Origin of the sequence: Endozoicomonas arenosclerae (assembly GCF_001562015.1) — a bacterium.
Classification (GTDB): Bacteria; Pseudomonadota; Gammaproteobacteria; order Pseudomonadales; family Endozoicomonadaceae; genus Endozoicomonas_A; species Endozoicomonas_A arenosclerae.
In genome coordinates, this window is sequence record NZ_LASA01000059.1 from 57,672 (window position 1) to 173,014 (window position 115,343).

General features: G+C 48.2%; 96 protein-coding genes, 3 tRNA genes and 4 rRNA genes (2 of these 103 cut by a window edge). 64 read left to right on the top strand and 39 right to left on the bottom strand.

Annotation, left to right across the window (positions count from 1 at the left end):
• A protein-coding gene (locus tag WG89_RS06935; RefSeq protein ID WP_062263317.1) for a GNAT family N-acetyltransferase crosses the window boundary here: on the bottom strand, positions 1 to 18 show its 5' portion. The gene continues 426 nt to the left of window position 1, outside the view; 18 of the gene's 444 nt are visible here — the first part of the coding sequence; the start codon lies at positions 16 to 18; its stop codon lies beyond the left edge, outside the window.
• A gap of 191 nt (positions 19 to 209) precedes the next feature.
• Between WG89_RS06935 and WG89_RS06940 the strand changes: the two genes are divergently transcribed.
• Positions 210 to 1,562, top strand: a complete 1,353-nt coding sequence (locus tag WG89_RS06940; RefSeq protein ID WP_062263320.1) for a DEAD/DEAH box helicase — start codon at positions 210 to 212, stop codon at positions 1,560 to 1,562.
• A 41-nt stretch (positions 1,563 to 1,603) separates the two neighbouring features.
• Here the strand turns inward: WG89_RS06940 and WG89_RS06945 are convergent, their stop codons facing one another.
• Complete coding sequence (locus tag WG89_RS06945) at positions 1,604 to 1,990, bottom strand: nuclear transport factor 2 family protein (RefSeq protein ID WP_062263323.1); 387 nt, start codon at positions 1,988 to 1,990, stop codon at positions 1,604 to 1,606.
• Between the two features lie 432 nt (positions 1,991 to 2,422).
• Between WG89_RS06945 and WG89_RS06950 the strand changes: the two genes are divergently transcribed.
• Positions 2,423 to 3,502: a YdcF family protein gene (locus tag WG89_RS06950; protein WP_062263326.1), complete on the top strand. Its 1,080-nt coding sequence runs from the start codon at positions 2,423 to 2,425 to the stop codon at positions 3,500 to 3,502.
• Here WG89_RS06950 and queG read toward each other — a convergent pair.
• On the bottom strand, positions 3,499 to 4,638 hold the full coding sequence (gene queG / locus WG89_RS06955) for a tRNA epoxyqueuosine(34) reductase QueG (protein ID WP_079253703.1): 1,140 nt from the start codon (positions 4,636 to 4,638) through the stop codon (positions 3,499 to 3,501). The genes WG89_RS06950 and queG overlap by 4 nt on opposite strands.
• A gap of 334 nt (positions 4,639 to 4,972) precedes the next feature.
• On the opposite strand from queG, the gene WG89_RS06960 reads away from it, so the two are divergent.
• Both WG89_RS06960 and WG89_RS06965 read left to right on the top strand, forming a co-directional pair.
• Entirely contained in the window at positions 4,973 to 5,629 is a 657-nt protein-coding gene (locus tag WG89_RS06960) for a hypothetical protein (RefSeq protein ID WP_062263328.1), read from the top strand.
• Positions 5,630 to 5,836: 207 nt separating this feature from the next.
• The gene (locus tag WG89_RS06965; RefSeq protein WP_062263332.1) at positions 5,837 to 6,409 is read left to right on the top strand and encodes a hypothetical protein; all 573 of its coding nucleotides are present in this window, start codon (positions 5,837 to 5,839) and stop codon (positions 6,407 to 6,409) included.
• Between the two features lie 45 nt (positions 6,410 to 6,454).
• On the opposite strand, the gene nhaC is transcribed toward WG89_RS06965, so the two are convergent.
• Positions 6,455 to 7,876, bottom strand: coding sequence for a Na+/H+ antiporter NhaC (gene nhaC / locus WG89_RS06970; protein WP_062263737.1), 1,422 nt, complete (start codon positions 7,874 to 7,876; stop codon positions 6,455 to 6,457).
• A gap of 138 nt (positions 7,877 to 8,014) precedes the next feature.
• On the opposite strand from nhaC, the gene WG89_RS06975 reads away from it, so the two are divergent.
• The 5 genes from WG89_RS06975 (at position 8,015) to mutL (ending at position 14,761) form a co-directional block, all read left to right on the top strand.
• Complete coding sequence (locus WG89_RS06975) at positions 8,015 to 9,544, top strand: bifunctional ADP-dependent NAD(P)H-hydrate dehydratase/NAD(P)H-hydrate epimerase (protein WP_062263336.1); 1,530 nt, start codon at positions 8,015 to 8,017, stop codon at positions 9,542 to 9,544.
• 64 nt (positions 9,545 to 9,608) lie between these two features.
• A complete protein-coding gene (tsaE, locus tag WG89_RS06980) occupies positions 9,609 to 10,100 on the top strand; it encodes a tRNA (adenosine(37)-N6)-threonylcarbamoyltransferase complex ATPase subunit type 1 TsaE (protein WP_062263339.1) in 492 nt (163 codons plus the stop codon).
• 77 nt (positions 10,101 to 10,177) lie between these two features.
• Positions 10,178 to 11,491 (top strand): N-acetylmuramoyl-L-alanine amidase family protein, encoded by a 1,314-nt coding sequence (locus WG89_RS06985; RefSeq protein ID WP_245662883.1) that lies wholly within the window; start codon positions 10,178 to 10,180, stop codon positions 11,489 to 11,491.
• A 109-nt stretch (positions 11,492 to 11,600) separates the two neighbouring features.
• On the top strand, positions 11,601 to 12,740 hold the full coding sequence (locus tag WG89_RS06990; RefSeq protein WP_062263343.1) for a hypothetical protein: 1,140 nt from the start codon (positions 11,601 to 11,603) through the stop codon (positions 12,738 to 12,740).
• Positions 12,741 to 12,823: 83 nt separating this feature from the next.
• A complete protein-coding gene (gene mutL / locus WG89_RS06995) occupies positions 12,824 to 14,761 on the top strand; it encodes a DNA mismatch repair endonuclease MutL (RefSeq protein ID WP_062263347.1) in 1,938 nt (645 codons plus the stop codon).
• Between the two features lie 55 nt (positions 14,762 to 14,816).
• On the opposite strand, the gene WG89_RS07000 is transcribed toward mutL, so the two are convergent.
• Positions 14,817 to 16,214: an MBL fold metallo-hydrolase gene (locus WG89_RS07000; RefSeq protein WP_062263350.1), complete on the bottom strand. Its 1,398-nt coding sequence runs from the start codon at positions 16,212 to 16,214 to the stop codon at positions 14,817 to 14,819.
• Positions 16,215 to 16,546: 332 nt separating this feature from the next.
• Here WG89_RS07000 and WG89_RS07005 point away from each other — a divergent pair, with 332 nt between their 5' ends.
• Positions 16,547 to 17,197, top strand: a complete 651-nt coding sequence (locus WG89_RS07005) for a TetR/AcrR family transcriptional regulator (protein WP_172806732.1) — start codon at positions 16,547 to 16,549, stop codon at positions 17,195 to 17,197.
• A gap of 32 nt (positions 17,198 to 17,229) precedes the next feature.
• Here the strand turns inward: WG89_RS07005 and WG89_RS07010 are convergent, their stop codons facing one another.
• Together WG89_RS07010 and WG89_RS07015 are read right to left on the bottom strand one after the other, a co-directional pair.
• Positions 17,230 to 19,110, bottom strand: a complete 1,881-nt coding sequence (locus WG89_RS07010) for an autotransporter domain-containing protein (protein WP_062263357.1) — start codon at positions 19,108 to 19,110, stop codon at positions 17,230 to 17,232.
• Between the two features lie 75 nt (positions 19,111 to 19,185).
• Positions 19,186 to 21,024: an autotransporter domain-containing protein gene (locus WG89_RS07015; RefSeq protein ID WP_062263360.1), complete on the bottom strand. Its 1,839-nt coding sequence runs from the start codon at positions 21,022 to 21,024 to the stop codon at positions 19,186 to 19,188.
• A gap of 323 nt (positions 21,025 to 21,347) precedes the next feature.
• Here WG89_RS07015 and tcuA point away from each other — a divergent pair, with 323 nt between their 5' ends.
• The 9 genes from tcuA to WG89_RS07060 all read left to right on the top strand — a co-directional run bounded on the left by tcuA (position 21,348) and on the right by WG89_RS07060 (position 32,055).
• Positions 21,348 to 22,841, top strand: a complete 1,494-nt coding sequence (gene tcuA / locus WG89_RS07020) for an FAD-dependent tricarballylate dehydrogenase TcuA (protein ID WP_062263363.1) — start codon at positions 21,348 to 21,350, stop codon at positions 22,839 to 22,841.
• Between the two features lie 111 nt (positions 22,842 to 22,952).
• Complete coding sequence (gene miaA / locus WG89_RS07025) at positions 22,953 to 23,924, top strand: tRNA (adenosine(37)-N6)-dimethylallyltransferase MiaA (RefSeq protein WP_062263743.1); 972 nt, start codon at positions 22,953 to 22,955, stop codon at positions 23,922 to 23,924.
• Positions 23,925 to 24,263: 339 nt separating this feature from the next.
• The gene (hfq, locus tag WG89_RS07030; RefSeq protein WP_062263366.1) at positions 24,264 to 24,518 is read left to right on the top strand and encodes an RNA chaperone Hfq; all 255 of its coding nucleotides are present in this window, start codon (positions 24,264 to 24,266) and stop codon (positions 24,516 to 24,518) included.
• Between the two features lie 478 nt (positions 24,519 to 24,996).
• Positions 24,997 to 26,286: a ribosome rescue GTPase HflX gene (gene hflX / locus WG89_RS07035; RefSeq protein ID WP_062263370.1), complete on the top strand. Its 1,290-nt coding sequence runs from the start codon at positions 24,997 to 24,999 to the stop codon at positions 26,284 to 26,286.
• Positions 26,287 to 26,715: 429 nt separating this feature from the next.
• Positions 26,716 to 27,894: an FtsH protease activity modulator HflK gene (gene hflK / locus WG89_RS07040; RefSeq protein WP_062263747.1), complete on the top strand. Its 1,179-nt coding sequence runs from the start codon at positions 26,716 to 26,718 to the stop codon at positions 27,892 to 27,894.
• Positions 27,891 to 28,769 carry a protease modulator HflC gene (gene hflC, locus WG89_RS07045; RefSeq protein WP_062263372.1) on the top strand — a complete coding sequence of 293 codons (879 nt, stop codon included), beginning with the start codon at positions 27,891 to 27,893 and terminating at the stop codon, positions 28,767 to 28,769. The genes hflK and hflC overlap by 4 nt, the downstream gene beginning before the upstream one ends.
• Positions 28,770 to 28,996: 227 nt before the next feature.
• The gene (locus WG89_RS07050; protein WP_062263375.1) at positions 28,997 to 29,188 is read left to right on the top strand and encodes a DUF2065 domain-containing protein; all 192 of its coding nucleotides are present in this window, start codon (positions 28,997 to 28,999) and stop codon (positions 29,186 to 29,188) included.
• A gap of 187 nt (positions 29,189 to 29,375) precedes the next feature.
• The gene (locus tag WG89_RS07055) at positions 29,376 to 30,560 is read left to right on the top strand and encodes an ATP phosphoribosyltransferase regulatory subunit (protein ID WP_062263379.1); all 1,185 of its coding nucleotides are present in this window, start codon (positions 29,376 to 29,378) and stop codon (positions 30,558 to 30,560) included.
• 202 nt (positions 30,561 to 30,762) lie between these two features.
• The gene (locus tag WG89_RS07060) at positions 30,763 to 32,055 is read left to right on the top strand and encodes an adenylosuccinate synthase (protein WP_062263382.1); all 1,293 of its coding nucleotides are present in this window, start codon (positions 30,763 to 30,765) and stop codon (positions 32,053 to 32,055) included.
• A 73-nt stretch (positions 32,056 to 32,128) separates the two neighbouring features.
• Here the strand turns inward: WG89_RS07060 and WG89_RS07065 are convergent, their stop codons facing one another.
• On the bottom strand, positions 32,129 to 32,800 hold the full coding sequence (locus WG89_RS07065; RefSeq protein ID WP_062263385.1) for an OmpW/AlkL family protein: 672 nt from the start codon (positions 32,798 to 32,800) through the stop codon (positions 32,129 to 32,131).
• A 244-nt stretch (positions 32,801 to 33,044) separates the two neighbouring features.
• Between WG89_RS07065 and rnr the strand changes: the two genes are divergently transcribed.
• Complete coding sequence (rnr, locus tag WG89_RS07070) at positions 33,045 to 35,555, top strand: ribonuclease R (protein WP_062263387.1); 2,511 nt, start codon at positions 33,045 to 33,047, stop codon at positions 35,553 to 35,555.
• A gap of 11 nt (positions 35,556 to 35,566) precedes the next feature.
• Here rnr and WG89_RS07075 read toward each other — a convergent pair whose 3' ends face one another.
• Together WG89_RS07075 and WG89_RS07080 are read right to left on the bottom strand one after the other, a co-directional pair.
• On the bottom strand, positions 35,567 to 35,848 hold the full coding sequence (locus WG89_RS07075; RefSeq protein WP_062263391.1) for an addiction module antidote protein: 282 nt from the start codon (positions 35,846 to 35,848) through the stop codon (positions 35,567 to 35,569).
• Positions 35,838 to 36,143 carry a type II toxin-antitoxin system RelE/ParE family toxin gene (locus WG89_RS07080; RefSeq protein WP_062263394.1) on the bottom strand — a complete coding sequence of 102 codons (306 nt, stop codon included), beginning with the start codon at positions 36,141 to 36,143 and terminating at the stop codon, positions 35,838 to 35,840. The genes WG89_RS07075 and WG89_RS07080 overlap by 11 nt, the downstream gene beginning before the upstream one ends.
• 86 nt (positions 36,144 to 36,229) lie before the next feature.
• Here WG89_RS07080 and tnpA point away from each other — a divergent pair, with 86 nt between their 5' ends.
• The 6 genes from tnpA (at position 36,230) to WG89_RS07110 (ending at position 42,865) form a co-directional block, all read left to right on the top strand.
• The gene (gene tnpA / locus WG89_RS07085) at positions 36,230 to 36,664 is read left to right on the top strand and encodes an IS200/IS605 family transposase (protein WP_062263750.1); all 435 of its coding nucleotides are present in this window, start codon (positions 36,230 to 36,232) and stop codon (positions 36,662 to 36,664) included.
• A gap of 177 nt (positions 36,665 to 36,841) precedes the next feature.
• The gene (locus WG89_RS07090; RefSeq protein ID WP_062263396.1) at positions 36,842 to 38,053 is read left to right on the top strand and encodes an ABC transporter substrate-binding protein; all 1,212 of its coding nucleotides are present in this window, start codon (positions 36,842 to 36,844) and stop codon (positions 38,051 to 38,053) included.
• Positions 38,054 to 38,260: 207 nt separating this feature from the next.
• Entirely contained in the window at positions 38,261 to 39,199 is a 939-nt protein-coding gene (locus tag WG89_RS07095; protein ID WP_062263400.1) for a carbohydrate ABC transporter permease, read from the top strand.
• Positions 39,200 to 39,211: 12 nt separating this feature from the next.
• Entirely contained in the window at positions 39,212 to 40,054 is an 843-nt protein-coding gene (locus WG89_RS07100) for a carbohydrate ABC transporter permease (RefSeq protein ID WP_062263403.1), read from the top strand.
• 70 nt (positions 40,055 to 40,124) lie between these two features.
• Positions 40,125 to 41,261, top strand: a complete 1,137-nt coding sequence (locus WG89_RS07105) for an ABC transporter ATP-binding protein (RefSeq protein ID WP_062263406.1) — start codon at positions 40,125 to 40,127, stop codon at positions 41,259 to 41,261.
• A 161-nt stretch (positions 41,262 to 41,422) separates the two neighbouring features.
• Positions 41,423 to 42,865 carry a hypothetical protein gene (locus tag WG89_RS07110; RefSeq protein ID WP_153301466.1) on the top strand — a complete coding sequence of 481 codons (1,443 nt, stop codon included), beginning with the start codon at positions 41,423 to 41,425 and terminating at the stop codon, positions 42,863 to 42,865.
• Between the two features lie 8 nt (positions 42,866 to 42,873).
• Here WG89_RS07110 and WG89_RS07115 read toward each other — a convergent pair whose 3' ends face one another.
• The gene (locus WG89_RS07115) at positions 42,874 to 43,989 is read right to left on the bottom strand and encodes an anhydro-N-acetylmuramic acid kinase (protein ID WP_062263412.1); all 1,116 of its coding nucleotides are present in this window, start codon (positions 43,987 to 43,989) and stop codon (positions 42,874 to 42,876) included.
• 47 nt (positions 43,990 to 44,036) lie between these two features.
• Positions 44,037 to 45,464, bottom strand: a complete 1,428-nt coding sequence (locus tag WG89_RS07120; RefSeq protein ID WP_062263415.1) for an OapA family protein — start codon at positions 45,462 to 45,464, stop codon at positions 44,037 to 44,039.
• Between the two features lie 414 nt (positions 45,465 to 45,878).
• Between WG89_RS07120 and tyrS the strand changes: the two genes are divergently transcribed.
• The 4 genes from tyrS (at position 45,879) to WG89_RS07140 (ending at position 50,984) form a co-directional block, all read left to right on the top strand.
• Positions 45,879 to 47,186: a tyrosine--tRNA ligase gene (gene tyrS, locus WG89_RS07125; protein ID WP_062263418.1), complete on the top strand. Its 1,308-nt coding sequence runs from the start codon at positions 45,879 to 45,881 to the stop codon at positions 47,184 to 47,186.
• Between the two features lie 188 nt (positions 47,187 to 47,374).
• Positions 47,375 to 48,409, top strand: coding sequence for a YjgN family protein (locus WG89_RS07130; protein WP_062263421.1), 1,035 nt, complete (start codon positions 47,375 to 47,377; stop codon positions 48,407 to 48,409).
• Positions 48,409 to 49,428 (top strand): M48 family metallopeptidase, encoded by a 1,020-nt coding sequence (locus WG89_RS07135; RefSeq protein ID WP_062263424.1) that lies wholly within the window; start codon positions 48,409 to 48,411, stop codon positions 49,426 to 49,428. The genes WG89_RS07130 and WG89_RS07135 overlap by 1 nt, the downstream gene beginning before the upstream one ends.
• Positions 49,429 to 49,676: 248 nt before the next feature.
• Positions 49,677 to 50,984: a PTS sugar transporter subunit IIC gene (locus WG89_RS07140; RefSeq protein WP_062263427.1), complete on the top strand. Its 1,308-nt coding sequence runs from the start codon at positions 49,677 to 49,679 to the stop codon at positions 50,982 to 50,984.
• A gap of 33 nt (positions 50,985 to 51,017) precedes the next feature.
• On the opposite strand, the gene WG89_RS07145 is transcribed toward WG89_RS07140, so the two are convergent.
• From WG89_RS07145 to amrB, 3 genes are all read right to left on the bottom strand, one after another.
• Positions 51,018 to 51,542 carry a hypothetical protein gene (locus WG89_RS07145; protein WP_153301467.1) on the bottom strand — a complete coding sequence of 175 codons (525 nt, stop codon included), beginning with the start codon at positions 51,540 to 51,542 and terminating at the stop codon, positions 51,018 to 51,020.
• 201 nt (positions 51,543 to 51,743) lie between these two features.
• A complete protein-coding gene (gene amrA / locus WG89_RS07150; protein ID WP_062263433.1) occupies positions 51,744 to 52,316 on the bottom strand; it encodes an AmmeMemoRadiSam system protein A in 573 nt (190 codons plus the stop codon).
• A gap of 84 nt (positions 52,317 to 52,400) precedes the next feature.
• Entirely contained in the window at positions 52,401 to 53,180 is a 780-nt protein-coding gene (gene amrB, locus WG89_RS07155; protein WP_062263435.1) for an AmmeMemoRadiSam system protein B, read from the bottom strand.
• 80 nt (positions 53,181 to 53,260) lie between these two features.
• On the opposite strand from amrB, the gene amrS reads away from it, so the two are divergent.
• From amrS to WG89_RS07175, 4 genes are all read left to right on the top strand, one after another.
• Positions 53,261 to 54,355, top strand: a complete 1,095-nt coding sequence (amrS, locus tag WG89_RS07160) for an AmmeMemoRadiSam system radical SAM enzyme (protein WP_062263438.1) — start codon at positions 53,261 to 53,263, stop codon at positions 54,353 to 54,355.
• Positions 54,356 to 54,570: 215 nt separating this feature from the next.
• Positions 54,571 to 55,962: an autotransporter outer membrane beta-barrel domain-containing protein gene (locus WG89_RS07165; RefSeq protein WP_062263441.1), complete on the top strand. Its 1,392-nt coding sequence runs from the start codon at positions 54,571 to 54,573 to the stop codon at positions 55,960 to 55,962.
• A gap of 97 nt (positions 55,963 to 56,059) precedes the next feature.
• Positions 56,060 to 56,560: a cupin domain-containing protein gene (locus tag WG89_RS07170; RefSeq protein ID WP_216638448.1), complete on the top strand. Its 501-nt coding sequence runs from the start codon at positions 56,060 to 56,062 to the stop codon at positions 56,558 to 56,560.
• 5 nt (positions 56,561 to 56,565) lie between these two features.
• Positions 56,566 to 57,036, top strand: a complete 471-nt coding sequence (locus tag WG89_RS07175) for a DM13 domain-containing protein (RefSeq protein ID WP_062263448.1) — start codon at positions 56,566 to 56,568, stop codon at positions 57,034 to 57,036.
• Positions 57,037 to 57,099: 63 nt separating this feature from the next.
• Here the strand turns inward: WG89_RS07175 and WG89_RS07180 are convergent, their stop codons facing one another.
• Together WG89_RS07180 and WG89_RS07185 are read right to left on the bottom strand one after the other, a co-directional pair.
• On the bottom strand, positions 57,100 to 57,693 hold the full coding sequence (locus WG89_RS07180) for a histidine phosphatase family protein (RefSeq protein ID WP_172806734.1): 594 nt from the start codon (positions 57,691 to 57,693) through the stop codon (positions 57,100 to 57,102).
• Positions 57,694 to 57,904: 211 nt separating this feature from the next.
• The gene (locus tag WG89_RS07185) at positions 57,905 to 59,056 is read right to left on the bottom strand and encodes an MFS transporter (RefSeq protein WP_062263454.1); all 1,152 of its coding nucleotides are present in this window, start codon (positions 59,054 to 59,056) and stop codon (positions 57,905 to 57,907) included.
• 103 nt (positions 59,057 to 59,159) lie between these two features.
• Between WG89_RS07185 and WG89_RS07190 the strand changes: the two genes are divergently transcribed.
• Positions 59,160 to 59,930: an AraC family transcriptional regulator gene (locus WG89_RS07190; RefSeq protein WP_062263457.1), complete on the top strand. Its 771-nt coding sequence runs from the start codon at positions 59,160 to 59,162 to the stop codon at positions 59,928 to 59,930.
• 40 nt (positions 59,931 to 59,970) lie between these two features.
• Here the strand turns inward: WG89_RS07190 and WG89_RS07195 are convergent, their stop codons facing one another.
• Positions 59,971 to 62,349 carry a Lon protease family protein gene (locus tag WG89_RS07195; protein WP_062263460.1) on the bottom strand — a complete coding sequence of 793 codons (2,379 nt, stop codon included), beginning with the start codon at positions 62,347 to 62,349 and terminating at the stop codon, positions 59,971 to 59,973.
• A gap of 470 nt (positions 62,350 to 62,819) precedes the next feature.
• Here WG89_RS07195 and dacB point away from each other — a divergent pair, with 470 nt between their 5' ends.
• The 7 genes from dacB (at position 62,820) to rrf (WG89_RS07230) (ending at position 70,820) form a co-directional block, all read left to right on the top strand.
• Positions 62,820 to 64,226, top strand: a complete 1,407-nt coding sequence (dacB, locus tag WG89_RS07200) for a D-alanyl-D-alanine carboxypeptidase/D-alanyl-D-alanine endopeptidase (protein ID WP_062263463.1) — start codon at positions 62,820 to 62,822, stop codon at positions 64,224 to 64,226.
• 1,053 nt (positions 64,227 to 65,279) lie between these two features.
• A 16S ribosomal RNA gene (locus WG89_RS07205) occupies positions 65,280 to 66,820 on the top strand.
• Between the two features lie 147 nt (positions 66,821 to 66,967).
• Positions 66,968 to 67,044, top strand: a tRNA-Ile gene (locus tag WG89_RS07210).
• Positions 67,045 to 67,073: 29 nt separating this feature from the next.
• A tRNA-Ala gene (locus WG89_RS07215) sits at positions 67,074 to 67,149 on the top strand.
• A 345-nt stretch (positions 67,150 to 67,494) separates the two neighbouring features.
• Positions 67,495 to 70,385, top strand: a 23S ribosomal RNA gene (locus WG89_RS07220).
• Positions 70,386 to 70,507: 122 nt separating this feature from the next.
• A 5S ribosomal RNA gene (gene rrf, locus WG89_RS07225) occupies positions 70,508 to 70,623 on the top strand.
• 81 nt (positions 70,624 to 70,704) lie between these two features.
• Positions 70,705 to 70,820: ribosomal RNA gene (gene rrf, locus WG89_RS07230) — 5S ribosomal RNA — on the top strand.
• The 16S, 23S and 5S rRNA genes sit together here with 2 tRNA genes alongside, the layout of an rRNA operon.
• An 868-nt stretch (positions 70,821 to 71,688) precedes the next feature.
• Here rrf (WG89_RS07230) and WG89_RS07235 read toward each other — a convergent pair.
• Positions 71,689 to 73,488: a hypothetical protein gene (locus tag WG89_RS07235; RefSeq protein WP_062263466.1), complete on the bottom strand. Its 1,800-nt coding sequence runs from the start codon at positions 73,486 to 73,488 to the stop codon at positions 71,689 to 71,691.
• 176 nt (positions 73,489 to 73,664) lie between these two features.
• Between WG89_RS07235 and WG89_RS07240 the strand changes: the two genes are divergently transcribed.
• Complete coding sequence (locus WG89_RS07240) at positions 73,665 to 74,252, top strand: acetate uptake transporter (RefSeq protein ID WP_062263469.1); 588 nt, start codon at positions 73,665 to 73,667, stop codon at positions 74,250 to 74,252.
• 158 nt (positions 74,253 to 74,410) lie between these two features.
• Positions 74,411 to 74,486, top strand: a tRNA-His gene (locus tag WG89_RS07245).
• A gap of 19 nt (positions 74,487 to 74,505) precedes the next feature.
• Here WG89_RS07245 and WG89_RS07250 read toward each other — a convergent pair.
• A complete protein-coding gene (locus WG89_RS07250; protein WP_062263472.1) occupies positions 74,506 to 76,110 on the bottom strand; it encodes an FGGY-family carbohydrate kinase in 1,605 nt (534 codons plus the stop codon).
• Between the two features lie 113 nt (positions 76,111 to 76,223).
• On the opposite strand from WG89_RS07250, the gene WG89_RS07255 reads away from it, so the two are divergent.
• Entirely contained in the window at positions 76,224 to 76,931 is a 708-nt protein-coding gene (locus WG89_RS07255) for a glycerophosphoryl diester phosphodiesterase (protein ID WP_062263476.1), read from the top strand.
• 34 nt (positions 76,932 to 76,965) lie between these two features.
• Here WG89_RS07255 and yjgA read toward each other — a convergent pair whose 3' ends face one another.
• The gene (yjgA, locus tag WG89_RS07260) at positions 76,966 to 77,493 is read right to left on the bottom strand and encodes a ribosome biogenesis factor YjgA (protein WP_062263479.1); all 528 of its coding nucleotides are present in this window, start codon (positions 77,491 to 77,493) and stop codon (positions 76,966 to 76,968) included.
• Between the two features lie 161 nt (positions 77,494 to 77,654).
• On the opposite strand from yjgA, the gene pmbA reads away from it, so the two are divergent.
• Positions 77,655 to 79,010 carry a metalloprotease PmbA gene (gene pmbA / locus WG89_RS07265; protein ID WP_062263482.1) on the top strand — a complete coding sequence of 452 codons (1,356 nt, stop codon included), beginning with the start codon at positions 77,655 to 77,657 and terminating at the stop codon, positions 79,008 to 79,010.
• Here the strand turns inward: pmbA and WG89_RS07270 are convergent.
• From WG89_RS07270 to WG89_RS07335, 14 genes are all read right to left on the bottom strand, one after another.
• The gene (locus tag WG89_RS07270; RefSeq protein WP_172806735.1) at positions 78,982 to 80,421 is read right to left on the bottom strand and encodes a hypothetical protein; all 1,440 of its coding nucleotides are present in this window, start codon (positions 80,419 to 80,421) and stop codon (positions 78,982 to 78,984) included. The genes pmbA and WG89_RS07270 overlap by 29 nt on opposite strands.
• Positions 80,422 to 80,848: 427 nt before the next feature.
• Complete coding sequence (gene mgtE, locus WG89_RS07275; RefSeq protein ID WP_062263754.1) at positions 80,849 to 82,207, bottom strand: magnesium transporter; 1,359 nt, start codon at positions 82,205 to 82,207, stop codon at positions 80,849 to 80,851.
• Between the two features lie 216 nt (positions 82,208 to 82,423).
• Positions 82,424 to 82,693: an HPr family phosphocarrier protein gene (locus WG89_RS07280; protein ID WP_062263488.1), complete on the bottom strand. Its 270-nt coding sequence runs from the start codon at positions 82,691 to 82,693 to the stop codon at positions 82,424 to 82,426.
• Positions 82,693 to 83,550 (bottom strand): RNase adapter RapZ, encoded by an 858-nt coding sequence (rapZ, locus tag WG89_RS07285; RefSeq protein ID WP_062263491.1) that lies wholly within the window; start codon positions 83,548 to 83,550, stop codon positions 82,693 to 82,695. The genes WG89_RS07280 and rapZ overlap by 1 nt, the downstream gene beginning before the upstream one ends.
• Before the next feature lie 373 nt (positions 83,551 to 83,923).
• Positions 83,924 to 84,376 carry a PTS sugar transporter subunit IIA gene (locus WG89_RS07290; RefSeq protein WP_062263495.1) on the bottom strand — a complete coding sequence of 151 codons (453 nt, stop codon included), beginning with the start codon at positions 84,374 to 84,376 and terminating at the stop codon, positions 83,924 to 83,926.
• 14 nt (positions 84,377 to 84,390) lie between these two features.
• A complete protein-coding gene (gene hpf / locus WG89_RS07295; protein WP_034832666.1) occupies positions 84,391 to 84,702 on the bottom strand; it encodes a ribosome hibernation-promoting factor, HPF/YfiA family in 312 nt (103 codons plus the stop codon).
• Positions 84,703 to 84,872: 170 nt separating this feature from the next.
• Positions 84,873 to 86,327, bottom strand: coding sequence for an RNA polymerase factor sigma-54 (locus WG89_RS07300; RefSeq protein WP_062263498.1), 1,455 nt, complete (start codon positions 86,325 to 86,327; stop codon positions 84,873 to 84,875).
• Between the two features lie 359 nt (positions 86,328 to 86,686).
• The gene (gene lptB / locus WG89_RS07305) at positions 86,687 to 87,412 is read right to left on the bottom strand and encodes an LPS export ABC transporter ATP-binding protein (RefSeq protein WP_062263501.1); all 726 of its coding nucleotides are present in this window, start codon (positions 87,410 to 87,412) and stop codon (positions 86,687 to 86,689) included.
• A 129-nt stretch (positions 87,413 to 87,541) separates the two neighbouring features.
• Positions 87,542 to 88,129, bottom strand: coding sequence for a lipopolysaccharide transport periplasmic protein LptA (lptA, locus tag WG89_RS07310; protein ID WP_079253708.1), 588 nt, complete (start codon positions 88,127 to 88,129; stop codon positions 87,542 to 87,544).
• Positions 88,113 to 88,685: an LPS export ABC transporter periplasmic protein LptC gene (gene lptC, locus WG89_RS07315; RefSeq protein WP_062263504.1), complete on the bottom strand. Its 573-nt coding sequence runs from the start codon at positions 88,683 to 88,685 to the stop codon at positions 88,113 to 88,115. The genes lptA and lptC overlap by 17 nt, the downstream gene beginning before the upstream one ends.
• Before the next feature lie 309 nt (positions 88,686 to 88,994).
• A complete protein-coding gene (locus tag WG89_RS07320) occupies positions 88,995 to 89,531 on the bottom strand; it encodes a KdsC family phosphatase (RefSeq protein WP_153301469.1) in 537 nt (178 codons plus the stop codon).
• Positions 89,528 to 90,502 carry a KpsF/GutQ family sugar-phosphate isomerase gene (locus WG89_RS07325; RefSeq protein WP_062263507.1) on the bottom strand — a complete coding sequence of 325 codons (975 nt, stop codon included), beginning with the start codon at positions 90,500 to 90,502 and terminating at the stop codon, positions 89,528 to 89,530. Before WG89_RS07325 ends, WG89_RS07320 begins: the two co-directional genes overlap by 4 nt.
• Before the next feature lie 135 nt (positions 90,503 to 90,637).
• On the bottom strand, positions 90,638 to 91,894 hold the full coding sequence (locus tag WG89_RS07330) for an LNS2 domain-containing protein (protein ID WP_062263510.1): 1,257 nt from the start codon (positions 91,892 to 91,894) through the stop codon (positions 90,638 to 90,640).
• 167 nt (positions 91,895 to 92,061) lie between these two features.
• Positions 92,062 to 93,012: a calcium/sodium antiporter gene (locus WG89_RS07335; protein ID WP_062263514.1), complete on the bottom strand. Its 951-nt coding sequence runs from the start codon at positions 93,010 to 93,012 to the stop codon at positions 92,062 to 92,064.
• A gap of 408 nt (positions 93,013 to 93,420) precedes the next feature.
• On the opposite strand from WG89_RS07335, the gene WG89_RS07345 reads away from it, so the two are divergent.
• The 9 genes from WG89_RS07345 to hisD all read left to right on the top strand — a co-directional run bounded on the left by WG89_RS07345 (position 93,421) and on the right by hisD (position 100,738).
• Positions 93,421 to 94,236: an ATP-binding cassette domain-containing protein gene (locus WG89_RS07345; protein ID WP_062263520.1), complete on the top strand. Its 816-nt coding sequence runs from the start codon at positions 93,421 to 93,423 to the stop codon at positions 94,234 to 94,236.
• Entirely contained in the window at positions 94,233 to 95,027 is a 795-nt protein-coding gene (gene mlaE / locus WG89_RS07350; protein ID WP_062263523.1) for a lipid asymmetry maintenance ABC transporter permease subunit MlaE, read from the top strand. Before WG89_RS07345 ends, mlaE begins: the two co-directional genes overlap by 4 nt.
• Before the next feature lies 1 nt (position 95,028).
• Positions 95,029 to 95,490 carry an outer membrane lipid asymmetry maintenance protein MlaD gene (mlaD, locus tag WG89_RS07355; protein ID WP_062263525.1) on the top strand — a complete coding sequence of 154 codons (462 nt, stop codon included), beginning with the start codon at positions 95,029 to 95,031 and terminating at the stop codon, positions 95,488 to 95,490.
• Positions 95,491 to 95,608: 118 nt separating this feature from the next.
• A complete protein-coding gene (locus WG89_RS07360; RefSeq protein WP_172806736.1) occupies positions 95,609 to 96,277 on the top strand; it encodes an MlaC/ttg2D family ABC transporter substrate-binding protein in 669 nt (222 codons plus the stop codon).
• 27 nt (positions 96,278 to 96,304) lie between these two features.
• Positions 96,305 to 96,616 carry an STAS domain-containing protein gene (locus WG89_RS07365; RefSeq protein WP_062263530.1) on the top strand — a complete coding sequence of 104 codons (312 nt, stop codon included), beginning with the start codon at positions 96,305 to 96,307 and terminating at the stop codon, positions 96,614 to 96,616.
• Between the two features lie 302 nt (positions 96,617 to 96,918).
• On the top strand, positions 96,919 to 97,158 hold the full coding sequence (locus WG89_RS07370; protein WP_062263761.1) for a BolA family protein: 240 nt from the start codon (positions 96,919 to 96,921) through the stop codon (positions 97,156 to 97,158).
• A 25-nt stretch (positions 97,159 to 97,183) separates the two neighbouring features.
• The gene (gene murA, locus WG89_RS07375; RefSeq protein WP_062263764.1) at positions 97,184 to 98,446 is read left to right on the top strand and encodes a UDP-N-acetylglucosamine 1-carboxyvinyltransferase; all 1,263 of its coding nucleotides are present in this window, start codon (positions 97,184 to 97,186) and stop codon (positions 98,444 to 98,446) included.
• A 185-nt stretch (positions 98,447 to 98,631) separates the two neighbouring features.
• Positions 98,632 to 99,267, top strand: a complete 636-nt coding sequence (gene hisG / locus WG89_RS07380; protein ID WP_062263533.1) for an ATP phosphoribosyltransferase — start codon at positions 98,632 to 98,634, stop codon at positions 99,265 to 99,267.
• 166 nt (positions 99,268 to 99,433) lie between these two features.
• Positions 99,434 to 100,738: a histidinol dehydrogenase gene (gene hisD, locus WG89_RS07385; RefSeq protein ID WP_062263536.1), complete on the top strand. Its 1,305-nt coding sequence runs from the start codon at positions 99,434 to 99,436 to the stop codon at positions 100,736 to 100,738.
• A gap of 158 nt (positions 100,739 to 100,896) precedes the next feature.
• On the opposite strand, the gene WG89_RS07390 is transcribed toward hisD, so the two are convergent.
• Together WG89_RS07390 and WG89_RS07395 are read right to left on the bottom strand one after the other, a co-directional pair.
• A complete protein-coding gene (locus WG89_RS07390; RefSeq protein WP_062263539.1) occupies positions 100,897 to 102,192 on the bottom strand; it encodes a LamG-like jellyroll fold domain-containing protein in 1,296 nt (431 codons plus the stop codon).
• Positions 102,193 to 102,558: 366 nt separating this feature from the next.
• Positions 102,559 to 102,969, bottom strand: coding sequence for a CBS domain-containing protein (locus WG89_RS07395; protein ID WP_062263768.1), 411 nt, complete (start codon positions 102,967 to 102,969; stop codon positions 102,559 to 102,561).
• A gap of 190 nt (positions 102,970 to 103,159) precedes the next feature.
• Here WG89_RS07395 and WG89_RS07400 point away from each other — a divergent pair, with 190 nt between their 5' ends.
• Together WG89_RS07400 and WG89_RS07405 are read left to right on the top strand one after the other, a co-directional pair.
• On the top strand, positions 103,160 to 103,852 hold the full coding sequence (locus tag WG89_RS07400; protein WP_062263543.1) for a TVP38/TMEM64 family protein: 693 nt from the start codon (positions 103,160 to 103,162) through the stop codon (positions 103,850 to 103,852).
• 75 nt (positions 103,853 to 103,927) lie between these two features.
• Positions 103,928 to 104,506: a hypothetical protein gene (locus WG89_RS07405; RefSeq protein ID WP_153301470.1), complete on the top strand. Its 579-nt coding sequence runs from the start codon at positions 103,928 to 103,930 to the stop codon at positions 104,504 to 104,506.
• Positions 104,507 to 104,582: 76 nt separating this feature from the next.
• Here WG89_RS07405 and WG89_RS07410 read toward each other — a convergent pair whose 3' ends face one another.
• Positions 104,583 to 105,710, bottom strand: coding sequence for a S1C family serine protease (locus WG89_RS07410; protein WP_062263548.1), 1,128 nt, complete (start codon positions 105,708 to 105,710; stop codon positions 104,583 to 104,585).
• A gap of 194 nt (positions 105,711 to 105,904) precedes the next feature.
• Between WG89_RS07410 and WG89_RS07415 the strand changes: the two genes are divergently transcribed.
• From WG89_RS07415 to WG89_RS07435, 5 genes are all read left to right on the top strand, one after another.
• Positions 105,905 to 106,666 (top strand): Nif3-like dinuclear metal center hexameric protein, encoded by a 762-nt coding sequence (locus WG89_RS07415; protein WP_062263551.1) that lies wholly within the window; start codon positions 105,905 to 105,907, stop codon positions 106,664 to 106,666.
• A gap of 152 nt (positions 106,667 to 106,818) precedes the next feature.
• Positions 106,819 to 108,114 (top strand): hypothetical protein, encoded by a 1,296-nt coding sequence (locus WG89_RS07420; protein WP_062263554.1) that lies wholly within the window; start codon positions 106,819 to 106,821, stop codon positions 108,112 to 108,114.
• 349 nt (positions 108,115 to 108,463) lie between these two features.
• Positions 108,464 to 109,420 carry a sulfate adenylyltransferase subunit CysD gene (gene cysD / locus WG89_RS07425; RefSeq protein WP_062263557.1) on the top strand — a complete coding sequence of 319 codons (957 nt, stop codon included), beginning with the start codon at positions 108,464 to 108,466 and terminating at the stop codon, positions 109,418 to 109,420.
• Positions 109,420 to 111,039, top strand: coding sequence for a sulfate adenylyltransferase subunit CysN (cysN, locus tag WG89_RS07430; protein ID WP_062263560.1), 1,620 nt, complete (start codon positions 109,420 to 109,422; stop codon positions 111,037 to 111,039). The genes cysD and cysN overlap by 1 nt, the downstream gene beginning before the upstream one ends.
• A 266-nt stretch (positions 111,040 to 111,305) precedes the next feature.
• Positions 111,306 to 111,986, top strand: a complete 681-nt coding sequence (locus WG89_RS07435; protein ID WP_062263562.1) for a MarC family protein — start codon at positions 111,306 to 111,308, stop codon at positions 111,984 to 111,986.
• Between the two features lie 7 nt (positions 111,987 to 111,993).
• Here WG89_RS07435 and WG89_RS07440 read toward each other — a convergent pair whose 3' ends face one another.
• On the bottom strand, positions 111,994 to 113,235 hold the full coding sequence (locus tag WG89_RS07440; RefSeq protein WP_062263565.1) for a styrene monooxygenase/indole monooxygenase family protein: 1,242 nt from the start codon (positions 113,233 to 113,235) through the stop codon (positions 111,994 to 111,996).
• Positions 113,236 to 113,556: 321 nt separating this feature from the next.
• On the opposite strand from WG89_RS07440, the gene WG89_RS07445 reads away from it, so the two are divergent.
• Together WG89_RS07445 and tdh are read left to right on the top strand one after the other, a co-directional pair.
• The gene (locus WG89_RS07445; protein WP_062263568.1) at positions 113,557 to 114,756 is read left to right on the top strand and encodes a glycine C-acetyltransferase; all 1,200 of its coding nucleotides are present in this window, start codon (positions 113,557 to 113,559) and stop codon (positions 114,754 to 114,756) included.
• A gap of 57 nt (positions 114,757 to 114,813) precedes the next feature.
• Positions 114,814 to 115,343 carry the 5' portion of an L-threonine 3-dehydrogenase gene (tdh, locus tag WG89_RS07450; RefSeq protein ID WP_062263571.1) on the top strand. 496 nt of this gene lie beyond the right edge of the window, so the window shows 530 of its 1,026 coding nt (coding positions 1-530); the start codon lies at positions 114,814 to 114,816; the stop codon falls past the right edge of the window.

The following is a 115,343-nucleotide window of genomic DNA, read 5'->3' on the forward strand; positions in this document are numbered from 1 at the left end:
TTCGCGAAGTTCGACCATTCAGTATGGATTCTTTCTTATTATGAGACGACAACCTTAGCTTTTATTGAGATCTTAATCCAGAGTCGTATGTTGCACTGTAGTTCAGTTTAATCGTACTTAATAGCTTCAACCCCGCAGATACTGTAAGCTGCCCCTCCCTCCATGTCTTCAGCTCCGTTCCGCTGAATGACGCCAACCGAGAATGTTTCATGAGTTTTGACTCGCTGGGGTTATCAGCTCCCATCCTCCAAGCTGTTTCAGAGCAGGGATATGATACCCCTTCGCCTATCCAGTCACAGGCTATCCCTGCTGTGCTCGAAGGCCAGGATGTTATGGCTGCTGCACAGACCGGAACCGGTAAAACCGCTGGTTTCACTCTGCCATTGCTGGAAAAGCTCTCTCAAGGGCAACGTGTACAGCCAAATCAGGTTAGGGCTCTAATTTTGACGCCCACCCGTGAGCTGGCCGCACAGGTGGCAGAAAGTGTAGAAACTTACAGCAAACATTTGCCAATCCGTTCAACGGTGGTGTTTGGTGGCGTCAAAATCAATCCCCAGATGATGCGGTTGAGAAGAGGGGTTGATGTACTGGTCGCAACTCCGGGAAGGTTGCTCGATCTCTACAATCAGAACGCAGTGAAGTTTAAACAGTTGGAAGTGCTGGTGTTGGATGAAGCCGACCGCATGCTGGATATGGGCTTCATCCATGATATTCGTAAGATTCTGGCCATACTGCCTAAGAACCGCCAGAGCTTACTGTTTTCGGCGACCTTTTCGGATGAAATCCGCAGTCTGGCAAAAGGCCTTGTTAAGTCTCCTGTAGAGATCTCGGTAACACCCAGAAATGCCACGGCCAAAACGGTAGATCAGTGTGTTTGTCCTGTGGATAAAAACAAGAAAGCCGCTCTGCTGACCCAGTTGATTAAAGACAATGACTGGAGCCAGGTGCTGGTGTTCACTCGTACAAAGCACGGCGCAAACCGGCTGACAAAACATCTCGACAGTAAAGGCATCCAGGCTGCCGCTATTCACGGCAATAAAAGTCAGAATGCCCGGACTAAAGCCCTGGCTGAATTCAAAAGTGGCGAAATCCGTATTCTGGTAGCCACCGATATTGCGGCCAGAGGTCTGGATATTGATCAGTTGCCGCAAGTCGTGAACTTTGATCTGCCTAACGTAGCCGAAGACTATGTGCACCGTATTGGCCGAACAGGTCGTGCGGGAGCCAGTGGGCAAGCTGTTTCTCTGGTGAGTGCCGACGAATTCAAAGAGCTGGTGGCCATTGAAAGGCTGACCCGGCAGGTCATTGATCGGGAGATCATTCCAGGCTTTAAACCAGTTAATAGCTTGCCTGAGTCCAAACTGGATACTCGTCCACCCAAGCGGAAGAAACCTAAAAAGCCCAAGAAACCCAAGGTTGAGCACCAGGATGGTCAGCGTTCCGGAGAGGTCTCAAGAGGCCATAAGCCAGCTGCACAGGCAAAGCGAAAACAGGGTACAGAGAAGAAAGAAGTGACCAGAAAGCCAAGGCGAAGAAAGCCGAAGCCCAAGGCTTCAGAGTAATATAAAAACAGCCAGTCAACGGCTCTGACTGGCTGTCATTTCTAGACCGGTGATTGAGAAATATGCTGGTGCCGAATCAGCCATTGGCCTGAATGGTTTTCCAGAAAAACACTGACTCTGATTCGGGTATCTTCAGAACCTTTGACCTGCAAGATCATGCACAGGCAGGCGGCTTCACCAAACTGGTAAACAACAGGCTCTCCCATTTCTGCTTCAAAAGGTTCACTGGAGTTAAAATAATCCGTAAACCTTTGCCTTAGTGCTTCCCGATCATTCAGATTGATATGTAAACCAAAACTGTGGGGTTCATCGTCGGTAACAAACAACGACATGATGCCATGAACGTCCTTTGTCTGAATGTAATGATCATACTGCTTAACAATATGAAGAAAGGGGGTAAGCGACTCACCTGAAAGCTTCACAGCCATAACAGAAAACCTCTGGAATCTACGTCTCAGTAGCCACTAAGGGTAGTCTATGTGTAGGGCGCGTTCTCAATTATTCATGGGCTCAGTGCTGCCGTAAAGGGGTCAGATACAAGGAAGACTTGCGCTGGTGTAGTTCCTCTACATCAAGCAAGCTCTGAGGCAGTAGATGGCCCCTTTACGGAGCATCCGAAGGACTCTTTCAGGAGCATCCATTGCAGCGTTCCAACAGATTGAAAGATGTTTATATTCCTGCACTGTTGCGCCTTGCACTGAATGCTCCTGAAAAGAGCTGAGCTCCATGAATAATTGAGAACGCGCCCTATTTGTGGATAACCGAAGCCTCCCGTTATTGTTTGATTTGTATCAATTCTGTCCATTCAGTCGCTGCTTATTATGGCATCAACTCCTTTTCTTATTTCTGGATTCTACTGAATGCGCTCACTCCTGAAGCCCCTCGTTCTGGGAATGGCTCTCTCCACTGCTTTGGTTGGTTGTACTTCACTGACTGAGCAGCCTGCCTCTACGCCTTCTTTTGAACAGCAGAAACAGATCAATGATCTGGTTCAAACCGGGATGTACTACTACTGGAACGGTGGTGATCTCAAAAAGGTTGAACAGGAATTCTTCAAAGGCATCACCCTGAAGGGGAAGTTTGATGTTGTTGAAGCTTCTTTCGAACAGGCCAGTGAACTGGCGCCTAACCGTCTGGATCTGCGCTTTGGTATTGCTTCCACCCAGATCATCCAGAGCAAGGTCGACGACGCCATTAAAACCTATGAAAGTATTCTGGAGCTGGATCCGGAAAACTTTGATGCGGGTATTCTGGCAGCTGCCTACAAAAAAGTGTCTGGCGATATGGAAGGCTATAAGGCTGAAATGGCGGATCTGGGGCAACGTTACCCGGAACAGACAGCCGATTACCTGAGCACTTTTGAACGTACAGATACTTTCATGGCTACTGAGCTGAACACCAAGGCATCAACCAGTAAAGAGAAGAATCATACGATTGTGACTCTGGGCTATGCCCTGTCTCCTGAAGGCGAAATGCGTCAGCCTCTGATTGATCGTCTGGAGCAGACTCTGGCTGCAGCCACTAAAAATCCTGAAGCGACCGTCATCGTCAGTGGGGGTGTGCCCAATGGTGGTGTGACTGAATCTTTCCTGATGAAGCAGTGGCTGGTTGAGAAAGGTGTAGCGGCAGATCGTATCTACATGGACGACAAAGCCAAAGATACCGTGGGCAACGCGATCTACTCCACCGAGATTATGAAAGAGCTGGGTACAGAACATGTCACTCTGATTTCTTCTGCCAGCCACATGCGTCGTGCTTTGAGTATTTTTGCTGAAGTGGCCGATCGTGAAAATGCAGAGATCAGCTTCGATAACCTGGTCGCTATGGATTTCGATACTATGGAAGAAGCGATGACCGTTTCTGCAAATGAATCACTGGTTATCTACCGAGATATGCTTCGTGGATCTGGCATCTGGGCTTATCCGGGCCTGCAGATTTAATGTTGTGACTGTGGACTGTGTTGTTTAAGAGCCCAGTCCACATGCTCCTTCACCAGCTCTGACGGATAATCCTCACGTTGGTGAAGAGCAGCTAACACTTTCTCAGTGGTTGGGGCATTGCCCAAGCCAACCGCCAGGTTCCTCAACCAGCACTCAAATCCAGCCCTGCGAATGGGTGAACCTGCAGTTCGGTCCAGAAACTCTTCTTCAGTCCACAGAAACAGGTCTGCCAGATCACTGTTATCCAGATGATGACGTGGCTTGAAGTCACTTTCCTGAGTGTGTTTTGCAAATCGATTCCAGGGGCAGGTGAGCTGGCAATCGTCACAGCCAAAAACCCGGTTTCCCATTTTGCTTCTCAGCTCTATCGGAATAGGACCACTGTTTTCAATGGTCAGGTAAGAAATACATTTTCGGGCATCGATCTTGTAGGGCTCAACAATGGCTGCTGTCGGACAAATATCCATGCAGGCACTGCAGCGACCGCAATGATTCTTTTCATACGGTTCATCAATAGGGAGTGGGAGATTGGTAAACAGCTCTCCCAGGAAGAAGAAAGAGCCCGCCTGACGATTGATGATCAGTGAATGTTTACCCATCCAGCCAAGACCGGCCTGTTGAGCCAGTGGCCTTTCCATAACCGGTGCACTGTCAACAAAAGCTCGATAGCCATGCTCACCGGTAACCTCTTCTATTTTTTTACCCAGCTGGGTTAAACGCTTGCGTATCAGCTTGTGGTAATCGCGTCCCAAAGCATAACGGGATATGTAGGCTTTTTCCGGCTCATTCAGAATTTTAATGGTTTCTGTTTCTGCGGGGAGGTAATCCATCCTGACGGAGATGATCCGAATAACACCTTCGTGGAGTTTTTCAGGGTGGCATCGAAGGTCTTTATGCCGCTCCATATAGTCCAGATCACCGTGCAGACCCTGATCCAGCCATTCCTGAAAGTGTTTTTGGTCCGTTTCCGGAATTTTAGCTTCCGTAATGCCAATGTCCTGAAAGCCCAGCTCTCTGGCCCATTGACGAATATTTTCAGTCAGTTCCTGATAATCGAGATCATTAGGGGAAGTGCTGGAAGTGGACACGTTAATAATGGCTGCCGGGAAAGAATCAAAGAATGTAAGAGTCACCATTCTAGCACACCCGTTTATGAGATTAATGGGCAGAAGACGCTGTTGAATGGTTTCAATGCCGGATACTGATTGATGAAAATACGGTTACAAAAATTACTGTTCGATTGGGTATGGGAAAAGCAAAGACGGGTGTATGATCCTTAAGTCGAACGAATTATCTAAATATAAAAAAACGTTGTTAAATTGATTTCATTTCTGAACTGGGTTGTTAGCAAGATCAAGGAAGAGAGGCTATCGAGTCAGAGGCATCAGCATTACACACGATGGCGTTGTTAACTGGCTGTGGAATGCAACAGGGACGATGTAGACATTATAAAAACAGCAGGACAAGCGAATGATCAATATAAGCCAGTTTAAATCACTCTCGCCAACAAGCTGCCATTGGATTGATGGGGCTAAACAGCCCGTCGGAAGTCAGGCTAAACCTGACAAGGCACTACCTGATTACGCTAAAGAATCCTTTTATTACGCTAATACCCATCAAAAGAATGGCGGCTTACAGATAAAACCAGCCAGTAAAGGGGATTATGAAGGCGTATATATCCCCTACGAAAATGATAAAGCCACATTTTCAAAAAGTATTGTCAGTGGCTTTATTGCCAGTGGTGGTTTTTCAGGTTGTACTTTTCAGCTCTATAACGATGGTAATGGTCGTGTAGTGGGTACTCATATTTATCAGGGCGGTGGTCAGCGCAGGGATCTGGAGTACGAAGCTGCAGTGGCTGGCTGGAAGTTGCTTTACACCTGGGAAAGTAATGGTTTGATGAATGACCCCACCATGACAAAAAGTGGTTTTGTAATGGCTATTGTTCAACCCAATGTTATTGATGTGGTCGCCGTGCGTTTGACGGGAGCGGGTCGGTCGGAAAAGATTCTGGCTCAAAACCGTATCGCAGACTGGAAAAATTATAATGGTGGTGCCTACGGTGGCTCGGTAGGTGGTGTGACGACTAAACCTGTTGGTCGTGGTCAAAGAGCTATGTCAATCTGATTAAAGACTTCTTTGAGGAGCACTTAAAAAAACGGTAAAGTAAGTGCTCCTGTACCTGTAAACCATGATTAAATTAACAAATTACAGGAATAATAAGAAAAAGCTTGAGAAGTAAGTCAAAAATCCGATTTTTAGGTCAGGAAAACCTGAATCAGATTATTATAATTCTCTTCGCTTTATGTAGGTATTTAGCTAGAGGCAGTGCAAATGGAAAGTGCCAGTAGCGTAGTTTGGGATATTTCGCATTTTAACGAAAAGAAAAAAGCCGCAGACTTTTTTGATTCTTTGAGAACAGTGTTTGCGGTGTACAGTCCTGGAACTTCACAGATTTACACCAATTACGATGTGTTTTGGAGCACCTATAACAAGGAAAAGCTGGTGGTATTACCCAATCAGCATGCTCATCATGACACCTTCTTCGAAATAGAACAGGATGCTACCCGGGCTTCCGGGATATTTGTTATTCCTGGTGAAATTCTGGGTAAGGAAGAGCTGCATGTTGCTCTGCCCAAAAGCAAAGGGCGCAAAACCAAGCCCGTGCTGGCAGAAAGAGGCATTGAGCTGTTTTCTAAAGCCTATGAGGATCGGTACCCAGGCAAGTACTTTGTGCCTATTGTGACCACCGGTGATTTGCGCGAGTTCAACAAAAGAGCTCCACTGCTTCATCTTCATATGCTGGATGTAACCCGCCTTAAGGGGTTATCACCCTTCAAGCGTGAAGACCTCAAGCAGTCCATAGTATCCCGTTTGGAAAATATCCGGGACGTGCAGGTGGCCTGACTCAATCTGATCAGGCCCTCCACACTTTAAGTAAACCCGTCAGTTTTACTCTGACAGGTATTCTGCGTCTTGAGTATTTGCTTGAGCGGTACGTCTCTTTTTGAAAATACCGATTCCCAAAAAGACCATGATGATTGCCAGCATAGGACTGAGCAGGTTGAACAGAGCCCATGGCGCAAATTCCAGTACACTCACGCCCAGTGTGGCCGAATAGAACAGCCCGGAAGTCGTCCAGGGGATCAGCCCGGTCGTCAGTGTCGCACCTTCTTCCAGTGATCTGGACAACATGGCAGAGTCCAGCTCCCTTTTTTCATACGCTTTCTTATACAGCTGACCACCCAGAATGATAGAAAGGTAGGCTTCACCCAGACACATATTGCTGAGAAATCCGGTACTGATGGTTGTGGCAATTAAAGAGCCTGTACTTTGTACACGACTGATTACACCTTTTAGCAAAGCGGTCAGTATCCCCAGCTTGTTTAGAACACCTCCCAAAGCCAAAGCAATCAGGCAAAGTGACAATGTCCACATCATGCTTTGAATACCTCCCCGACTAAGAAGGTTGTTCAGGGTCTCTAATTCAGTGTTCGCCTTATAACCTCCCTGAAGACTGTTCAGAAACTGAGTAACATCAACCCCCTGAACGGCTATAGCAACAAAACCTGCGGTAAGAATACTGGCCAGCATGGCGATTTCCGGTGCCATTCGGCGTGCGCTGCAAATTACGAGAACTACCAGAGGAAGAACGGCTAACAGGGAAATGGAAAAACTGGATGACAATGCTGACTGCATCATCTGGATAGAATCTGGCAGATTAGGTTCGGATGTGTATGAGAAACCAATCAGTGTGAAAGTCAGTAAGGTCAGCGTGTAGGCGGGGGTTGAGGTCCAGGCCATGACTTTGATGTGTCTGAACAAGGGGGCACCGGCACTCATGGCTGACAGGTTGGTGGTGTCTGAGACCGGTGACATTTTGTCTCCACAACTGGCACCTGAAATAACTACACCGGCAATCAGTGGCAGAGGAATATTCATCGCAGAACCAATTTCCAGCAACACAACACCGGCCGTAGCCACGGTACCCCAGGCAGTACCAGTGGCCAGAGACATCAGAGTGCAGAGGATCAGACTGACAGGCAAAAACAATCCGGGGCTGAGATACTCCAGCCCGTAGTAAATGAGCCAGGCCACGGTTCCACTTTCAATGAAAGCCGCTACCAGCATCCCGATGATGATAAAGATGTAAATGGCTCCCAGACCTTTCTGGATACCTTCACTCATACCTGAGCGCATGGACTGGAAAGAATGGCCCAGTCTGTGGCCATGGAGGCAGGCCCAAACCAGAGCAGTGATCAGCAGGAGGTGAAGATTGATGTCCAGCCAGAAAATACCCGTTGAGATCAGTAGAAAAATACCACCGAAGCAAAGAGCAGCCTGGCTAAAACCGGGCGTTTTAGTTGTTTCCATGAGAAGTGAGGGGCGTGTTTGGAGAATGGACAGACCCGACAGAAAAGCTGGGTGTCGGGCCACAACGTTGACAGACTCTGAGCTGTTTGCCCTTTAATATTAAGGTAAGCTTTTGTATAGAGGCAAAGGTAAATGCTTATGTACGATAGCACTTCAATCCGCACCTGTGATCGGCTTTATACTGCAGAACAAGTCCGTCAGCTGGATTATACGGCGATCCATGAGTTTCAGATCAATGGTTTTGAATTGATGAACCGGGCTGCTCGGGCAGCTTTCAGATCAATCATAAATCACTGGCCAGACCTGCTGCGGGGTAAAAGTCTTCAGGTTTTTTGTGGTGGCGGAAATAATGGTGGAGACGGCTATCTGGTTGCCATGCTCGCGGCAAAACGGGGGATTCCGGTTACTGTGTTGACCCTGTCTTCTCCTGACAAACTCTCTGGTGATGCCCGGCTAGCTTACGAAGCGTGTATTGTTGAAGAGGTTTCCGTTAACCCCTATACACAGGGTGTGCCGCTATCCGGTGATGTGCTGGTTGATGCCATGCTGGGAACCGGGTTAGGCAGGGACGTATCGGGTGATTATCGAGATGCAGTGGTTCGCATCAATCAGTCCGACTCCCCAGTGATGGCTATTGATATCCCTTCCGGCCTCTGTGCGGATAAAGGGATAGAACTGGGTGTTGCAGTAAAAGCCGATGTGACAGTGACCTTTATTGGTATGAAGCTTGGCCTGCTATCAGGCAGGGGCAAAGAACTGTCAGGACAGGTTGAGTTTGCTGATCTGGGTGTGCCGAAAGAGATCTATGAATCAGTCTCTATTGAAGCTGTAAGGTTGTCAGAGGATATGTTGAGTGGCTGGGTTCAGCCCCGGGCCAGGGATTTACACAAAGGCGACAATGGACATGTTATGGTGGTGGCAGGGAATCATGGTATGCCCGGAGCCGCCATAATGTCAGCGGAAGCCGCATTATTCTGTGGTGCAGGCAGAGTGACCGTAGCTACTCGTCAGGAACATCTGTTGGCTCTGGCTGCACGTAGACCTGAATTGATGGCATCCGGGGTTTCTTGTGCAGAGGATCTGCGCCCGCTAATAGCAGGAAAGAACCTGCTGGTAGTCGGGCCAGGGTTGGGCAAAGACAGCTGGGCACGGGAGCTACTCACTGAAGTTCTGAATGCCGAGTGTCCAGTGGTGGTGGATGCTGATGGCCTCAATATTATCTCGGAAGATCCGGCGTTGCTTAAAGGTCGAAAGTACCCGATGATTCTCACACCTCATCCCGGTGAAGCGGCTCGATTACTGAATACCAGCATTGCAACAATCAACGCTGACAGAGTGAAGGCGGCGAAAGAAATATTCAACAAGTACAAAGCTGTAGTCGTATTAAAGGGAGCAGGTACTCTGGTATATGATGGCCAGAGTCTGAATCTATGCTCCGATGGTAATCCGGGAATGGCCGTTGCAGGTATGGGGGATGTACTCAGTGGAGTGATTGCTGCCCTTTCCGCGCAAGGGGTAGAAGCAAGTTGTGCAGCAGCCCTGGGGGTTTGGTTGCATGCAACCGGAGCGGATCAACTGGCTCAACTCCAGGGCGAAAGAGGTATGCTGGCACTGGAAACAGTCCCTCACATAAGAAGTCAGCTAAACAAAATAGCAAAGCAGCCTTGAGCTATATAAACAATGAATACTGAGCCGGTTATGTGTCGGCTCCAGTCAACGAAATAGAGTGTATATGGAAGGCAGGATTGAGCTGCTGATTGATAATGAGCAGGAAATGGTGCAGCTGGGTAAGGAGCTGGCTGAAGTAAGCGGTGGTCAGGCCGTGATTTATCTGGTTGGGAATCTTGGGGCCGGTAAAACCACCTTGTCCCGGGGGATTCTGCAAAGCCTGGGCCACCAGGGTGCGGTTAAGAGTCCAACTTATACCCTGGTGGAGCCTTATAATATTGATGGCCAACAGGTCTATCACTTTGACCTGTACCGACTGGCCGACCCTGAAGAACTCGAGTTTATCGGTGGAAGGGATTATTTTGAGGAAGATTGTCTGTGTCTGATCGAGTGGCCCTGTAAAGGTGAGGGCGCTCTGCCAGACGCTGATCTGGAAGTACAACTGGATTACAACCTGCCCGGACGTAAGGCTTTGATCAAAGCGGGAACCGAGCGTGGACAGGTTATGTTGAAGCAGCTGCAGGGACGGCAGGAGGGAGAATGTCGTCAGGGATAAGGAAGTTCTTAAGCAGGCTACAGATATTAAAAACAGCAAGAGCATCGAAGACTAAAAGTAGAGTCAGTCGTTGCATCTTGCTGTTTGCAGCTGTCTTGCTGTTGCCTCTGCAATCGTTTGCCGCCCAGGTGAATGATATACGTCTCTGGCGCTCTCCGGATAAAACCCGTCTGGTATTTGATGTTTCCAGTGAAGTCGCACACTCCCAGTTTTTTCTTGAAAACCCTCACAGGCTGGTCCTCGATATTCGGGGCACCAAAAAGCCAGCCACTGTTGCTACTCCAGGCCTCAGTACTACGCCAATCAGTAAAATTCGTTACGGAGTGCGTAACAAGAAAGATTTGCGCATCGTTCTGGATTTGCGAAACAAGGTGACCAGCAAGAGTTTTCTTCTGAAGCCTAATGCAACATACGGCTATCGTCTTGTGGTTGACTTGTTTGACAGTCAGGGCACAAAGGCTGCTGTTCCTGAAAGAGTGCCCAGCAAACCTTCTTCCAGAAGAGACATTGTTGTAGCCATTGATGCGGGACATGGGGGAGAAGACCCTGGTGCCCTGGCTTATGGCGGCGGGCATGAGAAAGCGGTCACGTTGAACATTGCCAAAGACCTTGCTGCCCTGTTGAAGAAAGAACCAGGTTTTAAGCCCGTTCTGGTGCGAACAGGGGATTACTATATTCCCTTGCGTGAGCGCTCAAGCATTGCCCGTAAATCAAGTGCCGATCTGTTCATCTCGATTCACGCTGACGCATTCACCGATCGCAGGGCAAATGGGGCTTCGGTATTTGCCCTGTCACGAGGTGGTGCGACCTCAGAGACGGCAAGGTGGTTGGCTCAAAGAGAAAACTCATCGGATCAGATTGGCGGTGAAGGCGGTATTTCCCTGAGTGACAAGGATGATATTCTGGCGGGTGTTCTGCTGGATCTTTCTATGACGTCGACACTGTCTTCCAGCCTGGAAGTGGGTGATATGGTGTTGAAGAACATTGGAACCATTAACCGGTTGCATAAAAAGCAGGTTGAGCAGGCTGCTTTTGTGGTGTTGAAATCACCGGATATTCCTTCCATCCTGGTTGAGACTGGTTTTATCTCCAACCCGAAAGAAGGCCGCAAGTTGAAAACTCGCAGTCATCAGCGTGCATTGGCCCGACAAATTCACAAGGGTGTGAAAAGCTACTTTGTGAAAAAACCTCCTCCAGGTACCCTGCTGAGCAAGCTGAAGGCTGAAGGTAAGGTGAGCACTCGTCCTGATCAATATGTGATTCAGGCTGGGGATACCCTGTCCGAGATTGCCAGTCGTTTTGACATCAGCCTGAGCTCATTGAAAACAGCCAACAAAATCAGTCGCTCTGACCGAATCCGAACCGGGCAGGTGCTTGTGATTCCCAATTAAAGAGAGCCTCCACAGAGATTGTCAGCACTACTGACAGGCTGGTCAGTCCTTCCCTGGCTTTTTTCCCATAAAGTGCCGTTATGTGAAAAATCCAAGGGGGGATCCAGCCATGAATGTGGGGGCTTCAGTAAATTCATTACCTGTCCATACCAAGAGTTCATCCGTCGATGGGCTGTCCCCTCATGCGCCTTCTGAAAATGGCTTCAATCAGAATAATTCTGTTAACAGAGCTGGTAACAGGGTGTTCAGCGATAGCATTAAAAAGCTGGATAGCCGCTCAATCGCAGAGTTTGACAACCTGTCTGTTTCACCACCTGAGCTTGAAGCGCCAGCAACAGATGTCTCAGACTTGCTGGAAGAGTTTGAGGTAATCAATGAATACCCAGACCTTCCAGCCAATGACTCTTCTTCGGAAGGTGTTCTGGGTTGGTTGAAAGACGCGGCGTCTTTCCTTATTCACTACTCAACACTGGGGCATGTTCCTAAAAGAAAAAAGCAGACTGAAGCTCTGGTTCAATTGATACCTGAGGTTTGTGAGCAAATTGTTCGAAGAGATCAGTCAGCAGTGGCACCGCCTTCAGCGAGCCGTGCGGCCCTTCACAGACCCTCTCAAACGCCGGTGGGTCATCCTGTTCGAATCAGGCGGCAACTTCTGATGCCAGAGCAGGTCTGGAAGCAGAAAGAAATTCAAAAAGAGCTGGCGCTTCAGGAAGAGCAGCGGAAGCTGGCAATAGAGCTTGAAGCACTGGCTAAAGAGTCCATGGAGGCAAAAGAGCCGATCGAGCCTCCCATGATTGATGTGATGACGGGGATGCCGGTCCCGGAGCTGGAAAGTAAAGTTTGGGAGTTTCTGGTCAAGTCCGCTGAAATCATGTCTCCGGCAGGGGGTAAGGTAAAAGGCGCGGCTACTCATGTGGTGTCAGAGGAGAAAGTGGATCAACTGCAGGCATTGCTTAAAAATGTCATGAAAGACCGGGTGCACTACGAAATCAGCAAGAATCTGGGGCGACGAATTCTACAGGTAGCGGCCGTTTGCGGGTCAGCCAGCCCCTTATTACCGGCTCTGACATTATTGGGTTATACCATCCCGGGCTGTCAGTTTATTCCGGCCATGCTGGCTTTGTGGCGACTCAAGGACTTTAAGGATGAAGTTTCAGCCCTATACTACGATCGGAATGCAGCTCCGGCATTGATTGATCTCACTATGAGCTGGGCGCCGACACTGGTATACAGTTTGTTAGGAATGTAGCACCTTGGCAAATATGGATGGACACTGATAGTCTTTCCTCACTTGCTCAATTCTTATATCACTGGACTGATTCGCCTGCCTTTATGAAACCGATTCGTTTACTCGACACTCGCCTCGCTAACCAGATTGCCGCTGGTGAGGTGGTTGAACGCCCTGCTTCTGTGGTGAAAGAGCTGCTGGAAAACAGCCTGGATGCTGGTGCCAAACGAGTTAACGTTGAGGTCGAAAGTGGCGGCGTTAAATTGATCCGCATTCGTGATGATGGTCATGGCATTGCCAAAGATGATCTGGCGTTGGCTCTCTCCCGACATGCCACCAGTAAGATCTCCGAACTGGAAGATCTGGAAGGGGTTGGAACTCTGGGCTTTCGGGGTGAGGCATTGGCGTCAATCAGTTCTGTCTCCCGTCTGACACTGACTTCCCATGTTGAAGGGCAGGAATCGGGCTGGCAGGTGCGTACTGAAGGTCGCGATATGGACGCAGTGGTTAATCCTGCTCCGCATCCAGTAGGTACGACCATTGAAGTTAAAGATCTGTTTTTTAATACGCCTGCCCGTCGTAAATTCCTGCGAACTGAAAAAACAGAATTTTCACATCTTGAAGAAGTTGTTAAGCGATTGGCTCTGTCACGGTTTGATGCTGGATTCAGTCTCAGGCATAACCAGCGCAGCATTCATCAGTTAAGACCCTGCACTACTCAGGCAGAAAAAGACCGACGGGTCGCATCGCTGTGTGGGCCGAAGTTTATTGAAAACTCGGTCATTATTGATGTTGAAGTATCAGGCCTGAAACTTTGGGGTTGGGTTGGTCTACCCACCTTTTCCCGCTCCAGCGCTGATCTTCAGTACTTCTTTGTAAATGGCCGGGTGATCAGGGATAAGCTGGTGGCTCATGCTGTCCGACAGGCCTATCGGGATGTTCTATACAGTGGAAGACATCCGACCTTTGTCTTGTATCTTGAGCTGGATCCTTCGCTGGTGGATGTCAACGTTCACCCGACCAAGCATGAAGTTCGATTCAGAGACGGCAGAACGGTGCACAACTTTCTGTTCAGCACCTTGCATCGTGCTCTGGGTGAGGTATCACCGGAAGATCACCTGCCATCGGCGGCTCTGTCTTCTCAGCCTCAAACCCGTGCTTCCGGTGTTGAAGGTGGAGAGTTCAAGAGTCAGGAAAGTATGCAGCTGGCGTCTGCTCCGGCCTCTAGTACTTTCTCCTATGGCGCTTCAACAGGAAGCTCTGCAAACACAGCGGCCAATTTTGTAAGGGAAACACCCGAGCCTGGTCAGGTTCAAAAACAGATTCAGGCCTACAGTGAACTTTATGCTTCTTCGGCTCCAGAGCGGAATGAAGTTCAGGAAGGTCAGCCGGTAGCCGTCAATGATCTGCCCGTACCCCAGGCAGCAGCCGTAAATCTTCCAGAACAGACTGCAGATATTCCACCACTGGGTTTTGCTATTGCTCAACTGAAAGGTATTTATATCCTCTCCGAGAATGAGCAAGGCATGATTCTGGTGGATATGCATGCTGCCCATGAACGAATCACTTATGAGCGGATGAAGATCTCCTGGCATGCTGATGGCATTAAAGCTCAGCCCTTGCTGGTGCCTAAATCTATAGCCGTCAGTGATCGCGAAGCTAACTGTGCGGAAGAAAATCTGGATTACTTCAAAAAGCTCGGTTTAACTCTTGAGCGTATGGGGCCAGAAACCCTGCTGGTTAGACAGGTTCCAGTGATGCTTCACAATGCCGATGTCGAGAAGCTGGTTCGTGATGTGTTGTCAGATTTGATGCAGCACGGTGGCAGTGATCGAGTTGAAAGCAAGATCAATGAAGTACTGGCAACCATGGCCTGTCACGGTTCAGTAAGAGCGAATCGTCGTTTATCAATCGAAGAGATGAATGCTCTGCTGCGGGATATGGAACACACAGAACGCAGTGGTCAGTGCAATCACGGAAGACCTACCTGGACTTTATTGACGCTGGATCAACTCGATAGATTGTTCTTGAGAGGGCGTTGAGGAAGGGGTGAACAGCAACTGCCGCGGATATCAGTTGCCGTTCGATGCTCTGGGGCTACAGAGCAGCTTTCGCTCGGGTGACAAGGTCGTTCAGGAACATGGTTTCATAGTGGTTAACTTCGTTAGCCCTTTCTTTCATGGCTACCAGAACTTCATACTTCAGCTTCTTGTTCTGGGCATTCTCGGGCTCAACCGCTGCTACCATATCAATGAAATAAAGAGCTTTTTCCAGGTTTCCAGCATCAAGGTTGGATTGAGCTTTTTTAAGGACGGGCTCAGTACTGCCAACCAGCTCAATCAATTCAGGGTAGGTAGCCTGAACGGGTACGTTATACATCTCGTTAGCCGTTTCCATCTTGAACCAGCCGGTATAGGCTTCCCAGATACTTTTTACCCCCCAGGACAGTTTGCCGTGGGCTTCGAACAGGTAGAGTTCGTCCGGCAGTTTGATTTCTTCCATCAGGGTGTAGACGTCTTTGCCGGAATTCATGCCTTCAATGACAGCATCATCCACGTACTGAACAGCGTCTCTGGTTTTCCGGATGGTATCCGCAATGTACTGCTTGCCTTCAATGGGGTAGAAATGGCTTGGGATCAGCATTTCTGGTTCCAGTTCCAGCATCAGATTCAGTGAATCAACATAAGGGCGAGTGAAGCGGGCACGCTCTCCACGAATGGTGGTCAGGTTTGGCCACATACCAAACATGTGTCCAAACACGTCACCGGTAAACAGAATTTTGCGCTCAGGCATCCAGACAGAGATGTTGTCATAACCTTCGGCCCCGGGCGTATGATAGACGACAAACTTTTGTCCTCCGGCAGTGAACTCATAAGGCGCACTGTCAATCACCACTTCGGGTTCAACAATCGGATAAGCCTTCTGAATCAGTTTGGTGGTCAGCCCGCCAAAGTCAGGCAGATCCGGAACATCATTGGGGAAGAACAGTTTGTTCTTGGGCATGACGTGAGGGATCAGGTCCTTCAGGTATTGCTGATTAAACAGGAATTCCCTGTGGACAATCACTTCAGTGTTGTCATCAGCAAACTCTTTAATGCCGGAGTAATGATCCGCATGGGCATGAGAAAGAATGATGTGTGAGAAAGGTTTGCCATTCACCCGGTTCAGTTTGTCGGCCAGAGTGTTCTCTTGCAATGGTCGACCAGCCAGTCCTGTATCAATCAGGACATTGCCTTCGTCGGTTGCAACCATAACGGCATTTGCTGTGCCCCTGGCCTGGTAGATACCATCCGTTATTTTAATGGCATCGGTGTACTCTTTGCCAAACCCTTCCAGGTCTCTTGTTTTTGGTTGCCAGTCGTGAGGCTGGAAAATAGGTTCTTTTGTTTCCCCGGCTGGTGTTACCTGTGAGGTTGTAGTGGGTTCTTCGGAACCACAGCCTGCCAGTCCAACGGCAACGCCCGCTGCCAGAACAGCGCGTAAAGCTTTTTTCATTATTCTTATCCACCTTGGCTAAAGGATTCTGGCATCCACCAGTCCTTGTGTCCTCAAGACCGCCCGGCATGTACAGCGTTTCCATGCTGGAACTTAAGACTTAAGACTTAAGACTTAAGTATTAGGTTGAACCATACAAAATGTGATGGTATTTGTAAACATCTGCTGAGCCGTTGCCCGGGTCTTCGATGGGTTTTGTGACTTTATCGTTTTGACATATGGCGTCTGGATGTACACTGCGGCTTTCATAATGAAAATGCGGCTGTTATCGCTTTATTTTCAGTTCTGATGACCAGACAGTGGCTGTACTGTCTGAAGAAAAGGAGTTGCCCGTGCGTCAGGATACCGCTGCAACCAAGGCAAGAATTATTGCCATTTCCGAAAAGCTGTTTGCTACAAAAGGGGTTGAGAACGTTACCCTGGCTGAGATTAATCAGAAAGCCGGTCAGAGGAATCGATCCGCTCTGCAATACCATTTTGGTGGCAAAAAGGAACTGATTGAAGCCATTATTCATAAGCATCTGATTTGTATTGATGAGGATCGAAATCAGCTGCTGGATGAGTTTGAACAGCAGCAAACGGTGTCAGGAAAGGATATCGCCAGAGCCATAGTCATTCCTCTGGCTAACAGATTGGACGCAAAAGGGGGACTCAGTTACATCAGGATCACAGCACAGTTGTTTGGTGACAGGAATTTCCCCTATCTGCATCAGGACGATATTGCCAGTCACTTCTCCTCTGAACGACTGTGGAAGTTTATGAGGAAAGCAGGACTTGAGCTGCCAGAGCCCTTGTTGTTCACCAGAACTGTCGTGATTCTCTCAACGTTGTTTAATGGGCTGGCAAATTACGCCCAGATTTCAGCATTTGGCAAAAAGCTGCCTGAAGGTGTGAACAATCATCTGTTTATTCAGGATCTGGTAGAAAGTGTGGAGGCACTGCTGATGAAACAGCCATCAGCAGAGTTAAGCAAGCTCCTGTAGCTCTGGTCATCTACCAGCAGGAATATTCGGCATTACAGTGACCAGGATAAACCTAACTGTATAGCCTGATAGTCTGTATGGTAGTCATCGGCTCGGGTGAACTGATAACTGCCGTATATTTCAACATCGGGTGACAGAGTGTGGCCTACTCTTAGCTTCATTCGCCAGGCGTCGTTATTGCTGATATCGGCGGGCAGGTAAGCCATGCGCTGGATGGKTTTCTGTCGCAGATCTATGGTTCGCAGGTCGTCATTATTCAGATCCTTGTTGTAGTCTACCTGTAACCCAAGGCGAGTTTTTTCGTTGATGGCATCCAAAAAAATACCCGCTGCTGCATTTTTGAAATCCAGGTCCTGATCTCCAAACACCATTGCGGTGAGATTGTCTCCGGACTCACTAAAACCGTCTACTGATGACTTGTGATAGCTTGCTGTGACTATTGGACCTGCTTTGATTCGTCCGTTGTCGTAAAGGGCGTAGCCTGCTTCGACCGTTAATCCGTAGAGTTTGCCAGAGGTTGAACTGCTCTCTTTCCGCTTTTGGGCGCCCAGGTAGAATCCCCGTTTGTTTTTATAGTCAAGATCCAGGTAATTCACAGCAGCGTTGGAAAAGAACTTTTCTCTTTGGTAACTGGCAAAAATACTGCCACCCATGCTGTCTGTTTTATAGTTGGATTGTCCAGGCTCATAACGGGTTTCGGCTCCCTGAACAGCGGCACCCAGTTTGAATCCATCGGACAGCTGATAGTGAAGGCCAGCCTGCAGTACGTAACCTTTGTTGTCATTGGTTTTTCTATCGGCAGCACTGTAAATCTGATTCTCTACGCCAGCGCCACCACCAAAGAAAGACAAAGAACCTGATTCTGATGATTTCCAGCGGTGCTGTGCGAGTTCATTGAAAATACTGCTATCGAAGGTGTTTGAGTGAGAGTCCGCGATTCTGGGAAGGCTGGCTATTTCGCTGGCACCTCTGATGGCTTGCAAGACATAGTCACTGGCTATCTTGTTCATGATGCTGGTCCCGTGAAAGCCATCCCAGAAAACAGATTTTTTTGCATCACCTGTTATAACTCTCGGAGGCTCTCCAGCAGGAGCCTCACAGGGTACGCCAGGTGCTCTGTTTATCATGCAGGTGCGTGGGACGTTTTGAGGTATCAGATCGACAAAACCAAAAGAAGCAGGGTTGCGGGATACTTCTCTAAGCAGTCCATTCAAGTCAAACAAAAGGATATTAGCCTCGGACTTATGGATTTCAGCGAGTAAGGCGTCGTTTATTTGATTACTGGCTAGAGTCAATTGAGCTCTGGAATCATTAAGAAACACTTCGCCTCCTGGCGTTTCTCCAACGTCAGGAACATTTAAGATAAGGATATAGCGTGCGCCATAGTCATGAAGCGCATTGACACTTTTGATGAGCTCCTGGGAAACATGGAGAGGTGTCCGTGTTTTATTGACGACATCTTTCACATCATTGCCGCCTCCCATCATCATGTAGATGGCTTTTCTATCAGCCTGCCCACGATACCTCATGAAAAAGGTGTTTTGTTTTTGGGCCTGTATCCAGGGCTTTGGATCTTCGGGAGTATAGGGAGAGTCTGATGTGATGGATGACAGAATTTCTTTGCTGGTATTGCCTGCTACAGCGAAATCGTTGCCACCGCTCATAGAGGGAAGAAGTTTCAGTCTTAAAGTGCTGGCTACGTTCTGATAAGTAACCGTTTTATCGGTAAAAATAAGCGGTATTTCCATGCCTTTGTACGACATCTTGAGGTTTCCGATATCAGAAAGGCTGTCACCAAATCCGAAGAAATTGCTGTAAAGTTCATCCGAGTGAGCCTGAGATATGAGTAGTGTGAGAAATACAGCCGAAAAGTTTTTTAGCGAAGAGGGCTTGAAAGGAAAAGCGGATTTCATAGTAAACCTTTGCTTTCATTAATATTTTGTTCGGTATTTTTGCTTGGGGTAATTCAAGAAATGCTTAAGATGGGTTTATAGAGACCAGGAAATACCCAACTGAATCATTTGGTAGTCAGTCTGGTGTTCGTCGGCCTTGGTGAACTGGTAACTTCCATACAGTAAAACGTCGGGTGTCAGGTTATGACCCAGGCGAAACTTCATCCTCCAGGCGTCTTGCTTGGTAACATCAGCAGGCAGGTATGCCATACGACTCATGGCTTTTTGGCGCAGATCAATGTCTCTTACGTCGTCGTTATCCAAATCCTTGTTGTAATCCAGCTGCAGACCAAAGCGATTTTGTGCATTTCTGACATCCAGGAAGACCCCCCCGGCAACCGATTTGAAATCCAGATCCTGTTCACCAAAAGCCATGGCGGTAGAGCTGTTGCCTGATTCAGCAAATCCGTCAGTCGTCGATTTGTGATAACTGCCGGTCACGATTGGTCCGGCTCTCAGGAAACCATCGTCGTAGAGGGCATAGCCTGCATCAAGAACAAAGCCGTAGAGCTTGCCGCTGGTGGAACTGCTTTCCCGGCGCTGCTGGGCTCCCAGGTTAAATCCACGTTTGTTGTGATAATCGAGATCCAGATAACTGATGGTCAGGTCAGAGAAAAAGCGCTCGCGGGTGTAGTTGGCAAAAGCACTGCCGCCAAGGCTTTCTGTTTTGTAGCTGGATGAGCCTGGTTCATACTTTGTTTCAGCGGTTTGGATGGCTGCACCCAGTTTGAGCATTTCAGTCAGCTGATAATGCATGCCCGCCTGGACAACATAACCCCGGTTCTCACTGTTTTTATTGTCGACAGGGTTATAGATCTGGTTTTCCATCCCGCCAGCACTGCCAAAGAAATTCAGAGTGCCTGGTTCTATGGTTTCCCAGCGATATTGATTGAGTTCTGACAGTACGCTGTCGTCCAATAAATGGTTGTGGGAGAAACCAAGCCTTGGCAGGCTGCCGATTTCGGTGGCCCCACGGATGGTTTGGAGTATGTAGTCGCTGGTGATTTTGTGCATGGTGCTGGTGGGGTGGAGGCCGTCCCAGAAAACACTTTTATCAGGATCATCTTGATAAAACCGTTCTTCCCCGTCGCCTCCACAAGGAACTGTGAGTCGACCTTTGCTCATGCATGTTTTGTTGACTCGCTCTGGTGGCAGGTCTTTAAAACCATAGCTAGCCGGGTCTCTCTGAACTTCCTGAAACAATCGGTTCAAGTTCAACAACAAGATATTTTCATTGGATGCTTCTACCTGTGCCTTGATGTTGATATTCATGGCAATGCTGGCTTTGGTCAGTTGATTGGCAGGATGATCTAGATAACTGGGGCCTCCAGGAGTATCACCAACATCAGGAACATTTAACAGGATGATGTACTTTGCTCCAAAGCTGCCCAGTGCATTGGCACTTCCTACAATGTTTCTGGCAACCTGCAAGGGTGTTCTGTCTTCTGAAGCAACGTACTTAGCGTCATTCCCGCCACCGATAATCATGTAGAGCGCATTTTTATTAGCGGTCGCTCCGTAGCGCATAAAGTAGGTTGATTGAGGTGTTTTGTTGGGGCTGTCTGGTTCATAAGGTTCTGGGGAGGTAACTGATGCATGGATCTCCTTACCGGTATTACCACCCACGGCAAAGTTATTTCCTCCTTTCATAGACGGTTCCATTGGGTACACCAATGCAGCGGCAACATTTTGTACTGCTACGGTCTTGTCGGAGAAAACAAGGCCCAGGTTACCCGTATCAGAAAGGCTGTCGCCAAAGCTGTATGCGGATTTATAGAGAGGGTTAGAAGCAAGGGTGGTAGTAGCCATAGTGCTGGCAACGGCAAAGGTCAGTACTTTCAAACCAGAAGCGTTGAAAGGCAAAACATTGTTCATGATCGGCCCATGCTGAATAGGACTCTCCGAGTGAGAGCCGGGGTGAAGATGTATCTGAGTGCTCAGATCAAAATAGCAGTAAGTATGGTCAAAAAATTTTGATTGGGTGTTTTAAAGTAAGAAAAAACACTTCAGTTCACTTTGTGAGTGGCGCTTGTGAGGAGTAAAGGTGTTAGAAGGTAGAGCTGAATGTTTTTGATTATAAGTCTTTAGTCTTATTGTTGGCTGTGAGAATTGGCATCTATTTTATATTAGTCAGATTTTGTATTCCTTTTTCCGCTTTATTTTGATCCTTTCTTAAACCTCCCAAAGCGATCACTCTCATGAAAATTGACTATGAGCAAAACAGCAGACCAGGCGCAGTTATTGTTGCCGGTACTGGAAATGCTGCACTCAGCGCTGCCATTGCTGCCAGGGAGAAAGGCGCTATCGTCAAGGTCTTTGATCAGGCTGACTATGCTAATCGTGGTGGTAATAGCCGCTTAACGGCTGCAGTGCTTAGAATTGCTTTGGAATCATCGGAAAGAGTGGAGTTGCTCCTTCAGAAGCCCCTGGCTGAAAATGTTCAAATAGAGCCCTATGATTCTGACCTCTACTTCATGGAGGCGACGGCTTCTGGCAAAGTCGATGAGCAGCTGATCCGCTGGATTGTCAGGAACAGTTACTCCTCCATGTACTGGTTAGTGAAGCATGGGCTCGAACTTGAATTGTCTGATCATACCTATACCACTGCCGCGCGCATCGGTGAGCAGGTATACAGCGGTGGTCTTATACTTCAGGCCAAGGGAGAAGGAGAAGGACTGATCAATGCAGAGCTGCGAATTCTGGAAGCAATGGGAGGGACGGTTCAGTACGAGAGTCGAGTGGTAGACCTGGTTCGTTCTGATCAAGATGGTGCTGTGATAGGTGCCTGTATAGAAGACTCATGCGGAAAACAGTGGCGCGAATATGGGAAAGTTATTCTTGGCTCAGGAGGCTTTGAGGCAAACAGACAGATGGTCAAAGAGCATCTGGGCGAAATATTTGCAGGACTAAAACAGAGGTGTGTGCCTTATAATACCGGCCTCTTGACCCAGAAAGCGTTGGATTTAGGGGCTATGCCATATGGTCACTGGCAAGGTTGTCATTGCTCACCCATTGATGTGAATGCGCCGGATTCTGCTGATCATACCATTCGGGAATTAACCAACCGGGTCAGTTTTGTGGCCGGTATTATTGTCAATCGTGAGGGAAGGCGCTTTACGGATGAAGGCGCAAATTATCCACCCAAATGTTATGTTGCGGTGGCTCTGGATACGTTACATCAAACAGACCAGTTGGGATTTCAGATTTTTGATCAGCAAGGAGTCCGCTATCTGGATAACTATTATCAGGCGAAGGGTGTGACCCGAGAGGAAGCCCAGACACTTCCGAAGCTGGCATCACAGCTGGGTATCAATGCCCAAAATCTGGTGGAAACAGTTGAAAGTTTTAACCTTGCCTGCCAAAAATACAGCCATCTTGATTACTCTTTTCATGCTCTGGATGCGTGCCACACTGCCGGAGTGACCCCACCTAAATCCAATTGGGCCAGACCGATTACTGAGCCGCCTTATGTGGCCTATCCCTATACGGCAGGTCTTACCTATACCTTTGGTGGTCTTAAGATCAATCAACATGCACAGGTACTTGATTGTAATGGCCTGGTCATTGAAGGACTTTATGCCTGTGGCGAAGCGGTGGGTGGTGTTAATTACATGCCTTTCTATATCGCTGGACAGGGATTGGTGAAAGGGACAGTGACGGGGATGCATGCAGGGCATCATGCGGCTATTTGAGAAAAATTTGGAACTCTTTTACAGGTTTTCAGTCTATCGCTTTTGATCCCGGGAGAGCTTCAGGTAAACTCAGCTCCCCATTTTTTCTCATTAGACTCTATTTTTCTGGTTATGGCATCTGATTCGAGTACTCAGACTGAATCTTCTGACGAAAAACGGCCTCCGGCTATTTTTCTGATGGGACCCACTGCATCCGGCAAAACGGACCTTGCTATTCAGCTGTCTGAAAGACTGCCCTGTGAGTTGATCAGTGTTGATTCAGCTTTGGTGTACAAGGGTATGGATATAGGAACTGCCAAGCCCTCTGCAGAGGAGCTGGACAGGGCTCCTCATCGGCTGATTGATATTCGTGATCCGTCCGAGCCTTATTCAGCGGCAGACTTCCGTGAGGATGCTCTCAGGGAAATGACGGAAATTACTAATAAGGGAAAAATACCTCTTCTTGTGGGAGGTACCATGCTCTATTTTAAGGCTTTGAGAGACGGGCTGGCAACGCTGCCAGCAGCCGATCCGGCGATCCGTGATGCATTGATGAAAAGAGCCAGTACGGAAGGTTGGTCGGCACTGCATGAAGAGTTACAAACTGTTGATCCTGTAGCTGCCAATCGTATCAAACCTACCGATACGCAACGCCTGCAAAGAGCCCTGGAAGTGTACCACGCGACAGGTAAGGCTCTTTCCCTGTGGCATAGCGAGCAGGAAGCCAGTCGTTTGCCTTATAATGTGGTGAATCTGGCCATTGCTCCCAAAGACCGTTCTGTCCTTCATCAACGGATAGAAGCCCGCTTCAGAATGATGCTGGATCAGCATTTTATTGAGGAGGTCCGGGGTCTGTATGAGCGCGGTGACCTGAATATTTCACTGCCTTCCATCAGAGCGGTTGGTTATCGCCAGGTTTGGGGGTATCTTGAAGGAGAGATGGATTATTCCACCATGGTGGAGAAAGGAGTGATTGCTACCCGGCAGCTGGCCAAGCGGCAGTTGACCTGGCTGAGAAGCTGGCCAGATGTGAACTGGCTGGACAGTTTGTCAGAAAACAGGGTAGAAGAAGCCTTGAAATGGGTGAAGCCCGTCCTCATATAAGGGATATTAAGCGAGCGATTTCTGTACAAGTCTCCTGGCCTCGGCTTTGTATGGGAGGCTGACTGTTACTCTTGGTCAGCCTTCTGAGTGAAAAGCATGGACAAAGTGCATTGGAAAGACTGGTACGTGAGCACCTGCAATAGTTTCTGCAGGTCCGGCATGAGTAGCTAGTATTACCTATTGATGGCAGTGCGGGGCATCGCTTACTGTTGCCCAGCTAAATTTCTGGGCTGTACACAGATTGAACAATCAGGTACTGGCGCTGCCGGTCAAACGAATAGCCCACCTAGAAGTGAACAAAGGCTATTCAAAACCCGAGAATTAATAAGGAGTACAGAAATGTCAAAAGGGCATTCTCTACAAGACCCTTACCTTAATGTGCTGCGTAAAGAGCGCGTGCCAGTTTCCATTTACCTGGTAAACGGCATTAAACTCCAGGGGCAGATCGAATCTTTCGATCAGTTTGTAATCCTTCTGAAAAACACTGTTAGCCAGATGGTTTACAAGCACGCAGTTTCAACTGTTGTGCCAAGCCGTCCGGTACGCCTGCCAATGCAGGGTCAGGAAGGTATGGCTGAAGACGAGCAGGAATAATCCTCTGCTGGTTGACTGAAAGGCGCTTTTTAGCGCCTTTTGGCGTTTATGCGTTTCATGAATTTCGTCGAGTTAAGTCAATGTTATTGACTGTCTCGAAAATAAGAAATGGCGCAGCAAAATAATATTCGTGATAAAAAAGCACTGTGTAGTGCAGTAACCGGGCAGTATACTGTGACATCGGCAGTCTGTTTTCGGCTATCTACTCAGACCGACCCAATATTTCGCTGTTCTGCATGGTTAATTAATTGGCAGTAACAGTTGGCCACCATGAAAGGAAGTGTCGTCCACCGTCCTGGGTTTGAATCATTCAAGAACGACGCCTGATTCATGGTTAATGATCCTTAGGAAGCTGTCTATTCTCGGTCAGCCTTCCAGCGACAGAAAAGTAACGAGCGCTGCAGATATTGAAACCATCAGTGCCTTTTATTTTTCACGGTAATACCATCGCGAAAGAAAATAATGTCAGGAGTTCTGTTTGTTTTTTGAGCGCCATGAAGGTGGTGAAAGTGCAATCCTTGTTCATCCGGAATTGAGCGAAGACAAGGAACGGGAAGATCCGCAGGAATTTATGGAGCTGGTGCGCTCCGCTGGTGTTGAAACCCTTGCTTTTATCACGGTGAACGTCCGGTCCCCCTCTCCCCGCTATTTTGTCGGTCCCGGCAAAGTTGAAGAAATCCGTCAGTCTGTTTTGCAGCACAAGGCAGAAGTGGTTTTGTTCAATCATGCTCTATCCCCCAGTCAGGCCAGGAATCTTGAAAAGGATCTGGAGTGTCGTGTAATTGATCGCACTGGATTGATTCTGGATATCTTTGCCCAGCGTGCAAGAACGTTTGAGGGTAAACTGCAGGTAGAGTTGGCTCAGCTGGAGTATATGAGTACACGTTTGATTCGAGGCTGGACTCACCTTGAAAGACAAAAGGGTGGTATTGGTCTTCGTGGGCCGGGTGAAACCCAGCTGGAAACAGACCGCCGACTGTTGCGGGCAAGAATCAAAAGTATTACCCGTCGTCTTGAAAAAGTTCGAAAGCAGCGTGACCAGGGGCGTCGTTCCCGTAAGCGGGCAGAAGTGCCTCAGGTCTCTTTGGTGGGTTATACCAATGCGGGCAAGTCCACCCTGTTTAACAGCATGACAGAGTCGGATGTTTATGCTCAGGACCAGTTATTTGCGACACTGGACCCAACCCTGAGAAGGCTTGACCTGGCTGATCTTGGGCCTGTCATTCTTGCGGATACCGTAGGATTTATCCGTCATCTGCCTCATAAGTTAGTAGAGGCTTTCAGAGCAACGTTGGAAGAAACGCGACAGGCTGATTTGCTGCTCCATGTCATTGATGCCCATGATCCTGAGCGCCTCGAAAACATCAAGCAAGTGCATGTGGTTCTCAAAGAAATTGATGCCAATGATGTTCCTACGTTGCAGATCTACAACAAAATAGATTTACTGGCAGAAGTAGAACCCAAAATTCAGCGCGACGACGAGGGGCGTCCGGAGCGTGTTTGGGTATCAGCCAAAGCCGGAGTGGGACTTGAGCTGATTGAACAGGCTATCACTGAACTGTTAGGTGACGACATGGTTCAGGGATGCTTGCAACTTCAGGCTGCTCAGGGAAAGGTTAGAGCACGTTTATACCAAATGGGCGCTATCCGGTCTGAAGAGTATTCTGATAATGGCGAGTTGCTGCTCGATATTCGCATGCCGAGAAGCGACTTTGAGCGTGTGGCAAAACAAGAGGGATTGCAGGAAAATTGCCTGCGCGAGGGGTAAATAGGCTGCCTTTCAGGGCTCCTCTCGTAATAGGAAGTTGCGGCGATTACTAATATGAGCTTGCACTTCCTGCTATCCAAACTCTACAATCTGGCCTAGAACGACATATTAGCCTTGGTCCGTCGCCGAAAGTCGTGGTGTCTGAAAAGTGCTGAATATCTCCCGCTTCTGTCACGGCTCGTGTTAGCCTGAGAGTAGCGTTCTGGCAGAGACGCCACGCCTGGCCGGATAAGGTCACGTTCACAGATCTGTCTGGCCGATCGCCTTATGGATTTTCTTTTGTCATGTTGTGAAAAGAACAATCCTGCCGTAATGGTGAGGATCAGCTTTTAACAGCAAATTAGTTTGCTCACAGAGCCAGTTTGGACGATGCAAGTCCTGACGCACCAGCTGGGCAGTGAATTCGTTACTGACTCTACGGAGACATATATGGCCTGGAACGAGCCGGGTGGAAACAGCCAGGATCCATGGGGTAGTGGGAATAATAAGGGTGGTGGCAAAAATCAGGGGCCACCTGACCTGGATGAAGCGTTTCGCAAGCTACAGGATAAGCTGAACTCAATGTTTGGTGGTGGCAAGAGCGGAGGCAGTTCAGGTGGCGGGAGCAATGACTCCGGTTCCTCTTCAGGAATGTTTATCGGAATCATTGTTCTGGCAATTGTCGCCTATCTCTGGAATGCGGTTTACACCGTTGATGAGAAAGAGCGTGCCGTTATTCTGCGCTTCGGGGTATATACCGAGACCGTAGGTCCGGGCCTGCACATGTATTTCCCGCCTATTGAAACCAAATATCAGGAAAAGGTTACTGAACTTCGTACCTATAACCTGAGACAACAGATGCTGACTGAAGACGAGAACATCGTTGAAGTCTCCATGTCTGTTCAATACAACATCGATGACGTTAAAAAGTATGTCCTGAATGTTACCAAGCCTCTGATGAGTCTTGAGCAGGCAACCCAGAGTGCCCTGCGTCATGTAGTAGGTAGCTCCGAGATGTATCAGGTGCTGACCCAGGGGCGTGAAGTTCTGGGTGAAGAGGTACGCAAGCGTCTGCAGGAATACCAGGATAATTACGGTACCGGTCTGCGCATTGGTAAGGTCAACATTGAGAGTGCTCAGCCTCCGAAAGAGGTTCAGGCGGCATTTGATGATGTAATCCGAGCTCGAGAAGACGAGCAGCGTGCCAAGAACAAGGCTGAAGCATACGCTAACAAGATTATTCCTGAAGCCCGTGGTAAGGCTCAGCGAAGCATCGAAGAAGCTAATGCATATCGTGATGAGACGATTGCCAGAGCTGAAGGTGAGTCTGATCGTTTCTCCAAGCTTTATTCAGAGTACAAGCGTGCACCGGATGTGACTCGTGAACGTCTCTACATCGAAACCGTTGAAGAAGTGCTGAAGAACACCAGCAAGGTACTGGTTGATGTCAAAGGTGGCAACAATATGATGTACCTGCCGCTGGATCGACTGACTCAGGGTAAATCATCCTTGCCAGCCCAGTCATCAGAGCTGAGCAGTCAGGATCTGTCCGACATCAGTAATCGCGTTGCAGAGGAGTTAGGCAAGCGAGTGAACAGTGCACGTAGCAGTGGGAGGATTGGTCGATGAGTCAGAAAGGTTTTACAGCCCTGATCGCCGGTCTGGTCATTCTGATCGTAGCCTGGGGTAGTCTTTTCGTAATCAACGAACGTGAACGCGCTGTGCAGTTACGTTTTGGTCAGCTGGTGAATCCTAACCTCCAGCCAGGCCTGCACTTTAAATTCCCGTTTGTGGATAACGTGCGTATCTTTGATGCCCGTCTCCAGCATCTGGAAGTGCCTTCTGAGCGTTTCCTGACTCTGGAGCAGAAGGCGGTGATCGTAGACTCCTACATCAAGTGGCGTATTGCTGATGTAGCCAAGTTCTACCGGGCAACTGCCGGTGATATCTACCGTGCTAACACACTGTTGTCTCAGCGTGCTGAGTCCAGAATGCGTAACAAGTTTGGTGGTCTGACACTGAACGAAGTGGTATCCGGTCAGCGTGACAAGCTGATGAACGATATCACCAGCAATCTGGATAGAGTAGCCAGAGAAGAGCTGGGTGTTACTGTGGTTGATGTGAGGGTTAAAAAAGTAGACCTGCCACCTCAGGTAAGTGACTCTGTATTTGAACGTATGTCTTCCGAGCGTGAAAAAGAAGCTCAGGAATACCGCTCCAAAGGTCAGGAAATGGCTGAAGGTATCCGTGCTAACGCTGATCGTGAGCAGCGGATTATCCAGGCTGAGGCCTACAAAGAAGCGGAAATCGTTCGAGGTGATGGTGACGCCAAAGCGGCTGAAGTTTATGCCAAGGCTTACCGTCAGGATCCTGAGTTCTACGCTTTCTACCGTAGCCTCCAGGCCTACAAGGAATCCTTTAGCAGCGAAGGCGACATCCTGCTGCTGGAGCCTGATAATGACTTCTTCAACTACCTGAATAACAAATCAGGCAGTAAGAAGTAATTTGTCAGAACCTGAAAATGCCACCTTTAAGGTGGCATTTTTATGCCGGGCATGATTCTGTGGAAGTTCAGTGAAACTTAAACAGAGTATTTGTTCCGGCTGACTGGTCAGAAACTGATAAATAATCGACAGCTGGTCGTGAACTCTGCTTCAGCCAGTGGTATGATACCGCAAACCGGGTTCTGCCCGGTTTTTTTGTGTGCCTGTTTGCTTGATGGAGTCATCCTGTGGATTTATTGCAACACCTGGGCATAGCCTTCAGCCTGATGCTGATTCTGGAAGGTGTACTGCCTTTCATGTACCCCCAGCGCTGGCGCAATATGGTCACAAAATTGTCAGAGATTGATAACCGGCAGCTGCGTATTGCAGGCTTTGGCAGCATGCTGGTAGGACTCCTTATGCTGAGTATGCTCACATAAGAGCGTCATATTGATAGGGGAAGATATTTGGCTTTACTGCTTCCTGTGAGTAGACCGTTAAGATTCGACTCATTGAGTGACGCCAAATATGTTTCTTTCGCTGTGGCATTTCCAGGAGGCTGCCTGTTCTCGGTTAACCTCCTGGGGCTGTGGCACACGTGGTAAGAGCGAAAATAAGAGGGCTGTGATGACTGTAGCAGATCGCTGGTTATTGCCAGATGGCATTGAGGAAATACTGGCACCAAGAGCACGTCAGGCAGAAATGCTGCGCCGTGAGATGCTGGATTTATTCGATCGCTGGGGCTATGAGTTGGTGATTCCTCCTCATCTGGAGTTTATGGAATCTCTTACTGCAGGCGTAGGTCATGACCTGGAACTGCAGACGTTCAAAGTGACGGATCAGCTCACTGGCCGAACTATGGGGCTGAGAGCAGATACTACGCCAGCAGTAGCCCGGATCGATGCTCATACCCTGAAAGAAAAAGGGCCAGTCAGACTTTGCTATGCAGGCAGTGTTTTTCACACCCGTCCGGCATCACTGGGTGCTTCCCGTTCGCCTATACAGTTAGGTGCTGAACTTTATGGGCACGCCGGTTTAGAGAGTGACATAGAAGTCATTTCTCTGATGTTGGAAACTCTCGCAGCTGTAGGCATAGAGTCACCAAATCTGGATCTGGGCCATGTTCAGATTTATCGTTCACTGGTGGAATACGCCGGTTTGAATGAAGGTCAGGAACAGAAACTCTTTGATGCCCTGCAAAGAAAGGCAGTGTGCGAAGTTTCTGAACTGCTGGCCAGCTGGCAGGTTTGCCCAGCCACAGCGGATATGTTTAAAGCGCTGACCAATCTGGCAGGCAATGTCAGTGTAGTCAGTGATGCCCGTGCGCTTCTGAAAGATGCGCCCGAAGCGGTTTTCAAAGCACTGGATCAGCTGGAAATGATTGCCGGCAAGGTCGCAGAGCTTTACCCGTCAGCCAGCCTTTACCTCGATATCGGTGAGCTGCGCGGCTATAACTATCATACAGGCGTCGTATTTGCAGCCTATGTGCCCGGACAGGGACAGGCAATAGCCAAGGGTGGACGATACGATGGCATTGGACGAGTCTTTGGTAGAGCTCGTCCAGCGACTGGTTTCAGTACAGATCTCAAGACATTGATTAAGCTGAAGGCTCTTCTGGATTTGAAAGCTGAAGCCAGTGAAGAACGAATGACGATATTTGCTCCTGTTGATGTGGATCCTGCGATAGTGCAGAAACTGCGTCGTCAGGGACAGCGGGTAGTTTGCCAACTGCCTGAACAAGAGACAGACGCTGCGGGCACGGGTTGCGACCGGCAGCTGGTCTGCCGTGACGGAGAATGGGTGGTAGTTTAGGCTTGTCCTGACTACCAGCCTCCGGCCTGTCACAGATGCATGAGAGTCGGCTAAGAAAACTTCTTGAGCCGCACTTTGTCATGTCTGGTTTGTTTATTATGAAAATGCCGCCATTCAGGTTACAGGTGTTTTTATAGATCGAGTGAGCGGCACTCTATTAAGAGACGCTCATGGCTGATTGGAAAGTAAGAGACCGTTTACCATGGGTAAGACTGTTGTCGTACTGGGCACTCAATGGGGTGACGAAGGTAAGGGCAAAATCGTTGATCTGCTGACTGAGCAGGCAGAAGCGGTTGTGCGCTTCCAGGGCGGCCATAACGCCGGCCACACACTGGTGATTGACGGTGAAAAAACCGTTCTGCACCTGATTCCTTCCGGTATTCTGCGTGAAGGCGTCGTATGCTACATCGGTAATGGCGTAGTACTGTCTCCAGAAGCTCTGCTGAAAGAGATCCACAAGCTGGAAGAGGGTGGTGTACCTGTACGCGAACGTCTGCGTATCAGCCCATCCTGCCCGCTGATTCTTCCTTATCATGTTGCTCTCGACCAGGCTCGCGAAGTCGCTCGTGGCAAAGATAAGATTGGTACCACAGGTCGCGGTATTGGCCCAGCCTACGAAGACAAGGTAGCTCGCCGTGGTCTGCGTGTTGCTGACCTGCTGCACCCTGAGCGTTTTGCCCAGAAGCTGAAAGAAGTGATGGAGTACCATAACTTCGCTCTGGAAAATTACTACAAGGCCGAGACTGTTGATTACCAGAAAACTCTGGATGAAGCACTGGCCATGGGTGAACAGATCAAGCCAATGATTGAGCGTGTAACCGACAAGGTTCATGAGCATCATGGCAAGGGCGATCACATCCTGTTTGAAGGTGCCCAGGGCTCCCTGCTGGATATCGATCACGGTACCTATCCGTTCGTAACTTCCTCCAATACAACCGCAGGTGGTGTATCTACCGGTAGTGGTTTTGGTCCTCTGTATCTGGATTACGTTCTGGGTATCACCAAGGCATACACCACTCGTGTTGGTTCCGGTCCTTTCCCGACCGAACTGTTTGACGACGTGGGTATGCACCTGGCCAAAAAAGGTAACGAGTTTGGCGCGACTACCGGTCGTCCACGTCGTTGCGGTTGGTTTGATGCAGTAGCTCTGCGTCAGTCTGTTCAGATCAACTCTGTGTCTGGCCTTTGCCTGACCAAGCTGGATGTTCTGGACGGTCTGGAAACCATCAAGATCTGCACTGGCTACAAGAACGCTCAGGGTGAGTCCATCACTACCCCTGTGGATGCGGAAGAGTACGAAGAAATTCAGCCGGTTTATGAAGGAGTGCCAGGTTGGAATGAATCTACTTTCGGCGCCAAGAACCTGGACGATCTGCCTGAAAATGCCCGTGCTTACATTCGTCGTCTGGAAGAAGTGGTGGGAACGCCTATCCACATCGTTTCTACCGGCCCGGATCGCGTAGAAACCATCATCCTGGAACAGCCTTTCAGCTGACTCCATGAGTCGCCAGTTAAACTGGCGACTTGCTCACCTGTAACATCGCTAAGGTGTTACAGGTATACTCTCCTCAGAACTTGTAAGAGACACCGGCCATGTACACCAGTGGATCCAGTTCTGCATCCAGCTTGTAGCGATTGCCTGCATTATCCTTGAACTTGGCGGTGGTATTGATATCCATATACCAAACAGCTGCGTTCAGAGCCCAGTTTTCATTCAGACGATAATCAAAACCTAGCTGGCCACTCAGGCCCAATGAACTATCCAGTTCCAGATCTCTGAATGTGTCGCTAGCAGCACCTTTAAAATCTTCACTGAAGAATACGGTGTAGTTCACGCCCAGTCCTAAATAAGGCTGGAATTTGGCGTTTTTATCCATTGGGTAATACTGCAGGCTGATTGTAGGCGGCAGGTGTTTAACTTCAGCAAAATCCCCCAATCCAGCCAGACCACCTTTGCCTGTCAGAGTGTGCTGGAAAGGCGTAGCTGCCAGCAGCTCAACACCGAATTTATCCGACAGCATGTAAGTGAATGACAGGCCAAGCTGGGTGTCGTTGTTGACATCAGCTGTGGCATTTTTGTCTTCAACTCCGTTGGTTTTCAATCCTCCGCTGTCCACATCTGGCTGAACACTGGCCACTCCGCCACGGAAAATAAAATCTCCGGCCTCATAAGCTTGGGCAGAGGTAGCAGAAACAGCAACCGCTGCAGCCATAGCCAATGAGAGAACGTTTCTGTTCATGATGATCCCTTATGTGTGGGTGTAGAATGGTTTTTTTTCTTAATAGTTAATATTTTAATCAGTTGTCGGTGCTGAAATATTGATCTAAGTCAATGCATGGCTTTGAGCCTCAACGCATATGCGGTAGGAATTCGGTTGCAACTGTGGGCATACTAGGCAAAGATGCAGCGCTTATTTCCCATATCGGGTTACACTGCTATGTACCGATAGACTTATTTATACCGCCGAGAGGTTGATATACCCTATGCCCAAAAAAGGGTGGAAAGAGCTGGACTCCCAGGCTGCCGATGAAGCAGCCCGCTACGACAATCCCATTCCCAGTCGTCTGTTTATCATGGAAACCCTGGAAAATCGGGGGGCTCCGGCGAGTCATAAAGTCTTGTGCCGTGAGCTGGGAGTGACGATTCCTGAGCAGCAGGAGGCTCTGCTATTTCGCCTGAAAGCCATGATTCGTGATGGACAGTTGTTGGAAACCCGCAAGGGTACCTTCGGCTTGCTGAGTAAAATGGATCTGGTGAAAGGGCGAGTTCAGGGCAATAAGGACGGCTATGGTTTCCTTATTCCTGATGAAGGTGGGGAAGATTATTACCTCTCCTGGCGGGAAATGCGAAAGGCTTTTGATGGTGACCGTGCTGTTGTTCGCGAAACCGGAGTTGACCGCAAAGGTCGCAAAGAAGGCCAGATTGTTGAAGTTATTGAACGCAACACTACTCAGCTGGTAGGCCGCTTTTACATGGAGCACGACAATGTTTTTGTTGTGCCTGAAAACTCCAGAATTGACCGTGAGATTCTCATTAAGCCAGGGCCATTGATGCCCAGCCATGGTCAGTATGTTCTGGTTGAGATTCTAGAGCAGCCCGGTCGCCGGGTGCAGCCAGTGGGTTTGATCAAGGAAATTCTGGGAGAGCGTCAGGATGCGGGTATGGAAGTCGATGTGGCTGTTCGTACCCATGATATTCCCCATGAATGGCCACCTGAAGTTGAAGAACAGGTCGCCAAATTCAAGCCAGAAGTAGCAGAGCGGGACAAGACAAATCGTGTAGATCTGCGAGAAACTCCTTTCGTCACCATTGATGGCGAAGACGCTCGTGATTTCGATGATGCCGTTTACTGTGAAACCAAAAAAAGTGGCGGCTGGCGTTTATTCGTAGCTATTGCTGATGTTTCTCATTATGTGAAGCCGGGCACCGCTCTCGACAAGGAAGCTTATAACCGGGGTACTTCTGTTTACTTCCCGGGCCATGTTATTCCCATGCTGCCGGAAGTGCTGTCTAACGGCCTCTGCTCATTGAACCCCGAAGTGGATCGTCTGGCCATGGTCTGTGAAATGACCATCAGCTCCAAAGGCAAAATATCCGGTTACAAATTCTTCGAAGGGCTGATCCGTTCCCATGCACGACTGACTTATACGCAAGTGTGGGAGATGCTGTCTGAGCCTCTCAGTGAAGAGGGCAAAGCACTGCGGAAGGAAAGGGAGTCAGTACTTCCTCATGTAGAAGAGCTCTACAACCTTTTCAAGGTGCTTAAAAGCATTCGTTCTGATCGGGGCACCATTGATTTTGAAACAGTGGAAACCCAGATCGTATTTGGTCGTAACCGCAAGATTGAAAAGATTGTTCCTGCCGTTCGAAATGATGCCCACAAGCTGATCGAAGAGTGCATGCTGTGTGCTAACGTCTGTGCAGCCAAATTCCTCCAGAAACACAAGATTCCAGGGCTTTATCGGGTACACGAAGGCCCGACTATGGAGAAGCGGCTTAATCTGAACAGCTTTATTGCCAGTCTCGGATTATCCTTGCCCGCAGGTAAGCTGAAGCCAGCCCATTTCCAGGCCTTGCTGGAGTCTGTAAAGGATCGTCCTGATTACAATGTCATTCAGACCGTGGTGCTTCGCTCCATGAGTCAGGCTGTCTATACCTCGGACAATCAGGGGCACTTTGGTCTGGCGTTTGATGAATACGCACACTTCACTTCACCGATTCGCCGTTATCCAGACTTACTGGTTCACCGGGCTATCCGTCACATTGTTCGTTCCTCTGTAGATACACGACACGTTGTTCGTGTAGGTGCAAAGGATATGAACAAGAAGACCATCTATCCCTACGATGGTAATGAAGTGCTGTCTATGGGTGAGCACTGCTCTGCAACTGAGCGTAGAGCTGATGAAGCGACCCGTGATGCCATGGACTGGTTGAAATGCGAGTACATGCAGCAGCATATAGGGCAAACCTACTCGGGTGTAATTGCTTCGGTTACCGGCTTTGGTCTGTTTGTAGCTCTGGATGATATTTATGTGGAAGGGCTTGTGCACGTCACCAGTCTTCCAGGTGACTATTATCACTATGATGCCGTTCATCATCGTCTGGTAGGGGAAAGAACCGGTAAGAGTTATCGTCTGGGTGATGATATTGAAGTGATGGTTGCCAGCGTCAATCTGGATGATCAGAAAATTGATTTTGAATTGTCCTCAGGCGCTTCACTGAAGCCGCCACGCTCTCGAAAATCACGCAAAAGCCCTTCTAAAGGGGGTAAGCAGTTAGCCAGTGTGGCCAAGAGCCGGGCCGCTAAAAGAGCTTTGCTGGATGCAGCCAAGTCGGAAGAGTCCGGGAAAAAACCGGCTAAAAAGAAAAAGCCTACCCGCAAGCAGAAGGCAAAGGCCAAAACGACTCGAAAAAAAGCGGGTAGTTCAGCCTCTAAACCTACGGCAAGCAAGCCATCTGGCAGCAGGCAGCCCAGAAAGAGAAAAGCCAAGTGAGTGAAAGGTGTTCAGGCTGCTATTTCGAGCTTGACGCCTAACGCTTTCAGCAATCGATGAACTGTATCCCAACGGGGTTGAACCTTACCATTGAAGGTTTTATATAGGCTTTCACGGTTGAGTCCCGTTTGTTCTGCCAGCTGAGCTACACCTTTATATTTAACTATATGACCAAGGGCGGTAATAAAAACGGCTGGATCTTCATCAAGGTAAGCTTCAGTGAGGAACCAGGGAATGTCTTCATCCGTCAGGGCATTGTCAAAAGGGTTATAGGGTTTAAGGTTATCCTTCATGGTTTATTCCCTCCAGGCTTTGCAGTAATTCCTTGGCTTTTTCAATGTCTCTCGATTGGCTCGATTTGTCTCCACCACAGAGCAAAATGATTAAACGCCCGTTTCGAAGTGTGAAATAAAGACGGTATCCCTTACCGACAAATATTCGCATCTCACTGATACTTCCACCGACAGGCTTAACATCACCCAAGTTGCCAGCTTCTGCTCTGGTCAACCTCATGGCAATAGCTTTCAGAGCCTGACGGTCTTTTAGTTTAGTGCATCGTGAAAACCCACGTCCTATGGACGTGGTCATGAATGGTTGGCTTCGCCTGCCATGAACTACCCATGCTACTCCTTATCTCTGAGTTGTCCCCACAACTACTAGAGATAGGAAGTAACATGAGTAGATTTGAAAAGTTAACGCATGTCATTTGGCATTGCCAATATCATATAGTTTGGGTGCCAAAATACAGGTTTCGAGTCCTGACCGGGGCAGTGAAAGCCGAGGTTTATAACAGCATTCAGGTCTTTTGTAGTCAGCTTGGATGTACGGTAGTGGAACTGAATATCCAGAATGACCATGTGCATTTACTGGTAAAAGTGCCTCCGAAGGTTTCGATATCGAAGCTTCTGGGAACGGTGAAGGGGCGGACAGCTTTGAGGCTGTTTACGAAATTTCCGTACCTCAAGAAGAAACCGTATTGGGGTAATCACTTTTGGTCAAAAGGCTACTGTGTCGATACTGTCGGAGTAGATGCAGAAATGATCCGTAAATATGTGAAGTACCAAGAAAAGAAAGAACGTCTCCAGCAGGAGATAGATTTCAGGAAATAATCTGCAATCTTGGGGCAACTCTCACCAGCCTTCTCTGAAGGCTGGCGGTTTCAGCCCCCTTATAGGGGGGGCATAAAGCAAAACCACGTTCTAAGAACGTGGATCATTTACTTCACTATGCGTTGGGCATGAACAGCCTTGAGCTTGATAAAACAATAACAATAAAAAGGAATGCGGATGAAGACGTTAAAGAAATGTCTGGTAGCAGCCAGTGTTGGCCTCAGTGTTGCCGTTACCAGTTTCTCGGCTGCGGCGGATGTCACCCTGAAACTCTGGACCTGGCGTGAGCAGGAAAAACCACTCTGGGAAGAAGTTTCCAAGCGTCTTGAAGGCGTAGACATCAAGGTAGAAGTGACCGACGCCCAGCAATACAACTCCCGACTGAATGTAGCTCTGCAAAACGGTGGACCAGATCTTTTCCAGGGACGTCCAAGGGCCTCTTTCCTGGATCAATACGTTGAAGCAGGCATTGTTAAGCCCATTCCTGGCAGTGTTGACCTGAGTGGTTTGGCTCAGGGTGTTATGAATGCCGGTCAGGCATCCGATGGTAAAACCTATGGCGTACCTTTTGCGGTACAGACCATTCAAATTCTTTATAACAAGAAGCTGTTCCGTGAGCTGGGTATCAAAGAGCCTACAAACCAGGCTGAATTCACCGAAGCCATGAAGAAACTGAAAGCAGCCGGTAAAGTCCCTCTGGATATTGCCGGACGTGCGGGCTGGTCTCTGGCCATGCTGAATGCTGCGCTGGAAGCAGGCTTCCTGGGTGATGATCTGGACACTATTGCTAATCGTAAAGATCCATTCACCAGCGATAAATATGTAGCCATGCTGGAAGCCTTCGAAAGCTGGAAACCCTACATTAACTCTGCGGCCAGCGGTCAGGATTACGGCGGTATGCGTGTGAATGTGGCTCTGGGTGAAGCGGGCATGATTATTGATGGACTCTGGTCAACTTCCCAGGCTTCAACGATTCGTCAGACAGACCCTGAGGCTGAGATTGGTTTGATGCCAGTCCCTGGTCCTGCAGGTAAGGTCTATGCCTTTGCTGACGGTGCCTACCTGGTGAATGCGAAGTCTGCCAATGTGGATGCTGCTAACAAGGTGCTGGCCTATACAGCCTCGAAAGAGTTTGGTCAGTTGTTTGCGGATCTGGTGGGTGAGCTGACCACCTATAAAAGTGGCATCAGCTATAAGAGTGAATATCAGCAGCAGGCTGCTGAGTTTATCGCCAAGAACGGTCAGGAATATCTGACCTGGAAAGGTCCGATCAATGTCGCTTATGAAGAAGTGGTAGGCCCTAACTTCCAGGCCTTTATCGCAGGCAAAATCAACGCCAAGCAATTGGCTCAAAAAATAGAGACAGGCTTTAAGTCCAAAGGGCTCTGATACATTCGATTCCTTGTTGTGCACTGGCGGCAGCCTCCCCTCCTGCCGCCCTTTTTCCAATCCAATAGTTTGTGACTGTTTATCTTGCTTGAGTATCAAGGGCCTGTGTGTGCCTGTGGCATTTCCGGCAATGAAGCGATAGCTTAAAAAAAGCAGCTTACTGATAAAACAGTCTAGCGACGTATAACAAGAATGAAGTAGAAGATCATGATAACCATTTCTACCCCGCGCCAGCGTCTGATGACGTTTCGTCAAAAAGAAAAATTCCAGTATATGATGCTGCTCATACCCGGCTGCATTCTGTATGGACTGTTTAACTTTCTGCCTTTGATCGGCACCTTTTTCATGTCACTGATCAGCTGGCCTGGTATTGGTCCCTGGGAGTTTGTGGGGACGGATAATTACCACGAACTACTCACGAATGAAGTCATGCGTGAAAGACTGTTTCAAGCGTTCTGGCAGACTCTGTTTTTCTTTGGACTCTGTATCGGTTTCTTTTTAATGATCGGAACCGTTTTTTCCTTGTTACTGAGCTGGAATACAGCGGGCAAGAAATACTACAAAATGGTTTTCTTCCTGCCATATCCTTTAGCCGCTATTGCTATCGCATTTTTAGGCCAGTTGATTGTTGATGTCAGAGGGCCATTGAATCAGCTGCTTCAGCTTGTGGGTGCTGCTGAGGGACCGGTACTGTTTCTTGGCGATGAAGATACAGCACTGCCGACCATTGCTGCTTTTTATATCTGGCAGAAGCTTGGCTTTGTCATCATGTTGATTCTTTCTGCCATTCTCGGGGTTCGATCCGACCTTCTTGAAGCGGCTGTACTGGACGGTGCCAGTCGCTGGCAGTGTATTCGTCATGTGGTATTACCGGTTCTGACCCCTGCTTTTATTTTGATCACCATTCTGATCATGGTGGATGTCTTTAATAACGCCGACCTGGTGCTGATTCTTATGGGGCCTGATGCTGGCCCCTATTACTCAACCGACGTTATGGGAACTTTCCAATATCGAACGGCATTTGGCAGCAGTGGTGGTTCCGGTGCTGCAGATCTGGGTATGGCGTCAGCCATTGGTATTGTCATTGCCCTGATGATTTTGCCGGGCAGTGTTTATCTGGGCCTGAAGAATTTACGAGAGCGCTAAGGGAGTTTTGCCATGGAAAAAATCTTCAAACTTCGGCCCCATGAACAACTGCTGGTTCAGTTTGTTTTACTGGCCTGGGCGCTGACTATTCTGTTGCCCTTTGGCATTGCGCTGATGAATTCAGTGAAGCCTAACTTGGGTGCGGTTTTAAGAGAGCCTTTTGCGCTTCCGGAAGTCTGGCAGTTTTCTAACTATGCCAGAGCCTGGGATCGGGCTGATTTTGGTGAGTACTTTCTGAATTCCATGATCATCAGTCTCAGTACAGTAGTGATCAGTGTATTGCTGGCGACCATGGTCTCTTTTGTATTGGCTCGTCATGAATTCAGGGGTAAGAGCCTGATCTTTATCTGCTTTATGATTGGCGTGATCATACCCAGTAGGCTGGCTTTGCCGCCTATGTTTGTAGTGGTTAAAGAGCTTGGTCTGGCCAATTCATTGGTGGGTGTTATTCTGGTTCAGTCGGCTGTCATGTTGCCTTTGGCAGTCTTTATTCTCACGGCTTTCTTTAAGGGCGTTTCTCCAGAAATAGAACAGGCGGCACGGATTGATGGCGGCTCTCCCTTCCAGATTTACTGGATGGTGGTATTACCACTGGTAAAACCGGCCATTGCCACCGTTGCTTTGTTGGCCTTTGTTTTTTCCTGGAATGAATACATCCTGCCCCTGTTGTTTTTACAGGATCGGGAGTTGTACCCATTAACGTTGGGTATGCAACAGTTTAAAACCCAGTTTGCGGTTCAATGGCACATGATGTTTGCAGGGTTGATCATCATGATGGCACCGACTGTGATTGCCTTTTTGCTGGCTTCAAGAGCCTTTATTGAAGGCCTGACCCAAGGCGGCGTAAAAGAATAATAAGTCCTGTATGAGCCCGTCTTGGGCCAGGACAAAATAAAAATCTTCAGGATTGAAGCAGGTATCCGTTATGGCCAGAGTCGAACTGAAAAATATCAATAAAAAATACGGCGATGTGCATGTACTTCATGACATCAATCTGGATATCAAAGAAGGTGAATTTGTCGTTTTTGTCGGACCTTCAGGTTGTGGTAAATCCACTTTGTTAAGAACCTTGGCAGGATTGGAAGAACCCAGTACCGGAGATATTTATCTGGATAACAGAAATGTTGTGAAAGAGGCTCCAGCAGATCGTGAAGTGGCTATGGTGTTTCAGTCCTATGCACTTTATCCACAAATGACGGTCAGGGATAACATGTCTTTTGGCTTGCGTATTGCCAAAAAGAACAAGGCCGAGATTGATGTGAAGGTTGAGATGGCAGCCCAGATGCTCAAGCTTGATCATTTGCTGGATCGAAAGCCGAAGGAGCTTTCGGGTGGTCAGCGTCAGAGGGTAGCCATCGGTCGTGCCATTGTTCGAAACCCAAAACTGTTTCTGTTTGATGAGCCGCTCTCAAATCTTGACGCAGAGCTGCGTGTGGATATGAGAGTCCAGATTTCAAAGCTCCATGATGAGCTGAAATCCACTATGGTGTATGTCACCCACGATCAGGTAGAGGCCATGACGCTGGCCGATAAAATCGTAGTGCTCAGGGACGGCAAGGTTGAGCAGGTGGGTGCTCCAATGCAGCTCTATCATCACCCCGTCAATCAGTTTGTTGCAGGCTTTATCGGTTCTCCCAAAATGAATTTTCTGGATGTCAGGGTGATGGAGGCAACAGACAAATCCGTCACCGTAGCTCTGACAGGAGGTGACCAGTTGACCCTTGATCGAGAAGGAAACCACCTCAAATCTGGTGATGACCTCACACTGGGTATTCGTCCTGAGCATATCAGCCTGGATGGCAGCGGTGATGCCAGTCTGAGTTTAACGCTTGATGTTATAGAGAATCTGGGGGCCCAGTCTTATGTGCATTGCAGTGGTGCCACCATTGAAAAATGCATTGTACTGGCGGCCGGAGAAGTGGATTTGCCAGCAAACAGCTCTATCAAGATAGGTTTGAATGCCCATAATTGTCATTTGTTTGACCAAAAGGGTCTTGCTGTCAAAAAAATGATCTCACAAGCGTCAGTAGTGCGTGACTCGAAAGTCGTTGCAATGAGCTGATTTTATTAGACATTAAGAGCCATTCCCTGCGTCCAGCCACGCAGCATCTATTACACTGAATAATATATAAATGTGTACATGGATGGTGTGTGATGGGCGAGGTCTCAGGTCCCCAGGGAAGTAGCGGGCAGCTATTTAGTGCATCAACAATCAAAGAGGGGGTGAAATCAGTTTTTGCCAAGTTGGGTGGTGTGCGCAGAAAGATCACCAAATCAGCCTCCTTTCAATTACCATCACTGAAGACAGAACAGGTTAAAAGCAATCAGCCTCCACCCAAGCCGGCAAGGAATCTTAAATTGAGAGCGGCAATGAAGGCTGAAGCGAAACTGTTCATTCAAGTGCTTCCTCAGGAGGGGCGTTATACATCCGCTCCTACCCCAAAACCCAGAACCAGGCCATCTTCTGTTTCCAGTCAGCAACAGACAAAATCTGAAACAGACCAGCCTAAACCCAAACCACCCGTAGCACCGAGAACGGGCAAGGCAGCTCCCAGGAGACCTCAGCCAACCCTGCAGGCAAAAGACCTTGTTGAGGCAAGGCAGCAGTTAAAAAGTACCCAGTCGAAAGCATCAGAGTCCAAAGTTCAAAGTGAGCCTCTTTATTCCAATTCTTCCACAAGTTCAGCTTATGAGAATGTTTCAGGCAGAGAGCAATTTCGATACCACACTCAATATGAGAATGTGACGCCTCAAAGTGAGAGTGATTATGTGAGTGATGAAGACATTCAAAAAATGCGGCAGGATCAATTAAGGAAGAAAGAAAGACCCACTCCTAGACCCCGAACCCGATTAAAAGACAAGGATGATCATTACAGTACCCTGAATCATGATACAGCCCCCAAACCAAAACCAAGAAGCTATGGCAGTGAGCCACCTCCAGGGTATGCAAGACTTGGGCAGAATAATACTTATGATGTACCCAGTAATTTGAAAAAAACGCCAGAGTATGATGTGCCCCGCAAGCTGCACACACCTCCAGGCTACGATGTTCCCAGAAGTCTGAAAGACAGGCCGTCACCTGAAAATATTAACCAAGGCAATCATGATGTGGAGGTATGGAATAACCCTTCCTATGGTGAGATTCCTCCGCCCCTGCCTCCAAGAAATCCTGTAAAAGATCGCTCTGACTCTGTGGATCCAGTGACAGGAGAGAATATTTATGAGTCACTGGATGATGACGAGCTAGAACTGGAAATGCTTGAAAAAATGCTTGAGATGGAGGGTGGGGTTGATGATGAGGTTCATCCTAATGATGCTTTCCGTCTTGTGCCGTTACTGAAACAACTGGTTCTGCTTGAAGAAGAGATGTCAGATTTAATTCGCGATTTCAAGCGTGAGAGACCTCCAAAAACCAAACCTCTGGAAAGAGCTGTCCATATGAAGCAGGAAAGGTTGCTGATGAAGCAACAGCTTGAGAATAAGGGGGTTGATAAGTTGAAGAGTTCACTGCATAAGTTGATTCAGGATGAACTCGTATCTCCAGAGGAAAGAGCCAAAGTAAGAAGCCGTGTGGCAAAAATCAACGACGCTCTGGCCCCAGCCCTGAAGGCAAAATATGGCCGACTGGGCGTTGAAGCAAGAACTTTGAAGGCACCCGAAGGCTGATCACTCCATCATCCAGCCAGATAGATAGCACCTAAAATACGTTTACCGGAAGCACCCGTTACTGCGGGCAGGTTTCCGGGATTTCCTTCCAGTGTCTGTTTTGCCAGCCAGGCAAAGGCTACTGCTTCTACCCAATCCGGCTCAATTCCCAAAGACGCTGTTGTTAAAACGGCTATAGGATTCAATTCGTTCTCGATGAGCTTCATCAGGTGTTTATTACTGGCTCCACCACCACAAACCAGTACTTCTTTGAAGGCAGGAGCGTACTGGCAGATATCCAGTGCGATGGTTTTTGCTGTCAGTAGAGCCAGTGTGGCGGCAACATTTTCTGCGGGTAGTCCTGAAAAGTCCTTCAGGTGAGACTCCAGCCAGCCCGGGTTAAAACGTTCTCTGCCGGTACTCTTGGGAGGCGCCTCGGAAAAGTAACTGTCTTTTAACATGGCGTTCAACAACTGATCATCGACCTTGCCAGAAGCAGCCCATTGGCCGCATTCATCAAAAGGTTGATCCAGATGCTGTTGGCACCAGTAATCCATCAGAACATTACCAGGCCCCGTATCAAAGCCAGTCACAGGTTTCTGAGGGTCGGCGTGAAGAAGGCTGATATTGGACATGCCACCAATATTCAATATCACCCGGTCATGTGTGGAATCGCTGAAAACGGCCTGATGAAAGGCCGGGACAAGAGGAGCTCCCTGTCCTCCAGCAGCCACATCGCGACGTCTGAAGTCTGCAACTACCTGAATACCGGTCAGTTCAGCAATCAGACTTGGATCGCCTATCTGAAGCGTAAAGCCTTTTTCAGGTCGATGACGAATAGTCTGCCCATGACTGCCGGTGGCTGTAATTTGGGTGGCAGAAAAGCCAGCCTTTTCTAACAGTAGTTGTACGGCATGTGCAGACTCACGAGCAAATGCGGGTTCTGCTATTGCCATCCGTTCGATTTCATCTGGACCCGGTAAAGTAAGAGCAAGCAGTTGCTCTCTGAGATCATGAGGAAGAGGGTGGGAGAGAGCCTGAATCTGGTGACAGTTCTCTGAAGTGTTCTCTTCGAATGCCACCAGGACAGCATCTATGGCGTCCAGGCTGGTGCCTGACATCAGGCCAATATAATATTCAGGCATATCCTTGGTAATCCATCATGCCCCTTCCATAGAAGGGGCTATTGCCGCTATTCAGACTCTTTCTCGTTTTTGGCCAGCATGGTACTGCTGTTTTTTTCCAGCTGGGCCACGGTTTTGCTGGCAAAGGCCATGAAACGATCCCGCTCCGATTTTGGGATGGGTGAAGCATCGGGCAGTTTAACGGTCACTGGATTTCTGTGAACACCGTTGACCCGGAATTCATAATGAAGATGAGGTCCGGTTGCCCAACCCGTTTGGCCAACGTAGCCAATCGTCTGACCCTGCTTAACCCGGCTGCCTTTCCTGAGTTTTTTATTCAGGCGGCTTTGGTGAGCATAAACCGTCACGACATTGTTGGGGTGCTGGATATAGACAACATTGCCATAGCCATTCTGCCAACCGGTAAATTTGATTTTGCCATCACCTGCAGCCTTGATCGGTGTGCCGGTAGGTGCAGCGTAATCCGTTCCCCTGTGAGGTCGCTTGGTTTTAAATACCGGGTGGAGCCGGTTAGGATTAAAACGGGAGCTGATACGGGTGAAATTCACTGGCGTGCGCAAGAATGCTTTTTTCATGCTTTTGCCATCTGGTGAGTAATAGCTGGTGTCGCCATTACTGTCTGTATAGCGAATGGCTGTATAACTATCACCCTGATTCACAAAAGTGGCTGCCAGAATGTTGCCATCCCCCAGCTTTTCATTATCAAGGTATTTCTCTTCGTAGATCAGGTTAAAGCTGTCACCGCTGCGAATATCCAGTGCAAAGTCGATGTCCCAGCCAAATATGGCCGCCAGCTCCATGGTCATTTTCTCGCTCAAACCCGCATTTTGACTGGCCAGGAACAGAGAGTTTTTAATCGAAGCTTCACCATACGCCACTCGAACTTCCGGCGTGAGAGTAATCTGTTTACCCACATAGCCATCGTCCTGCTTCTCATAGAGTATGCTTTCGAGCTTGTTCTGGACGTAGCGAAGCTGGGTTAAAACCCCTTCGCTGTTGACGCGGTATTCAAGGGTTTGTCCGGGACGAATGTCGGTCAGTCTTTTACCCAGCTTGGGCGTTTTGGATACTTCATAGACCACTCTGGCACTCAGGCCCATGTCATCAAACAGGGTGGATAGGTTGTCACCGGACTTAATGGTGAGACTGTTCCATTTGCCCAGGGCTGCTTCTTCAGCAGCCAAGCGTTCGGCTTCTTCTTTGGCCAGTCGCTGGGCTTCAGTTTCTACAGGTGTGGCTTTTTCTTCAGAAGAGGCCAGTTCTTTAAGGGTTTCCTGAGGTGTGTCGGGTTGAAACTCATCAATCACCAGCTCGGTTTCGGAGCGTTTGGCTTCAACCTGTGGAGAGGGTAACAGGCCTACTACAGTCATAACTGCAGCGGCGACACCGGTTACCAGTAACAGGTGTCTCTTTGGAAAACTTTTGATGCCATTGGTGCGCGTACGCGTGGCACCTCTTGGGGAAAGCTTGGTCATTACACGTTTTTACTTTTGAAATACTGCCGTTGATACATCAGCCGCTTTCTTTCGCAATGGGCCGTTGTGCTCAGGATCAGGCTGTATTTCTTCTCGCTCATGGCTATAGGTTAAAGTTTTGTGACGAATCTATATAAATTATATCTCTAAACGCTACATAATGAATTGATTTATAGCTATAAGCGAATTGTAAATATTTTTCTGAACGGCGACAGAAATTCGACAGTGGCTTAGAGGGACATAACATTAATAGCTGAAAGTCCCCAATCTGTTTGTGGCTTTTTCTGAAATCCTGTTACCAAAGCGCACTCTGCGTTACCTAATGTAAGGAAACCCTTTTTTCCGGCTTTGTTCTGAACGCGTTTTGTTGTACTTTACCGACAATTTTTCGCTTCCCCATAGCAGGATAGGTAAATGTCTGAGAGTCAAAATCCGCTTCTGAAAGATCTGCAGGCCCGCCAGCTTATCGCGCAGACCACTGCCGTAGAAGAGCTGGACGCTCACTTGAGCGAACAGCCACGGGTTCTTTATTGCGGCTTTGATCCAACTGCAGACAGTCTGCACCTGGGGCACCTGGTACCTCTGTTGGTGCTGAAACGTTTCCAGATGGCAGGCCATAAACCCATTGCCCTGGTAGGTGGTGCTACCGGACTGATTGGTGATCCAAGTTTCAAGGCGGCTGAGCGTCAGCTGAATACCCCTGACGTGGTTGCAGGCTGGGTTGACAAGATCAAGGGGCAGGTGAGTCAGTTCATCGACTTTGACTGTGGTGATAATGCTGCGCTGGTGGTCAATAATCTGGACTGGACCGGTGAGATGACCGCTCTGGACTTCCTGCGTGATATTGGCAAGCACTTCTCCGTCAATGCCATGATCAACAAGGAGTCGGTACAACAGCGTCTGAATCGTGAAGGTTCCGGCATTTCTTTCACCGAGTTTTCCTATGCCCTGCTGCAGGGAATGGACTTTTCCGAACTGAACCGCCGTTATGACTGCACTCTGCAGGTAGGTGGTAGCGATCAGTGGGGCAACATTGTTGGTGGTATTGATTTGTCCCGTCGTCAAAACCAGGCCAAAACCTTTGGTTTGACAGTGCCTCTGATTACCAAATCCGATGGCACCAAGTTTGGTAAGACGGAAGGTGGGGCTGTCTGGCTGGACACTGCCAAGACCTCCCAGTATGCCTTCTACCAGTTCTGGATGAACACAGCGGACGCTGACGTATACCGCTTCATGAATTTCTTCACCTTCCTGCCACAGGAACAGATTGAGGAAATCAAGAAAGAAGACGAAGCTCGTGAAGGTCGTCCACAGGCTCAGCAGATTCTGGCCAAGGAAGTGACTCGTCTGGTACACGGTGAAGAAGGTCTGCAAGCGGCAGAGCGAATCACTGAAGCTCTGTTCTCTGGCGACATCAACAGTCTATCTGAAACCGACCTGGAGCAACTCAAGTTGGACGGTCTGCCCAGTGCAACCATCAAGCGTGATGAGCTTGAAGGCAATCCTATGACTCAGCTGTTTGCTGAAGTGGGCATGGTGAAGAGTGGCAAGCAGGTTAAAGATGCCCTGGGACGCAACGCCGTGTTTTTTAACGGCACTGCTCGGGGTGCCGCAGATAACATGAATCTGCCAGAGTGCTTTGCTAAAGAAAATGCCTTGTATGACCGTTTCTTCCTGGTGAAACTGGGTAAGAAAAACCACTTCCTGTTTGAAGTGATCTGATACTGATCGGGAAGCACTGAAATCTCAGTGCTTCCATTCCTTTCCTGTTTAATCCCCTTAATTTGTTTTCTTTTTAAAATCCAAAGTCGTTTATCTCAAGGTAATGTGAGAAATAGCCTACATTTTTCGAAAAAGAATGGCGGTATAGTTCTCCCTGCTTGAAATGGAAATCATCACATGGAGTGATTATGGAGACAGGGAAGTTGCTACCTCCAGGGCAGGAAGTGCACCATCATTTTGAATTCACTGGTAAGGCTGGTGAATTCTTCAGGATATGGATCGTCAATGTTCTTTTGACCGTTGTGACACTGGGCATCTACTCAGCCTGGGCAAAGGTCAGAACTCGCCGTTACTTTTATGGTTCTACCTGGGTTGCAGGTTCTTCCTTCAGCTATCTGGCAGATCCCATCACTATTCTTAAAGGTCGATTAATTGGTCTGGGCCTGTTGGTGGCATTCTCACTGGCCAACCAATATTTTCCATTGGTCAGCTTATTGTTGATGCCCGTGATTCTTTTTGTAATGCCTTACATAATTAATAAATCTTTGTCGTTTAATGCCCGGGTCAGTGCCTGGAGAAACGTGAGATTTAAGTTTCAGGGATCTTACTGGAGAACCTTTCTTTACTTCATTCTTTTACCCATAGTTACAATGGTTTCACTGGGACTGGCATTTCCATGGGTGATAAAAAAGCAGAAAGAGTATTTGGTGAATCACTACAGCTTTGGTGGTGAAGACTTTAAGGCATTTTTCCTGGCAAAAGCTTTCTATATGATGTATTTGAAAGTCATCATGTACATTACCCTCTTTGCTATTTTTATTGGTCTGCCAATAGCGACATTCGGAAATTATCTGGGCGGATTGTCTGGCAGTCTTATTGCAATGACTGCAACTCTGATTGGTTATCTAATTACCTTTGCCATTGTTATGGCAGGTACAGCAAACATTATCTATGGCAATATCTCAGTCGAAGAGTACCGCTTTGAGAGCCGTCAGAAGGCGACAGACCTTCTTTTAATTTATCTGACAAATGTGCTGGCTATTGTTTGCACACTGGGCCTGGCGATCCCCTGGGCTATGATCAGGCTGGCTCAGTACCGGGCTGAATCCACCACGCTGCTTGCTGATGAAGCACTTGATCATTTCACCGATCAAGCTCAGGAAGAGCAGTCTGCTATTGCTGAAGAAGTGGGCGAAGTCTTTGATCTGGCGGTGGGTATCTGATGCGAATCAGGGGGCAGTATTACCCATCAGGCAGCAGTCGATCTCAGGATACCTATCTTGAGGTTGATGAGTCGGGGCAGGTTTACCTGCGCTGTTCTATCTCGGATAAATATTCCCCCCAGGGACACTTTGAAGATTTAGATGTCAGTAGTCGTGTTGGGAATTCAGCACGCTCCATTCGCTTTCTGGATGGTGCTCTCTTTGAATCCACCGAAAATGATCAAATTGACAAGACTCAGAAGCAACATTTGAAGAGCAGTCGCTTTAATCTGATTCACAATATTGAATCCCGATATCGCTATGTTCTGGCTTCGGCTGTAGCGATGGTGGGGATTCTCTGGTTTCTGTTGACGGTGGTGGTGCCATTCTCTGCTAAACAGGTGGCCATGAGTTTGCCTGAATCAGTGGCTCTGAACGTGGGCCAGGGGACGCTGGAAATTCTGGATCAAGTCTTTCTGGAGCCCAGTAAACTGGATTCAGAAACCCAAGGGCGGCTGACTTCGGTTTTTCAGACAATGGTTGTACAGTCCAGTCAGTCCTTGCCTCTGCAATTGGTTTTCAGAAGCAGTCCTGATGTAGGGGCCAATGCTTTTGCCTTGCCTGATGGCACCATTATTCTGACCGATGAACTGGTTCGTCTTTCTGAAAATGATGATCAACTGAAAGCCGTTCTGGCTCATGAAATCGGACATGTTGTAGGACGCCATAGTCTCAGGAGCGTATTGCAGCAGACTGGTTTGTCAGTTTTGTTGATTGTTGTGACTGGCGATGTAGTCTCTGTAGCCAACCTTGCCGCCGCTTTGCCTGCGTTGCTGATGGAAAGCAGCTATTCGCGAACAATGGAGACGGAAGCTGATCAGTATGCTCTGGCTTTCATGCAGGAGCATGGACCAGAACCCTATCATTTTGCCGACATCATGGGGCTGTTGAAATCAGAGCACGAAGGCGCTGACATTCCCGTATTTTTCTCTACTCATCCGGACAGTGATGAACGTATTAAACCTTTCCTGGCAGAATAGATCTGACGATTTAACTGCCTTCTAATTATCTTTTATGCAATTCACCGATGGTCGAAACGATAGATTCGATCATCAGTGAGCACTTCTTTGTTCGGAATATCGTTCACGTTGATTCACATCAAAACACGCTTTTCTTTAGGTGTATACCGAAGTGTAACCGGTTTCATTCTTCTGGAATCCTAAGGAAGATCCAGATTAACTCGGTAAGAAATACTTCTTGCTCAAAGCCGGGAGTAGTGAGGAAGCGCATGGAAAAAGTCGTACAACGAGTCGAGCAGATACTGCTGCCGATTGCCGCCAGACTGGCCAATATCAAGTACCTGATTGCGATCAGGGATGGCGCTGTTTACGCCATGCCGTTTTTGATTGTGGGTTCCCTGATCCTTCTGCTTTTGAATCTTCCGCTGACTGATCCTGCCAACTTCATGTACTCCCAGTGGTATACCGATCTGATGGCCGAGTATAAGGGAGACTGGCTTCAGCCTTTTTATGCGACCATGGGCATGGCTTGTCTGTTCATCAGTTTTGGCCTGGGTTCCAGTCTGGGTAAGCTTTATGGTCTTCCGGAAATTACCAGCGGCTTTTTATCCCTGTTTGCCTTCCTTCTGGTTGCAGCACCTGTAACCGGTTGGCCGCCAGCCATTAATGCTACTTACCTTGACGGCAAGGGGATGTTCACAGCGATCATCGTGGGTGGTATTGCGATTGAGGTTTATCGGTTCCTGGTGAACAAAAAGATGACCATCAAGCTGCCTGATCAGGTACCGCCGGCTATTGCCCGCTCCTTTGAATCCCTGACACCGGTTATTGCCATTATTCTGATTCTTCAGCCGATTAACATCATGCTGTCCAATATGGGCGACGGCATGTTGTTGCCAGAAATGCTGATGGAAATCTTTAAGCCCCTGATCTCTGCTTCAGACTCTCTGCCAGCTTTACTGCTGATTGCTTTCATTATTCATATTCTCTGGTTCTGTGGCCTGCATGGTGCCAACATTGTAATGGGGGTTGTGGGAACCTTTACCCTGACCAACCTGCAAATGAACCAGGCAGCGCTGGCTGCAGGAGAGCAGCTGCCCGCTATTTTTGCCGGCGGTTTTCTGGATAACTATATGAACCTGGGTGGGTCGGGTGCGACCTTGGGTCTGGCGATTGCCATGGCGATCAGTCGCAGTGCTCATTTACGTTCCATTGGTCGTATATCAGTGGTGCCGGGCATTTTTAATATTAACGAGCCGATTCTGTTTGGTGCGCCGATTATTATGAATCCGATTCTGGGCATTCCATTCATTCTGATTCCCATGATCAATGTCACCGTTGCCTACTTTGCCACTTCCATGGACTTTGCCGGCCGAATTGTTGCTCTGGTGCCATGGACCACCCCCGGGCCTTTGGCTGCGTTCCTGAGTACTAACTTCCACTTTGGATCATTGTTCCTGGCGCTGGGTCTGTTGGTGATGTCGACCCTGCTGTATCTGCCCTTCCTGAATATCTATTCCAAATCCCTGATCGCTCAGGAACAGGCTGATAGCGTGGCTAAAGCAGCGACTGCCTGATGTCATGGTTGATAGAGGCAGGGATAGCCTCTATCAAATCGCATGACCTCTTTTCAGGGCATATTCTCTGACACCCTGAATAGTCCCATAGATAACCATGATTACCACTAAAGCTGCAGCTACTATGCCTATGGTCTTCAGATCGCGGTAGGGATCTTCTTCGGAGGGAGGCAGTGTTGTGGATTTTCCATGTGTCCTCTCTGTTGTATCACCATTGCCTGAGCCTGATCCGCTGTAAATTGAGTTGAGAGATCTCTCAATCATTTTCTTGTGAATGTATGGCAGAAAGCAGACTCTGCTTTCTTCTTCCAGAGGCTCATAACAAAGGCTGTTGTTTTGAAAAATCCAGGGTGATCGTTGGTTGTTTTTATCTTTAGTGTTGTTGTAAAAGAATCGAAATAGACTCTTCCTGGATTTGAACGGAGTGGTAAAGGACGGGGACTCAACTACGCCCTGACTTCCCATAATTAAACACCCATTATAATTAGCCGGATTGATGCCAAGCTGCTTTTTATCAACCATACAGATAAAGGCATATAGGGTTTGTTGCTCGGGCATTTGGCTATTGCTGAAAAATGGCAATGGCACGGAATCAATCAAAAGAGAAAGATTCTCCAGTTCATTTTCAGGTAGATAGTATGCAAATGAGAATGAAGTACAAAAAATGTACCCGAAAAACAGCAGGGAGGCTCGCATAGTGAATCCTGTTATTGGTTTTAGAGTTAAGAACAGGATAGGGGGCTCTGGGTATTTCGCTGATTAATCTTCTTCTTTGAACTTTAAACATTGATAGGAAAAGCACTCCATGTCATCCGGCCATGCATGAGACTGTAGTCCAGCTTTATGTTTGAGGTGTAGAAGAAACTCATTGGGGTCAGGCAGTTGCTCCCAAACCTGTGGCAGAAAAGTAGCTTTGTGGTATTCACCTTGTATCAGTAAGCCGTCAACGCCAGGTGTTAGCTGACTCAGAAGGTCTTCTTCATTATCGACATTCATTGTACTCATGGGTGTTAGAACCGATATCTCAATACTCAAGTCTGCCAACTCGTTTTCAGTCACAGGGAAGAAGCGCTGGTCCCTGAATGCACTGGCGAAAGCGTTGTAAGCGATATCTTCGATTAGAGGTTTCTGAGGAGTCAGTGAGCCAATACAGCCTCTGAGCTCGCCCAACTTCTGAAGCGTCACAAAGGTCGCTCGATGAGCTTGAAGTCTGTCAGGATACTGTTGGGTGTCTAGCTTTGGGGCGTTGCCCTCAACACAGGCTTCTGCAATGGTGTGGCGGGCCAGGCGCAACAGGCTTTTTTTATCCTGTTCTGAGAGGTTCAGATCCATCTGGTTTTATCCTTTCTGGCCGTCAGCAAATATTTGTTCGTCAAGAGTCGGGCATGTAACACTGAATATCGACTCAAATGACCCTTACTGGATGACATAGGCGCCATACCCTACAACCCGCTTTTTATCACCCGCCGTATCACCAGAGTTGCGAACATCAAGGGTGACCACTTCCATCCCTCTGCGCTGAGCAACCTTCAGCATGCCATTGAGGGGGGAGCAACCGCAGGCCTGCCCCCCGGTCAGGGCACAGCTCATCTGTTCAATGGCTTTTGTGGTCAGGCTGTCACGATGATTGGCTTCTTCATAAGGAAGGTAGTGGCTCAGGTCTGAGCTGATGACGATCAGGGTTTCGTCCCCTCCCCAGAGGTAGTCGATGACTTCTGCTACTGCATAAGGGGACGCGTCGCCTACGACAAGAGGGATCAGTTTGAAGTTGTCCAGAGTGTTCTGAAGAAAGGGGCATTGAACTTCGAGGCTGTGTTCTCTGGCATGGGCGGCATCCATGATTTGGACCTGGCTGAAGCGTTCCAGACTTTTGATGGCCATTATGTCCAGTGGGATTTCACCTAACGGAGTAGAAAAAGCCTCGCAATCGGGTAAGGCTATACCTTCAAAAGCCACTTGATGAGAAGGTCCCAGTAGCACGACTCTTTTAATGTTTCGGCGAAAAGGTTCGAGTTGTTTATAACCAGACGCAGCAATGGCACCGGAATAGATATAGCCAGCATGGGGAACAATCAGAACTTTAGGCGACAGCTCCCTCTCGTTAGCTTCAGACATCAGGTTGCTGACAACAGTGTGCAGAAGTTCTGGCTGGTCTGGATAAAAAGCACCAGAGACAGCAGGTTGTCGAGTAGTCATTGAACCTTTCCCCCCGGGTGAGCAGCTCTATAATTATAGTCAGTGAACCGAGTGAGGCACTATTCAAGCGAGGCACAACGATGAAGAATGGAAGCCATCCGTCTCCGCCAGAGTTTTTCCCGACACAATACTGGCACACTCTGGATGATGGTCGGATTCAGTGTGATGTTTGTCCCAGAGCCTGCAAGTTGAGAGAAGGGCAGCAGGGGCTGTGCTTTGTCAGAGCCCGACATCAGGATCAGATTGTTCTGACCAGTTATGGACGATCCAGTGGTTTCTGTATTGACCCTATTGAAAAGAAACCGTTAAACCATTTTTTACCGGGCACTCCGGTTCTATCGTTTGGCACCGCTGGGTGTAATCTGGCCTGCAAATTCTGCCAGAACTGGGATATGAGTAAATCCAGAGAAATGGATACCCTGGCCGATCAGGCCATGCCGGAGCAGCTGGCTCAAGCTGCTCTTGAAACAGGTTGCCGGAGTATGGCGTTTACCTACAACGATCCGGTCATTTTTCTTGAGTACGCCAGGGATGTTGCCTTGGCAGGTCATGAAAAGGGTATTCGATCTGTGGCCGTCAGTGCCGGATACATTTGTGAAGAGCCCAGGGAGGCCTTCTTCGAGTTTATTGATGCTGCGAATATTGATCTAAAAGCCTTTAGTGAATCCTTTTATAAGAAAATCTGCGGTGGTGCTTTGCAGCCAGTTTTGGAAACACTGCAGTATCTGAAGCATGAGACAGATGTCTGGTTTGAATTAACCACTCTGTTGATTCCTGGCGAGAATGACTCAGACAATGAACTCCATGAAATGACAGAGTGGATTGTCGAACATCTGGGTGTTGATGTTCCCATCCATTTCACGGCTTTTCATCCTGACTGGAAAATGCTCAATCATTCTCATACTCCTGCTGATACCTTGACAAGAGCAAGAGGTATTGCTCTTAGCAAAGGCATTCGATACGCCTATACAGGCAATGTTCACGACAGTCGGGGAGGCAGTACCTGGTGTCACAAGTGTGGGCACATATTGATTGAAAGGGACTGGTATCAGTTGGGCGCCTGGAATCTGAATTCAGGGTGTTGTAATCACTGTGGTGAATCTGTTGGTGGTGTGTTTGAAAGTAAGGCGGGAGTTTGGGGGAGTAAAAGAATTCCTGTCAGAATGAATCCGTAAACCTGTATTGAAAGAATCAAAAGCTCTCTGCACGTTTCTATTTTTCTTCAAAAAACTTATTCCGGTCCTGCTAACGTTGATTCAGTCAGAACGCAAATACGACAATGAAATGATAGTGAATCGTTTTATTGGAAAACTGGATAACCTGCTGCGATGAACTACTTTCTGATCTGGAGGGATTTATTAACATTGCCACATGAAGATCGGGGGTAGTTGTGAACGCCAGGTACAATCTTTCTAAAGCCATAAGGCCCGTTGCACTGAGCATTATTGCGAGTGGATATCTTACACCTGTTCCGGCTGAAGCCGGAGTAGAGTCTTCGGTAAGCAGTGATAAGGATGGTAGCAGTGCCACCATCACCTATTCGAAAACGATAGAAGCCAAAGCCACTATCAATACAGATAAGGTTCATCAGCTGGGGAAAGACGGCAAGTATTACTTTGAAGCCACCGAAGTGGATCAGCTGATTAGAGAGGGTAAAGTGGTTCCGGTACAGGCTATACCGGGCACAATATCCGCTATGGCATTAACCCCTTCGGTTCCCTTTGCTCTGAATCATCTCGCCGTTGCTGACAAAATGATGATGGAGTCCAGCCTGACTGCATACGACAGTTTTACAGGTCTGACCCGGAGTATTCTAAAAGGTCGAATTCCTGCAGCCTCTATGAGTGGTGTTGAAGGCAATCTGTTGGATAAAACGCCCACCGCTTTATTGAAAGCCGAAAACGGTGATGCATCTTCTGATGTTGATTACCTGGGACAGGATGAAGATTCTAACAGTTACATGAAGTCAATGACCGATGGCGCTACGGCATTTGTCAGTGGTGACTGGTTTGGCCTGGTTGAGTTGTATGGACATTACTACGATCAGGACAAAATGAAAAATATGGCAGGTTTTAAGTCCAGTGGATACGGCATTCAGATGGGGCTTGTAAGACCTGTCAGTCAAGACTGGCTTTTGGGTGTTTATGGTGCCTGGCAGAAACTGGATGCTGATGTAAAAGGCCATAATGGTGAAGTAGATACCGGCACCTGGAGATTAGGCCCCACCCTGGCATTCAGTAAGGAGGGTTTTCATGCAGAAGCTCTGGTCACTTATAACTGGAACACGATTGACAGCAAAGTGTCCCGATACAAGGCGGATTACAAGAGTAAGGAGTGGGATGCTTATATTCGGGGGGGATACGACATCAATCTGGATGGATTGACTTCGGGTTTGACGCTGACACCGGAAGTGCAATTTCTCTATGCCAATCAGAGCCGGGATGAATACAACTGGGCCATGGGCATGGTAGGTAAGGGAACCACCAAGGGGTGGGTGTCCAGAATGGGCGGTAGCCTGACATACGACCGATTTCAGATGAATCAGCCTCTTGAGGTTAAGGCTTCTCTAGGCTGGCAGCATAATGATTATAAGCCTGATGATATCGAGTACATGAATTCAAAATACAGCTATAAAGGCTATGACGAGAACGCGGCTTATTATTCTCTGGGAATGGGCACACAGCTGACCGAGCAACTCAATATGAATATTGGCTATGCAGGTACATGGTCTGAGAATGCATTGGGTCATTACTTGCAGGCGGGTATGGAGTTCAGGTTCTAAGTAATATTATCAGCAGCACATGGATTGCCAAAACGCATCTTTACGAAGTGTTTGGGTTAACTCACTATAGGGTTTCCAATGCTAGGAGGGTTGCATAGTGAAGGGTGCAAATGACTGGGTAAAGGCGTTAGATCTTCAGCCTCATCCGGAAGGTGGCTACTTTCGGGAAACCTATCGTTCTGATGAGGTGATCTCTAAAAGTAATCTGCCTGAGAGGTTTTCAGGTGAGCGTAGCTTTTCGACGGCAATTTATTATCTCCTCAAAGGGCATGATTTTTCTGCCTTTCATCGCATTCATCAGGATGAAGTCTGGCATTTTTACGACGGTGCATCACTGACTATCCATGTTATTGCTCCTGACGGTGCTTATTCTACTGCAAAGCTGGGCAGGAATATCCTGAAAGATGAGTTGCCTCAGTTTATAGTGCCAGCAGGATGTCTGTTTGCTGTTGAAGTGAATGACCCAGCTTCATATGTTCTATCCGGTTGTACTGTGGCACCCGGTTTTGATTTTGCTGATTTCGAAATGCCTCCTGCTGAGCAGTTAATAGCTTCTTATCCTCAACATGCCTCTCTGATTGAACGATTGACACGGTAAAAACCATGAAAAAGTTTATCGTATTGCTTATCAGCCATGCTCTGGCTCTGGCCATTGGTTTTGCAGCGGGTATTTATGCTTTACCCATTTTGATAGCACCTCCTGCACCGGAAACAAAGGTTGTTGAAACAAAAGCCAAAACAGCGAAGTTTAGTGGAGAGTTTCGTCGGAACCTCAAAGGCAGTGACAGTTTGCATTGGGGAGAAGGAAAGGTTTTTGTCGGTAAAAATGCTGTCTCATTAATGGGGGAACTGGCTCCGGGGCCGGACTACAAGTTGTATCTGTCGCCTGAGTTTGTTGATAACGAAAAGGATTTTGAGCGTCTTAAATCCAAAATGGTGCGGGTAGGTGACGTCAAAACCTTTAAGAACTTTATTGTCCCTGTACCGGCGAATATTAATATCAAGTCATACAATACAGTGATTATTTGGTGCGAAACCTTTAGTCAGTTCATCACGGCTGCAAGATATCGCTGAGTGCTTGAAATAAAGTGGCAAAGGTCGGGCTTATAGTGTCTATATAAGTCCGACCGCAGAGGCTTAATTAAAAGCTTTATCCCAGTCGTCTGCATAAAGGTAGCCCAAGGTATAGGCTTCTTTTTCGTCCTGATCGATGGTCAGAAAGATGGATGAGTTGTAAGTGGACTTGTCGTGTATGTCCATAACGACAAGGTCATTATTCTGGGCTTCACCCAGTTTGTCGATGCAGGTGCTATGGGTGACCAGAATCAGGTTTTTCCCTTCTTCTTTGTATTTGAAAATATCTGCATAGAGATTTTCTTTGCACCCTTCACGCAGCCAGACTTGAGTGGTGCTACCTTCTTCGCCAAACATCAAATCAGCAGTCTGGTCTGTTCTTTTGACCGGGCTGTTGTACACGATGGTTTCCTGATTGGGCAGATGGCTGAATTCCTGCCCGACCTCTATAGCTTCTTTTTTACCCGGAACAGTTATCCCCGTTTCACCTTGCATACATTGGTTATCAGAGCGATCACAACGCTCGGCATGGCGAACCAGAGCAACAACATTGCCTTGATCCCAGTGAGTCTCAAGATCAAACAGCCTCTTTTCGTCGGAGGCCAGGCTGACAGTGGGAGCAGGCTGCAGAAAGAACCAGGCCGTGGTAGCTGACACAGCCAGTCCAGCAAGGGCAATCAATGACTTTTTCAACATAGTGAGTGTGTGCGATATTTTTTAGAAGGTGCAATGTATAGGAACAGTCCCTTCGAAAAACAGTGTTGATCAACGCAGAAAAAGCCTGACAATCTTCGGTATTACGATGAATTTATTGTGTAAGTTTTGTTTATAGTGGGGTCGTACATGACCCCCTGAAAGGTTAGAAGTGTTATTTCCCCTTTGGCATAGCCATTGCCGCAACAACGGAGCAGCACATCAGGACAGCCAGGATGATATATAGCAGCCAGAAGCTTTGGGTTTCACCGTAAACAGTGGCTATGAGCCAGTAAGCGATAACCGACATACCCAAAGCCAGAGTGTACTTGATAGCATAAAAGCGGGAGCGCCATTCTTCCGTGGAATAGTGACCAATCAACCAGTCGTTCACTGGAATCTGGGCAAATGTAGCCAGTAACAGAGCGGTTAGAGAGAATAAAAGATAAGTCTCTTTTGCTATGGAAGATAAAAGAAGGGTAAGAACCTGAAGTGAACAAATAGCCATTAGCAAACGTTTGGCTGGAATTCGATCCAGAAGCTCACCTATAGCCAGCTGGATGAAAGCGGCCAGAGTGAACATCAGGGTGGCCAGACTGCCAATACCGGTCAGGTTTGAATCAATGCTGGTTTCCAGAATTTTAGGCAGGCTGGTGGTCAGGGTCTGGAAAACCAGTCCGCCAAAGCAGGCTACTACCGCAATGCCTGCAAAAAGTCTTATCATCGCGTGTTTGTTTAGCTGCTTTGGTTTAAACGATTTTTCTTTTGAGTGTTTGCTGGACTGATTTCGCGATGCCCAGTGATATTGGAAGCCCATGGCAATTGAGCAGAGGCCCGGAATGATAAAGGCTGATTGCCAGCTTATATTTTCTGTAAGAAAAGCAGTAACAGCAGCAGCAGAAGCTAGTCCGAGGTTGCCAGCCAGTCCGTTGATGGCCAGAGCCCTGCCAGGCTTATCGCTGGTAGCAAATACCAGCGCGGTGCCTACAGGGTGATAGATAGAGGCAAAAAGGCCAATAGCACCTACACCCAATGCCAGTTGTACCGGGTTAGTTGCAAGCGCACAGAAAATAGCTGAGGCTCCCATACCGAAGAAAAACAACTTCATCATCCCTTCCCGGCTCCATCGGTCACCCAGCCACCCTGCAGGTAGAGAACCAAGGCCCAGAGCAAAGACTCCCAGACTGCCGTACTTCAGCAAATCGGCATAAGCTATATTCCACTCATTTTGCAGGGAAAGAATTACGGTAGGAAATATAAGTACGAAGAAGTGATCCAGGGCATGGCCGAGGTTCAGACTGAGAGAGTGGCTCCGGATTATGTTCATAGTGTCTCAGGGGGAAGTTGATTTTGCGGAGAGAGTCTAGCAACCAGAGATTTGTCGTATAGAATGATTCTGGACAGTTTATTGCTCAAATCGGACATCTCTATTGAATGATCCCAAAGCCCGTCGAAAGCAACTTGAATCCATTCCTCGTGCCGTTATTGTCTACGCGACGGATTATCCTGATGGGTATAGTACTGGCCTTCATCATCATCCTTTTGCCCAGTTGGTTTATGCCACGCAGGGCGTTATGGAAGTTGAAGCCCAGGAGCGCCTATGGATGATTCCTCCGGGGCGCGCTCTCTGGGTGCCCAGCAAGATTTCTCATAATGTCACAATGCACGGTGGGGCAGAAATGAGAACCCTCTATATTCGTTCAGAACAATTCCAGTCTCTGCCTTCGTCGACGCTGGTGCTGAATATCTCCCCTTTAATGAAAGAAATGATTCTTGAGGCGCTCAGGCGACCCAGGCTGTATGCGCCTGGGAGTGAAGACGAACGGTTTGTTGATGTTATGGTGGAGCAGATTCATCGACTGGAGTCAGAGGCTTTTTCATTACCGGTGTCAGAGCATCCCGTTATGAAGTCGATTTTGAATCAGATGGTTTTAAATCCAGAAGAAACCATCAGTCTTGAAAGTCTGGCCGACCAAGTTAATGTCAGTAGCCGTACACTCAGTCGCATGTTCAAGTCTGAAGTAGGGATGTCTTTTATTCAGTTTCGCCAGCAGGTGCGTTTATGCAGAGCTTTGAAGCTGTTGGCTCAGGGTTGCCCTGTTGCCAATGTGGCGGTGGATGTGGGTTTTTTCAGCCAAAGTGCGTTTATAAAGTTATTTAAACAATCTTTTGGGAAGACGCCAGGGGAATACTTTAAGTAATAGGGTGGAGTTTGAGCTCCACCCTGATTGAAGACCAACGTTAGCTGCTTTCTTTGGACAGCTCAGAAATTTCTTTCAGTCGCTCAAGCACTTTATAGTTGATGGAGCCTTTGGTGTACTGACCTTTGGTATTCAGTGAGCCCGTTTTGCAACCGGTCAGCAGTTCCATAGCTTCGTCAGCATGGCTCACTGCATAGACACTGAATTTCCCGGCTTTAACGGCATCCACCACTTTCTGGTGCAGCATCAGGTTCCTAAGATTGGTGGCAGGAATAATGACACCCTGTTCACCGGTCAACCCGCGGGCATTACAAAGATCAAAGAACCCTTCAATCTTTTCATTCACCCCACCAATGGCCTGAACTTCACCGTGCTGGTTCATGGAGCCGGTAACAGCAAAGCCCTGCTTGATGGGGGTGGCTGTCAAAGCAGAAACCAGACAGCAAAGTTCTGCCAGAGTCGCGCTGTCGCCATCAATGTAGCCGTAGGATTGTTCCATAGTCAGACTGGCAGAAATGGCCAGAGGGAATTTCTGTGCGTACTTACTACCCAGGTATCCTGTCAGGATCATGACCCCTTTAGAGTGGATAGCCTGACCCAGGGAAACTTCCCGCTCGATATCAACAATGCCTTGTGACCCTGGGTACACGGCAGCGGTAATTCTTGCCGCTGAACCAAAGCTGGTATCGCCAATGGACATGACGGTAAGGCCATTGATTTTACCGATCTTTTCACCTTCGGTATCAATCAGAATGCTGCCTTCAATCATTTCATCCAGAATCTGTTGGCTGACACGGCCTGTTCTTTCAGATTTTGCTGCCAGTGCTCGATCAATATGTTCGTTATTGATCTTGCGACCCCGACTCATGCGACGGATGAAGTCTGATTCCGCCAGCAGATCGAACAGGTCGCCGATCTTGGCAGACATCTCACCCTGATGTTCAGCCATTCTGGAACTGTGTTCTACCAGACGAGCCACGGCTGTAGCCGTCAGTGCCGGATACTTCTCGTCATCAGCACGATTTTTCAATAGCTGGGCAAAAGCATGGACAGACTCTTTGTCCCGGATAATCCGGTCATCAAAGTCCACAAGTACCCTGAACATTTCATGGAAATCCGGATCCAGTTGTTGCAGCAGATAATAAATGTCTCTCGAACCGACAAGAATAATCTTGATGTTCAGAGGTATGGACTCTGGATTCAGCGTGATGGTGTTGAGCAGTCCCATCTCGGAATAGGGTGACTCAATTGTCAACTCTTTCTCTTTCAGAGCACGCTTCAGGGCTTCCCAGACAAAAGGTTCTTCCAACAGTTTGTTGGCATCCAGTAACAGGTAGCCGCCGTTGGCTTTATGAAGGGAGCCTGGGCAGATCTGACGATAATTGGTCACCAGAGCACCCATCTCGCTGGCGTATTCAATACGCCCAAAGAGGTTCTTGTAGTTAGGATGGGATTCATAAACGACTGGAGCTGCCCCTGTTGTAGAATGACCTATCAACAGGTTGGGAGCATAGAGCTCGACCAGAGACTGACGCTTGGTGGAATCATCCTTGGATTCCATGTTGCGATCATCGGCCAGAATATCAATGACAGTGCGGTGCAGGTGATTTTTGACCGCTTCCAGATAATCCAGTACCGGCTTCTGGTTACTGTACTCTTTTTTAAGAGGTTTGAGCAGAGGCTCCATCGCCTGGTCAATGGTTTCCTGGTTCAGCTTCTGTAGTTTTTCATTGGACTCGCGCTTCCATTGAGGAAGTTCAACCAGCGAGTCGTTCAACATGGATTCCAGTTCGCTGATATCTTTATTGAACTTGGAGCGCTTTTTATCAGGAAGCTGGGCAAACTCGGTTTCGTCCATAGCCTTACCCTGATGCATAGGGGTAAAGCTAAGGGAGCCGGCTTCCCTGAATAGAGCAATGTCCCGCTTCAAAGCTTCCTGTTCAATCAGGTCAATGGCGTGATCGTAACTGCGGTTGAAGTCACGTTCTATAACGCTTTTCTTTTGCTGATAAGTGGGGTTTTCAAAAGCTGCTGGAAAGGTCAGCATCAGACTATCAATAAATTGATCGAAAGCTTTTTGCAGAGGCTCCCCTTCGCCTGCTGGCAGGGTGAGAACCTTTGGCTCACGGGTATTGTCAAAATTATTGATGTAAATCCAGTCGTCCGGTGATGTCTGGCGCTTGGCTTCAGACTCCAGGTATTTTCGCAGATAGGACATCCTGCCGGTGCCAGATTCGCCCATTACATAAATGTTGTAGCCCGTTCGATGCATGGCTACGCCAAATTGAATCGCGCTGGTAGCTCTCTCCTGGCCAAGGATGCCCACATAGTTTTCAAGATCATCGGTGGACTTGAACCCAAGCTCTTTGACCGGCTGTTTCGCAATAAGTTGACTGGTTGAAAGTTTAAGCTTTTTCACTAAGGCCTGCCGTTAACTGACGAGTTCTCTGGGTTAGGTGTTTTTGCAGAACGCTGAAAGAACAGAAAATAGAAGTTGCGTTGCTGCTTTAAGAACCTGCCGGGTAAGTAAACAATCGTCCGGCAGGTAGTCTTGTTATCCGTCTTTTCGGATAACCCGTATGAATAGCATAATGCTTTTCTCAGTCTACTGTCATGAATTCTGTTGCCAATTGCCGGATGGAAGAAAAAAGTACTGTCTTTCTTCGTATTTTTTTCATTGGTTATGGGCACTTGTTACAAGAACTTGCTTCTCATTATCTCAAAAATAGCGTTAATCTAAATGATGAGTTGTTCAGTGCCGATAGTTGAAGTAACTGCAAGTAAAAGTGTCCGATAGCTTCATATCGGTGAGTAGTACTTTCGTTTTAGGTTTTTGATAATGCATCCATTCAAAGACCCATCGCGGATTACCAGGGAATTGAGGTCATCATGGTGAGATTTCTGTCATATCTGCTATCAGCTTTAATTATTTTTTCCTGTCACAGTGTTCAGGCTTCACCACCACTGGTTAAGGAATTACAGAAACTCGTGGGCAGCTTGCCACCCGGCAGCGTTTATTCTATTCAGGTTAGGGATCCAGCCAGTGGCGAAGTGGTTTTTGAGCAGGGTGCGTCTCTTAATCTGGTCCCTGCCAGTGTCTTGAAAGTGATAACAGCCACTCTGGCTTATGAGACTCTGGGGGAAGAGTTCCAGTACAGTACTCGAATTGTTTCTCAAGACAGACCTATCCGAAAAGGCATTGTAAAAGGCCCTGTTTCCCTGACCTTCAGTGGTGACCCTTCTTTGAAAAGAAAGCATCTGGATGGAATGGTCGAGCAGATGAAAAAGAAGGGCATCAAATCTATTCATGGTGATCTCTGGCTCGATGGAGAAGTCTTTTCCGGCTATGACCGTGCTGGTGGTGTGAGCTGGGACGATCTTAATATCTGTTTTGCGGCCCCGGCTGCCGCTATGATTCTGGATCGCAACTGTTTTTATGGTTGGTTGAAGCCTGGTAAAAAAGAAGGCTCTCGTACCACTATCAAGTACGACGAATCCGACTGGTTTCTGGCTGTGGATAATCAGGTGCGTTCAAGCTCAGACAAGGACTGCCATCTTGAAATTCGCCCATCTAACGACCATGAATATCGTATTCAGGGCTGCATAAGCCCGAGGGCAAGGCCCATTCGTCTGGCTTTTTCGGTGAATGATGTGGAGAGAGCAGTCAAGCGTTATATGAAAAACCAGCTCCGCAAAAATGGCATCCAATTAAAAGGAAGAGTCATTATTGGTCGTCCCGAGCTGGAAATGTCTCAGATTCTGGCAGAACACCGCTCAGAGTTTTTGCCTCAGCTATTGAAGCCGGTTTTAAATGACTCAGACAATTTATATTCAGACAGCATTCTCAAAACAGTAGGGTATGAAACGTCTGGCAAGCCAGGTTCTTACGCCACGGGTATAGAAACAGCCCGAGAGCTTCTGGGAGGGAAAGGTGTAGGCTTTGGTTCCAGCCGGCTGGTGGATGGCTCAGGCCTTTCCCGTTACAACTTCATCAGTGCTTCAACACTGGTGGATGTTCTGATGTTTGGTTGGTCACGTTGGGGTGAGGCCAGTCCCTGGCTGGGGAATCGAGATCGAAAAGAGAAATGGCTCAAAACCGGTTATATGAGTGGCGTCAGTAGTATGGCGGGGTATGTATTTCAATCAAATGGCCGACCGCTGGTGTTTGCAGTGATTTTAAATGGGCTGATGCCCCCGTTGCCTGCCAGTCGGGAGGAGATGAAAGCTTTCCGCAAAGATATCAAATCCTTCCATCGCTCTTTTCTTAAGGCTCTCTCCAAAGGGGGAAAGGTTTGAGCTGACTTCTCTTGTATTAAGAATTTGTCTCGAAATAACTTCCTTATTTACATACGGAGTCCGTTCACCATGAAGCTTGTCGAAGGCTCGTGGTACTGGACTTCGTCTGCTCAGCCCAAACGGGTTTGAGAGGGTTTCAACAAGGAAGTTGTTTCATGACTATTCCTAAGTCAGAAATAGCTCATATTCTGAGCGTTATCCCGGGGTGGTCATTTTTACCCGAAGGCAGCTGATTTGACATGATTGGTTTGAAGTACCTGAAAAGGCTTCTATATTTTCCCTCGAACAAAATTATACTGACATCGGCTGGTAATAGACGCTTTCTGTTTTTCAAATGGGAAACTGTTTTTGAACTTCTATTGCAACAGCCTGTATCTCATATAACAAAGAATCGATTGCAGTCAGGGCGCTGGTGGTTCCTCCCTGAAAAAGCTACTTAATATATGTCTCCTTTCCAATTCTGAAGTTCATGAGTCATTAGTGAATGCACAGGGTCTTTGGGTAATAGGTATTTAACGTTGTTGCTATCTTCACGTCTGAACTTATAATGCGCCTCCACTGATCGGGGCATCGCTCTTAACGAGCCACGCAGCGAACCATTTCAAACATCGAAACAAACGGTGATTGACAATCGGATCGAAGCGCGTAGAATGCACCGCCGCTGAGACAGAAACGCAACGCTTACTGAGTTAAACGGATGCGGTCACAGCGAGTTGAAAAGCTTCATTCTTCACTACGAAAAATGATCGCTTGACAACGAGCGGCGCCACGGTAAGATGAGCGCCTCGCTGATCAGCGCCAACCGCTGAATCAGCCGATTAAAACCTTCCGGTTCTAATCGAAGTTCTTTAAAAACATATCAGACAATTCGTGTGGGCGCTTGTGCGAATGGCATCGGTCAACAAAAGCTTCGGCTTTTGAATGATTTAAAATGCTGATCAAGCAAGTGAACATACTCGTTAATTCAGCTCTCTCACAGAGAGTTAAATAAATGTGACGTTTAATTGTAAGATTGAGCAGCAGATTGCCCTCGGGCATGAAGCAAAACGATTTAAACTGAAGAGTTTGATCATGGCTCAGATTGAACGCTGGCGGCAGGCCTAACACATGCAAGTCGAGCGGTAACAGAACTAGCTTGCTAGTTGCTGACGAGCGGCGGACGGGTGCGTAACACGTAGGAATCTGCCCAATAGTGGGGGATAGCCCGGAGAAATCCGGATTAATACCGCATACGCCCTAAGGGGGAAGGCAGGGGATCTTCGGACCTTGCGCTATCGGATGAGCCTGCGTCGGATTAGCTTGTTGGTGGGGTAATGGCCTACCAAGGCGACGATCCGTAGCTGATCTGAGAGGATGATCAGCCACACTGGGACTGAGACACGGCCCAGACTCCTACGGGAGGCAGCAGTGGGGAATATTGCACAATGGGCGAAAGCCTGATGCAGCCATGCCGCGTGTGTGAAGAAGGCTCTAGGGTTGTAAAGCACTTTCAGCGAGGAGGAAAGGTTGTACGTTAATACCGTGCAGCTGTGACGTTACTCGCAGAAGAAGCACCGGCTAACTCCGTGCCAGCAGCCGCGGTAATACGGAGGGTGCAAGCGTTAATCGGAATTACTGGGCGTAAAGCGTGCGTAGGCGGCTGATTAAGTTGGGTGTGAAAGCCCCGGGCTCAACCTGGGAACTGCATCCAAAACTGATCAGCTAGAGTGCGGAAGAGGAGTGTGGAATTTCCTGTGTAGCGGTGAAATGCGTAGATATAGGAAGGAACACCAGTGGCGAAGGCGACACTCTGGTCTGACACTGACGCTGAGGTACGAAAGCGTGGGGAGCAAACAGGATTAGATACCCTGGTAGTCCACGCCGTAAACGATGTCTACTAGTCGTCGGGAATCTTGCATTCTTGGTGACGAAGCTAACGCGATAAGTAGACCGCCTGGGGAGTACGGCCGCAAGGTTAAAACTCAAATGAATTGACGGGGGCCCGCACAAGCGGTGGAGCATGTGGTTTAATTCGAAGCAACGCGAAGAACCTTACCTGGCCTTGACATCCTGCGAACTTTCTAGAGATAGATTGGTGCCTTCGGGAACGCAGTGACAGGTGCTGCATGGCTGTCGTCAGCTCGTGTCGKGAGATGTTGGGTTAAGTCCCGCAACGAGCGCAACCCTTATCCTCAGTTACCAGCACGTTATGGTGGGCACTCTGGGGAGACTGCCGGTGACAAACCGGAGGAAGGTGGGGACGACGTCAAGTCATCATGGCCCTTACGGCCAGGGCTACACACGTGCTACAATGGTGCATACAGACGGTTGCCAAGCCGCGAGGTGGAGCTAATCTGAGAAAGTGCATCGTAGTCCGGATTGGAGTCTGCAACTCGACTCCATGAAGTCGGAATCGCTAGTAATCGTGAATCAGAATGTCACGGTGAATACGTTCCCGGGCCTTGTACACACCGCCCGTCACACCATGGGAGTGGGTTGCTCCAGAAGTGGCTAGCTTAACCTTCGGGAGAGCGGTCACCACGGAGTGATTCATGACTGGGGTGAAGTCGTAACAAGGTAGCCCTAGGGGAACCTGGGGCTGGATCACCTCCTTAAACGAAGACTGACCTTCCATAAGCGTTCACACGAATTGTCTGATGAAATTGTTAAAGCATCTCTGCTCAATACGAGCGAGCATGTTCTTTAAAAGTGTGTTTAATGAATCGGTTTGAGTCTCTGACTTCGGTTGCAGACTAAGAATCGGGTCTGTAGCTCAGTTGGTTAGAGCGCACCCCTGATAAGGGTGAGGTCGGCAGTTCGAATCTGCCCAGACCCACCAATTCCTCCGGAATTGGCTGACTCAGATACGGGGCTATAGCTCAGCTGGGAGAGCGCCTGCTTTGCACGCAGGAGGTCAGCGGTTCGATCCCGCTTAGCTCCACCATTTCTTACTTAGAAATGGGGTAATCTGATCTGACTTATTCATTAAGCATATTTGCTTCTTTCTCCCGTACCTTAAGGTAAGAGCGGAGAATGCGATCTTTAACAATGTGGAATCCAAACTTAAATTAAGCTGAGTTGATTTAAGCAGTTGATTATTAATTTATTATTAATCGGTCGTTTAATGAGATTCTTGCTGAGACACTCTCAAGTATATGATCGAAAGATCATTGCTAATGTGTATGGCGATTCAGACTTCTTCGGAAGGACTGAATAAGATCGTTAAAGGTAGTTATATGATTCTGTAACTTCTTGGTTATCTAATTTATTAGATCGCTTTGGGTTATATGGTCAAGTGACTAAGCGTACACGGTGGATGCCTTGGCAGTCAGAGGCGATGAAGGACGTGGTAATCTGCGAAAAGTCTTGGGGAGCCGATAAACAGGCCCTGATCCAGGAATGTCCGAATGGGGAAACCCACTCACGTAAGTGAGTATCCTTTACCTGAATACATAGGGTTTAGGAGGCGAACCCGGGGAACTGAAACATCTAAGTACCCGGAGGAAAAGAAATCAACCGAGATTCCCCTAGTAGCGGCGAGCGAACGGGGACCAGCCCTTAAGCAATTTTTGGTTTAGCGGAACACTCTGGAAAGTGTGGCCATAGTGGGTGATAGCCCCGTACGCGAAAAGCCATTTATTGTGAAATCGAGTAGGTCGGCACACGTGAAATGTTGACTGAACATGGGGGGACCATCCTCCAAGGCTAAATACTCCTGACTGACCGATAGTGAACCAGTACCGTGAGGGAAAGGCGAAAAGAACCCCGTTGAGGGGAGTGAAATAGAACCTGAAACCGTGTACGTACAAGCAGTGGGAGCAGACTTGTTCTGTGACTGCGTACCTTTTGTATAATGGGTCAGCGACTTATTTTCTGTGGCAAGGTTAACCGAATAGGGAAGCCGTAGCGAAAGCGAGTCTTAATAGGGCGTCCAGTCGCAGTGAATAGACCCGAAACCGGGCGATCTATCCATGAGCAGGTTGAAGATCAGGTAACACTGATTGGAGGACCGAACCCACTGTCGTTGAAAAGCCAGGGGATGACTTGTGGATAGGAGTGAAAGGCTAATCAAGCCCGGAGATAGCTGGTTCTCCTCGAAAGCTATTTAGGTAGCGCCTCGTGTCTCACCATCGGGGGTAGAGCACTGTTTGGGCTAGGGGGCCATCCCGGCTTACCAACCCCATGCAAACTCCGAATACCGATGAGKGCAATCACGGGAGACACACGGCGGGTGCTAACGTCCGKCGTGGAAAGGGAAACAACCCAGACCGKCAGCTAAGGKCCCAAAGTAATAGTTAAGTGGGAAACGATGTGAGAAGGCCCAGACAGCCAGGAGGTTGGCTTAGAAGCAGCCACCCTTTAAAGAAAGCGTAATAGCTCACTGGTCGAGTCGGCTCGCGCGGAAGATGTAACGGGGCTCAAACTATTCACCGAAGCTACGGGTTCAATACTTTGTATTGAGCGGTAGAGGAGCGTTCTGTAAGCCGTTGAAGGTCAACCGGGAGGTGGGCTGGAGGTATCAGAAGTGCGAATGCTGACATGAGTAACGATAAAGGGAGTGAGATCCTCCCTCGCCGGAAGACCAAGGGTTCCTGCGCAACGCTAATCGGCGCAGGGTGAGTCGGCCCCTAAGGTGAGGTCGAAAGACGTAATCGATGGGAAACAGGTTAATATTCCTGTACCCCTTTTGACTGCGATGGAGTGACGGAGAAGGCTAGGTCAGCCCGGTGATGGTTATCCGGGTTTAAGGTCGTAGACAGTGGAATCAGGCAAATCCGGTTCCATAATGTCGAGAACTGATGACGAACTGACTACGGTCAGGAAGTGATTGATGCCAGGCTTCCAGGAAAAACTTCTAAGCTCTAGGTCAAAAGGGACCGTACCCGAAACCGACACAGGTGGTCAGGTAGAGAATACCAAGGCGCTTGAGAGAACTTGGGTGAAGGAACTAGGCAAAATGGCACCGTAACTTCGGGAGAAGGTGCGCCGCTGATGGTGATCGGACTTGCTCCGTAAGCTATCGGCGGGCGAAGATACCAGGKGGCTGCGACTGTTTATTAAAAACACAGCACTGTGCTAACACGKAAGTGGACGTATACGGTGTGACGCCTGCCCGGTGCCGGAAGGTTAATTGATGGGGTTAGCTTAGGCGAAGCTCTTGATCGAAGCCCCGGTAAACGGCGGCCGTAACTATAACGGTCCTAAGGTAGCGAAATTCCTTGTCGGGTAAGTTCCGACCTGCACGAATGGCGTAACGATGGCCACGCTGTCTCCACCCAAGACTCAGTGAAATTGAAATCGCTGTTAAGATGCAGTGTATCCGCGGCTAGACGGAAAGACCCCGTGAACCTTTACTACAGCTTCACAGTGGATCTTGATGTTGCTTGTGTAGGATAGGTGGGAGGCTTTGAAGTGTGAACGCCAGTTTGCATGGAGCCAACCTTGAAATACCACCCTGGCAATATTGAGGTTCTAACTCAGGTCCCTGATCGGGATCGAGGACATTGTGTGGTGGGTAGTTTGACTGGGGCGGTCTCCTCCCAAAGAGTAACGGAGGAGCACGAAGGTTGGCTAAGCACGGTCGGACATCGTGCGGTTAGTGTAATGGTACAAGCCAGCTTGACTGCGAGACGTACATGTCGAGCAGGKACGAAAGTAGGTCATAGTGATCCGGTGGTTCTGAATGGAAGGGCCATCGCTCAACGGATAAAAGGTACTCCGGGGATAACAGGCTGATACCGCCCAAGAGTTCACATCGACGGCGGTGTTTGGCMCCTCGATGTCGGCTCATCMCATCCTGGGGCTGAAGCCGGTCCCAAGGGTATGGCTGTTCGCCATTTAAAGKGGTACGCGAGCTGGGTTTAGAACGTCGKGAGACAGTTCGGTCCCTATCTGCCGTGGACGTTGGAAGTTTGAGGAGAGCTGCKCCTAGTACGAGAGGACCGGAGTGGACGAACCACKGGTGTTCGGGTTGTGTCGCCAGACGCATTGCCCGGTAGCTMCGTTCGGACGGGATAACCGCTGAAAGCATCTAAGCGGGAAGCCCCCTTCAAGATGAGACTTCCCTGGACCCTGAGGTCCCATAAGAGACGTTGAAGACTACGACGTTGATAGGCTGGGTGTGTAAGCGTTGTGAGGCGTTGAGCTAACCAGTACTAATGACTCGAGAGGCTTGACCATATAACGCCAAAGCGATTTAGCCATACACGGCGAGAGTGCGCAGCAAGAAGCAACTCAAACAGCTTAAGTTAAAAACGGATTCCAGAAGCTGAGATTAACATCTCAACTTCAAACCAGTTTTGCCTGGTGACCATAGAGTGTTGGAACCACCCGATCCCATCCCGAACTCGGAAGTGAAACGATACATCGCCGATGGTAGTGTGGGGTTTCCCCATGTGAGAGTAGGTCATCGCCAGGCACTAAATTTAAAGTGCTGGATTCATTCCAGCATTTTTGTTTCAAAGCATTGAACAGTAAGACTTTGAACAAGCAGAATTTGCCTGATAGCCACAGAGTGTTAGAACCACCCGATCCCATCCCGAACTCGGAAGTGAAATGACACATCGCCGATGGTAGTGTGGGGTTTCCCCATGTGAGAGTAGGTCACTGTCAGGCATCGTATAAACAAAAAGGCTCGCGAAGGAATTCGCGAGCCTTTTTGTTTATACGTTGTTTTGCAACGAGATAGTTATTATAAAGAACTCTTGTACCTCATCTGCGAACAATCATTTATCTCTGAGTTTGGGTCCGAACTCGGAAGTGACAAATTTGACTGGATCAAATTTGGACGCACTTTATGCACAGGGATGTGAGGTATGTCGATGTTGCAGGAGCGTTCATCGACCAGTGCGCCCGTAGGGTGGACTACAGGATGTAGTTCATCTAATGATGCATCGGGCCTCGTTTACGAGGCCTTGTTGAAAAATATTCAGAGCTATTTTTATCTTTGTCACGACTACATCAACAGAGTTGGCCAGACCTCAGGTATCCAGTCGAATTCGGCTTAGTTATAGCTACAAACTGAAGTGAGCTCTGTTCCAAGTCACACCACGAGCGATCAGACAGCTCCTCATCATTCATAGCCCAACGATGTAGATACCGAAACCTTCAGTTGAGAATCTGAAAACCAGTTCGCTGCTAAATCCTACTGTCAGGTCCGCCCCTTGATAGGAAAATACCTGCTCGTTGTCACTTTTCTTGGTTTGGGTGTGTATTGTTTGGCAAGGCAGTTCTTCCATATGAACAGTAACAGTAGGAATGTTTTCCTCATTAATGCTTATTTGATAGATATTGGAATGCTTCAGACAGCTTACGAGGAATGTTCCCTGAAATTCTTCGTTCTCATGATTAATGCCTGTTCCTATATATTTATTGTGCTTGAAAAGTATGATTCGTTCCCTGTGAGAACCTTATGATGTTTTGGCCAGAGAAGTTTATCATCAACTTATAAACAGTTTGAGTGCAGATGGATCTGTAAGGGCTATCAGTCTGATGATAAAGCAGAATAATCAATCAGCAGTCTTGGGCGTGGTTCTGTGTTGGTATCAGGAGAGAATAGACCTGCTCTCACGATGCAGACACAGAAACCAAGAGTTCCAACTCTCCATAAAATCGGCATTCGATGGGCTTGCCCTCTGGAATATCTGTGAACACACATAGGAATAAGGATCATTTCTGTAATCAATCCAGTCCCGACAACAGCTGTCACTGGAATCCAGACAACTTTAGGGTCGAATGAAGCTGTGCTGTTTGACGAGTTTGGGGTGGGTGTAGGAGAGACTGTCACAAGAGCATTAGAGCCGGCATCAGAAGACTGAGTCGTTTCGGATGCAGTATTGGTTGGAAATTCACTTTCTAGTGAGCTGCTTGAGATCAAAGCAAAAGTTGAGCTTGATTCCGATGGTGTGAGTGATTGCAGGGGGCTGAAATAGGATTCAGAATGATATGGATATGTTGTGGAGGGTGATACTTCAGGAGTCAATGTAAACTGGCTTGAGGAAAACAAAACCGAACTGCTATCAGCAAAAGTAGTCAGTGCCGCAGAAGGTGGAAGGCTTCTCATGGAACTCAGGTGAGCAACTGTTGAGAGAACGTCTGGAATGCTGCTGGCTGGAAGTTCTGTTATTGCCTGTGTTGTAGAGTTGATGATAGGAGGGAGCTCATTATAATGCACAGTCAGATTAACCAGGTTGGTCGTATCAACATAGATGGGTAGTTGACCCCAGTTGTTTTGATAAAGATAAATATCGCCTGTTACTTTTTCTAAATCAGACGATGAGGAGTGCTCAATACTTAAACTGCGGAACATAGAGGGATCGCCAGAAACAGTGTTGTTTCTCAATAGTCCCTGAACAGTTTGATTCATGGCGGGGAATTTCAAGTCAAAGCCTGCTATCCATCCCTGTTGAGATATGGCAGTTTGAGATTCATCCAGCAGTAGTTGGTTGTTTTGTATTGTGAATCTGGGAATTTTGGATGTAGCCAAAGCCCCTGCAGGATAGCCATGGGTAAACGTATTGTTCATGACGGTAAGATCCGTTGAGCAATCTGCACTGTCTACTTCACCAGCCATACAACCAGCAATAATCCCAGCTTTTGAAATCTGACTCATTTCCATGGTGCTGTCAGAGAGAGTAATGACACCCCTGGAGTCAGGAAGCGAGACAAAACCTGCAATCGAGTGATGACCTTCCATTCCTGCTGATCTGAAGTTCAGTTTGTGGAGGATGAGGTTATTAACAGGATTAGGAATGTCGTTAGTAATGATGCTCGTTAACCGAGGGGCTAGTCCGTCTTCATAGACAGGGTCAAAGTCGATCTGACTGAATATACTGGTACCACTGGCTGTAGTAAGTTTGAAATTAAACCAGGTATAAAGAGTTTCAAACCCGAAATTCGATGAGAATCTAATGCTCGGTTGCTTTCCATTGTCGTCTGGAACGCCTCTCAAAGCGATGTTCTCTGTAAGAGTGATGTTTCTGGCTAACGAATATCGTTGAGGTTTTAGAAAGAAGGCTGTTTGACCATCGGTATGTGAAAGCAGGGGTTCAAGGGTGTCTGGGTCCGAAACCAGCATGAACTTTTTGTACTGTCTACCGGCATTGAGTTCGTTGACAAACTGAGCACAGGAATTGGCAACTTTAGGGTCTGAAAAGTCTGAACACCTGCTAACAGCCTGACTCAATACAGTAGGCGTTGGTACAATAACCTTCTGTGGGTAGGCGTGTAAGGGTAAAAGCAGAGAGGCAAAGAGGAAGGTCAGGTGTTTTGATGCCACTTTCATGAAACTGAATCTGCATATATAAAAATTAAAATATAGATTATAAACTCAAGCCTGCAGTGCGCAGCCGGTGACAGGCATCATCGATTGAAGTCTTTATTCAAAATTTATCCAAGCTATGTGGATCTAGCGACTAGTGTGTATTGAGTCTGTCGGTAACAAACTCAAAGAGCAAAAAGATGAATACACAAGCTGATACGCAGAGTGCTCAACCTGTCTATGCCAATCCAGCGCCGCTCGGATTGATGGGCTTTGGCATGACAACTGTTCTGCTGAACATTCACAATGCCGGTTTTTATCCTCTGGCAGCGATGATTCTTGCCATGGGTTTGGCTTATGGTGGCGCAGCCCAGGTGATAGCCGGTATTCTCGAGTTCAAGAAGGGGAATACGTTTGGTCTGACGGCCTTCACTTCCTATGGGTTGTTCTGGATCAGCCTGGTACTGTTAATCGTATTTCCTGAGCAGGGTATCGGAGAGCCGACTCCGGTGGGTTATATGGGTTGGTATTTACTGCTTTGGGGTATTTTTACTGCGTTGATGTTTTTTGGCACGCTCAAAACAAACAGGGTGCTGCAGTTTGTTTTCCTGTCACTGGCCATTCTTTTCTTTTTACTGGCTGCCCGGGATTTTACAGGTTCAACGGCAATAGGGCATTTTGCCGGCTGGGAAGGTATTGTGTGTGGTGCCAGTGCCATCTACCTGGCAATGGCTGAAGTCATCAATGAGCAGTTGGGCAGAACCGTTCTGCCCATCGGTGAAGTTTAAGGCATTGGAAGATAGCCTGATCGGTATGGTGGCTGCAGGAGGGTAAAAAGGCTGCGGTTTTTACCTGAACTGCTATTTTTTGCTTGCAAGGAAGCCGGCTTTCCTTATAATCAGCCGCGTCTTCAGGGATGACATCTCTTCCCCGAAACAACGAAGTGGTGGGCGTAGCTCAGTTGGTAGAGCCCCGGATTGTGATTCCGGTGGTCGTGGGTTCGAACCCCATCGTCCACCCCACTTTTAAAAAAGCCTGACTTTATGTCAGGCTTTTTTGTATCTGAATGTCCTGATTCATAATTCTCCTGTACTTCTCCTGATCTTCATATAGCTCAAGAAAAACCCGGTATTTTTTGTCGTAGTAATCCTTCAGAGAAGCATCGGGCGTCACTATTCCTTTCTGACGACTCATGGCTTCCATCGCTTTTTCCATCGACGGATGAATACCGCAGGCAACAGATGCTGCTAGTGCGCCTGATAGTAGCATGGCGTCTGGTTCTTCGGGCATATTGGCCGGGATGCCTATTGCGTTGACGTGCTCGTGAACAAACAGTGGATTTTTGGCTAATCCACCACAGGGTCTTAGTTCGGTGAAGCAGTACCCCTGTTCACGAAGTAATTCGATATTATGTCTTGCTCCAAGAGCAATAGCCTGGATGCAGGCCAGATATGAGAGCGCCATACTCTCAATGCTCTGATCTAGCCTTAGTCCAGCGATCATGCCTTTCAGACTCATATCCAATCTGGGGCAGCGGTTACCTACAAAATAAGGTAAAAGATGTATGTCGTGTGTTAGCTGCGACAGTTTTTTGGAGCCTTCAGTCATGGCTTTCAGAGTGTCATTGAGAAATTCGTAAATCGTAGAGTTATTTCCCTCTGCCTCTTTCTGGGCAATGCTGAAAGCAGGATGGCCGGTAATAAGGTGATCAATTAATGCACCGGCTGCCGATTGCCCGACAATGTTATGGTAATAGCCTTCCAGGACGGAAGGGATAGGTCCCCAGGTCCCCATGATGGTTTGAGCCGTCGGGCTACTGGCAATATAAATAGTTGAGGTGCCCACTATCATACTGAGTCTGTTTTCCAGACGGTTCTGGGTTTCTTTTGAGTTTACTGGGCCCAGTACTGCAAGGCTGCCACCCAATCCATCAACGATACCTGTTGCTACAGGTGTTCCTGCTGTCAGCCCTAGCGCATTGGCGGAGGATACTGTCAGGCCTCCTGGTATGGGGGCGCCTATGGATAACATCTCTCCCTGTTTCAATCCCGGGTTATTGATCCCAAGGGTTTCGAGCACTTCAGTGGATTCACGGGTGACCATTGAGCACGGAGTTCTGGTGATTATGCCTGTCAGTTTCCAAGTCAAAAAATCGTAGAGGTCAAGAATAAGAGCGCATTTGGACCAATGTTCAGGGTGTATCTGCTTAAGCCACAGTATTTTGGAAAGACACATTTCAGGAATCTGTTTGCTGGGAGCAGCTTGATGAATACCTGGTTTTTTGAATCTTTCATTAATCAGTACTGACTGTTCTTGAGCGCGATGGTCCATCCAGCCCAGGATGTTAGCCTCAGGGTTTTCAGGAAGGTTGAGTGGCTTCAGATTCTGGTCGAGCAGAACCTGTGAGGCGGTGGCATCTATTCCAATTCCCTGAACAGTGACGGAAAAGGGGTATTGGGCAAGTAATTGTCCGACAGACGTAATCAGGCTGTTATAAATATCATCAGAAGATTGTTCCATTCGACCGGATGATTGCCAGAGTTTGAGAGGGCGGATGTCTTTAGCCAGTATCTTGCCATCAGGGCTGACCAGAGCGCTTCTTAAGCTGGCGGTACCCACATCAATACTAAGCAGGACATCTTGCATAGTGGCTCTCCCGGTAAGTTTTACTCATAAAACAAACGGTTCCCTGTCATAAAAATAAAAGGATAATAGTAGACGAGTGATACCGCTGGTTTAGAAGAGGAAAGGGTATGTTAATGGATTCAGCCATTGGGCATCGTGGTGTGGCTGCTCTGGCGCCTGAAAATACGTTGGCTGGCATTCAGAAGGCCGCTGATTTGGGGCTCAAGTGGATAGAGTTGGATGTCACGCTGCTGGGGGATGGTACTTCGGTCATGTTCCATGATCCCAGAATCAACCGCACCACTTCCGGGCGAGGGCATCTGAAGAACAACACGTTAGATCAATTATCCACGCTGGATGCAGGCAGTTGGTTCTCTTCAGACTTTGCGGGTGAAAAGGTGCCTACCCTGATTGAAGCACTGACGTTGATTAAAAAGTTGAACTTAAGTCTTAATCTTGAGCTCAAACCTAATCGCTGTGACCTGAAGCTTCTGGTTGAAGAAGTGGTTGCTGCGTTGGAAGCGGCAGAATTTTCTGATGAGCAGCTACTGGTTTCCAGTTTTAATCACAAAGCCCTGGTGTTGTTTCGGGCAAAATCTGGCAGTCGCATAGGTTGTCTGTTTGAGTCTCTTCCTCGTAATTGGAAGCATAAGGCCAGACAGGTCGATGCTAAAACCATTCATGTGAATGCCAGAAAGCTGAAAGAGAAAAAGGCTCTGGAAATCAAAGACGCGGGCTATGAACTCTATTGCTACACCGTTAATGACAAGGTTTTGGCTGACCAGTTAAAGGACTGGGGCGTTGATGGTGTCTTCACAGATAACCCCGGAGTGTTGGGCTGACAGAGTGCGCTGGGCACTCTGTAACACGATCAGATCAGTGTTCTGCGTCCACTTCTCTTAAGTATTTGAACAGCTTTCTGGAGGCGGCAGGTGTTTTGTCTTGCTTGGCTTCCTTTTGGGCATTTCTAACCAGTTGGCGAATATGCTGGTGATCCGCCTCCGGGTACTTCTCAAGATATTCTGTGAGAACATCGTGCCCTTCATTGATGAGGCGATCACGCCAGCGTTCCAGTTGGTGGAAGCGACGGTTGTATTCCTCACTGGTTGAATCAAGACTGTCGAAGTATTTCTGTATCGGTTCCAGATCCTGATCACGCATTAATTTACCAATAAAGCCTAAATGCCTTTTGCGGGCATTGTGGCTTTTGATGCGTTTGCTTTCATCCAGTGCTTCCCTGAGGCGTTCATTCAGGGGCAGTTTGTCCAGCATGGCTGGCTTCATATCCATCAAGCGTGAACCAATGGCTTTGAGCTCATCCATGTCACGCTTGAGTTCCGACTTACTGACATAAATGATTTCTTCAGCGTCGTCTTCAAATTCGTAGGGATCTTGATCTGACATGATTCGGGTCTATTCAAAGAGATGCTGCCATTTTACTCCAGTTAGGGGCAATCAGCCATGAGCGGTCAATACCTTCCATCATCTCTTATAAATGTTGATAGGATGCAGCCGGGCACGGCACAATAGAGCTTACACATATAAGACTGGAAGGCAGGAAATTCATGGGTGATAAAACCAATGCTGTACTGGATCCCCGCTCTGAAGAGGATCGCCTGAAGACGCTTGTTAGCGACATTCTGGATGAGGCTCGACGTCAGGGAGCTGATGCCTGTGAAGTCGGTGTCAGTTTGGATGCAGGTCTTTCCGTGGGTGTCCGGATGGGGGATGTGGAGACGGTAGAGTTTAACCGTGATCAGGGTTTTGGTATCACTGTTTATCAGGGAAAGAAGAAAGGTTCTGCCAGTACTTCGGACAGTACTCCCCAGGCTATTCGTGAAACCGTCAAAGCCGCCTGTGATATTGCCGGTTATGCGTCTGAAGATCCCTGCTCCGGTCTCGCTGAGGCTGAGCTGATGGCTAAAGATTTGCCTGAATTGGATCTTTATCATCCTTGGGGAGTAGACCCGGAAGCAGCGATTGAGCTGGCCCTGAAGTGTGAAGAGGCGGGTAGAACGTTCAGTAACAAGATCAAGAACTCTGACGGTGCCAATGTAGGTACACACCAGGGGTGTCGTGTATATGGAAACAGTCATGGTTTCATCGGCAGCTATATTTCCAGCCGTCACAGTCTCAGTTGTGTTCTGATTGGTGAGCAATCCGGTGAGATGCAGAGGGATTATTGGTACACCGTCGCTCGTTATGGGAATGATCTGGAGTCCGCTTCTGATGTGGGCCGAAAAGCTGCAGAAAGAACTATCGCCCGTCTTGGTGCAAGAAAAGTTCCAACGGGTCAGGTGCCCGTTCTGTTTGCTCCGGAAGTCGCATCAGGTCTTGTTTCTCATTTGCTGGGAGCTATTAGTGGCGGTAGTTTGTACCGACAGGCTTCTTTCCTGTTAGATCATCTGGGCAAACAGATCTTTCCGGAGTGGGTACGTATTCATGAACAGCCGCACCTGAAAAAAGCCCTGGGATCCGCCAGCTTTGATAATGATGGCTTGGCAACGCGTGCTAAAGATTTTATTTCCGGCGGTGTCCTTACGAATTATCTTCTGGGAACCTATTCCGCTCGTAAGCTGGGCATGGAAAGTACCGCCAATTCCGGTGGTGTAAATAATCTTTTCCTTGATAGCAATGCTGGTGGCAGGGAAGAGTTATTGAAACAGATGGGTACGGGTCTTCTGGTGACGGAGTTGATGGGGCAGGGCGTCAATACAGTAACCGGTGACTATTCCAGAGGGGCTGGTGGTTATTGGGTTGAAAACGGCGAGATTCAATACCCTGTTTCTGAGGTGACCATTGCCGGTAGTTTGAAAGACATGTTTATGAATATTGTTGCTGCAGGTAATGATTATGATCGCAGGGGAAATATTCAAACCGGTTCGGTACTGATTAGCGAAATGACTCTGGCTGGAGAATAAGGCTGAGGCATCGAGAGGCGTATGAGAATACGCCTCTCTTTCTGTGAAAAGCCGCCTCGAATCGATCTACTTTATTTGGGGTCCCTTTCGAATGGAATAGCATCCCATTCAGTGGGCCAGTTGACCAGTTGACCAGTTGATAGACAAAAGAAGTATTGGCCGGGTTTAAGTGCAACACAGAGTATCTTGAAGTATCCAGTGTTTGCAGAAGTGATGTTCTTGGAGCTGCCATCATCTCATTATTAAAAGCAGACGAAAGTTGCTTTTCACTCATCTGGATTGAGTTTTCTGTAACGAACTCATTGGCTTCTTCTGAAGTGCTGAGGGAGCCGCGTGCCTGATGCCAGCTTTTGTAATTGTGTTCTATGATTGCGTTTTCCAAGGCTCGTAATGCATTTTTTATTGCAATCAATTCTCTCATAGAGTTGATCTTTAGTGTTGAAAATAAATAGCTAACCAGCTCAGGATTTTTTGATGTAATAGCTGAATTGATCAGATCAGAAAAAAAACGCTGTGATAACAACTCCTGAAGCGTATCGGGGGAATTACCAAGAACCGGGTTGTAAAAAATAACGTTTATATTGTCTGGTAGCCTCAACCTGACCGCTGAATGCCAGAGTTTCAGATTGTTTTTTTCAAATAGACTTCCCCAGCATCTATGGTTGATTTTTAATAGATCCTTTTGTGGAAAGTGGTGCTGTTTTAACTGGGCTAACTGGAGTACATGGGAAAAGTAACCATGAACGAACTGTCCACCCAGGATGTCGTGGTCAAAAAAGCCACCACTGCTTGCGTAGCTGTCAGCTATTTCAGGATCGATAAAGCCCACAAATATAGGAAGAGGGTATCGATGCCAGTCCCTGAAGAAGGTGCGATGAATTGTATAGATCAGCTGTTCGGTGATATCGCTGAACACATAGAAGCTTTCTTCAGGGCTATCCAGTTTCAGTGAAATGGTGGTTTTCTTGCTTTCTGCCAGAGTTTCAATCGGGAGTCTCACAAACCTTGGGCTGGTAACATTTAAATCCTTCATCCAGTTTGTGAAGTAAGTGCTCACAAGTGATGATGGTCTTTTGTCTTCAGGAGTTAAAGCATAAACCGGATAAAAATAGGTCAGATTCTCGATATTGCTGCGACCCAACGAGATGAAGTGGGTGTGATCATAGAGTCGGGTAAGATTCATGCCCAGCTCGGCCAATAGGGGCAAGTATTCTCTGACATCTGAAATGGCTTTAACCCATTCTTTAAATTGATCCCTGCTATTTTCTTGCACAAGATCTTCGCAAACTTCAACATGTTTCTCAAAGCCCCTGGAAAAATAAGCGGCAGACATAGGGTCTGATCTTTTATTTCCATACATTAATGGCAGTGCTTTGGAAAAATAGAACAGTCGGTTTGCAGGGTTACGCAAGCTAATAAAATACTGGCCGTCTTCTATAGAATCTTCTCTTGAAGTTTGTGAGCCAGGTGTATCAGGACAGTCTCCATCATTGGCAATGCAGGATGATTGCAGAAATTCGCTTATAGTATGTTGCAGTTTTGAAAGTCTTTCCGAACTAAGTTCAACTGTTTTTTTGGTCTTTCTACCGTCTGCGTATAAATACTCAATAGTGAGGGGGTCTGAGAAGGAAAGGGATGACTGCAAGACTAGTGAAAGAGTCAGTAATAACGTCCTGTGATTTATCATTTATAGAGTGATCCAGACTTCTTAATAGGGTTTTAAAGCTGGTTATATGGAAAGCCCGAGAGAAAGTTCAAAATAATAATAAATATGTATTTATTTTAAGGGGCTAAAAACAGATTGGAGGAGGAATCAGAGGTTAATGGAGATAGGGGCGTTAGCTGTAAAAAAGGGTAGCCAAGCCTAAAAAGGATAGGAAGCCAATCACATCAGAAGCTGTAGTTAGTATTATGGTGCCAGCTAAGGCAGGATCAATTTTCAGCGACTTGAGAATAACGGGCAGGCTTGCGCCTACGACAACGGCCATGCTGAGGTTTATGACCATGGCGCAGGCAATGACCAGAGAAATGATAGGGTCTTGGAACCAAAGATAGGCAATCAGCGAGACCAGAGCCGCCCAAAGTATTCCGTTTAGAAAGCCCGCCATTAATTCACGACTGAGCAGCCAGCGGAGGTTGGTTCTACTGATCTGGCCCAGTGCCATACCTCGGATGACCAATGTCAGGGCTTGCCCCCCGGCATTACCGCCCATGCCCGCAACAATGGGCATCAGAACTGCCAGAGCAACCACTTTATCAATGGTGGCCTGAAACATGCCGATAACGGAGGCTGCGATAAAGGCTGTAATCAGATTAATGCCCAGCCAGACAGCGCGTCGGCGGGCTGTTTTCAAAGCGGGGGCGAAGGTGTCTTCGTCATCATCCAGACCCGCCATACTCATCATTGAATGTTCGGCTTCTTCCCGGATAACATCCACAACATCATCGATGGTGATACGGCCTAACAGTTGACCCTGCTCGGATACTACGGGGGCAGATACCAGATCCTGACGCTCAAACAGTTGGGCTACCTGACCGTCTTCCATATCTGCGCTGATGGGTTCGAGGTCCGTTTGCATCACTTCATAGACGGTTGCTGACGGATCTGTGGTCAAAAGGACCGATAAGGGCAGGGAGCCAATGTATTCATCCCTGCGATTGACAACAAAAAGGTTGTCTGTCATTTCAGGAATTTCCTGGTGACGCCTCAGGTAACGAAGGACGACATCCAGTGTACTGCTTGGGCGAATGGTGATGACATCGGTATTCATCAGGCCGCCAGCGGTGTCTTCCGGGTAGGAAAGAACCGCTTCAACCCGTTGTCGGTCCTGGCTGTCCATAGAGTCGAGGACTTTTCGGGTGATGGTGCCGGGCAGTTGTTGCAGAAGGTCGGCTATGTCATCAACATCCTGACCTTCTGTGATGGCTTTCAGTTCTGCAACGTTCATCCTGTCCAGAAAAAATTGTCGAACTTCGTCGCTTAATTCCTGAAGTACATCCCCTTCCATTTCACGATCAATCAGACGCCAGAGCAGGCTGCGAAGTTTGGGAGGGGAGGATTCCAGCAAGTGAGCTGCATCCGGAGCAGGCAGACCGTTCAGCATACGCCTGAGTTCAGGAGAAACACCGTGCTCCAGGGCTTCATTAAGCTCCTGAAATTCTTTGTCTCCGATACTCAGTTGTAGCTGTTGTACCATAAATACGTGCCCGGATCTCATCAGCAGAAAGTCTGAAAATGGACCTTCTGATTTGGGATTAATCAAGTCTGAATTTTGCCAGACTCCTGGCGCAGACTCAGTAAGTTTGCATGCACTTATTCATTACTTGTCTGCTCTGAATATAATGGAATGATGCAACCTGCCAGGGTTGTTTGAGATACCAGTATAAACAGAGATTTAAATAAGAGGAGGAGTCTATTCACCCTCTTCAAAAAAATCATTAATCAGATTGCAGAGCGCCGTACAGGCATCTTCTTCATCATGGCCTTCAAAGGTTAAGTCGAGGACAGAACCTTTTCCTGCTGCCAGCATCATGACCGCCATAATGCTTTTTCCATCCACTTCCCGGCCGTTAAAGCTGACTTTTACCTGACTGGCAAAAGCTGAGGTTGTGGAAACAAATTTGGATGCTGCACGTGCGTGAAGGCCAAGTTTATTAATAATGGTGATCTGCTTCTGGATCATTATTTGGAAAGCTCCCGGTGTCTGACCTGAACACAGTCAAAACGTTCTTTGAGCCAATCGCCCAGTTTTTCGCTGATAAATACAGAACGGTGCTGTCCGCCGGTACAACCGACGGCAATAGTTAGATAACTGCGCTGTCCGGATTCAAACCTTGGTAACCATTTTTCCACGAATGTGCTGAGATCTTCAAACATCTCATCCACCATGGGCTCTGCAGCCAGAAAGTCTTTTACAGGCTGATCCAGTCCGGTATAAGGTCTCAGTGCCTCGACCCAGAACGGATTTGGTAGGCAGCGGACATCAAAGACGTAGTCAGCATCCACGGGCATTCCGTGTTTGAAGCCAAAGGACTGGATCATCAGGGTCATGCTTTTGCTGGTGGAGCCACAGACACGCTGTCGAATCTGCTCCCTGATTTCATGAACGGACAGAGGTGAGGTGTCCAGCCTGATGTCAGCTTCTTCAGCCAGCGGAGCCAGGAGTTTCTTTTCCAGATTGATGGCTTCAGCCAGAGATACGTTGTCATTGCTCAGAGGGTGGCGACGACGGGTCGAACTGTATCGTTTCATCAGGCTGTCGCTGTCTGCGTCCAGAAAGATAACCTGACACTCAACGCCCTGTTTTTTCAGTTTGTCCAAAAGGGCTGGAAAGCGTTCCAGAGCTCCCGGTACATTTCGTACATCCAGGCTGACAGCCATGCGTGGAGGCTCACCCAGACTGCTCTTCAGGTTGGCAGGCAAGTCATTGAGCATGCTGGCAGGCAGGTTATCGACACAATAAAAGCCTTCATCTTCCAATGCGTGAAGGGCAGAGCTTTTGCCGGAACCTGAGCGTCCACTGATAATGATCAACTTCATGGTGTGTCCTTCCTGATTTTGTGACCGTTTAAACAGGTGGCCTGGTTGTTTTTCATAATCGTGGCTGAGCTGAATCTGGTTTTGTGCCGTGGGATCAGGATTTCAGGCTAGGTCGGCCTTAAGTCCTACGGGCTGATGAGACAGGTTTCTCACCCTGTTTTTGCGCAATAGGCGTTCGGGTGAGGCAAGTCTAACAAAACCTAATGAGATTAGAACCAGTCGCTTTCTTTTATTTCAAGCATAGTCCGGATATTTCTATCGCATGCAGTTTTGGCAATAAATAAGCAGGGAGATTTGGGCCGGAAAGGTGGGGGAAACATTTTGCCTGCTTCGTTGTCAGGCGAGCATGCAAAATGTTTTTATCTGAGTCCCGTTACACGGGACGGCAAATAATATTGTACAGCGCTTCAGGGGTTTCAGCCGCTCGCATCTGGCTGAGAAGCACTTCCGAGGTAAAACGCTCGGCCAGTGCCTGAAGGATGTTCAAATGCTCCTGGGTGTTCTCCTCCGGGACGATCAGGGCGAAGATCAGATCAACAGGTTGTTTGTCCACAGCATCAAAATCAACGGGGTCGGACAATTTGATTAAAAGTCCCGTCGGATGCTGGCAGGCGCTTGAGCGACAATGAGGCAGGGCTATACCCTTGCCTAACCCGGTCGTGCCCAGACGTTCTCTGTTAATCAGGCTATTAAATAGATCCTTGGTGTTTATGGCGGGAACATGTTCACTGATACGTTCCGCGATGATTTCCAGGATTTTCTTTTTGCTGGCCCCCTGCACACCACATAGGGTGCGCCCGGGGGTAAGAATGTTTTCGATAATCATACAACGATCGATGCTTACAGGCGGCCGCTGGCACCCTGTAGCCGGTCAAGCGTCTTCTCTTTGTGTTTAACCAATTGTCGGTCAAGTTTGTCCGACATGTCATCAATAGCAGCGTACATATCCTCAGCCTCAGCGGTTGCATTGATATCCGCCCCACGTATGTGCAGAGTCGCTTCCACTTTGTGATTCAATTTTTCGACGCTCAGGGTGACCTGAACGTTCGTAATTTGGTCAAAGTGAGCGGCAAGGCGGTCGAGTTTCTTGGTGACATAATCTTTCAGAGCTTCTGTCACCTCTACATGATGTCCACTGATGTTGACTTGCATGTAACGCTCTCCTGCTGATCCCGATTCTCGACATTGGACTGCCCCCGGGATTGTACGGGCAGCCCTGATTGAAAGTCTATCACTGTCATTGACAGTTGGCGCTGTTCTGAGACAAAAAATCTACTGGTCGATTTATGGTATAAAGGTTTATTGCCTGACCTGCAGATAAATCAGATAAGCTGCTTGCGCTCATTCGATGGAGGAATGTTCATCGATTCACGGTATTTAGCTATGGTTCGTCGAGCTACCTTGATGCCCTGATCCCCCAGTAATCCGGCAATTTTATTGTCGCTGAGTGGCTTTTTGGGACTTTCTTCTGATACCAGCTTTTTGATCAGAGCTCTGATGGCTGTGGATGAGCATTCTCCACCGGTGTCAGTACTGACATGACTTGAGAAGAAATACTTCAGTTCAAAAACGCCTCTGGGGGTATGCATGTATTTCTGGGTGGTGACCCGGGATATCGTAGATTCATGCATATCGACAGCCTGGGCGATGTCTGCCAGTACCAGTGGTTTCATAGCCTGCTCGCCCTGCTCCAGAAACTCTTTCTGAAACTCAACGATCTTGCCGGCCACCTTCAGCAGGGTTTCATTTCTGCTCTGCAGGTTTTTCAGGAACCATCGGGCTTCCTGCAGCTGGTTTTTCATAAAGACGTTGTCACGGCTGTTATTGGCCCGCTGTACCATAGAAGCGTAGCTGTTATTGATACGTAGCCTGGGCAGAGATTCAGAGTTCAGCTCAACGATCCAGCGATCCTTGATTTTAGTCACTGAAATATCCGGAGTGACATACTCTGTTTCGGTCTGGCCGATTTCTGCTCCGGGTTTGGGGTTGAGGCTCTGTACCAGATTCAGGGCTTCCCTGAGCTGATGTTCCTTGAGACGGGTGCGACGCATAATCTGGGCGTAATCGCGACTTCCCAGGGCCTGAAGGTGACTCTGGATCAGTATGCGGGCTTCTCTCAGGAAGTGGGTTTCCTTGGGAAGTTGGTCCAGTTGTACTTCGAGGCACTCTTTCAGATTAGAGCTGGCACAACCTACCGGATCAAAATGCAGAATCCGTCGTTGCATGACCTGAAGTTCTTCAAAATCCAGCTCTTCCAGCTGTTGCTGCAGTGACTGAAAAATTTCTTGCAGGGGGTGGGTCAGATAGCCATCGTTGTTAGTGGCTTCAATGACTGCCAGTCCCAGCAACCTGTCCCTGTCTGTCATTGGGGTCAGGTTTAGCTGCCATTCCAGGTAATCCTGAAGGGACTCGGAAGCTCGAGATCGGGCAAAAGGGTCGTGTTCTTCGTCTGTCGATGCTGGAAGGCTGGAATAAACTTCATCCCAGCCGGAATCCATAGGCAGGTCGTTGGGGATGCTTTCGGCCCATTCAGGCTCTTCCGGTTCCGGACTCTGCTCGGCTTTTTCGTTGAAGTCCACGGGCTGCTCGCCCTCATCTGGGGTAGAAGCGGGTTCTTCAACGGACTCTTCGGACTCCAGCATCGGATTGGATTCAAGAGCTTCCTGGATTTCCTGCTGCAGATCCAGAGTGGAAAGTTGTAGAAGCCGAATGGCCTGTTGCAGCTGAGGAGTCATGGTCAGCTGCTGGCCCATTTTTAGCTGTAAGGATGGCTTCATAGGGCAACCGTATACCTTTACTTCGATGTCTGCACTGAGGGTGCCAGGATTAGTGGCGTGAGCCCTCGGCAGTTATTTCTCAGTGCCTGCTCATTATTATGATTGGGCTACTCTCCATGTCATCGCGATTATAATCACATCTGAAGCTTCGGGGGAAGTGGATTCAGCAGGGCTGTCCGGAAAATGATGATCGTAAGGATAGCGGATTTTCCCTTATTTTCAGTTCTTATATGATTCAGAGTCAGTGGGCAGAGGTTCTCAGGGGGGATTTCAAGCGTCTTGAGATCAGCAAAAAACATCTTCTACTGGCAAATATCAGCTCACCAGTAGAAGTAAATGGAAGGATAATTAAGCGATGATTACAAACTGAACTGATGCCCAAGGTATACGTCACGTACCTTCTGATTTGCCAGAACGGTCTGGCTGTCACCTTCAGCGATGATTGTGCCCTCACTGACGATGTAAGCCTTTTCACAGATATCCAGAGTTTCCCTGACATTATGATCCGTGATCAGAACACCAATACCCCGGGTTTTCAGGTGGGTGATAATCGCTTTGATATCCCCGACTGAAATGGGGTCAACGCCGGCAAAAGGTTCATCGAGAAGAATGAATTGCGGATCGGTGCACAGGGCTCTGGCAATTTCTACTCTTCGTTTTTCACCTCCGGAAAGGCTCATACCCAGGTTATCTTTGATATGGGTGATGTTGAACTCTTCCAGCAGGGACTCCATTTTTTCCTGACGATCCTTTTTGGAAAGGTCTGAGCGAGTTTCCAGAATAGAAAGCAGATTGTCCGTTACGGTCAGTTTCCTGAAGATTGAGACTTCCTGAGGCAGGTAGCCGACACCGGCACGAGCGCGGCCGTGCATGGGCTCGTGAGTCAGATCCTGCCCGCTGAGATTGACCTTGCCGCCGTCTGCTTTGACCAGCCCGACAATCATATAGAAGCAGGTGGTCTTACCCGCACCATTGGGGCCCAGGAGTCCTACAATCTGACCACTGTCGACAGCCAGGGATACATCTTTGACCACCTGTCTGCCTTTGTAACTTTTACTGAGATGTTCTGCCTTAAGCGTTGCCATCCGGAATCTGTCATCCTGTTTAAAGGTTGGCTGTCGTGTGTCTGACAGCCATTGCAAAGCATTTGTCTGCTTGTTTCATGGGTCGTAGATAGTTGTTTGCTCATGGCTGTTTGGGTGGCCAGAAGCTATCTACTGTTTTTTCTCAGGCTTGGGTTGGTAAATCATTTTGACACGACCATCAGGGCTGCTCTTGTTTTCGCTGCCCTTGGCATTAACCGTTTGTTTGGTCAGATCGTAATCAATCCGTTCACCTGTAAAGGTATCACCCTTCTGAGTCAGCTGAGCCTGCTTGATCAGTTTAATCTTGTCGCCAGCGACCTGGTAGTCAATGGTGTGTCCCCAGGCTTGCAGGGTTCCCTGGTCTTCAGGCTGCTGCTCTTCGTAGTAAGCTCTTTTTTTATAGCCTTCCGCTACAATTTTCTGAACTTCCTGCTTGATGGAGTAGACCGTCACCTTATCGCCGGTAATCCGGGTGGTCCCCTGAATCATAACGACATCACCTTTGTATATGGAGACGCCTTTTTTGTTATCGATATCAGCGGTATTGGATTCGATCTCAATAGGTTTCTGGCGGTCAGACGGCAGGGCATTGGCCATAGTTGGAAGCAGTATCATGGCTCCCAGCATCAGATAATGTTCAATCCCTCTGCGTCGGTTCTGCTTTTCAGGCCGTGCAATAGGATTAAGGCGCTTGGTCTGTTCATGGCTTTGGCTCATGAAATCCTCTTACCCTAGACTTGAGTTTAACCAGACTCTCCTTGTAGAAAGCCTCCATTCCAATGGCGCGTGTACGACCGGTATTGTTGGTGATCAGTACCGGTCGGTCGGTAACGGCCAGCCCCTGTTCAGAGTATATGGTGATGAAATCAGTGTCCATGCGCAGCTTGTTGCCATTGCTGAGATCGGTTTGAGTCATCACTACGTCATCCCAGAGTTCAATATCCTGATTGCCGGGTAATAGCTTGCCATTGAGTGCGTCGGCCACCAGAGGTTTTTTGGGGTCGCTGAAGCTTTCCAGGTGGGGGGTCTGCAGCAGCGTTGTATCGTTATGGGGATAGTGAGTAATGCTGTTTGAGGTCAATGTGTAATTCAGTTCACCGGTTTCGTTGTACTGAGTGATTTGGGTATTGATGAGGTAGTAATCAGCATTTTTCCGGATTAACGGCTGCTTCTTCTGTGCACCGACATGAAGGTTGCTGTCATAGGCCCAATAGCCAATGCCGACAAAAGTCAGCATCAGAAAAGCAATCAGTATCGAGTTCCGATTGGGCATCAGGTGTCAGGCTCCGGGTCACTATCAGGCCGGGGTCTGTCGTTTTCAGAGTCCGGCAAAAAACGGCTATAAAGGAAAATGGCGCTTGATTCGAGGATGCAGCAGCATTTTCGTAGCAAATGAGTACAGTCTATCATGATTTTTTTTGATCATCAGGAACCGCCAGAGAATGTTTTCAATTGCTAGACACTCTACTGTCGGCCTTCGGGAATCAGAGTTAAACGATAGAACTTGATTGAAAAATACTTAAATAAAAATGTCGTTGCAGTGCATTAACCCTGCAACGGCATTGAATACTTCACTGTAAGTTTACTTCAGGTAACTGCTCAGCATGTCATCCAGTCTGCCTTTGGCTGAGAGAATGAAGTCACAGAACTCTCTGGCAGCGCCTTCTCCACCACGGTTCATAGTGCTGGCAGGTGAATGCTCACGAACATAGTAGTGCCCGTTGGGAACTGTGCAACCAAAGCCTACTTGTCTGATGGCCGGGAGGTCAGGAAGGTCGTCACCAATGTAAGCAACTTCTTCAAGACTCAAGCCTTGTCCTTCTTCCTGTAACAGTTCATTCAAGGCTACAAATTTGTCTTCGCGACCCTGATAAAGAAAATCGACCCCCAGATCTGAAGCTCGTTTTTCTACAAAGACTGAACGACGGCCGGTAATAATGGCTGTTTTTACACCGGCCTGTTTGAGCATTTTCAGCCCATGGCCATCCAGGGTGTTAAAGATCTTCATGGCTTCGCCATTTTCACCAAACAGCAGTTTGCCATCAGTGAGGACACCATCTACATCAAATACGGCCAGTTTTACTTTGGCGGCAGCGGATTGCAGGGAGGAACTGATCATACAACACCAGCCTTCAGTAAGTCGTGCATGTTAATGGCGCCTATCAGCTCGTTCTCGTCATCAACACAGATCAGGGCGTTAATCTTTCGATCATCCATGATTTTCAGGGCTTCTGCAGCCAGAATTTCCGGGTGGATCGTTTTACAGTGGCCTGTCATGACGTCATCAATGCGGGTCGATTTGGGATCGACGCCTTTGTCCAGGGCACGTCGAAGATCGCCGTCAGTGAAAATGCCAATGACGTGACGTTTGTCGTCAACAATGGCGGTCATGCCGAGACCTTTACGGGTGACTTCCAGTAGAGCGTCACCCATTGGAGTGCCTAATGATACTTCAGGAACACGGGAGCCACTGTGCATGATGTCTTTCACTTTCAATAGCAGGCGTTTGCCCAGAGAACCACCAGGGTGAGAAAAAGCAAAATCTTCAGCGGTAAAACCACGGGCTTCCAACAGGGCAATGGCCAGGGCATCCCCCATGACCAGAGCGGTAGTGGTGCTGGAGGTAGGTGCCAGATCCAGAGGGCAGGCTTCTTTTTCAACACTGGTGTTCAGGTGGGCTTCCGCATCTTTGGCCAGTGTGGAGTCGGGATTGCCGGTCATACTGATCAGGGGGGTACCCAGCCTTTTTAGCAGAGGCAGAAGAGTAATGACTTCGCTGGTTTCGCCAGAGTTGGAGAGGGCTAATACAACATCGTCACGGGTGACCATTCCCATGTCGCCGTGGCTGGCTTCTCCCGGGTGTACAAAGTAGGCTGGGGTTCCGGTGCTTGCCAGTGTTGCCGCCAGCTTGCGGGCAATATGTCCGGACTTGCCCATGCCAACGACAATAACGCGGCCGCGGCACTCCAGCATGACCCGGCATGCTTTGGCAAAGCTGCTGTCGATCCTGTCGATCAGGCTCTGAACAGCTTCCAGTTCCATGGTGATGGTGCGGCGACCAATTGAGATAAACGGCTCGTCAGTAGTCATATTGCATACAGATTGGTTGTGACTGGCCTATTCTATAGTGCCTTTTGTCACAGTAACAGCACAGGATAGCAGGATTAGAGCCTGCTTTGCGCAAACAGTTCCTTTCTGCTCGTATTGAGGGCGAAGGGAGCTGGTTTACGGGATTCGTGATGGAATGGCATCCATCGGTAACGCTGCGAAATAGAGCAGCGTTGCGAGCAGTCCTGGCCAAAGCTGTGCAACTGTTTGCCCTTGTCCTGTAACCCAGTGGTCGAACTGCTGCTCCATAGTAGTATCAATGCCTTTCCGCACTGTTGGATAATAAAAGCAGGGAGGGGCATCCGGGTCATCATCTGGATATGAACCGGATGAACAAACCTGGGGCGAGCTCATCAGGCCTCTGCAAGCAGGGCTCTCAATAATATAAGTACTCAAAACGGCTGGTATGCACATACCTTCTGTGCAGTGAGTCAGCTTGATACGGCTCTGTAGTAGATAATGCTTTAGCTTACTGGCTACAAGCAGTTTGATGCTGGAGGCATCGGAAAGAGGCCAGCTGATATGTTTGACAGTACATACACCTGCTTTCATATAGGGCAAAACATCCTTTTCTACGCCGTTTCCCCAGGCTCTGATCACTTTGACCTTGCCCTTAAGGTAACTTAATACCTTGAATTTGAAATCCTCGCCGTTGTCGGCACAGCATCGAGCCCTGGGCATAAGGATGGGGCCTGGGGGAAGCCCATGCTCCTTGAACCAGGTACGAATCATATGACCATCTTCCTGTTCCTTGCTGGTCAGGAATACCACCAGTAATCCTGATGCAATGTCTTCCTTGATGGCTCTTAAGACAGGGGAAAATGGGTCTCTTGCATCTTTGGCCTTCTTTTTTTCAAGTTTGTATTTGGCCTGAACAGTGCCCCCTATATCGTAAAAGACAGCTTCTTTAGCTTCTCCAAAGGGCAAAACCGTGACCAGTTGCCGGCTTTCATGAATACCTGTTTGTCCTTCTAACCGAGTTCTGAAAACGATTCTTTGAATATCGTTGCTGGGAGGTAAGTGGGGGAGCTTCACGCGAATATGGCCAGTGTTGCCCGACTTAACACCTTCTTTATCAAAGTCGGCATCATGCCATGTGGTTCCATCGGTGGACCATTCTATATGGCCATCTACAGGCTGAAGCTCTGGTCCATTAAGAATCAGCAACACCGTTAACGGCTCAGTTACCAGATCTACCTGGCTGACGAGCAGGTCGGAACCCGCAGAATAAAACCCAAGGCTTTTGTCTGAGACAGCGCCTGGAGACAAGGTCATAAGTTGATTCAGCTGTTCAAGATCATCCTGAGACCAAACCTTATGAATCAGGGTGAAGCAGGCCAGCACAATCCATAATGCATTTTTTATTAAATTCATCTGTCCGTTACGTGCTCTGAGAATCAGATTCTTGAAAATCAGGTAAGCATAGACAGATATAAACAGACTCGTTGAAAAAACGGTCAGTTATGGCAGTTGGATTGGAAAGGGGAGAGGAGTCGATGACAGGGCTGATTGGAATCAGCCCCGAAAGCCCATGAAAGGTGTCAGTGCTGAATGAAGAGCCAGGCTCCATATGAACAGTAGATAGACAGCAGAACAATGCCGGTCACTCGGCCAATATGTCTGGGTTGTTTACCAAACAGGCAGAGCAGGGCCAGCAAGACGGTCATCCCCAGCATGACCGGATAATCTCTTAAAATGACGGCCTGTTCCAGCCCGCCGGGAGCCACCAGGCCAGGCATGGAAAGGACGGCCAGGAGGTTGAAAATATTGGAGCCAATCACATTGCCCAGGGCAATATCATGATGGCCTTTCAAGGCACTGGTCACCGATGCGGCCAGTTCTGGCAGGCTGGTGCCAATGGCAACAATGGTCAGTCCAATAATCAGGTCGCTGATGCCCATCATCTGGGCGATCTCTGTGGCTCCCCAGACCAGCAGCTGTGAACTGCCCAGCAATAGGAGAAGTCCTGAACCCAGCATGAACCAGGCTTTGCCTGGAGACAGTTCAGGGATTTCCTCGTCTTCAACCAGAGGCTCTTCTGGATGCTGCTTCTGCCAACGGATCATCAGGTAGAGGGTGATAAACAAACCTGACAGCAGAATCAAACCATCAATTCGGCCTAGGTAGCCATTGGCGACACAGATGCCGGCAATAATGGTAATGACCAGTAAAAGAGGGATTTCTCTTTTGGCTAATGCTGCTTTGACCGGGAGAGGTGCGATCAGAGCAGTAATACCCAGCACCAGGCCCATATTGGCAATGTTGGAACCCATTGCGTTGCCCACTGCCAGACCGGGAAAGCCCTGCAAGGCTGCCATCAGTGAAACCAGAATTTCAGGGGCGGAGGTGCCAATAGAGACCACGGTCAGGCCGATCAGCATTCTCGACACATTCATGTTACTGGCCGTTGCCGCGGCACCTGCTACGAAACGGTCGGCACTCCAGGTCAGAATGACGAAGCCAACTAGAATGGCTGCAAGGGCAGTGAGCATAGGATAATTTCTCTTTTCTTATTCAGGGTGGCAAAAGTAATGGGGTGCTTTTTTTTCACATAAAGAGCAGCAAGATTGTTTGTCTTTAGTGTCAGTTGTTATGAAAAAACCGTTGTTAGAAAAGAAACAGTCATTTCCCGGGCGCATTAGTTTATTCGGCATTGGGAACTCATTCCAGCAATAACCCATAAATAGGATTAAGTTTTTGAAGGCTGAAGAAAGCGTAAATGACCGGTAAAAAACCATCAGATCACCCGTTTGGATATCGTGAGTCCGTTCAGGATGTGTTCAGATGGTTCAAAAGACAACAGAAAGTCGCCATAATTAGTGACAGGTCAGTAGTTAACTGTCAGGGAAAAACGGTTGCTATTGAGTGCAGTCCAAACAGATGCAAGGAATCGCCTTCCAATGACTGAGGCAAGTGATAACTTTATAGAGATCCGTGGTTTGACGTTTCATCGCGGCGATCGAACTATTTTTAATAATGTTGATATCACCATTCCCAGAGGAAAGGTGGTGGGTATCATGGGACCTTCCGGTACCGGTAAAACAACTTTATTACGTTTGATTGGGCGTCAGCTTCGTCCTGATTCCGGACAGATTTTTGTGGATGGGCAAAACCTGGATTTGCTCAGCAGGGAAGAATTGTTTCGTACCCGTCGTAAAATGGGCATGCTTTTTCAGAGTGGCGCACTGTTTACGGATCTGTCGGTATTTGAAAATGTAGCCTTTCCGTTGCGTATCCATACCAAACTGGCTGAACCGATGATTCGGGATATTGTCTTCATGAAGCTGGAAGCCGTTGGCCTCAGGGGAGCCTGGTCGCTGATGCCGGCTGAGCTTTCCGGTGGTATGAATCGAAGAGTGGCTCTGGCCAGGGCCATTGCCCTTGATCCAGCCATGGTTATGTATGATGAGCCCTTCGTTGGTCAGGACCCTATTGCTATGGGGGTGCTGGTGAAACTGATAAGAATGCTGAATGATGCGCTGAAAATTACCAGCGTTGTGGTCTCTCATGATCTCAATGAAACGGCATCAATTTCTGACTATCTCTATCTGATAGCTGACGGTGAAGTCATTGGTCAGGGAGAGCCCGATAGCCTGATGAACTCCGATGACTCCAGAGTGAAACAGTTTATGAATGGACTCTCTGATGGTCCGGTGCCTTTCCACTATCCGGCACCTGACTATAAAAAAGCATTGCTCGGCGGGGAGGTTGGATGAGCATTGGAATTCTAGACAGGGTTGCACAGCTCGGCCGTTTTGGGCTGGATCAGATCCAGTCTATCGGTCGGGCGGGTGTCTTCCTGATTTTGGCGATCTTCTCCAGAGCAGGGTTTAGCAATCGCTTCTCACTACTGACACAACAGTTATACAGCGTTGGTGTCATGTCGCTCATTATTGTGACAGTGTCGGGTTTATTCATCGGCATGGTGTTGGCGCTGCAGGGATATAACATCCTGATTCGTTATGGCTCTGAAGATGCTGTGGGTCAAATGGTTGCCCTGAGTCTTCTCAGAGAACTGGGCCCTGTTGTGACCGCACTTCTGTTTGCTGGACGAGCAGGCTCAGCCCTGACTGCAGAAATTGGTTTGATGAAAACTACTGAGCAGCTATCCAGTATGGAGATGATTGGTGTTGATCCTCTCAAGCGAGTGATTGCGCCAAGATTCTGGGCAGGGGTTATTTCCATGCCTCTACTGGCGGCTATTTTCAGTCTGGTGGGTATTTTGGGCGCTGTTATGGTGGGCGTTGACTGGTTGGGCATTTATGAAGGCTCTTTCTGGTCCAGTATGCAGGCTTCCGTCAGTCTGGTGGCGGATATAGGTAATGGACTGATTAAGAGTCTTGTCTTTGGTTTTGTCGTGACCTGGATTGCAGTCTTCCAGGGGTATGATGCCATTCCCACTTCTGAGGGTGTCAGCCGAGCAACAACAAGGACTGTTGTTTATTCTTCCCTGGCCATATTGGGGCTGGATTTCATTTTGACCGCTGTCATGTTTGGAGAACTCTAAGATGCGGATGAGAACAGTAGAGATAAGCGTCGGCGGATTTATGTTGGCAGGAATGCTGGCGCTGGTGGTGTTGGCATTAAAAGTCAGTGGACTGTCTCTGGAAAGTGGCAAACAGACTTACAGTGTGACCGGCATGTTTGACAATACCGGAACCCTGAAGCCTAGAGCCAAGGTGGCCCTGGCGGGTGTTATCATTGGTCGGGTGACAAAGGTTGAACTGGATAAGCAGACCTATATGGCCAAGGTTGAAATGGAAATCGACTCCAATGTCGATAACATTCCCATAGACAGCACCGCCTCGATCGTGACAGCAGGTTTGTTGGGTGAAAAGTATATTGGTATCAGTATTGGCGGCGATATCGATTACATTAAGGACGGTGGTCGCTTCGAAGATACCCAGTCAGCCGTTATACTGGAAGAGTTGATTGGGAAATTCCTTCTGGGGTCCGTCAGCGACGAATAAAGAAGAGTGAAGTTTAAACTCGACAGGCTACACCGGAGTTGTGTAGTGGCTTCATAGAGCGCAGTGCAAAGCAGTACCAACCTGGAAATAAAGCCTGCATATAAAGATGGAATCAAGAATGAAAATGGTAAAGTCTGTTCAACAATTCCTGATGGCTCTGGCGTGCCTGATGATGGCTGTGGTGGCGAATGCAGCTCCTGCTCCATTGCAACCGCCCGAAATCGAAGTAAAAAAGATCACTTCTGAATTGTTGGATACGTTCAATAAGAACAAGGAACAGTACAAGAAAGATCCGGATGGTTTTTTCAAAGAAGTGGATCGTCTGTTGTCACCTGTGGTGGCATTTGATCAGGTAGCCCGCTATGTCATGGGTAAATACGCACACCGCAGTCCGGATCAGGTGGTTAAGTTCGAATCCGCTTTTAAAGACAGTCTGATTCGTTTTTATGGTAAGGCCCTGTTATCTCTGGACGATACCAGCCTGGCCATTGACAGTGTCGATAAAACTTCGCCGGAAGTCCTGAAGAACTATCAGGAAGGCAAGAGCAGTCGTATACCGGTTAAGATGAAAGTGCGTACCAGCAACAGTACTGTTGAGATTTTTTATTCAATGGTTCACGTTGACGGCCGCTGGAAGCTGCGTAACGTAACCATCGAAGGCATTAACGTTGCCAAACAGTTCCAGAGCCAGTTTGCAGATGCTATCAACAAGCATAAGAAAGTGCCTTACGTAGTTGAGAACTGGGCATCCATCATGTCTGCTTCTGCTGACAAGGATAAGAAGTAATTTCACTTCAATCAGGAATTAAGAATTATGCAGCTTGAACGATTGGCTCCGGGGCAGTTTTCTCTGAATGGTATTGTCAATTTTGATAATGCTGTTGAAGTAGAGAGTGAAGGTCGCAAGCTGCTGGAAAAAGACATCGGCTCCGGCGGTGTTTTGAGAGTGAGTCTGGCCAACTTGCTTAAGGGCGACAGTTCTACCCTTTCTGTTTGCCTCTCCTGGATCCGGCTGGCTCAGGAAAAAGGCGGCCACCTTTGCCTTTCTGATATGCCAGAGGAACTTGCAGCCCTGGCGAGGGTCTGTGGAGTAGAGCCGATTTTGCAGGAAAGTACCTGTTCATAGTTGCTTTTCTTTAAAACAGGCGGCTCCTGGACATCCGATAAATTCAGGCTGCAGATTGTCTATTTACTGCCAGTCCTCCCCGCTAGGACTGGTCAGTACAGCCAATGTCCGATATGATTCATCAATTTGCCCGCAAGCATACCCTTAGGGGTACCTTGTTGAATGGCTGTTGGCTCAGGTCTGATGGTTGCATCGGATCACGAATTTTTCATGAAAATGCCGCTGTTTAGCGGTGTTTTTGTGCTAATGATTAAGGCATGAGACGGCTTTTCCGGCTCATGACTGTTTTGAGAGGTGAATGCATGCAAGCCACCGAAGTGAAGGCGCTGCTGGAAGAGAGTATCCCCGGGTCAGAAGTTTTGGTAGAAGGAGAAGGGTGTGACTTTCGCCTGACCATTATCAGTGACCAGTTTGAAGGGGCTTTGCCTGTAAAGCGTCAGCAGATGGTTTACAAGCATCTGAATGACCTGATTGCCAGTGGTGCCATTCATGCGGTGACCATGACCACCCAGACCCCTTCCGAAGCCCAACGCCAAGCCTAACCAGCAGATCACAGGTGAAACTATGATGGATAAACTGATTATCACTGGTGGTACGCGTCTGGATGGCGAAATCCGTATCTCCGGTGCTAAGAACTCCGCACTGCCTATTCTGGCCGCCACTCTGCTGGCAGACGATCCCGTTACCGTCTGCAATCTGCCTCACTTGCACGATATTACCACCATGTTTGAGCTGTTCGGCTGCATGGGTATTGACCTGATGGTGGATGAACGTATGAACGTTGAAGTTCATGCCAGCACCATCAAGCAGCTGCGCGCTCCTTATGAGCTGGTAAAAACCATGCGTGCTTCCATTCTGGTACTAGGGCCTCTGCTTGCGCGCTTTGGTCGTGCAGAAGTTTCCCTGCCAGGCGGTTGTGCCATTGGCAGCCGTCCTGTAGATCTTCATGTAAAAGGTCTGCAGGCTATGGGGGCAGACATTGTCGTTGAAGATGGTTACATCAAAGCCAGTGTTAAGGATCGCCTGAAAGGTGCCCGTATCTTTATGGATACGGTGACGGTAACCGGCACTGAAAACATTCTTATGGCCGCCTGTCTGGCCGATGGTGAAACCATCATTGAGAATGCAGCCCGTGAACCCGAAGTAGTGGATCTGGCTGAATGCCTGATGACTATGGGAGCCAAGATTGAGGGCGCAGGCACTGATGTAATCCGTGTTCAAGGAGTTGAGCGCCTGAAAGGTTGCACATACTCAGTACTGCCGGATCGTATTGAAACCGGTACTTACCTGATCGCTGCTGCTGCCACTGGTGGTCGTGTTCGACTCAAGGACACTCAGCCAGATCTGCTGGATGCCATCCTGATCAAACTGCGTGAAGCCGGTGCTTCCGTAGAGTGGGGTGAGGACTGGATCGAGCTGGACATGAAAGGTAAACGTCCAGGCGCGATAGACCTCAAGACCGCACCTTATCCTGCTATGCCAACCGATATTCAGGCTCAGTTCACTGCGTTGAACCTGATCTCTGAAGGTGTGGGCAGCATCACAGAAACCGTTTTTGAAAACCGCTTCATGCATGTTCAGGAAATGAAACGCATGGGCGCTGACGTCAAAGTGGAAGGCAATACGGTTGTGATCAAAGGGGTGGATTCCCTGAAAGCCGCTCCGGTTATGGCAACAGACCTCAGGGCTTCAGCCAGTCTGGTCATTGCCGGCCTGATTGCTGAAGGCGACACTGTGGTTGAGCGTATCTACCACATTGACCGTGGTTACGAATGTATCGAAGAGAAGCTTCAGCAGCTGGGCGCGAAAATTCGTCGTGTTCCTGCCTGATTGACCTTCCTCCGGGAGGCTGTAATCAGCCTCCCATTGTTTCTGTTTTAACTTCAGCTTTACCCTTTCCGACTTTTTCTCTGATAAAAAGCGAAAAATTCCCTGTCAGCACGGCTTTGAACCCCTCACGTTATCTCTGGTTTGGTGTAAACTACGCAACTTAACGCGAAGGAAGCCTGTCCCAGATGTCCAGCCAGATCACAATAGCGCTTTCCAAAGGGCGCATACTCAAAGACACACTGCCGCTTCTCAAGGCAGCCGGCATTGAATTAGCTGAAGATCCTGCCAAGAGCCGGAAGCTCATCATTTCTACCACACATCCAGACGTCAATTTGCTGATTGTCAGAGCCAGCGATGTGCCCACCTATGTTGAATATGGTGCTGCAGATGTGGGAGTCGCAGGTAAGGATGTGCTGCTGGAACATGGATCGACAGAGCTTTATGAACCTTTGGATCTCAAGATTGCCCAATGTAAGTTGATGACAGCGGGTAAAACGGGTTTTGAAGAGCCTGCAACAGGGCGTATCAAGGTAGCGACCAAGTTTGTCAATGTGGCCAAGCGCTACTATGCCTCGCAAGGGCGTCAGGCCGATATTATCAAGCTCTACGGTTCTATGGAGCTGGCGCCCCTTGTGGGTCTCGCTGACATCATTGTTGATGTGGTGGATACCGGCAATACCCTCAGAGCCAATGGGCTGGAACCAAGGGAACTGATCACTCATGTATCTTCCAGACTGGTTGTGAACAAAGCTTCCATGAAGGTGAAGTTTGAAGCCATCAATGCACTGATTCAGCAGCTGAGTGCTGCAGTTGATGCCTAATGCAGCCAAGCGTTAATGCTCATAGATGCTCCGTTCATCCTGAGCTTGTCGAAGGATGCTGATAATGCACTTCGACAGGCTCAGTGCGAACGGTATGGGACTTAACGCTTAGCTCACGTAAGAGTCTGATATTCACAACTGATAAGAAGTGCAACGGAGTAATTCGATGAATGCGAACCCTGTGCAACTGAGCTACGAGAACCAGGACTTTAATGAGCAGCTGGATCATCTGCTGGCCTGGGAAAGTGTCTCTGATGAAGAGGTTCAGCAGCGGGTAAAACATATTATCGCTGAAGTGCGCTCCCGCGGAGATGATGCCCTCGTGGAGTTCACCAATCGTTTTGATCGTCTGTCTGTGTCCAGTATGGAAGAGCTGACCCTGGGCGAAGAGCAACTCCAGAAAGCTCTGGAAACGATTCCAGAGGAGCAGAGACAAGCACTTGAGGTAGCTGCCAACCGGATCAGAAGTTATCACGAGCGCCAAGTGCAACCTTCCTGGACCTACGAGGAAGACGATGGAACCCTGCTTGGGCAACAGGTGTTGCCTATGGATCGGGTCGGCCTTTACGTGCCTGGTGGAAAGGCATCCTACCCGTCATCGGTCATGATGAATGCCATTCCAGCCCATGTGGCAGGCGTTAAAGAAATTATTATGGTTGTGCCCACACCGGATGGTGTAGTGAACGACATGGTTCTGGCAGCAGCAGCGGTAGCGGGTGTCAAGAAAGTATTTACAGTGGGCGGCGCGCAGGCTGTTGCAGCACTGGCTTATGGAACAGAAACCGTTCCGGGTGTGGATAAAATAGTTGGCCCTGGCAATATATATGTGGCCACAGCGAAGCGCGAAGTATTTGGTCAGGTCGGTATAGATATGATCGCAGGCCCATCTGAAATCATGGTAGTGTGCGATGGTCGTACAGATCCGGACTGGATTGCCATGGATCTTTTCTCCCAGGCTGAACATGATGAAGATGCTCAGTCCATTCTGGTCTCACCTGATCAGGCGTTTCTGGATCAGGTTCTGGAAAGCATGCGCAGATTGTTGCCTGAAATGGAACGTAAGCAAATCATTGCCGAATCTATGAACAACAGAGGCATAATGATCCATGTTCCGGACATGAAAGCCGCTTGTGAAGTCACCAACCGAATTGCTCCGGAGCACTTGGAACTGTCAGTAGAAGATCCCCAGGCTCTGTTGGCTGATATCCGTCACGCAGGCGCTATTTTTATGGGACGCTACACCGCTGAAGCTCTGGGTGATTATTGTGCTGGCCCCAACCACGTCTTGCCTACTTCAGGCACTGCAAGGTTCTCTTCACCGCTGGGTGTTTACGACTTTCAGAAGCGCTCTTCACTGATTCATTTCTCACCAGAAGGCGCTTCAGAAATGGGTAAAGTGGCTTCTGTATTGGCTCGTGGCGAGTCTCTGACAGCTCATGCCCGTTCAGCAGAATACCGTATCAAGAAATAAACCATTGAAATGACATTCAATCTTGGTTCAGTTCCCACCAGCCTTTTGTGAAGGCTGGTGGGCTCAGATTGAGAAGAAATTGTCAAATTAAGTTTGAGCTATTCTACTTTGCCCGACAACAAAATGGGTTTGATCTATTTGATTAGGGTTTCTACGTATTAGTAATCCAGCGTAAGCTCTTTCGATTTATCTAGAATAGTTATTGATTTTGGTAATGCGCTGGAATCAATTGCTCTTGAATAATACTCAAACAAACTAACATCTCCTATTAATGAATAGTCTGTTCCAGTATCTCCTCCTATCCCTACGCTAAGTGGGTTTGTCGTTGCTGGCGAGAAATTAGTAGACGTACTTACTGGTGATGTAACGCCACTAAAATCGTTACCATTAGCATCAGTCACAAATAATGACAAAGTGCCACTGTTATCATTAATGCCTGTTTTTTTAAAACGGACAGTAGCATTAACATATTGATTACTAGGCATTGTAAAACCGGGTGCTCTTAATAGTTTCCAATCACTATTATCGCCAGAACCCACCCACGCTTCGAGTTCTCCGCCTGGGGTTATATAGAGCATGTAACCATAAAGATCACCATTATCATTGTTACGAGACGTAAAAACTGATTGATAATTACCTGTTGCGCCAGAACTTCTAAAACGCGCCTTTGCGGTAAAAGACTCAGCATTTAGTTTTGCTTGGTGAGCCACTTTAGTTTTTGTAAATGTATTCAGGTCAATACTAGATCCAGGTGTACACTCTACATCACTAAATCCTATGCCAGTAATTTCAGCATCTGCCCCTCTTTTCAGCTTGTTGAGTTCTACAATAATAACATTATCATCATGTTTAAACTGGGCTTTACCCCCATGCCAGCTCGTTATAGGAGCAGCTAATGGTGATGGTCCTCCTGAACCACTAGTAGCCCAGAAATTGTCCGGAAAAGCCAATGAAATACCTACACCATTTAAACCTTTGAGATCAGGTATCCATTCGCTAGTTAAACCGTCATCAAGTGGGTAAAATGGAACCTCTGTAGTTCCATTAGAAGTGTTTTTGGGGGTCTCTAATGCAGTAATATATTCAAGATCGTAATCAGGATAAGCACTTCCATAGCTCTCAGTCAGTGACTCATTACCTACAGCAAAAGCAACACCATCAAACGGATTTAAAACACCGCCAGGGGTATACGAGTATGTTGAACCATTGGATACAGCTAATGAAATATTTGTGATCAGATTAAAAGAGTAAACATTTTCATGGGCAGCCAAAAAGAATTGAGCACTAGAAGGTGCAGCTTCTATCGTTAAGGTGACCGGTTGGCACATGGATACTTGAAAATGAGATTCAGGTGCTCCGCCTTCGATTCTTGTAACAACCCCTTTTGCTGTATAAGTAACTGCTTGAGCTTGAATAGCTATCGCAGATATAAGTATAAATAGTGATTTCTTCATATTATTTACCTTTGTAAATTAATGGCTTTTTATTATCTGTATTATGCTAATTTAAATTCAGTGTTAGTTGGCACTTGCAGTTATGCATTATGTAAAATAGATGACATAATAAGCCAAATTCGGCCAGTACGCTGGGATGAATCGGTAAGAGATTAAAGATGACAGTCGTTTATCCGCTAACAGAAGCAACTTGTTATAAGTAGTACTCCATTCCAGTAGGAACCCTGTTGCAAAATCAGCTCTTCCCGAAAGAAATAAATCGCCACGACCCATTGACCAGAAGAGTTTATATTATTCGCCCTGCTTCAAGGTATTAAATAATACAAACTTCTGGAACTATACTTGGAGACATCAGGCTGATGCTCTTCATGTATGACTTGGACTGTCCATTCGTTCAATGATTTCTGTCAAAACCTTTGTCCGGGTTAACAGGCCTACCACTTTTTCTGCTTCCACTACCGGCAATACACGACGCTTGTTATCCAACATGATTTTGGCCGCACTGACCAGATCTGTATCAGGTGTTACGGTGCTGACTTCGGTGTTCATTCGATGGCTGACCAGTTCGCCGACTTGTTCGAAATAGCCACCCAGTAAGGTCCCTTTCATACAGTCTGCTTCTGAAAGAATGCCCAGCAAGTTGCCATCGTCACTGACTACAGGGGCCGCTGAAAGACCTTTTTTAAGCAGCTGCCTGAGAGCAACAATAACGCCAATGTCGGCACTGACGGTAAGGGGCTGGTGGTCCATTAAATCGGCTACCTGAAGAGAATCCATGTGCACCTTCCTTTGAAAATGTCTTTGCTTGAATCTGGTGCACTTTTTGTCTTTTGCACCGAAGTAGAGCGCCGAAACTCTGTAAATGTTCTCAAACTGGGCGCTCATCCAGGTGATGTGCACAAAGAGTGCCAGTTTGGTTCAGGTGCAGGATCTGTTAGGCTGACGTTTTATAGAATCCTCTTTTCCCATGTCGTTTTCATCCATTCTGAAGGAAAACAGAAAGTCTGTTATCGGTGCCGGCATACTGAGCTGTGTCCCTTTGCTTTTCAGCTCCTGGGCGACCTCATTGCTTATCCAGAATCAGGCTGATCTATCGGCTTTAAGTGCAGGGCAGTGGACGTCTTTTTTTGCGCTGAGTGCATTGACTATGGCTTTAGCTCTGACTCCCAGTACATTTATAGCCCTGGTAGCTGGCTTTTTTCTGGGGTGGAAAGCCGTTCCTTTTATGTTGCCTGCCTATTTACTGGCATCAGCTTTGGGTTATCTAGCGGGGTTAGTGTTGGATGGCGGACATTTGATGCATACCATCCGAAACAGTCCAAGGGTTAAGAAGGCGCTTGAGACTCTGAATACAAACAGTTGGAGTCTGATGTTTCTGGTCAGGCTCTCGCCCGTGTTGCCGTTTGCTCTGATGAATTTATTAATGCCCGCTCTTAAAGTCAGGTTTTCGGTATTTCTTCTGGGAGGTTTTCTAGGCATGCTGCCTAGAACTCTTTTCTCAATCTGGTTAGGTAAAAAAGCTCAGGATATGGTGTCTTTGCTGAATGGTGAGGTCTCTGGTTCGGAATCGACCTGGCTGGTGATGGTCCTGGTTGTAGTGTCGGCAGGCGGTTTGTTTTATCTTTTTAACCGTGCTTTGAAGCAGGCACTTACTGACTAACAGGGCAACAAATCTACATGCTTTTCCAACAACTGCTATGTTTTTCTGTCTGACTATCAACAGATAGAGGTGAGCATGTGCAGGATGGTTCGGTTGTCACTGTCTGCCGGTGTATATCTGATTTTACAGTGTCTCAGTAACTGGGCAGTGGGGAGTGATGCACCTGAAGCAGTGTGCCATGCTTCCGGGAAAAAGGTTTGTGTTTCTGTGGAACAGCACACTTATGAGAAGTGGTTGTGGTTTTCCACAGAATGCAATCTCGAATGTGTTTATTATCACGATGCATTTGTTGATCAGTTTTTTCCTCTGGAACACCTGACGGATTACAATGGCTTTGGCATTAACCTTCGCAACAAGAGTGAGGGGCGATTGATCTGGAGTCACTTCCAACTCGGCAAACAATATAAGAAGCAGGCCATGATTGCTGAGCTGGAAATTTCCCGGGGTGATCGTTTTGATGGTCTGGATGGCAGGCAGTTTAACCAGGCTCTGCTGGATGACTTATCGAGACTTTCGCCGGTCACTCCGGAATTAATCAAGCAATATTTTGATGGTTATTACAGCTGGTACTGGTGGGCATTCACTCATGGGGTAACCTTTGTCATTGGTGTCGTCAGCTTCTTTTTGCTGATTATGTCGGGGGCATGCACTTAGTTCAGCAGCTGGGCTCTAAGGATAAAAGTGAAAGCCTGATTTAATATTCGAACAATGAATCAGGCTTGTTCTGAACTTAGTTGACCATGTTAGGTCGGGTTGCCACCACTGCCTTCATTTCAAGAGGCTTATTGTTTCGCAGAATCTGTAAGGTGACTTCGCTGCCCGGTGGTTCCTGAGCCACCATATTCATGACTTTTTTGCCATCACTGGTGCTGATGTTGTTGATAGCAGTCAGTATGTCTCCACGTCTCAGACCCGCTTTGTCGGCAGGGCCATTGTCGTAAACGCCGGAGATCAGAATACCGGCATTGCTTTCAACACCATAAGCTTCTGCCAACTGACTGGTGAGGGGTTGTGACTCTATTCCCAGCCAACCCCGAACAACCCGGCCGTACTTGATGATGGACTGAGTGACAAATCGGGCCATGCTAGAGGGAATGGCAAAGCCAACGCCTTCATTACCTCCGCCTCTGGAAAACAGCAGAGTATTAATGCCCAGTAACTCACCACGTGCGCTGATCAATGCTCCCCCTGAGTTACCGACATTGATGGCAGCGTCTGTCTGAATAAAGTCTTCGTAAGTGTTGAGACTCAAGTCATTTCTGCCGGTGGCGCTGATAATCCCCATGGTGACCGTCTGACCCAGTCCAAACGGGTTGCCAATAGCCAGAACCACGTCACCTACCTCGGCCTGACCAGAATCTGCCAGGTCAAGGCTGGGTAACTTTTTCAGATCAATTTTCAGAACAGCGAGGTCGGTCTCCGGGTCACGGCCGACAATGGAGGCTGATTCTTCACGCCCGTCTTTTAGAACGGCAATGATTCTGTCGGCGCCTTCAATGACATGGTTATTGGTCAACAGATAGCCATCGGGGCTGATAATAACGCCAGATCCCAGGCTGGTTTCCACTTTGGCCCGTCCCAGATTGTTTTCAGTAAAGGGGCTTTTGGGCATTCTGGAACGGCTGGACTCATTGACCAGAGTTGCTGTGGCAATATTCACCACGGCCGGTGCGGCTATCTTGACAGCCGAACTGTAGGAGACCTCGCCAATGCCCAGAAACTGCTCTCCCCTGTTGACGACATTATTGAAGCTCAGCTTTGGCAGGCCCAGCCAGTTGGGAGCAAGCAAAATCACCAGGAAGGCTACAATCAGGCCGGTGATGGCGGGGTAGATGAACTGGTTGAGGAATTTTTTCATGATTTGCTTGTCGATGATTATGGGCAGAGATTTTGCTGTCGCTGGAAATAAAAACTCTTGAAACCCGAAAGCCAGCAGTATAATTCATTAATATACCTGTATTGTGTGGCTGATAGATAGCCCCCGAACCTGCTGGAAACAGTCGTTAGTGAGACGAAGCAGGTACCCGGGTACGACAAACTGTGGAGTGGAAGATGAGCATCACCCTGAAACAGCTGGTGAAAATCCTGGAAGATGAATTACAGCCCGGGCTGTTCAAAGATTATTGTCCCAATGGCCTTCAGGTCGAAGGTGCTGAGCAGGTGCAACGCCTCGTAACCGGCGTTACGGCCTGTCAGGCGTTGATCGATAAGGCGGTAGAGTTAAAAGCAGACGCTATTCTGGTCCACCACGGCTATTTCTGGAAAGGGGAAGATTCGGCCATTGTGGGTATGAAGAAGCGCCGGATTGAAACCCTGTTGAAACATAATATCAGCCTGATCAGCTATCACTTGCCTCTCGATGGTCACCAGGAACTCGGTAATAACGCTCAGTTAGCCAAGTTGTTGGGTTGGAAGACAGAAGGTGGTATGGAGCCAGGTAAAGCTCGTTCAGTGGGTAGCTGGGGCAAACCTCAGGTGCCTGTATCGCTGAAAGATCTGGGTGATCAGATTGAAGAGAAGCTGGGACGTAAACCTTTGCTCATTCCTGCTGGTGACCACAAAATAGAAACTCTGGCCTGGTGTACAGGCGGTGCCCAGAGAATGATTGATTTAGCCCTGGACCTGAATGTTGACGCTTATGTCAGCGGCGAAATTTCAGAATCCACCGTGCACTTTGCCCGTGAAAATGGCATTCACTATATCAGTGCCGGACACCACGCCACCGAGCGCTACGGTGCCAAGGCATTGGGTGAGTGGCTGGAAGAGAAGTACGGCATCAAACATACTTTTGTTGATATCGATTCTCCGGTTTGAACAGTCGTGAGCTAAGAAAAACTTTTCACGATAAAAGAGGTGGCCAGCGTTGAGTTGGTCACCTCTTTTTTTATACATCTATCCAGAAGTCTGTCTAATTTTTTTTGTCTGTCGATGTAACAGGTATGACATATGAACTGGAGTGAAACATCGTGGATGCAACGGGTGGGGCCGGAAAGGCCAATGGCACAGAAGACAGTTTCAGACTGACCAGACAGGGAGCCTTTCATGGCAAAAAAGGTGAGTACTCTGTAGGGGGCGACAAAAAAACTGTGGAAGTAGTTGAGCCCAATGCCAGTACCAGACGCTCAACCAGTGAATCAGACTCCGAGACGGAGTATGACCTTCCCACTCAATTGAGCGATCGGGATATACGGCAGGTACGCCCGGGTTCTCTGAATATTCCGTCAATTACTGAAACTCCAGCGCCTCCCTTACCGCCCAGAAATACACCCCGATCACCTGTTCCAGATGATTTACCCTATGCGGTCTCACCCATATCGAGACAACCGTCAGGGAGTCAAATATCGAATATTGCATCAGCCAGTGCTCTGGCAACAGGTCCGATCTATGAAGTGATCCAGGAAACACTGGCGGGATTGCAGAACAACCTTTATGCGGAACCTGATGTTCAGCGTTTGGTAGTCAGACAACTAAGGGATGGACTGCTTCAAGAACATTCCCGAAGAGCGGCAGATCATGAATACGATGACAGAAATACTGTGCTTCGTGAGATGGAAGAAATAGAGTCCAGACCTCCGCCGAAGCCAATTACTGGCAGGCAGAAGCTTGAGAGTGATTATCTGCCCGTATCAGAGGGTAGAGTGCAGGAACAAGATCCTTATCTGGCCGTTACCGATGGTGAGGTTAAGGAGACTGACCCTTATCTGGCCGTTACCGATGGTGAAGTTGTGGAAACTGATCCTTACCTGGCCGTAACTGACGGAGGGGGCGAAGATACCAGCCATTATCTGCCAGTCACAGAAGGGCAGGTATCATCAATTGGTATATCCCAGCCATCAGTCACTGATGAACTCTATATGCCAGTGTTGTCACCGGATGACCCGAATGGGGTAAATCAAAACACGACAGCCCCACCGGTGATCTCACCCACTATTAATCTAACATCGGCCATTCCTCCAGCCATCAATGCCCAGATCAATCACTATCTGGCATTACTGAATGAACAGGGAGCTGCTTCTGATCAGGCTTTGCAAAATCAGGCGACTGTCTTTGCTGAGAATCTTTATGAAGAGCTGCAACAGCAGACTCATATCATCAGTAATGCTTCTACGACGGTCCAACAGGAGCCGGATTATGAAAGCATTGAGCCTCTCTATGACACCATTCCTGATCGAGAGGAGCTAGTGAGAGAGGAGCCCGTTCAAGAGAAACCAAAAAAGAAATTTCGAGATCGCTTCTTCGGGCGTGCCAGTAAGGACAGATAAAGAACCCGGATATTCCATAAAACCGCTTTAAGGCTCATTAAGGTTGTGGGTTAAAAGTAATTTTCAGTATTTAGACCATAAATTCTGAACAACTTCGCTTGTCGGCCTCTCGCTAGCTCTTTTCCCGCCATGACAGCATTTTGTCGACAGATCCATGCAATAAGCATGCATATGTCGACAAAATGTGTCAGCCGAAAAAATAGCAGAGCGAGAAGCTCGACATTTCATGGAATGTCCGGGTTAATATAATGTTATGAATTATTGATATAGTTTTCTTGTTTTATATTCCATTAGTGCTGCTAGTATTCGAACTAAGAACAATTCTAAGCCAGCTTCGGGTCTAGCATTCATGTCTGACACAGTCACCCAGGAGGGCACTAATAAAAGTGCCAGCGAGCTTTCTGGAGAGCGCCTCAATCATTTGAAGCAGCTCGAAGCAGAAAGCATTCAGATCATTCGGGAAGTAGCCGCCGAGTTTGATAACCCGGTGATGCTCTATTCCATTGGTAAAGATTCAGCAGTAATGCTGCATCTGGCCATGAAAGCCTTTTATCCGGGCAAGCCTCCTTTCCCGCTCATGCATGTGGACACCACCTGGAAGTTCCGGGAAATGATCCAGTTCCGTGACCAGATGGTTGATGACCTTGGTCTTGAATTGATTGTGCATACTAACCAGGACGGTGTTGAGCAGGGCGTTGGACCTTTCACCCATGGCAGTGCCAAACACACTGACATCATGAAAACCCAGGCCTTGAAACAGGCTCTGGACAAGCACGGTTTTGATGCCGCCTTTGGTGGTGCCCGTCGTGATGAAGAAAAATCACGGGCGAAGGAGCGGGTTTACTCTTTCCGTGACAAGAACCATCGCTGGGATCCCAAGAGTCAGCGTCCTGAACTCTGGAACATCTACAACAGTGAAGTTGAGAAGGGCGAAAGTATTCGTGTCTTCCCGCTGTCCAACTGGACTGAGCTGGATATCTGGCAGTACATCTATCAGGAAAATATTCCCATTGTGCCGCTGTACCTGTCGAAAGAGCGTCCAGTGGTTGAGCGTGATGGCAACCTGATTATGGTTGACGATGAGCGTATGCCTCTAGAGCCCGGAGAGCAGCCGATGATGAAGATGGTCCGCTTCCGTACTCTGGGCTGCTATCCATTGACCGGAGCAGTGGAGTCAGAAGCTGACACCCTGCCTGATGTCATTCAGGAAATGCTGCTTACCAAAACCTCAGAACGTCAGGGTCGGGTGATTGATCACGACAGTTCCGGATCGATGGAGAAGAAAAAACAAGAGGGGTATTTCTAATGTCTCATCAATCCGATTTAATCGAATCCGATATTCAGGAATACCTGCGTCGTCATGAGCAGAAAGAGATTCTGCGCTTTCTGACCTGTGGCAGTGTGGACGATGGCAAAAGTACACTGATTGGTCGTCTTCTCCATGACACCAGCATGATTTATGAAGATCAGCTGGCCTCTGTTGAAAACGACAGTAAACGTGTAGGAACCCAGGGCGAAAAGGTTGATCTGGCACTGCTGGTGGACGGTCTTCAGGCCGAACGTGAGCAGGGTATTACTATTGATGTGGCCTACCGTTATTTCTCTACAGAAAACAGGAAGTACATCATTGCGGATACTCCGGGCCATGAACAATACACCCGGAATATGGCGACTGGTGCCTCTACCTGTGATCTGGCCATTATTCTGGTGGATGCCCGTCAGGGAGTTCTGACCCAGACTCGCCGCCATACCTATATCGCCAGCCTGCTGGGTATCAAGCACCTGGTAGTCGCTGTTAACAAAATGGATCTGGTGGATTTCAGCCAGGAACGTTTTGAAGAAATTCGTAATCAGTACCTGGACTTCTCTGAGTCGCTGAACCTGGGCGATGTTCGTTTTGTACCTGTATCCGCTCTGGATGGCGATAACGTTGTCCATCGCAGTGAAAAGGCAGACTGGTACAAGGGCCAGACTCTGATGGAAGTGATGGAAAGTGTAGAGGTGGCCAACGACCGTAACCTCGATGACTTCCGTCTGCCAGTGCAATACGTCAGTAGACCTGATCTGGATTTCCGGGGTTATGCCGGAACCATCGCTTCGGGTGTTGTAAAGCCAGGCGACAGAGTTAAGGTACTGCCTTCCGGTCTGGAAAGTGCAGTGGCAAGAGTAGTGACCTATGACGGCGACCTGGAAAAAGGTTTTGCCGGTCAGGCAGTCACCCTGACACTGGAAGACGAGATTGATATCAGCCGAGGCGACATGCTGGTGCATGCCTCAGATGAGGTTTCCGTTTCTTCTCATCTGAATGCCAGTGTGGTCTGGATGGCTGAGCAGGCTATGAAGCCCGGTCGTCAGTATCTGATCAAGTTTGCCACCACCAAGGTAGCCGGTAGTTTCACGGGCATTAACCACAGAGTGGATATCAATACGCTTGAGCAGCAGGATGCCGAAGAGCTGGCTCTGAATGAAATTGGCTCTTGCCAGTTGGTTCTGACACAGCCGGTTGTTTTTGATCGCTATAAAGATAACCGCCAAACCGGTGCCTTTATAGTTATTGATCGTCTCAGCAACGCCACTGTGGCTGCTGGTATGGTTGAGTCTGCCACTCATGAAGGTGATACAGCGGACAAAGTTCTTGCCAGTGACAGGGCGAACCGTCTTGGTCAGCATTCAGCACTGGTTCAGGTTGATGGATCTGAAGGTTATCTTCAGAAAGTTGAACGTCACCTGTTTGATAGTGGTCTGTTGCCCGTAGTGGTTGATCAAAAAGATCAGTATTGGACTCAAAAAGCAGAAGCACTTCTCAAGGCTGGACTGGTTGTTCTGGTTGAAAAAGCTGAGCTGAAGGACCTGGATGTAGAAGTCATTCATAGCATCAATGAGTCTGACAGCTTGTCGACTCTGGTTAGTTCTCTGTCTCTATAACAGAGATAGGCTATCGCAGATCTCCGGCTGCGATAGCCTTACTTGTTCTTTCTACCTTAGAATTTGTCTCGAAATAACTTCCCGATTAACACACGGATTCCGTTCACCCTGAGCTTGTCGAAGGGGCGTGGTATTGGGCTTTTCAGACAAGTCCTTAGTCACTCAGTTGTCTCGATAAAGCTGACTGCTGACCTCTTTATCTCATCTATACTTCCTTCATTCAAAATGCTGCTATTTCAGGCTTTTCAGTTATTTTATGATTCGGGATGAGCAGCATTTCCCGCTCATGGCTTTTGGGCCTGCAAACTATCTGTGACGTCTATATGTCTCCTGAACAGATCTCCAATTTCCTTTTGCTCTTTGCTGTGATTGACCCCATAGGCAGTATTCCGCTTTTTCTTTCGGTCACCCGCCACTTTTCCCAGGCTGAAAAATCCATTACGGCTCTGAAGGCCGTTTTATACAGTGGCTTGATTCTGGGGGTGTTTCTGCTGATTGGTCAGCAGCTGCTCAGCGCTATTGGAATCAGGTTGGGAGCTTTTCAGATTGCAGGGGGGATGGTGCTATTTCTGTTCGGTGTGCAGATGATTCTCAAGCCGGAACAGGAAGAGTTTGGTGGTGATTTTGAGTCAGGACATGATGTTGCAGTTTTTCCGCTAGCGATTCCATCTCTTGCTAATCCGGGAGCGCTCACAGCCATCATAATTCTTACAGATCATCGCCAGCACGGTCTTTCGGAGCAGCTCTTCACCGGAGTTCAGGTTCTGGTGATCCTGGTCATCACCTGGATATTGTTTCGTCTGGCTCACTACATTTATAAAGTGCTGGGCGTGAACGGAACCAATGTGCTTGTCAGAATCATAGGATTATTGATTACGGCCCTGTCCGTCGAGATCTGCATTGAAGGTCTGGCAACCCTTGGCTGGTTGCCTTTACCTCCAGAGTGACAGATGTTTAATGCTCAACTTCTGTCGTTAAGTTTTGCAGGTACTCACCCGCAGCCTGTTCATCGGCAAACCAGGGGAAAAGATCCGCAGGATTGTCAAAAGCATTTGCGATTCGGTTGGCCAGCTCCGGAATCTGGCCGGCAGCTCCCAGTAAGTTCAAAACGAATTCAGGAGGTGGCATCAGCATCATGTTACTCCACTGGGTCGACCACTGAGCCTGTTGCCAGAATGTATTGAAAGTGTCTTCCATCCACTTCTGGTCAAAAGGTTTATCTGTGTGCTCCAGAATTCTCTGGAGATAAGTATCAGCTGCTTTTGTCGCGTTGTTGGAACCTTGACCGGTGATAGGGTCATTGAGGCAAGCGGCATCCGCCATAGCCAGCAGCTGCATACCTGCGTCCAGCTGAATGACCGGATGGTAAACCGTAGGGGTTATCTCTCCCTGTAATACCGATTGGCCAGTGAGAAGGACTACTGAAGCTATACGTTGCTGCTCCCAGGGCAGATACTCCCCCAGAAACTCTCTTGCCTTGATCAGTCGTTCTTCTTCAGAATTGTTTCTTGAGAAACAGTCCATCGGCCCTTCGGGGATGGCTTCAAACAACATGGCTTCTGCAGGGCCATGCTCTGTCAGTACAGGCATTACAAAATATTCGCCAATACTGGGGATGACATTGAATGAAACCCGGTCCAGTGTGGTGCCCTGATCAGGGTGCTGAACATAGAAAAGAGAAAGCTTTCTCTGGGGGGCATCAAAAGGTGAGCATTCAGGATTCTTTCTTCTGATTTGATCATTCAGGCCCTTGCCGGTGGCCACAATCACCAGGTCAGCCTGTTGAGCCAATGATGACAGGTCGCTGGCATCTATTTTGCGAATTTCCAGCAATCCACCCAGAGCTTCAAATTCCTCCATCCAGGCTGAAAACTTGATTCTCTGATCTACGGATTGTGCATAGCGATCCAGATCTCCAGTCCATTCAATGATCTTTTGAGCCTTTTCCCTTGGAGCTGTGGCACAGAACTGTATGTGCTTGATCTTTGGGCAGTCAGCCTCCCAATGGTTCAGACTGAGCTGCCTTTCTGTCTCCAGAGAAGAATGGAACATGCACTGAGTGGACATGACAGAGCCAGCAAGCACAGCTTCAGGCGTCCGGTCAGTTATGATCTTTACGGAGTAGCCCTCTTTCAAAAGGCCCAATCCCAGTAGCAAGCCGGACTGGCCTGCACCCACAATGGTTATTTTTCTCATCAGCTTCTTTTTCTGATTATGTTTGAGGGGCTTACTCTATATTGAGCTACAGCCATTTCTGTATACGTTTTTACCAGAGTTTGGGGTTTGAATGTAAGCTGAAAGGCTTGGTTAGAAGCCTTTGCGGAACCCCCCCCCAATGCCACGACTCATGAGGGACTTCGGCTGAAATACGTACAAATGCTGGTACAGAGTCGCGACTCCCTGATTCACTATTGCAATTCTTCTACAATGGGGTATTGGTACTTTGTTCAGCCTGAGATATGTTTGGGGGCTGAATCGGGACTGCTTCCCTCATATCCTTGTTTCCCTGGAGCCGAAATGAAAGCCGACTTTTACGCTGGACTGCGTGAGCAGCTGGAAGACCTTAAAAAAGAAGGTTTGTATAAGAGCGAGCGCGTTATTACCTCCCAGCAGCAGGCTGATATCACTGTAAACACCGGTGAAGAGGTCATTAACTTCTGTGCCAACAACTACCTCGGGTTGGCCAATGCCCCGGAACTGATAGAAGCGGGCAAAGAGGCACTGGATAAGTACGGTTACGGTATGGCCTCTGTTCGCTTTATCTGCGGTACTCAGGATGTTCATAAAGAGCTCGAGAAGCGTATTTCCGAGTTTCTGGGTATGAACGATACCATCCTCTATTCTTCCTGCTTCGACGCCAATGCTGGCCTGTTCGAGACCCTGCTGGGGCCAGAAGATGCCATCATCAGTGATTCCCTGAACCATGCCAGCATCATTGATGGTGTACGCCTGTGTAAAGCCAAGCGTTTCCGTTATGCCAACAATGATATGGCTGATCTTGAAACCAAGCTGAAAGAAGCCACTGAAGCCGGTGCCCGCTACAAGCTGATTGCTACTGACGGTGTTTTCTCCATGGACGGCGTAATAGCCAACCTGGAAGGCGTCTGCGACCTGGCTGACAAGTACGATGCCATGGTGATGGTAGATGACTCTCACGCTGTAGGTTTTGTTGGTGAAAATGGCCGTGGTACCCACGAGCACTGTGGCGTTATGGACCGTGTAGACATTATTACCGGTACTCTGGGCAAGGCCCTGGGTGGTGCTTCCGGTGGTTACACCTCTGCAAAAAGTCCTGAAGTCATCGACTGGCTGCGAAATCGTTCCCGTCCTTACCTGTTCTCCAATACCCTGAGCCCAACCATTGCCAGTGCTTCCATCAAGGTACTGGATATGCTGGAATCCGGTGGTGAACTGCGCGAAAAGCTGCGTCACAATTCCGCTTATTTCCGTACTGAAATGGAAAAGCTGGGCTTCACTCTGGCAGGTAATGGCCATGCCATCATCCCTGTTATGCTGGGCGATGCGGCCCTGGCGGCCGAGTTTGCGGAACGAATGCTGAAAGAAGGAATCTATGTAGTAGGATTTTCTTTCCCTGTAGTGCCCAGAGGCGCAGCCCGTATTCGTACACAGATGTCTGCTGCCCACAACCAGGAGCATATGGATCGCGTTGTAGCCGCCTTTGCTAAAGTCGGTCGTGAGCTGGGTATTATCTCCTGAAGAGATGCTTGAAAGTTGCCCAAGAGCAACGCTGAGCCAAGTGTATAGGAATCTGACATGAAAACCCTGGCAAAACTGAAAGCTGAAAAAGGCATCTGGCTGGCTGACAAGCCCAAGCCGGAGCCTGGCTATAACGACGTTCTGATCAAGATTCGCAAAACAGCAATCTGCGGAACAGACATGCATATCTACAACTGGGATGAGTGGTCACAAAAGACCATTCCTGTAGGCATGCATGTGGGTCACGAGTTCATTGGTGAAATCGTGGAAATGGGCGAAGGCGTACGTGGTTTTGAAATTGGCCAGCGTGTGTCCGGCGAAGGACATATTACCTGTGGTCACTGCCGTAACTGCCGTGCCGGTCGTCGTCACCTGTGTAACTTTACCGTAGGTGTGGGCGTGAATCGTGAAGGTGCTTTTGCCGAGTACCTGTGCATTCCGGCCACTAATGCCTTCCCGATTCCTGATGACATCAGCGACGAACTGGCTTCTATCTTCGACCCCTTCGGTAACGCTGTTCACACAGCACTGTCGTTTGATCTGGTAGGCGAAGATATCCTGATTACCGGTGCCGGTCCTATCGGTAT

Excerpts from the sequence above, each read along its gene's own strand:
- WG89_RS06940 (WP_062263320.1), top strand. The coding sequence starts at position 210 with ATGAGTTTTGACTCGCTGGGGTTATCAGCTCCCATCCTCCAAGCTGTT.
- WG89_RS06945 (WP_062263323.1), bottom strand. The coding sequence starts at position 1,990 with ATGGCTGTGAAGCTTTCAGGTGAGTCGCTTACCCCCTTTCTTCATATT.
- WG89_RS06950 (WP_062263326.1), top strand. The coding sequence starts at position 2,423 with ATGCGCTCACTCCTGAAGCCCCTCGTTCTGGGAATGGCTCTCTCCACT.
- queG (WP_079253703.1), bottom strand. The coding sequence starts at position 4,638 with ATGGTGACTCTTACATTCTTTGATTCTTTCCCGGCAGCCATTATTAAC.
- WG89_RS06960 (WP_062263328.1), top strand. The coding sequence starts at position 4,973 with ATGATCAATATAAGCCAGTTTAAATCACTCTCGCCAACAAGCTGCCAT.
- WG89_RS06965 (WP_062263332.1), top strand. The coding sequence starts at position 5,837 with ATGGAAAGTGCCAGTAGCGTAGTTTGGGATATTTCGCATTTTAACGAA.
- nhaC (WP_062263737.1), bottom strand. The coding sequence starts at position 7,876 with ATGGAAACAACTAAAACGCCCGGTTTTAGCCAGGCTGCTCTTTGCTTC.
- WG89_RS06975 (WP_062263336.1), top strand. The coding sequence starts at position 8,015 with ATGTACGATAGCACTTCAATCCGCACCTGTGATCGGCTTTATACTGCA.
- tsaE (WP_062263339.1), top strand. The coding sequence starts at position 9,609 with ATGGAAGGCAGGATTGAGCTGCTGATTGATAATGAGCAGGAAATGGTG.
- WG89_RS06990 (WP_062263343.1), top strand. The coding sequence starts at position 11,601 with ATGAATGTGGGGGCTTCAGTAAATTCATTACCTGTCCATACCAAGAGT.
- mutL (WP_062263347.1), top strand. The coding sequence starts at position 12,824 with ATGAAACCGATTCGTTTACTCGACACTCGCCTCGCTAACCAGATTGCC.
- WG89_RS07000 (WP_062263350.1), bottom strand. The coding sequence starts at position 16,214 with ATGAAAAAAGCTTTACGCGCTGTTCTGGCAGCGGGCGTTGCCGTTGGA.
- WG89_RS07015 (WP_062263360.1), bottom strand. The coding sequence starts at position 21,024 with ATGAACAATGTTTTGCCTTTCAACGCTTCTGGTTTGAAAGTACTGACC.
- tcuA (WP_062263363.1), top strand. The coding sequence starts at position 21,348 with ATGAAAATTGACTATGAGCAAAACAGCAGACCAGGCGCAGTTATTGTT.
- miaA (WP_062263743.1), top strand. The coding sequence starts at position 22,953 with ATGGCATCTGATTCGAGTACTCAGACTGAATCTTCTGACGAAAAACGG.
- hfq (WP_062263366.1), top strand. The coding sequence starts at position 24,264 with ATGTCAAAAGGGCATTCTCTACAAGACCCTTACCTTAATGTGCTGCGT.
- hflK (WP_062263747.1), top strand. The coding sequence starts at position 26,716 with ATGGCCTGGAACGAGCCGGGTGGAAACAGCCAGGATCCATGGGGTAGT.
- hflC (WP_062263372.1), top strand. The coding sequence starts at position 27,891 with ATGAGTCAGAAAGGTTTTACAGCCCTGATCGCCGGTCTGGTCATTCTG.
- WG89_RS07055 (WP_062263379.1), top strand. The coding sequence starts at position 29,376 with ATGACTGTAGCAGATCGCTGGTTATTGCCAGATGGCATTGAGGAAATA.
- WG89_RS07060 (WP_062263382.1), top strand. The coding sequence starts at position 30,763 with ATGGGTAAGACTGTTGTCGTACTGGGCACTCAATGGGGTGACGAAGGT.
- WG89_RS07065 (WP_062263385.1), bottom strand. The coding sequence starts at position 32,800 with ATGAACAGAAACGTTCTCTCATTGGCTATGGCTGCAGCGGTTGCTGTT.
- rnr (WP_062263387.1), top strand. The coding sequence starts at position 33,045 with ATGCCCAAAAAAGGGTGGAAAGAGCTGGACTCCCAGGCTGCCGATGAA.
- WG89_RS07075 (WP_062263391.1), bottom strand. The coding sequence starts at position 35,848 with ATGAAGGATAACCTTAAACCCTATAACCCTTTTGACAATGCCCTGACG.
- WG89_RS07080 (WP_062263394.1), bottom strand. The coding sequence starts at position 36,143 with ATGACCACGTCCATAGGACGTGGGTTTTCACGATGCACTAAACTAAAA.
- tnpA (WP_062263750.1), top strand. The coding sequence starts at position 36,230 with ATGAGTAGATTTGAAAAGTTAACGCATGTCATTTGGCATTGCCAATAT.
- WG89_RS07090 (WP_062263396.1), top strand. The coding sequence starts at position 36,842 with ATGAAGACGTTAAAGAAATGTCTGGTAGCAGCCAGTGTTGGCCTCAGT.
- WG89_RS07095 (WP_062263400.1), top strand. The coding sequence starts at position 38,261 with ATGATAACCATTTCTACCCCGCGCCAGCGTCTGATGACGTTTCGTCAA.
- WG89_RS07100 (WP_062263403.1), top strand. The coding sequence starts at position 39,212 with ATGGAAAAAATCTTCAAACTTCGGCCCCATGAACAACTGCTGGTTCAG.
- WG89_RS07105 (WP_062263406.1), top strand. The coding sequence starts at position 40,125 with ATGGCCAGAGTCGAACTGAAAAATATCAATAAAAAATACGGCGATGTG.
- WG89_RS07115 (WP_062263412.1), bottom strand. The coding sequence starts at position 43,989 with ATGCCTGAATATTATATTGGCCTGATGTCAGGCACCAGCCTGGACGCC.
- WG89_RS07120 (WP_062263415.1), bottom strand. The coding sequence starts at position 45,464 with ATGACCAAGCTTTCCCCAAGAGGTGCCACGCGTACGCGCACCAATGGC.
- tyrS (WP_062263418.1), top strand. The coding sequence starts at position 45,879 with ATGTCTGAGAGTCAAAATCCGCTTCTGAAAGATCTGCAGGCCCGCCAG.
- WG89_RS07130 (WP_062263421.1), top strand. The coding sequence starts at position 47,375 with ATGGAGACAGGGAAGTTGCTACCTCCAGGGCAGGAAGTGCACCATCAT.
- WG89_RS07135 (WP_062263424.1), top strand. The coding sequence starts at position 48,409 with ATGCGAATCAGGGGGCAGTATTACCCATCAGGCAGCAGTCGATCTCAG.
- WG89_RS07140 (WP_062263427.1), top strand. The coding sequence starts at position 49,677 with ATGGAAAAAGTCGTACAACGAGTCGAGCAGATACTGCTGCCGATTGCC.
- WG89_RS07145 (WP_153301467.1), bottom strand. The coding sequence starts at position 51,542 with ATGCCCGAGCAACAAACCCTATATGCCTTTATCTGTATGGTTGATAAA.
- amrA (WP_062263433.1), bottom strand. The coding sequence starts at position 52,316 with ATGGATCTGAACCTCTCAGAACAGGATAAAAAAAGCCTGTTGCGCCTG.
- amrB (WP_062263435.1), bottom strand. The coding sequence starts at position 53,180 with ATGACTACTCGACAACCTGCTGTCTCTGGTGCTTTTTATCCAGACCAG.
- amrS (WP_062263438.1), top strand. The coding sequence starts at position 53,261 with ATGAAGAATGGAAGCCATCCGTCTCCGCCAGAGTTTTTCCCGACACAA.
- WG89_RS07175 (WP_062263448.1), top strand. The coding sequence starts at position 56,566 with ATGAAAAAGTTTATCGTATTGCTTATCAGCCATGCTCTGGCTCTGGCC.
- WG89_RS07185 (WP_062263454.1), bottom strand. The coding sequence starts at position 59,056 with ATGAACATAATCCGGAGCCACTCTCTCAGTCTGAACCTCGGCCATGCC.
- dacB (WP_062263463.1), top strand. The coding sequence starts at position 62,820 with ATGGTGAGATTTCTGTCATATCTGCTATCAGCTTTAATTATTTTTTCC.
- WG89_RS07235 (WP_062263466.1), bottom strand. The coding sequence starts at position 73,488 with ATGAAAGTGGCATCAAAACACCTGACCTTCCTCTTTGCCTCTCTGCTT.
- WG89_RS07240 (WP_062263469.1), top strand. The coding sequence starts at position 73,665 with ATGAATACACAAGCTGATACGCAGAGTGCTCAACCTGTCTATGCCAAT.
- WG89_RS07250 (WP_062263472.1), bottom strand. The coding sequence starts at position 76,110 with ATGCAAGATGTCCTGCTTAGTATTGATGTGGGTACCGCCAGCTTAAGA.
- WG89_RS07255 (WP_062263476.1), top strand. The coding sequence starts at position 76,224 with ATGGATTCAGCCATTGGGCATCGTGGTGTGGCTGCTCTGGCGCCTGAA.
- yjgA (WP_062263479.1), bottom strand. The coding sequence starts at position 77,493 with ATGTCAGATCAAGATCCCTACGAATTTGAAGACGACGCTGAAGAAATC.
- pmbA (WP_062263482.1), top strand. The coding sequence starts at position 77,655 with ATGGGTGATAAAACCAATGCTGTACTGGATCCCCGCTCTGAAGAGGAT.
- mgtE (WP_062263754.1), bottom strand. The coding sequence starts at position 82,207 with ATGGTACAACAGCTACAACTGAGTATCGGAGACAAAGAATTTCAGGAG.
- WG89_RS07280 (WP_062263488.1), bottom strand. The coding sequence starts at position 82,693 with ATGATCCAGAAGCAGATCACCATTATTAATAAACTTGGCCTTCACGCA.
- rapZ (WP_062263491.1), bottom strand. The coding sequence starts at position 83,550 with ATGAAGTTGATCATTATCAGTGGACGCTCAGGTTCCGGCAAAAGCTCT.
- WG89_RS07290 (WP_062263495.1), bottom strand. The coding sequence starts at position 84,376 with ATGATTATCGAAAACATTCTTACCCCCGGGCGCACCCTATGTGGTGTG.
- hpf (WP_034832666.1), bottom strand. The coding sequence starts at position 84,702 with ATGCAAGTCAACATCAGTGGACATCATGTAGAGGTGACAGAAGCTCTG.
- WG89_RS07300 (WP_062263498.1), bottom strand. The coding sequence starts at position 86,327 with ATGAAGCCATCCTTACAGCTAAAAATGGGCCAGCAGCTGACCATGACT.
- lptB (WP_062263501.1), bottom strand. The coding sequence starts at position 87,412 with ATGGCAACGCTTAAGGCAGAACATCTCAGTAAAAGTTACAAAGGCAGA.
- lptA (WP_079253708.1), bottom strand. The coding sequence starts at position 88,129 with ATGAGCCAAAGCCATGAACAGACCAAGCGCCTTAATCCTATTGCACGG.
- lptC (WP_062263504.1), bottom strand. The coding sequence starts at position 88,685 with ATGCCCAATCGGAACTCGATACTGATTGCTTTTCTGATGCTGACTTTT.
- WG89_RS07320 (WP_153301469.1), bottom strand. The coding sequence starts at position 89,531 with ATGATCAGTTCCTCCCTGCAATCCGCTGCCGCCAAAGTAAAACTGGCC.
- WG89_RS07325 (WP_062263507.1), bottom strand. The coding sequence starts at position 90,502 with ATGACTACTGACGAGCCGTTTATCTCAATTGGTCGCCGCACCATCACC.
- WG89_RS07330 (WP_062263510.1), bottom strand. The coding sequence starts at position 91,894 with ATGAATTTAATAAAAAATGCATTATGGATTGTGCTGGCCTGCTTCACC.
- WG89_RS07335 (WP_062263514.1), bottom strand. The coding sequence starts at position 93,012 with ATGCTCACTGCCCTTGCAGCCATTCTAGTTGGCTTCGTCATTCTGACC.
- WG89_RS07345 (WP_062263520.1), top strand. The coding sequence starts at position 93,421 with ATGACTGAGGCAAGTGATAACTTTATAGAGATCCGTGGTTTGACGTTT.
- mlaE (WP_062263523.1), top strand. The coding sequence starts at position 94,233 with ATGAGCATTGGAATTCTAGACAGGGTTGCACAGCTCGGCCGTTTTGGG.
- mlaD (WP_062263525.1), top strand. The coding sequence starts at position 95,029 with ATGCGGATGAGAACAGTAGAGATAAGCGTCGGCGGATTTATGTTGGCA.
- WG89_RS07360 (WP_172806736.1), top strand. The coding sequence starts at position 95,609 with ATGAAAATGGTAAAGTCTGTTCAACAATTCCTGATGGCTCTGGCGTGC.
- WG89_RS07365 (WP_062263530.1), top strand. The coding sequence starts at position 96,305 with ATGCAGCTTGAACGATTGGCTCCGGGGCAGTTTTCTCTGAATGGTATT.
- WG89_RS07370 (WP_062263761.1), top strand. The coding sequence starts at position 96,919 with ATGCAAGCCACCGAAGTGAAGGCGCTGCTGGAAGAGAGTATCCCCGGG.
- murA (WP_062263764.1), top strand. The coding sequence starts at position 97,184 with ATGGATAAACTGATTATCACTGGTGGTACGCGTCTGGATGGCGAAATC.
- hisG (WP_062263533.1), top strand. The coding sequence starts at position 98,632 with ATGTCCAGCCAGATCACAATAGCGCTTTCCAAAGGGCGCATACTCAAA.
- hisD (WP_062263536.1), top strand. The coding sequence starts at position 99,434 with ATGAATGCGAACCCTGTGCAACTGAGCTACGAGAACCAGGACTTTAAT.
- WG89_RS07390 (WP_062263539.1), bottom strand. The coding sequence starts at position 102,192 with ATGAAGAAATCACTATTTATACTTATATCTGCGATAGCTATTCAAGCT.
- WG89_RS07395 (WP_062263768.1), bottom strand. The coding sequence starts at position 102,969 with ATGGATTCTCTTCAGGTAGCCGATTTAATGGACCACCAGCCCCTTACC.
- WG89_RS07400 (WP_062263543.1), top strand. The coding sequence starts at position 103,160 with ATGTCGTTTTCATCCATTCTGAAGGAAAACAGAAAGTCTGTTATCGGT.
- WG89_RS07405 (WP_153301470.1), top strand. The coding sequence starts at position 103,928 with ATGTGCAGGATGGTTCGGTTGTCACTGTCTGCCGGTGTATATCTGATT.
- WG89_RS07410 (WP_062263548.1), bottom strand. The coding sequence starts at position 105,710 with ATGAAAAAATTCCTCAACCAGTTCATCTACCCCGCCATCACCGGCCTG.
- WG89_RS07415 (WP_062263551.1), top strand. The coding sequence starts at position 105,905 with ATGAGCATCACCCTGAAACAGCTGGTGAAAATCCTGGAAGATGAATTA.
- cysD (WP_062263557.1), top strand. The coding sequence starts at position 108,464 with ATGTCTGACACAGTCACCCAGGAGGGCACTAATAAAAGTGCCAGCGAG.
- cysN (WP_062263560.1), top strand. The coding sequence starts at position 109,420 with ATGTCTCATCAATCCGATTTAATCGAATCCGATATTCAGGAATACCTG.
- WG89_RS07435 (WP_062263562.1), top strand. The coding sequence starts at position 111,306 with ATGAGCAGCATTTCCCGCTCATGGCTTTTGGGCCTGCAAACTATCTGT.
- WG89_RS07440 (WP_062263565.1), bottom strand. The coding sequence starts at position 113,235 with ATGAGAAAAATAACCATTGTGGGTGCAGGCCAGTCCGGCTTGCTACTG.
- WG89_RS07445 (WP_062263568.1), top strand. The coding sequence starts at position 113,557 with ATGAAAGCCGACTTTTACGCTGGACTGCGTGAGCAGCTGGAAGACCTT.